87 protein-coding genes, 2 riboswitches and 1 other annotated feature (1 of these 90 running past the window's edge) are annotated in these 115,343 nt (G+C 31.6%); of the genes, 16 read left to right on the forward strand and 71 right to left on the reverse strand.

Translation table 11 applies throughout. From position 1 onward, the window contains the following. Positions 1-761: 761 nt before the first annotated feature. A complete protein-coding gene (gene cls / locus bsdtw1_RS22450) occupies positions 762-2,201 on the forward strand; it encodes a cardiolipin synthase (protein WP_244638241.1) in 1,440 nt (479 codons plus the stop codon). A 199-nt stretch (positions 2,202-2,400) separates the two neighbouring features. Here cls and bsdtw1_RS22455 read toward each other — a convergent pair whose 3' ends face one another. From bsdtw1_RS22455 to bsdtw1_RS22475, 5 genes are all read right to left on the reverse strand, one after another. After that, positions 2,401-2,859, reverse strand: a complete 459-nt coding sequence (locus tag bsdtw1_RS22455; protein WP_183279891.1) for a VanZ family protein — start codon at positions 2,857-2,859, stop codon at positions 2,401-2,403. 136 nt (positions 2,860-2,995) lie between these two features. Continuing rightward, positions 2,996-4,432, reverse strand: a complete 1,437-nt coding sequence (locus bsdtw1_RS22460; RefSeq protein WP_183279892.1) for a glycogen synthase — start codon at positions 4,430-4,432, stop codon at positions 2,996-2,998. 273 nt (positions 4,433-4,705) lie between these two features. Then, on the reverse strand, positions 4,706-5,812 hold the full coding sequence (gene glgD / locus bsdtw1_RS22465) for a glucose-1-phosphate adenylyltransferase subunit GlgD (protein WP_183279893.1): 1,107 nt from the start codon (positions 5,810-5,812) through the stop codon (positions 4,706-4,708). An 18-nt stretch (positions 5,813-5,830) separates the two neighbouring features. Further along, complete coding sequence (locus bsdtw1_RS22470; protein WP_183279894.1) at positions 5,831-6,979, reverse strand: glucose-1-phosphate adenylyltransferase; 1,149 nt, start codon at positions 6,977-6,979, stop codon at positions 5,831-5,833. Positions 6,980-7,248: 269 nt separating this feature from the next. Then, positions 7,249-7,686, reverse strand: a complete 438-nt coding sequence (locus bsdtw1_RS22475) for a hypothetical protein (protein WP_183279895.1) — start codon at positions 7,684-7,686, stop codon at positions 7,249-7,251. Between the two features lie 272 nt (positions 7,687-7,958). On the opposite strand from bsdtw1_RS22475, the gene bsdtw1_RS22480 reads away from it, so the two are divergent. Continuing rightward, positions 7,959-9,212, forward strand: coding sequence for a Y-family DNA polymerase (locus bsdtw1_RS22480; protein ID WP_183279896.1), 1,254 nt, complete (start codon positions 7,959-7,961; stop codon positions 9,210-9,212). A 175-nt stretch (positions 9,213-9,387) separates the two neighbouring features. Here the strand turns inward: bsdtw1_RS22480 and bsdtw1_RS22485 are convergent, their stop codons facing one another. From bsdtw1_RS22485 to bsdtw1_RS22535, 11 genes are all read right to left on the reverse strand, one after another. After that, complete coding sequence (locus bsdtw1_RS22485; RefSeq protein ID WP_183279897.1) at positions 9,388-9,816, reverse strand: DUF2871 family protein; 429 nt, start codon at positions 9,814-9,816, stop codon at positions 9,388-9,390. 774 nt (positions 9,817-10,590) lie between these two features. After that, positions 10,591-12,453 (reverse strand): glycoside hydrolase family 13 protein, encoded by a 1,863-nt coding sequence (locus tag bsdtw1_RS22490; protein WP_183279898.1) that lies wholly within the window; start codon positions 12,451-12,453, stop codon positions 10,591-10,593. Positions 12,454-12,630: 177 nt separating this feature from the next. Beyond that, complete coding sequence (locus bsdtw1_RS22495; RefSeq protein WP_183279899.1) at positions 12,631-15,066, reverse strand: glycogen/starch/alpha-glucan phosphorylase; 2,436 nt, start codon at positions 15,064-15,066, stop codon at positions 12,631-12,633. Positions 15,067-15,097: 31 nt separating this feature from the next. Then, positions 15,098-16,528: a glycogen synthase GlgA gene (glgA, locus tag bsdtw1_RS22500; protein WP_183279900.1), complete on the reverse strand. Its 1,431-nt coding sequence runs from the start codon at positions 16,526-16,528 to the stop codon at positions 15,098-15,100. Between the two features lie 41 nt (positions 16,529-16,569). Continuing rightward, positions 16,570-19,044, reverse strand: a complete 2,475-nt coding sequence (gene glgB / locus bsdtw1_RS22505; protein ID WP_183279901.1) for a 1,4-alpha-glucan branching protein GlgB — start codon at positions 19,042-19,044, stop codon at positions 16,570-16,572. Between the two features lie 367 nt (positions 19,045-19,411). Further along, on the reverse strand, positions 19,412-20,143 hold the full coding sequence (locus tag bsdtw1_RS22510) for an ABC transporter ATP-binding protein (RefSeq protein ID WP_183279902.1): 732 nt from the start codon (positions 20,141-20,143) through the stop codon (positions 19,412-19,414). Further along, positions 20,136-20,906 carry an ABC transporter ATP-binding protein gene (locus bsdtw1_RS22515; RefSeq protein ID WP_183279903.1) on the reverse strand — a complete coding sequence of 257 codons (771 nt, stop codon included), beginning with the start codon at positions 20,904-20,906 and terminating at the stop codon, positions 20,136-20,138. Before bsdtw1_RS22515 ends, bsdtw1_RS22510 begins: the two co-directional genes overlap by 8 nt. Continuing rightward, positions 20,893-21,957 (reverse strand): branched-chain amino acid ABC transporter permease, encoded by a 1,065-nt coding sequence (locus bsdtw1_RS22520; RefSeq protein ID WP_183279904.1) that lies wholly within the window; start codon positions 21,955-21,957, stop codon positions 20,893-20,895. The genes bsdtw1_RS22515 and bsdtw1_RS22520 overlap by 14 nt, the downstream gene beginning before the upstream one ends. Positions 21,958-21,960: 3 nt before the next feature. Further along, positions 21,961-22,848 (reverse strand): branched-chain amino acid ABC transporter permease, encoded by an 888-nt coding sequence (locus bsdtw1_RS22525; protein ID WP_183279905.1) that lies wholly within the window; start codon positions 22,846-22,848, stop codon positions 21,961-21,963. Positions 22,849-22,909: 61 nt separating this feature from the next. Continuing rightward, a complete protein-coding gene (locus bsdtw1_RS22530) occupies positions 22,910-24,085 on the reverse strand; it encodes an ABC transporter substrate-binding protein (RefSeq protein WP_183279906.1) in 1,176 nt (391 codons plus the stop codon). A gap of 685 nt (positions 24,086-24,770) precedes the next feature. Next, positions 24,771-25,943, reverse strand: a complete 1,173-nt coding sequence (locus tag bsdtw1_RS22535; protein WP_183279907.1) for an ABC transporter substrate-binding protein — start codon at positions 25,941-25,943, stop codon at positions 24,771-24,773. A 504-nt stretch (positions 25,944-26,447) separates the two neighbouring features. Between bsdtw1_RS22535 and bsdtw1_RS22540 the strand changes: the two genes are divergently transcribed. Further along, positions 26,448-28,163, forward strand: a complete 1,716-nt coding sequence (locus bsdtw1_RS22540; RefSeq protein ID WP_183279908.1) for a methyl-accepting chemotaxis protein — start codon at positions 26,448-26,450, stop codon at positions 28,161-28,163. 179 nt (positions 28,164-28,342) lie between these two features. On the opposite strand, the gene bsdtw1_RS22545 is transcribed toward bsdtw1_RS22540, so the two are convergent. The 29 genes from bsdtw1_RS22545 to bsdtw1_RS22685 form a co-directional block, all read right to left on the reverse strand. Then, positions 28,343-28,900 carry a nucleotidyltransferase family protein gene (locus tag bsdtw1_RS22545; protein ID WP_183279909.1) on the reverse strand — a complete coding sequence of 186 codons (558 nt, stop codon included), beginning with the start codon at positions 28,898-28,900 and terminating at the stop codon, positions 28,343-28,345. Beyond that, a complete protein-coding gene (locus bsdtw1_RS22550) occupies positions 28,890-29,624 on the reverse strand; it encodes a DUF1361 domain-containing protein (RefSeq protein ID WP_183279910.1) in 735 nt (244 codons plus the stop codon). The genes bsdtw1_RS22545 and bsdtw1_RS22550 overlap by 11 nt, the downstream gene beginning before the upstream one ends. Before the next feature lie 279 nt (positions 29,625-29,903). Next, positions 29,904-30,815, reverse strand: coding sequence for a PLP-dependent cysteine synthase family protein (locus bsdtw1_RS22555; protein WP_183279911.1), 912 nt, complete (start codon positions 30,813-30,815; stop codon positions 29,904-29,906). 39 nt (positions 30,816-30,854) lie between these two features. Continuing rightward, positions 30,855-32,000: a trans-sulfuration enzyme family protein gene (locus bsdtw1_RS22560; RefSeq protein WP_183279912.1), complete on the reverse strand. Its 1,146-nt coding sequence runs from the start codon at positions 31,998-32,000 to the stop codon at positions 30,855-30,857. A 290-nt stretch (positions 32,001-32,290) separates the two neighbouring features. Further along, entirely contained in the window at positions 32,291-32,917 is a 627-nt protein-coding gene (locus bsdtw1_RS22565; protein WP_183279913.1) for a class I SAM-dependent methyltransferase, read from the reverse strand. Between the two features lie 119 nt (positions 32,918-33,036). Next, positions 33,037-33,285: a binding site (T-box leader), on the reverse strand. An 81-nt stretch (positions 33,286-33,366) separates the two neighbouring features. Beyond that, on the reverse strand, positions 33,367-34,839 hold the full coding sequence (locus bsdtw1_RS22570) for an LTA synthase family protein (RefSeq protein ID WP_183279914.1): 1,473 nt from the start codon (positions 34,837-34,839) through the stop codon (positions 33,367-33,369). A gap of 1,586 nt (positions 34,840-36,425) precedes the next feature. Continuing rightward, entirely contained in the window at positions 36,426-37,805 is a 1,380-nt protein-coding gene (locus bsdtw1_RS22575) for a VanW family protein (protein ID WP_183279915.1), read from the reverse strand. 188 nt (positions 37,806-37,993) lie between these two features. Next, positions 37,994-38,422, reverse strand: coding sequence for a hypothetical protein (locus tag bsdtw1_RS22580; protein WP_183279916.1), 429 nt, complete (start codon positions 38,420-38,422; stop codon positions 37,994-37,996). A 203-nt stretch (positions 38,423-38,625) separates the two neighbouring features. Then, positions 38,626-38,943 (reverse strand): hypothetical protein, encoded by a 318-nt coding sequence (locus bsdtw1_RS22585; protein WP_183279917.1) that lies wholly within the window; start codon positions 38,941-38,943, stop codon positions 38,626-38,628. Positions 38,944-39,235: 292 nt separating this feature from the next. Then, positions 39,236-39,574, reverse strand: coding sequence for an arsenate reductase family protein (locus bsdtw1_RS22590; protein WP_183279918.1), 339 nt, complete (start codon positions 39,572-39,574; stop codon positions 39,236-39,238). A gap of 32 nt (positions 39,575-39,606) precedes the next feature. Next, positions 39,607-40,101 (reverse strand): hypothetical protein, encoded by a 495-nt coding sequence (locus tag bsdtw1_RS22595; protein ID WP_183279919.1) that lies wholly within the window; start codon positions 40,099-40,101, stop codon positions 39,607-39,609. A gap of 194 nt (positions 40,102-40,295) precedes the next feature. Further along, positions 40,296-41,591: a homoserine dehydrogenase gene (locus tag bsdtw1_RS22600; protein WP_183279920.1), complete on the reverse strand. Its 1,296-nt coding sequence runs from the start codon at positions 41,589-41,591 to the stop codon at positions 40,296-40,298. 34 nt (positions 41,592-41,625) lie between these two features. Beyond that, a complete protein-coding gene (locus bsdtw1_RS22605) occupies positions 41,626-42,945 on the reverse strand; it encodes an aspartate kinase (RefSeq protein WP_183279921.1) in 1,320 nt (439 codons plus the stop codon). Positions 42,946-43,160: 215 nt separating this feature from the next. Further along, positions 43,161-44,048, reverse strand: coding sequence for a homoserine kinase (gene thrB, locus bsdtw1_RS22610; protein ID WP_183279922.1), 888 nt, complete (start codon positions 44,046-44,048; stop codon positions 43,161-43,163). Positions 44,049-44,056: 8 nt separating this feature from the next. Then, entirely contained in the window at positions 44,057-45,538 is a 1,482-nt protein-coding gene (gene thrC / locus bsdtw1_RS22615) for a threonine synthase (RefSeq protein ID WP_183279923.1), read from the reverse strand. Positions 45,539-45,692: 154 nt separating this feature from the next. After that, positions 45,693-45,784: riboswitch (glycine riboswitch) on the reverse strand. Between the two features lie 466 nt (positions 45,785-46,250). Further along, positions 46,251-46,445, reverse strand: coding sequence for a DUF6440 family protein (locus tag bsdtw1_RS22620; protein ID WP_183279924.1), 195 nt, complete (start codon positions 46,443-46,445; stop codon positions 46,251-46,253). A 54-nt stretch (positions 46,446-46,499) separates the two neighbouring features. Then, positions 46,500-47,078 (reverse strand): RHS repeat-associated core domain-containing protein, encoded by a 579-nt coding sequence (locus bsdtw1_RS22625; RefSeq protein ID WP_183279925.1) that lies wholly within the window; start codon positions 47,076-47,078, stop codon positions 46,500-46,502. Then, positions 46,994-47,419 carry a site-specific integrase gene (locus tag bsdtw1_RS22630; protein ID WP_244638242.1) on the reverse strand — a complete coding sequence of 142 codons (426 nt, stop codon included), beginning with the start codon at positions 47,417-47,419 and terminating at the stop codon, positions 46,994-46,996. The genes bsdtw1_RS22625 and bsdtw1_RS22630 overlap by 85 nt, the downstream gene beginning before the upstream one ends. A 230-nt stretch (positions 47,420-47,649) precedes the next feature. Further along, positions 47,650-48,156, reverse strand: coding sequence for a hypothetical protein (locus bsdtw1_RS22635; RefSeq protein ID WP_183279926.1), 507 nt, complete (start codon positions 48,154-48,156; stop codon positions 47,650-47,652). Between the two features lie 20 nt (positions 48,157-48,176). Beyond that, positions 48,177-49,760, reverse strand: a complete 1,584-nt coding sequence (locus bsdtw1_RS22640) for an RHS repeat-associated core domain-containing protein (protein WP_183279927.1) — start codon at positions 49,758-49,760, stop codon at positions 48,177-48,179. Positions 49,761-49,882: 122 nt separating this feature from the next. Beyond that, on the reverse strand, positions 49,883-50,029 hold the full coding sequence (locus bsdtw1_RS22645; protein WP_183279928.1) for a hypothetical protein: 147 nt from the start codon (positions 50,027-50,029) through the stop codon (positions 49,883-49,885). Positions 50,030-50,292: 263 nt separating this feature from the next. Further along, positions 50,293-50,682 carry a hypothetical protein gene (locus bsdtw1_RS22650; protein ID WP_183279929.1) on the reverse strand — a complete coding sequence of 130 codons (390 nt, stop codon included), beginning with the start codon at positions 50,680-50,682 and terminating at the stop codon, positions 50,293-50,295. 13 nt (positions 50,683-50,695) lie between these two features. Continuing rightward, positions 50,696-51,310: a DUF4291 domain-containing protein gene (locus bsdtw1_RS22655; RefSeq protein WP_183279930.1), complete on the reverse strand. Its 615-nt coding sequence runs from the start codon at positions 51,308-51,310 to the stop codon at positions 50,696-50,698. A gap of 76 nt (positions 51,311-51,386) precedes the next feature. After that, entirely contained in the window at positions 51,387-53,000 is a 1,614-nt protein-coding gene (locus bsdtw1_RS22660; RefSeq protein ID WP_183279931.1) for an RHS repeat-associated core domain-containing protein, read from the reverse strand. Positions 53,001-53,287: 287 nt separating this feature from the next. Continuing rightward, a complete protein-coding gene (locus bsdtw1_RS22665; RefSeq protein ID WP_183279932.1) occupies positions 53,288-53,848 on the reverse strand; it encodes a CPCC family cysteine-rich protein in 561 nt (186 codons plus the stop codon). An 18-nt stretch (positions 53,849-53,866) separates the two neighbouring features. Then, on the reverse strand, positions 53,867-63,523 hold the full coding sequence (locus tag bsdtw1_RS22670; RefSeq protein WP_183279933.1) for a DNRLRE domain-containing protein: 9,657 nt from the start codon (positions 63,521-63,523) through the stop codon (positions 53,867-53,869). Between the two features lie 91 nt (positions 63,524-63,614). Continuing rightward, a riboswitch (cyclic di-GMP riboswitch) is annotated at positions 63,615-63,702 on the reverse strand. Between the two features lie 316 nt (positions 63,703-64,018). Continuing rightward, positions 64,019-65,926, reverse strand: coding sequence for an ABC-F family ATP-binding cassette domain-containing protein (locus tag bsdtw1_RS22675; RefSeq protein ID WP_183279934.1), 1,908 nt, complete (start codon positions 65,924-65,926; stop codon positions 64,019-64,021). A 515-nt stretch (positions 65,927-66,441) separates the two neighbouring features. Next, on the reverse strand, positions 66,442-66,909 hold the full coding sequence (locus bsdtw1_RS22680) for a DMT family transporter (protein ID WP_183279935.1): 468 nt from the start codon (positions 66,907-66,909) through the stop codon (positions 66,442-66,444). A 13-nt stretch (positions 66,910-66,922) separates the two neighbouring features. Next, positions 66,923-67,348, reverse strand: a complete 426-nt coding sequence (locus bsdtw1_RS22685) for a DMT family transporter (RefSeq protein ID WP_183279936.1) — start codon at positions 67,346-67,348, stop codon at positions 66,923-66,925. Between the two features lie 395 nt (positions 67,349-67,743). On the opposite strand from bsdtw1_RS22685, the gene bsdtw1_RS22690 reads away from it, so the two are divergent. The 3 genes from bsdtw1_RS22690 to bsdtw1_RS22700 all read left to right on the forward strand — a co-directional run bounded on the left by bsdtw1_RS22690 (position 67,744) and on the right by bsdtw1_RS22700 (position 70,573). Further along, positions 67,744-68,349: a cyclic nucleotide-binding domain-containing protein gene (locus bsdtw1_RS22690; protein WP_183279937.1), complete on the forward strand. Its 606-nt coding sequence runs from the start codon at positions 67,744-67,746 to the stop codon at positions 68,347-68,349. A gap of 109 nt (positions 68,350-68,458) precedes the next feature. Continuing rightward, positions 68,459-69,325, forward strand: a complete 867-nt coding sequence (locus tag bsdtw1_RS22695) for a LysR family transcriptional regulator (RefSeq protein WP_183279938.1) — start codon at positions 68,459-68,461, stop codon at positions 69,323-69,325. Between the two features lie 309 nt (positions 69,326-69,634). Continuing rightward, positions 69,635-70,573 carry an AEC family transporter gene (locus bsdtw1_RS22700; RefSeq protein ID WP_183279939.1) on the forward strand — a complete coding sequence of 313 codons (939 nt, stop codon included), beginning with the start codon at positions 69,635-69,637 and terminating at the stop codon, positions 70,571-70,573. A gap of 66 nt (positions 70,574-70,639) precedes the next feature. On the opposite strand, the gene deoD is transcribed toward bsdtw1_RS22700, so the two are convergent. From deoD to bsdtw1_RS22740, 8 genes are all read right to left on the reverse strand, one after another. Continuing rightward, entirely contained in the window at positions 70,640-71,347 is a 708-nt protein-coding gene (deoD, locus tag bsdtw1_RS22705) for a purine-nucleoside phosphorylase (protein ID WP_183279940.1), read from the reverse strand. 196 nt (positions 71,348-71,543) lie between these two features. Continuing rightward, positions 71,544-72,749, reverse strand: coding sequence for an MFS transporter (locus bsdtw1_RS22710; RefSeq protein ID WP_183279941.1), 1,206 nt, complete (start codon positions 72,747-72,749; stop codon positions 71,544-71,546). Between the two features lie 282 nt (positions 72,750-73,031). Beyond that, on the reverse strand, positions 73,032-74,336 hold the full coding sequence (locus bsdtw1_RS22715) for a pyrimidine-nucleoside phosphorylase (protein WP_183279942.1): 1,305 nt from the start codon (positions 74,334-74,336) through the stop codon (positions 73,032-73,034). Positions 74,337-74,435: 99 nt separating this feature from the next. Continuing rightward, complete coding sequence (locus bsdtw1_RS22720; protein ID WP_183279943.1) at positions 74,436-75,452, reverse strand: LacI family DNA-binding transcriptional regulator; 1,017 nt, start codon at positions 75,450-75,452, stop codon at positions 74,436-74,438. A gap of 202 nt (positions 75,453-75,654) precedes the next feature. After that, a complete protein-coding gene (locus bsdtw1_RS22725) occupies positions 75,655-76,587 on the reverse strand; it encodes an ABC transporter permease (RefSeq protein ID WP_183279944.1) in 933 nt (310 codons plus the stop codon). Beyond that, a complete protein-coding gene (locus tag bsdtw1_RS22730) occupies positions 76,580-77,683 on the reverse strand; it encodes an ABC transporter permease (protein WP_244638092.1) in 1,104 nt (367 codons plus the stop codon). Before bsdtw1_RS22730 ends, bsdtw1_RS22725 begins: the two co-directional genes overlap by 8 nt. Beyond that, positions 77,676-79,217, reverse strand: coding sequence for an ABC transporter ATP-binding protein (locus tag bsdtw1_RS22735; protein ID WP_183275945.1), 1,542 nt, complete (start codon positions 79,215-79,217; stop codon positions 77,676-77,678). The genes bsdtw1_RS22730 and bsdtw1_RS22735 overlap by 8 nt, the downstream gene beginning before the upstream one ends. A 760-nt stretch (positions 79,218-79,977) precedes the next feature. Continuing rightward, positions 79,978-80,643, reverse strand: a complete 666-nt coding sequence (locus bsdtw1_RS22740) for an NAD(P)H-dependent oxidoreductase (protein WP_183279945.1) — start codon at positions 80,641-80,643, stop codon at positions 79,978-79,980. Positions 80,644-81,021: 378 nt separating this feature from the next. On the opposite strand from bsdtw1_RS22740, the gene bsdtw1_RS22745 reads away from it, so the two are divergent. Further along, positions 81,022-81,360 (forward strand): winged helix-turn-helix transcriptional regulator, encoded by a 339-nt coding sequence (locus bsdtw1_RS22745; protein ID WP_183279946.1) that lies wholly within the window; start codon positions 81,022-81,024, stop codon positions 81,358-81,360. Positions 81,361-81,541: 181 nt separating this feature from the next. Here bsdtw1_RS22745 and helD read toward each other — a convergent pair whose 3' ends face one another. Then, positions 81,542-83,791, reverse strand: coding sequence for an RNA polymerase recycling motor HelD (gene helD, locus bsdtw1_RS22750; protein ID WP_183279947.1), 2,250 nt, complete (start codon positions 83,789-83,791; stop codon positions 81,542-81,544). Between the two features lie 529 nt (positions 83,792-84,320). Here helD and bsdtw1_RS22755 point away from each other — a divergent pair. Next, the gene (locus bsdtw1_RS22755; protein ID WP_183279948.1) at positions 84,321-85,202 is read left to right on the forward strand and encodes a radical SAM/SPASM domain-containing protein; all 882 of its coding nucleotides are present in this window, start codon (positions 84,321-84,323) and stop codon (positions 85,200-85,202) included. Between the two features lie 55 nt (positions 85,203-85,257). Here bsdtw1_RS22755 and bsdtw1_RS22760 read toward each other — a convergent pair whose 3' ends face one another. The 6 genes from bsdtw1_RS22760 to bsdtw1_RS22785 form a co-directional block, all read right to left on the reverse strand. Beyond that, a complete protein-coding gene (locus bsdtw1_RS22760) occupies positions 85,258-85,563 on the reverse strand; it encodes a hypothetical protein (protein WP_183279949.1) in 306 nt (101 codons plus the stop codon). Between the two features lie 339 nt (positions 85,564-85,902). After that, positions 85,903-87,279 carry an amino acid permease gene (locus bsdtw1_RS22765; RefSeq protein ID WP_183279950.1) on the reverse strand — a complete coding sequence of 459 codons (1,377 nt, stop codon included), beginning with the start codon at positions 87,277-87,279 and terminating at the stop codon, positions 85,903-85,905. A 396-nt stretch (positions 87,280-87,675) separates the two neighbouring features. After that, complete coding sequence (locus bsdtw1_RS22770; protein WP_183279951.1) at positions 87,676-87,828, reverse strand: hypothetical protein; 153 nt, start codon at positions 87,826-87,828, stop codon at positions 87,676-87,678. A gap of 69 nt (positions 87,829-87,897) precedes the next feature. Next, positions 87,898-88,974 (reverse strand): diguanylate cyclase, encoded by a 1,077-nt coding sequence (locus tag bsdtw1_RS22775; RefSeq protein WP_183279952.1) that lies wholly within the window; start codon positions 88,972-88,974, stop codon positions 87,898-87,900. 272 nt (positions 88,975-89,246) lie between these two features. Further along, on the reverse strand, positions 89,247-91,520 hold the full coding sequence (locus bsdtw1_RS22780) for a glycoside hydrolase family 65 protein (RefSeq protein ID WP_183279953.1): 2,274 nt from the start codon (positions 91,518-91,520) through the stop codon (positions 89,247-89,249). A 38-nt stretch (positions 91,521-91,558) separates the two neighbouring features. Next, positions 91,559-93,868 carry a glycoside hydrolase family 65 protein gene (locus tag bsdtw1_RS22785; RefSeq protein WP_183279954.1) on the reverse strand — a complete coding sequence of 770 codons (2,310 nt, stop codon included), beginning with the start codon at positions 93,866-93,868 and terminating at the stop codon, positions 91,559-91,561. Between the two features lie 483 nt (positions 93,869-94,351). Here bsdtw1_RS22785 and bsdtw1_RS22790 point away from each other — a divergent pair, with 483 nt between their 5' ends. After that, positions 94,352-95,617: a response regulator gene (locus tag bsdtw1_RS22790; RefSeq protein ID WP_183279955.1), complete on the forward strand. Its 1,266-nt coding sequence runs from the start codon at positions 94,352-94,354 to the stop codon at positions 95,615-95,617. Positions 95,618-95,714: 97 nt separating this feature from the next. Here bsdtw1_RS22790 and bsdtw1_RS22795 read toward each other — a convergent pair whose 3' ends face one another. The 3 genes from bsdtw1_RS22795 to bsdtw1_RS22805 all read right to left on the reverse strand — a co-directional run bounded on the left by bsdtw1_RS22795 (position 95,715) and on the right by bsdtw1_RS22805 (position 99,240). Further along, positions 95,715-96,599, reverse strand: coding sequence for a carbohydrate ABC transporter permease (locus tag bsdtw1_RS22795; RefSeq protein WP_183279956.1), 885 nt, complete (start codon positions 96,597-96,599; stop codon positions 95,715-95,717). Positions 96,600-96,613: 14 nt separating this feature from the next. Continuing rightward, positions 96,614-97,528 (reverse strand): carbohydrate ABC transporter permease, encoded by a 915-nt coding sequence (locus bsdtw1_RS22800; protein ID WP_183279957.1) that lies wholly within the window; start codon positions 97,526-97,528, stop codon positions 96,614-96,616. A 314-nt stretch (positions 97,529-97,842) separates the two neighbouring features. Next, the gene (locus bsdtw1_RS22805; RefSeq protein ID WP_183279958.1) at positions 97,843-99,240 is read right to left on the reverse strand and encodes an ABC transporter substrate-binding protein; all 1,398 of its coding nucleotides are present in this window, start codon (positions 99,238-99,240) and stop codon (positions 97,843-97,845) included. A 185-nt stretch (positions 99,241-99,425) separates the two neighbouring features. Between bsdtw1_RS22805 and bsdtw1_RS22810 the strand changes: the two genes are divergently transcribed. Continuing rightward, positions 99,426-100,394, forward strand: a complete 969-nt coding sequence (locus bsdtw1_RS22810) for a hypothetical protein (RefSeq protein ID WP_183279959.1) — start codon at positions 99,426-99,428, stop codon at positions 100,392-100,394. Between the two features lie 252 nt (positions 100,395-100,646). Here the strand turns inward: bsdtw1_RS22810 and bsdtw1_RS22815 are convergent, their stop codons facing one another. The 4 genes from bsdtw1_RS22815 to bsdtw1_RS22830 form a co-directional block, all read right to left on the reverse strand. After that, positions 100,647-102,398, reverse strand: coding sequence for a sensor histidine kinase (locus bsdtw1_RS22815; RefSeq protein WP_183279960.1), 1,752 nt, complete (start codon positions 102,396-102,398; stop codon positions 100,647-100,649). 592 nt (positions 102,399-102,990) lie between these two features. After that, complete coding sequence (locus bsdtw1_RS22820; protein WP_183279961.1) at positions 102,991-103,590, reverse strand: nitroreductase family protein; 600 nt, start codon at positions 103,588-103,590, stop codon at positions 102,991-102,993. 95 nt (positions 103,591-103,685) lie between these two features. Continuing rightward, the gene (locus tag bsdtw1_RS22825) at positions 103,686-104,099 is read right to left on the reverse strand and encodes an acyl-CoA thioesterase (RefSeq protein WP_183279962.1); all 414 of its coding nucleotides are present in this window, start codon (positions 104,097-104,099) and stop codon (positions 103,686-103,688) included. 137 nt (positions 104,100-104,236) lie between these two features. Beyond that, positions 104,237-105,091: a patatin-like phospholipase family protein gene (locus bsdtw1_RS22830; RefSeq protein WP_183280014.1), complete on the reverse strand. Its 855-nt coding sequence runs from the start codon at positions 105,089-105,091 to the stop codon at positions 104,237-104,239. Positions 105,092-105,242: 151 nt separating this feature from the next. Between bsdtw1_RS22830 and bsdtw1_RS22835 the strand changes: the two genes are divergently transcribed. Then, on the forward strand, positions 105,243-106,175 hold the full coding sequence (locus tag bsdtw1_RS22835; RefSeq protein ID WP_183279963.1) for a DUF2935 domain-containing protein: 933 nt from the start codon (positions 105,243-105,245) through the stop codon (positions 106,173-106,175). Positions 106,176-106,367: 192 nt separating this feature from the next. Here bsdtw1_RS22835 and bsdtw1_RS22840 read toward each other — a convergent pair whose 3' ends face one another. The 4 genes from bsdtw1_RS22840 to bsdtw1_RS22855 form a co-directional block, all read right to left on the reverse strand. After that, positions 106,368-106,865 (reverse strand): hypothetical protein, encoded by a 498-nt coding sequence (locus bsdtw1_RS22840; RefSeq protein WP_183279964.1) that lies wholly within the window; start codon positions 106,863-106,865, stop codon positions 106,368-106,370. Between the two features lie 100 nt (positions 106,866-106,965). After that, complete coding sequence (gene celB / locus bsdtw1_RS22845; RefSeq protein WP_183279965.1) at positions 106,966-108,294, reverse strand: PTS cellobiose transporter subunit IIC; 1,329 nt, start codon at positions 108,292-108,294, stop codon at positions 106,966-106,968. A gap of 62 nt (positions 108,295-108,356) precedes the next feature. Then, positions 108,357-108,665: a PTS sugar transporter subunit IIB gene (locus bsdtw1_RS22850; protein ID WP_183279966.1), complete on the reverse strand. Its 309-nt coding sequence runs from the start codon at positions 108,663-108,665 to the stop codon at positions 108,357-108,359. A gap of 109 nt (positions 108,666-108,774) precedes the next feature. After that, complete coding sequence (locus bsdtw1_RS22855) at positions 108,775-109,107, reverse strand: PTS lactose/cellobiose transporter subunit IIA (protein WP_371874767.1); 333 nt, start codon at positions 109,105-109,107, stop codon at positions 108,775-108,777. A 330-nt stretch (positions 109,108-109,437) separates the two neighbouring features. Here bsdtw1_RS22855 and bsdtw1_RS22860 point away from each other — a divergent pair, with 330 nt between their 5' ends. The 5 genes from bsdtw1_RS22860 to bsdtw1_RS22880 form a co-directional block, all read left to right on the forward strand. After that, positions 109,438-112,089: a sigma-54-dependent transcriptional regulator gene (locus tag bsdtw1_RS22860; RefSeq protein WP_183279967.1), complete on the forward strand. Its 2,652-nt coding sequence runs from the start codon at positions 109,438-109,440 to the stop codon at positions 112,087-112,089. A gap of 135 nt (positions 112,090-112,224) precedes the next feature. Further along, positions 112,225-112,755 carry an ECF transporter S component gene (locus bsdtw1_RS22865; RefSeq protein ID WP_183279968.1) on the forward strand — a complete coding sequence of 177 codons (531 nt, stop codon included), beginning with the start codon at positions 112,225-112,227 and terminating at the stop codon, positions 112,753-112,755. 162 nt (positions 112,756-112,917) lie between these two features. Next, positions 112,918-113,424, forward strand: coding sequence for a GNAT family N-acetyltransferase (locus bsdtw1_RS22870; protein ID WP_183279969.1), 507 nt, complete (start codon positions 112,918-112,920; stop codon positions 113,422-113,424). A 545-nt stretch (positions 113,425-113,969) separates the two neighbouring features. Next, positions 113,970-115,124 (forward strand): alanine racemase, encoded by a 1,155-nt coding sequence (alr, locus tag bsdtw1_RS22875; protein ID WP_244638243.1) that lies wholly within the window; start codon positions 113,970-113,972, stop codon positions 115,122-115,124. Positions 115,125-115,324: 200 nt separating this feature from the next. Further along, positions 115,325-115,343, forward strand: partial view of a 2-hydroxyacid dehydrogenase gene (locus bsdtw1_RS22880; protein ID WP_183279971.1) — the start only. The gene runs 935 nt beyond the window's last position; the window shows 19 of its 954 coding nt (coding positions 1-19); the start codon lies at positions 115,325-115,327; its stop codon lies off the right edge, out of view.

Raw genomic sequence — 115,343 nt, forward strand, 5'->3', positions numbered from 1 at the left:
AGTTTATCTTTGCCGCTCATTTGCGACTTCTTTATGTTATCATGTGTACATTTTTTTGTCAACATCTTTTTTAAAATTTTGTTTTCAGACAAAATTCTTAAATTTGTTTGTTGACTTGTCGTTGTTTATATCAGCGACGTGTTTTATAATAACATGTATATGGACACTTATGATTATATAATGCGCTATTTTTCTTGATTTATTCGCATATATAATTGTTTTTTCTATATATTCCTCTAAATTTCTAGAATTGATACACTTGGATATGTTTATTGGTATATTTAGTCATATTCTTTAAATATGTACTAGCTAAATCTAAAAATCTACTTAATAAAGCTACTTAGGCTTTTAAAAATATACTATATATAAACTACTTCATACTTAAATCTATCAGATGATGATTTGCAGATTCATAAAAATCTTTATAATGCATGTATTAATTGAAGCAATTTATATATTCATAGAAAAGCCTATTTCTCAGATACTTTCCAGTTCTAGCGAAAGAACTTTAAAATATAATTGCACTAAAACAAAAATAGTTTATACTTATGATGATTTAATTATTCTTAGTTAATTAAAGTTCAAGCAAATTTATATAACATTTTAATTATCATTACATAAACTTGTTTCTTATGGCCATTATTTGTATATAATATAATGTATTTATTAAATTAAATATAATGATATCTTCCTAAACATATATAACATCATTATATTTGCTTAAAGACTTTATTCTTATTAATACGGAGGTGATAATGATTATGATGAGATTACCAAGTTATATGATGTATTTAATTTTTGTTATCAATTTTATTCTTTCAATTACTATAGTAGTTTTAGAAAGAAAGCAACCAGAAAAAACATTGGCTTGGCTTTTAGTTCTTGCTCTTGTTCCACCAGTAGGCCTATTTTTATATATTTTCTTAGGCAGGAATTGGAAGATACACAAATTGAATGACGAAAGATTTTCAAGTCAAGTTCAAGATCTGATATCCCCTGTATTAAAAGAAATAAAAGATAAAACCTATATATCTTTAATTGAACTTTTAGCTAATAATAGTGATTCCCCTGTATTTTTAAATAATGATATCACTGTTTTTAAAGATGGGATTGAAAAGTTCCAAAGACTTAAAGAAGAGCTGCTAAAAGCAAAGCATCATATCCATTTGGAATATTATATAGTTAAAAGCGACATTATAGGCAACGAAATAAAAGAAATTTTGATAAAAAAATCCTTAGAAGGTGTACGTGTAAGATTTATAATCGATAGAGTTGGAGCTGCCAAAATGAAAAGAAGCTATATTAGAGAACTCAGATCTGCTGGAATCGATGTAGTTTTATACTCGTATTTTTTATCCCCTTTATTGAAACTTATAAATACTCAAATAAATTACAGAAATCATAGAAAAATTGCTATTATTGACGGTAAAGTAGGTTTTTTGGGCGGTATCAACATAGGTGATGAATATCTTGGCAACAGTAAACTAGGATATTGGAGAGATACTCACATAATGGTGAAAGGTGATTTTGTCTTGGGACTTCAGGCAGTATTTTTAGATGACTTTATGACAATCCAACAAGCTAATAATTACTATAGTTTCTACGATCAAGAATTTGATCAATACTTTCCTACAACTAAGGTAGAATCACCTTTGGCCATGCAACTTGTAAAAAGTGGTCCAGATTCAGAATTTCCAGCAATAATGCAAGGAATGCTAAAGATGATTACCATGGCTACAGATAGGATTTATATAACCACACCATATTTTGTTCCTACCGAAAGTATAATGGATGCTCTTAGAATATCTGCATTAGGCGGAGTAAACATTAAGATAATATTTCCTGAAAGAGCTGACCATATAATGGTAAATAAAGCTTCTAGAACTTATCTCGGAGAACTTATGCGTTGTGGTGTAAGAGTGTATTTTTATGATAAACATTCTTTTGTTCATGCAAAAACTATTACAATAGACGGAAAAATTTCTTCAGTTGGTACAGCTAACATGGATATAAGAAGTTTTGACTTAAACTATGAAATTAATACTGTAATCTATAACGAAGACATATCACAGCAACTAGACCAGTTATTCTTAGAAGATTTAAAAAACTGTAGAGAATTTTCCTTAGAAGAATATGAAAATGCAGATAAGTTAACTAAAGTGATTGAGGGTGTAGCAAGAATATTCTCATCACTTCTGTAAATGTAAAAAAGTTGCTGAAGCAACCTTATTCAGTAAGTTTTTTTAACGCATCTACCTTTACGAATGTATATGAGGAAAACTTGGCAGACGAATAAGTTTTTTTTACTGCATAGTCATAAAAAGATTCTAAAAGCATTTAAATATCTAGGTTTAACTAACCTGAAAACTTTGTAACTTCCTATGCAGTAAAAATAGTGGTCTAAACCACTATCTTAGATTTATATCTAATTTTATTAACTAGCGTAATTACCATACCTCCGAATATAGCGCCACTTGTATCTATTAATACATCTCTAAACTTGCCAGTTCTTCCTGGCACAAAAAGTTGATGAATCTCATCTGTACAAGCGTATCCAAAAGTTAAGAGTATACCAAATACTATAGCAGTTTTTTTATTTAGGTAATTCTTAAAAACATTATACGCAAGAAGGAATAGTATAAGGTATTCTGTGAAATGTGCAGTTTTTCTTACAATAAAAGTAGCAAGATCTCCTAACATCCCATTTAAGTCTATTCCTAATGCATTAAACACATATATGACTAACGCACTTTGTTTGTCTGATTCAGTTCCATTCTTAGATGAGTAGACAAATATTATAATCATCCAAAACAATAAAGCAGCCCAACTTATTTTTAACTTTAAATTTTTCTTATCCATTTGTCCTCCATCAAATTTAATACTATATAAATTTGCTTAAATAAATTATATAGTTATTAAACATTAATGACAATGGCTATATATCCTTGAGAGTTTTAAAAATAGATTTCGATTCGAAATGGTACATCTTTATATACTATTTTAATTTAGAAATCTTCATATATAACTTTTTATATTTTGCTGCCGACAAATTCCAACTATTGTCCTTATTCATTATTCTGATACATAACCTATTCCACGAACCTTTGTGATTGTTAAAAACATCTAAAGAACGTTCTATTGCACTAAAAAAATCCACGGCATCATATTGTTTAAAAGTAAACCCCTCACCATCATCAGTATACTTATTATAATCCTTAACCGTATCCTTAAGTCCTCCAGTAGCCCTAACTACAGGAACTGTTCCATATCTCATTGCAATAAGCTGACCTAAGCCACAAGGTTCAAACTTTGAGGGCATCAAGAATATGTCTGCTCCTGCATAAACCTTCCTAGAAAAACCTTCATCAAACTTTAGAACCGCTCTAAGATTATCATACTTATTTTCAAGATATTTAATATCCTCTTCGTAGTGAGTTTCACCAGTACCCGTTATTATCAGCTGAATATTTTCACTCATTAATTTATTTATAATACCTTCTAAAAGCCCAATCCCTTTCTGATCTGTAAGCCTTGTCACCATACTTATAATAGGAATATTTGCATCTACAACCAGCCCTAATTCCTCTTGTAGCTTTAATTTATTTTTATGTTTATCATCTAAATTATCAGAATTGTAATTAAACCATATATTTTTATCTTCTTTAGGGTTAAACACATCATAGTCTATACCATTTTGTATACCATCTAGTAAGTGCTTCCTGTCCTCTAATATATTGTGCAGACCATACCCTAAATGTTGCTGCCTTATTTCTTTTGAATATGTTTTACTCACTGTAGTAACTCTATCGGCACTTAATATAGCCCACTTCATAAAGGATATTACATCGCCATATTTTAACTTATCCTCAGTAAAATACTCTTTTTCGTCTAATCCCAACATCCAAAGCAAGTCCTTGCCATATATTCCTTGATATAATATGTTGTGTATTGTAAATACTGTTCTAATATTATCGTAAATTGTATTTCCTCGGTAATAAATGTCCTTTAGCGGTATAACTAAAGATGAATGCCAATCATTGCAATGCAATATATCAACTTTAAAATCATCCATATACTTTATACCCTCAAGCACTGCCTTTGAAAAGAAGATGAACCTTTCATGATCATCGTGGTATCCATATGCCTCTGGTCTATAAAAGTAAAATGGATTATCTATAAAATAATATTGAACTCCATCTAATTTTAAAGTAAAAAGATTGCAATCTACAGTTTTCCATCCTATATAAGTTGTATAACGAGCTACTCTTTTCATCTTTCTCTTTATTTTTTTAGAAAACTTATATTTGGGCATTATTACACGTATATCAACATCTATTTGTTTTAAATTTTTTGGCAATGAATATGCAACATCTCCTAATCCACCAGCCTTCATAAAAGGATACGCCTCAGCGGTTACAAATAAAACTCCCATACTCTTGTTCCTCACATATCTTATAATTCCGATACTTACTTTTACTCGTAAAGATGAAACACTTCAATCCGAAATCTATTCCCTCTTTGGATTATGAGAGGAATTTTTAAAAATGCAAACTTAAGTACGAAGTAGTTCATCTATATATACTATATCTTATAATCTATATTTTTTTATACTAAATCTTAGTTATCAATCGATTTTACCTTATTAAAAATCAAAAAGCTTGGATTATTTTTTAATCCAAGCTTTTATATTATAGACACTTTCAGATTACAAAAGACTCTGTTTTTCTAATACTAGAGGGAATTTTTCTGGTCCCCTTAAATCCTGGCCCTTAGGTATATAGGACCCCTTATCTGCTACTATATTCATAAGTTTAGCATTAGGACCTATTATGCAATTTTGAAGTATAATACAATCTTTAACATAAGCACCCTTGTTTATATTAACTCTTCTTGAAATTACACAATTTTCTACATGGCCCTCTATATAGCATCCATTTGATATTATAGAATTTTTCACTTCACTATCTTTAGTATATTTAGTAGGGCTTTCATCCTTTGACTTTGTATATATAGGAGCATTATCATGAAATAATTCCGCATTTATTCTTACATTTAATAAATCCATGTTTCCTTTATAATATGAGTGCAAAGAGTTTACACAACATAAGTAACCATTAAATTCATAGGAGTATACTCTAAGTGTATCTAATTGTCTATAGATACTTTTTTTAATTTTTCTATTTCTGCCAGTCTTTATACTGTCGTAAATAAGCTCAATAAATAGGTCTTTTCTTAGAAGAAACATTTCCATACATATGTTTGCTTCTTTTTCATAGCCTATATTTTCTCCAACACTCACTACTCTACCATATTCATTAATATTTAATACATCACAGTCAATAAAGCTCTTATCTGCGTTATTTACCTTTTTGTAAAGTACAGTTATATCATTATTACTCTTCTCATGAAAATTCATAGCTTCTCTAAAGTCAATATTGCATATCATATACGAAGGTGCTAATATAACATATTCTTGCTTAGAGTATTGAAAGAATTCAAGATTATCAGCAAAATTATGAACATCGTCATATACTGGGTCTTCATCTGCAAAATTAAAAACTCTAAGTCCATATCTCTTCCTGTGTAAATCCCATGGTCTTCCGTTACTTATGTGATCCATTAAGGATCTTGATTTATTCTTAGTAAATATACCTATATTCTCAATTCCAGCATTAGTCATGTTTGATAATATAAAATCTATTACTCTATATCTCCCAGCAAAAGGGACTGATGCTAATGGCCTTGTTCTAGTAAGTTCAGTTATTTTGTCATCATTCTCATCTAAATTGATTATTCCTAAATAATTTTTCAATATGTTCCCCCCCATAACTTATCCCTCTATAATAGTTCCACTTTTTAAATCTTCTTTTGCCGGTATTACTGTAATTGTCTTTCCATTGCCTATCTTACAATCTTTTCTTATTGCCACTCCGCCACCTACGATAGCTTTATCTACAATAGCATTCTCTCCAATTTTAGTATTAGGCATTACCACCGAATCTTTTACAACTGCATTTTTACCTACTACTACGCCTGGAAAAAGTACTGAATTTTCAACCTCACCATGAATGATACATCCCTCAACAATAAGAGATGATTTTACCGAAGCATTTTGTCCAATATATTGAGCTGGTCTACCTGGGCTTACAGAATAAATTCTCCACTCATCATCGTATAGATTAAGTTCATTGTTATCTTTTAATAAATCCATATTAGATTCCCAAAGACTTTCTATAGTACCAACATCTTTCCAGTATCCTTTAAATGGATACGCAACTAATCTTCTTCCATCTTCAAGCATCTTTGGTATTATATTTTTTCCAAAATCATTAATTGAATTTTTATCTGCCTCGTCTTCTTTCAAGAATTTCTTAAGTGTTTTCCAATTAAATATATATATCCCCATAGAAGCCTTAGTACTCTTAGGATTCGCTGGCTTCTCTTCAAATTCATATATTGACAAATCATCATTAGTGTTCATTATTCCAAATCTTGATGCTTCACTCAATGTTACATCAATAACTGCTATTGTAGCATCCGCTTCCTTCTGTTTGTGAAAATCAAGCATCTTTTCATAATCCATCTTATATATATGGTCACCTGATAATATTAAAACATATTCTGGTTCATACCCATCTACGAAAGGTATATTTTGATATATTGCATTGGCAGTACCCTTATACCAATTGCCACCTCTTTCTTCTTGATAAGGTGGAAGAATTGCTACTCCGCCATCTCTTCTATCAAGATCCCAAGGACTTCCTATACCAATGTGTGAATTTAGTTCAAGAGGTTGATATTGAGTTAACACACCAACTGTATATATACCTGAATTAGCACAATTGCTTAACGCAAAATCAATTATCCTATATTTTCCCCCAAATGGAACTGCTGGTTTTGCTAACTTCTTAGTCAATACCCCTAATCTTGACCCTTGTCCACCAGCAAGTATTAGAGCTATAATTTCTTTTTTTACCATTTTAGCCTCTCCCCTCGTTTTTCATCCCTCAACACCTAACGATGTAATTACAAAAATTGTAATTACACTATTATTATACCAACTACTGTAAATCCCTTCAATGTCCTTTAGCTCTTATTTTTAAATGTAAACGTGTCCTTAACAAATTTTTTTTACTATTTCACCTATTATTATAATTTGTTACATTATTCAAAAGTTTTCCCTTGCTTTTGTTAATAAATACCAAATGCCTGTAGTTATGTACAGGCATCTTATTTATATCTTAATTTTTACTCTGACATAAACTTACTTATATATGCAAGAGACTCTTCAAGCAACTCCTGTCCACCTTGTAAACCTTGTATCTTATCTTCTAAGTTTGATGTTCTTTGGTCTAATCTATATATCATATCTTTTATATCATTTAACAACTTACTATTATAAGAAACTTGGTTTCCATCTGTATCTATATATATTTTTTCTGGAGGATTTCCACATTTATTACACTTTGCATAGATTCCTTCTTTTTCAGTATCCTTAAATATTTTAAAAGTATCATTATCGCAGTAAGAGCAATTAGAAAGCATAGTAAAATCATAATAGCTTATATCAAAGCTATAAGTTGCTCCACATTCTTTGCATATTATATTTAAGTTATTATCTTCTGTATTTATATAAAAACTATTTCCATTACAACCTTCCTTTTCACACACCACAGTTCTAATCATAATATTCACCTCCTATAAAGATAAATATGCTTATATATTAAAAAAAATTCGTATAAATCGCATAAGTGCATATTTTTATTTACTATAGAACATATGTTCTATATAATTAATTTATGGATATACTATAAATATAGATGTACCACTTCGATCCAAAAAACATTTTCAAAACTCCTCTGTGTTCTGAGAGGAGAATTTGAAAATATAAATTTTATTACGAAGCGGTACATCCATATATGTGTTCAAATTACATTTTATGAAGGATGGTTATATATATGTTTAGTAAAAGATTGATATTTCATATTGATGTAAACTCTGCATATCTATCTTGGGAAGCTTGTCATAGACTTCAGCATGGCGAAACTTTAGATCTTCGTGAAGTTCCTTCTGCAATAGGCGGAAACCCTAAAAATCGCCATGGAATAATCCTAGCAAAATCTATTCCTGCTAAAAAATATAATATAACTACTGGAGAGTCTCTATATACGGCTCTAAAAAAATGCCCTAATCTTCTAGTAGTTCCACCTAAGTATGATTTATATATGAAGTGTAGTAATTCAATGATGTCTATATTAAAAGAATATAGTCCTCAAATTCAGAGATTCTCAGTTGATGAGTGTTTCATGGATTTAACATATAGCAATTTAAATATGGATCCTATATCAATAGCAACAAAAATAAAGAATCAGATAAAAGATACATTAGGCTTTACCGTAAATATAGGAATTTCAACTAATAAACTCCTAGCTAAAATGGCTTCTGATTTTGAGAAACCAGATAAAATTCACACTCTGTATGAGAATGAAATAAAAGAAAAGATGTGGCCTCTTCCAATAGAGGATTTATTCATGGTTGGTCGTTCTACTGCTCCTAAACTTAGGGCATTGAACATAAATACAATTGGGGATTTAGCTCATTATGACCTCGATATACTTAAGTATGAATTTAAAAGTTTTGGTTTAACGCTTTTGAATTATGCCAACGGCATAGAAAACTCATCTGTACTTTCAGAAAGTCATAACACTATGAAAAGTATAGGTAATTCGACTACTATAGCATATGATATAACAAACAAGGAAGATGCTTATAAAATAATACTTTCCTTAGTGGAAACTGTATCTATAAGACTTAGAAATTCTGATTGCTATTGTAAGGTAATATCTATACATGTTAAAAATAGCAGCTTCATGAGTTATTCAAAGCAGATAAAATTATTTAATCCTACCGACTCTACTATGAGTATATTTACTACCTGCTGCAAGCTTTTAGATAAACTTTGGATTGGAGACCCTATTAGACATATAGGTGTTCACGTATCAGATTTAAGTTCAAACAATACTTATCAAATTTCACTTTTTGACGAAAAACATATAGAAAAAACTAAGAACTTAGATAGAACTATAGATGAAATAAGAGAAAAATTTGGAGACTACTCTGTGGTTAGAGGTACTTTTGTGAACTCTGGAATTAAACCCCTATGTGGAGGAGTTGGAGAAGATGATTACACAATAATGTCTAGTATATTATAAAACCATTGAAACTTATAAGTTTATCTATCATTAAAACCTTATATTTTCTTTACAGTAAAAAAGTTATTGAAGCAACCTTTTTACAATAAAAAAGTGATAGTTAAAAAATAACTATCACTTTTTCTATTGGGGGGATAGGAAATGTTTTACTATATTTAGGACAAAAGTCCGATAATTACTTGTTTTTAATCTTTTCAGTTTTAAGTAGTGAATGCTGTCTAGAAACATCTCTAACTAGATATACAGCCCATAACAAACATACACCTAAACCTAAATGTGCTATGTCTATTGATGAATTAACAGCTTCTATTGTAAACCCTTTATTTTCTATGACTTTTTGCGCTAACATCAATAGTACAGATACGCCTAAAAAAGCATTATATAATACTAGCCATAGGTTAAAATTTCTCTTTTTACTAATACTTAAAACATTATCAGCAGCATACATCAAAGCCATAAATCCTGTACCTAGTATTAAGAGATGCCCATTTGTCAATTTTACAAAATCTCCATTATTAAAATCGCTTAAAATAAATATATTTAAAAGCCCACTTAAGAGCCAAAGAACCGCATATCCAATAGAAAACAACCTTAGTTTCTTCATATATATCACCTCTTAATTACCTTATGTATCATATTAATATTATATTTTTATATTGTATTTTTGTTACTTTAATTATAACTCAAATGATAATTGTTTTCAAGTAGTTTTTTATATCATTTAATAAATAACTACTAGTTTTTTGTTCTGCCTTTCAGGAGCTACATGACAAAAATTTTGGCAAATACGCTAGTTTTATTTTTTTACCGTGTATAGCCATAAAAGGATTGTAAATCTATTGAAATACCTAGTTTTAACAGTCATAGAAAGTTTATATTTTCTTTTGCATTAAAAAAGAACCATAGAAACCAGTTCATATAGTTCTTTCAACACTCTAAATAATTTAATTCTATATCTATGCTTAAGAATATTTTTAAATTAAATGATTATGCAGGAGATGCTATATGAGCGAGCTATTAGAATTAAATGATTTTTTCAGATGGAGTGGCTCTAAAAAATCGCTAATTGTTCTTTATTAGTGATTTTTTTACGCATCTGCCTTTTCTGAACGTATGTGAAGAAATTCTGGCAGGCGATATATCCTTACTTTTTACTTTTTTAATCAAATAGCATTTTTATTTTCTTAAACTTAAAATATGAAAGATTTATAAAAAGTATTAATTATTAAAAAGTAAAACTGTACTGTTCGAACGTAGTGAGTTTACAGTTTTAGCCATGGAGTATGACAAAATCATATTAATTCTTTGCGTAAGCTCATTAAAGCATTGGATGCATAATCATTTAATTTCAACACAGTAACTTAGCAATATCAATTTCTTAAAAGACTTTTACAAGCAGTTTAACTTCTGCAGGTTTAAGTTCAACTGAAATTATTCCCTCTGCTGAATAATAAACATCATTTTTAAAATCTCTAAGTAGATCCCTATAATGTCCTTTGACTTCTCCAAATTCTACCTTTATAGAACTACTTGCATTTCTATTCATAACAACTAAAATCTTGCTATTCTTATAGCTTCGTTCAAAACATATTACATCAGCATTTGTATCAAAAAACTTTAACCCTCCACGTTTTAGCACTAAACTATTACTTCTAATACCGGAAAGTCTCTTATACCAACTTAAAATATCCTTATCTTCTTTATTCCAAGGATATGTCCTTCTATTGTCTGGATCCTTTTGCCCTTCAAGACCAGCTTCGTCACCGTAATAAATTACTGGTACTCCAGGAAAAGTCATTTGAAAAGCTACCGCTAGCTTAACCATACTTTTAGCTATATTTTCATCATTATAGTTATTCATGAACATAGTAATAATTCTTTCAGTATCATGGGTACCCAATATATTCATTGATGCATAAAAATTTTCTTTTGGATAGTTTTCATAAAGATTCATAAATTTCTTGAGTAGCATATGAGAATCAATATTTCTATTTAAAAAACCTACTATAATATCTCTGAAGGTATATCCCATTACCGAGTCTAATTCGTCTCCGTATAGATATTCTCTTCTTTGCCCATAACTAACTTTATTAGAGGCATCTTCCCATACTTCCCCCACAAGTATGGCATCATTCTTTATTTTTTTAATTTTATGCTTTATGGCTTTTATAAATTCATCAGGAAGTTCATCAGCAACATCAAGTCTCCAACCTGATGCCCCAAGATTCATCCATTTTGAGAGCACCGAATCATCTTTGTTGATTATATAGTCCATGTAGGAAGGATTTAATTCATCTACATTAGGAAGATTTTCAAACCCCCACCAGCTTTCATAATCATTAGGATAATCTCTAAATCTATACCACTCATAATATTTAGATTCCTTGGATTGATATGCTCCTAGTGAATCATAATTTTCATTCTTATTGAAATATACGCTATCAGATCCAGTATGGCTAAAAACTCCATCTAAGATTATCCTTATACCATACTTATTAGCTGTATTACATAAACATTTAAATATTTTATCATCCCCAAACATGGGGTCTATATTTTTATAGTTTGCAGTATCATACTTATGGCAACTAGGTGATTCAAATATAGGATTTAAATATATTGTTGTAACTCCTAAAGATTTTATATAATCTAACTTTTTTATTATACCCTTCAGGTTGCCACCGAAAAAATCCCACCTTAATACCTTGCCATTAGCATCTTTTATATACATAGGTTTATCATACCAGTTACCATATATAAAAGAATTCTTTTTAGGGTTATCTACTAGACCAGTATCATTACCATTATAAAACCTATCTACAAAGATCTGATATATAATGCCTTCCTTATACCATTGCGGAACTAAATTATCTTGATATACAGTTATTTGATAATACTTAGGATTCTCAACATATATTTGTCCTACTCCACCCAGACATTCATTATTATTACCGTAATAAAGTGTCTGCTCTTCTCTTTTCAAAACAAAATAATAATTCAGTACTCCTTTAGTTGTAGCAGTAAAGCTGGTCTTAAAGAAGCATATATCATTCTGTCCTTCTTTATAAAACATTTCCATTAGAATACTTTGTCTATGTCCATCAAAATGAATAAGTTCTATAAAAGCTTGTTGACATCCCTGTGATTCAATAACAATACTTATTTCAGTTCCCAACTTTACTGCACCAAATGGACTTCTATAGTAAGTATTTTGAGAATCATGCAATATATAAAAATTATTCATAACTTTTTCCTTCCTATAACTTATTTTAATAATACCTCAGGATATACCTGAGGTATTATTTCAATTAATTAAATAGATATATCTTTTTATCAGATTGAAGTGATACATCTTTTTAGGATGACAACTCTATAATCAAACTTATATTTTTAGGTTTAGAGCTTTCTAGCCTTAGTTATATTATAAATTTTTATATAGATATCCTGATCCCCATATACCTGTAGCATATTCTTGTATTGTTCTATCAGAAGAAAAAACACCTGAATGAGCTATATTAACAGCCGCCATACTTTGCCATTTATATATATCTCTATATATACTATCTACTCTATCTTGCGCTCTAACATAAGAATCAAAATCCTTTAGCACAAAAAATTCATCATTGTAGGTAAGCAAATGTTCAAAAACGGTTTTGAACCTATCTTTATCAGGAGAATAGTATCCATTTATTATATCTTGAGTAACTCTTCTTAGTCTTGAATCACTGTTGCAAGTCTCCCAAGCTGAATAACCACCTTTTGAATAATAATCAAGTACTTCCCTCTCAGTAAGTCCAAATATTATTATATTATCATCGCCAACTTCATCTCTTATTTCAACATTAGCACCATCTAGAGTAGCTACTGTTATTGCTCCATTCATCATAAACTTCATATTAGAGGTACCAGAAGCCTCTTTAGTTGTGGTAGATATCTGTTCACTAACATCTGTAGCAGGTATTATATCTTCAGCTTGAGATACTCTGTAGTTCTCCATATAAACAACTTTTATTTTATCTTTTATCCTCTTATCATTATTTACCTTTTCACCTACAGCATTTATAAGCTCTATTGTTTTTTTTGCAAGATAGTATCCTGGCGCTGCTTTTCCTGCAAAAATAAAGGTCCTAGGAACTATATCTAACTCAGGGTTATCGATGAGCCTATTATATAAATCCATTATTCTCAGACAATTAAGAGTCTGCCTCTTATATGCATGTATCCTCTTTACTTGGACATCAAAAATGGAATTCGGATCTATCTTTATTCCATTTGAATCATAAATAATCTTAGCTAAAGACTTCTTATTATTACTCTTTATCTCTGCAAGTTTTCCTAAAACTGCTTTATCCTTAGAAAATCTTGCGAAATTTTCTAAATCTGTAGGATGCTTTATCCATCCCTCTCCAATAGTATCTTTTAATAAAGAAGTAAGCTCTGGATTCGATTTGATAAGCCATCTTCTATGAGTTATTCCATTTGTTTTATTGTTAAACTTCCTAGGATATAAATAATAGAATTCTTTCATCTCTTGTTTTTTAAGTATCTCGGTATGAAGTTTAGCCACTCCATTCACACTATGACTTCCAACTATGGCCAAGTTAGCCATTCTCACATACCCATCACCAATTATGGACATCTTAGATATCTTATCCCATTGTCCTATATACTTATTCCATAAATCTTGGCAAAATCTCTTATTTATCTCTTCAACTATCATGTAAATTCTTGGAAGTAATTTCTTAAACATATCTACAGGCCATTTTTCTAAAGCTTCAGCAAGTATAGTATGATTTGTATACGATACTGTATTAGTAGTTATCCTCCATGCATCTTCCCAAGACATGCCTTCTTCATCCATTAAAAGTCTCATAAGCTCAGGAATAGCTAGAGTTGGATGAGTATCGTTTATATGAATAGCAAGCATTTCATCAAGATTTATTAAATTATGCCCATTATCTTTAAAATACCTCAATATACTTTGAATACCCGCTGATACAAAAAAGTATTGTTGCTTTAGTCTTAATATCTTACCTTCATAAAAAGTATCATCTGGGTAAAGCACATGAGATATAGCTTCTACTGAGTTTTTATACTCAATTGCTTTTAAAAAATCTCCTCTGCTAAAAGATGAAAAGTCAAATTCATTAGATACTGGTTCAGCACTCCAAAGTCTCAAAGTATTAACTACATCATTTTTATATCCTACCACCGGAGTGTCATAAGGAATTGCTAAAACTGGTTCATAGTTGATATGAGTAAAACTCAATCTACCATTTACTGATTCAACTCTTACCTCACCGCCAAACTTAACAATCTCAGACTTATCAGGCTTCTTCATCTCCCATACATTTCCTTCTTTAAGCCAATAGTCCGGTGCTTCAACTTGAGCACCATTCATTATCTTCTGCTCAAAAAATCCATATTTATATCTAATTCCGCAACCATGCCCCGGAATATTTAGAGATGCCATTGAATCTAAGAAGCAAGCTGCAAGTCTTCCAAGTCCACCATTTCCTAGCCCTTGATCATGCTCAAATTCTTCTAATTCTCTAAGATCAATATTTAATTCATCCAAAGCCTCTTTACACACATCTCTTATACCTAGATTCAACAGTGCATCACCAAGAAGCCTCCCTAATAAAAATTCCATGGAGAAATAATAAACTTGTTTTTCGCCCGTTTGATTATATCTTTTATTGGTATCTATCCAAGCTTTAGCAACATAATCTCTAACTAAACTTCCTAAAGTTTCGTACTTATTTTGCTGAGTCCCTTTTTCCAACTCTTTACCGTGAAGTTCTAAAAATTTCTTAAGATAGTCCTTTTTAAAGGCGTCTTTGTCTATATTGAACATATTTATTCCTCCTTTATACTAAAGCATAATCTTAATAAAGCAACGATTCATACAATGTTCTATAATCTCCTGCAGCCTTTTCCCAACTATTGTCGGAAGTCATTGCTTGCTTTATAAGCCCATTCCATACTTGCTTATTATGATAGGATTTTATCGCGTATTCTATTGTTGCCAAAAGTTCAGAGCTTATATAGTTATAAAAACTAAACCCGTTTCCTTCACCAGTATATTTATTATAAGGGGTAACAGTATCCTTTAGTCCTCCAGTTTCTCTAACTATAGGTATAGTTCCATATCTAAGTGCTATCAATTGACCAAGTCCACAAGGTTCAAACAATGAAGGCATCAGGAACATATCTGCACCAGCATAGATTCTATGCGCTAGTTCATCACTAAACATTATATTAATAGACACCTTATCTGGATACCTATATTGTAAATTTCTAAAATGATCTTCATAGGATTTATCTCCTGTACCAAGTACAACTAACTGGATATTATGTTGAAGTAATCTATCAGCGATATTTACTACTAAATCCATTCCTTTTTGGTTAGTAAGTCTTGATACAACACCGATAATTGGCACATCTTCGCGCTCTGGTAAGCCCAGTTGTTTTTGTAATCCTAGTTTATTTAACTTTTTATCTTCAATATTATTTAGATTATAGTTTTGAAAAATATAGTTATCATTGCTTGGATCATAGATATCATAATCTATTCCATTTAGTATACCTGATAACACATTATTTCTAGCACGCAAAAGACCATCAAGTTTTTCACCATAGTTCTCACTTTGTATTTCTGACGCATAAGTATAGCTTACTGTTGAAACACGATCAGAATAGTTTATCCCACCTTTCATAAAGCTCACGCCGCCATGAAGTTCTAAACTCCCATTATTGAAAGGTTCCATATCATATCCAAAAAGTTCTTGCAAAACTTCTGGACTATAATTACCTTGAAAAAGCAAATTGTGTATAGAGTATACTGATTTTATATCTGAGTAAAACGGATCTTTGCTATATTCAAGTTTTAGTAACACTGGAACCATTCCAGTCTGCCAATCATTACAATGTATCACATCCGGTCTGAAGTCCAACTCTTTTATGGCTTGAAGTACAGCTCTATCAAAGAAAGCAAATCTCTCTCCATCATCATAATGCCCATACAAACCTTCTCTATTAAAATATTGCTCATTGTCTATAAAATAAAATTTTACACCTTCGTATTCATATTCAAATATTCCACAGTAAGAGTTTCTCCAACCTACTGGAACCATAAACCATTTTATGAAATAAAGCTTATCTTTATATTTATCCTTTATATTTTTATATTTTGGTATTATAACTCTTGCATCAACACCTTGTTTTGCTAAGGATTTAGGTAATGCTCCCATTACATCCCCTAATCCCCCAGTCTTAATAAATGGATCTGCCTCTGATGCAATAAAAAGTACTTTCATTATCTCATCTACCTCCTCAATATTTATGATGACTAATTGTTTTATTCTTTATCTTTAATCTGCTTTTCAGCTATGCTTATAGCTTTGTCAAAATCCAAGCCTTTTAAGACGTTCTGCTCTTTTTCTTCTACATCATCTATTATATTTACAGGCTTTAATATTAATGTTGCCATAGGAGGTACTTTGATAGTTAATTTATACTTTTGGTTATGCCAAGGTGATTTCTCAGAGAATAAATTTTCTCCAATTCTCTGACCTGATCCACCATATTCCTTACTATCTGTATTGAATACTTCTTGATATTCCCCTAAGTAAGGAACTCCTATATTAAAATCATAATAAACTACTGAGGTAAAGTTACATACATATATTAAACTTTTCTTTGGATCATCAGTTTTTCTAGCAAAAACAATAATACTTTGAGTAGAATTATCAGCATCAATCCATTCAAAACCATTTGTGTTGTAGTCATACTGCCACAAAGCTTCGTTTTCTAAATAAAATTTATTTATATCCTTGAAGAACTTTTGTGTATCTCTATGCATCTCAAATTGCTCTATGAGTTTAAACTCTAACCCTTCACGGTTTCTCCATTCTATAAACTGTCCAAATTCACTACCCATAAATAATAACTTTTTACCTGGATGCGCAAGCATATAAGATATAAATAGTCTAAGCCCAGCAAATTTGTTCCAATAATCTCCCCACATTTTATCCACTAATGATTTTTTTCCATGTACAACCTCATCGTGTGATATTGGAAGAATAAAATTTTCCGAGTAATTGTACATCATCGAGAAGGTTATTAGATTGTGGTGATGCTTCCTATATATAGGATCAATCTGAATATACCTTAACATATCATTCATCCAACCCATATTCCACTTAAAGTTAAATCCTAAGCCTCCTATATCAACAGGCTTAGTTACCATAGGCCAAGATGTTGACTCCTCTGCAACAACAAGAATATTGTTTACTTGTTTAAATATGGCTTTATTTAGAGCTTTTAAGAATTCTACAGCCTCTAGGTTTTCTCGTCCGCCATACTTATTAGGTTTCCATTCTCCATGCTTCCTATCATAATCAAGATATATCATATTTGCCACAGCATCTACTCTTAACCCATCTATATGAAAATTCTTTAACCAGTAAAGAGCATTAGAAATCAAAAAGCTTTTAACTTCTGGCCTTCCTAAATCAAAATTAGCTGCACCCCAGCCTTTGTTTTCTTGTTTCGAAACCTCACTATATTCGTAAGTTGGAGTGCCATCAAACATGTACAATCCATGTTCATCCTTACAGAAATGGCCAGGAACCCAATCTAAGATTACACCTATATTTTTTTCATGTAATGAATCAACTAACACCTTAAAGTCATCACTGCTGCCATATCTTCTTGTCACTGAGTAATAACCTGTCACTTGATATCCCCAAGAATCATCTAACGGATGTTCCATTATAGGCATTAGCTCAACATGGGTGTAGCCCATTTCTTCAACATAGGCTGGAAGTGTTTCTGCTAATTCTAAATAACTATAAAAACTTCCATCTTCTTTTCTACTCCATGAACCTAAATGAAGTTCGTATATATTAATTGGACTTTCATAAACATTTGTATTATTTCTTTTTTCTATCCACTTTTCATCTTTCCAGGTATAATCAGAGACCTCTGTAATTAAAGAAGCAGTATTTGGTCTAAGCTCTGATGAAAAAGCATAAGGATCAGATTTTAATACAACCTTCTTTCCATCCTTACTTGTTATAGCATATTTATATACAGCTCCAGCTTTAAGCTCAGGAATAAATCCACTCCATAAGCCAGACTCACTAATTTTTTTCAATTTATTATTATCATTACTTTTCCATTCACTAAAATCTCCAACCACATTTACAACGCTAGCATTTGGCGCCCAAGTAGTAAATCTTGCACCTTTTATTCCATTTTCCTCTACTAGATGGCATCCCATAAATTTATAGCTTTCGTAGTTATTGCCCTCATGAAATAGATAGATATTAAAATCAGAAACGTTACCGCTTCTTTCATTTTTACCAACTGGGAGTTCTTGTTTATATTCCTTAATATTATCAATATTTAATTCTTCAATTTCCAACGATACTGGCTCATCTACTGTTTTTTTTGTTCTTGTTCTAGTCTTCTTAGGTTTAACTTCAGCTTTTTTTTCATCAACATTATCCTTTTTCTTAGCTGTTTTCTTAGTGGTTTTCTTAACTGCCTTTTCACCTTCAACCTTTGCCTCTTGCACTGCCACTTCTAAATCTTCGTCTGCCTTCTTTGTTGTCCTTCTACTTCTTGAAGCTTTAGTTGCTGCTTTATCTTTATCTTTATTATCTTTTTTAACTGTAGCCTTATCTACAGCATCATTTACTTCTTCTGTGTTTGATTTTTTAGTTCTGGTAGTTCTTTTCTTTGTCGTATTCTTCTTTTGGGCTAATTCCTTTGTTTCTGCTGCCCCTTCAGCAACCACTATATCTAAATCATTTTCTAAGTTCTTCATAAATTACGCCCCCATTACCCTAAATTTAAAATTCCATATTTTACATATATTCTACAAAAAAGCTATAACACCTTCACATATTTTGGAAATGGGACTTTATAAAATTAAATTTATAATACACTCAAATGAAACCGTTTATAAATCATAATATGGAAACATTATGAAATTAAAAATGCCATAATATCACATAATTTTGTCATACAACTGCCACAAAAATCTCTTATTATTTAATTAATCCCTTAATAATTAAATTATTAGACATCCACAATACAGAAAGTAGACAAAGAGTTTTAACATTAATCTTTTCCCTAAGAAAAAAAATCGCTAATGTCACAAGCATTAGCGATTTTTTGTATATAAGTTTCTTCTATAATGCGGCTTCTTTCTTATCAACTGCTTCACCTAAGTAAGCATTTTTTATATCTTCATTCTTTAGAAGTTCTTCTCCAGTGCCTTCCATTATTATCCTTCCAGTTTCAAGTACATATCCATAATCTGCTGCCTTCAAAGCAAGGTTTGCATTTTGCTCTATTAGCAATATAGTAACACCTTGTCTTCTTATCTCTTGAATTATATTAAAGATATCTTTAACTATTATAGGTGCAAGTCCAAGTGAAGGCTCATCCATCATTAGAAGTTTTGGCTTTGCCATAAGAGCTCTTCCAACTGCTAACATTTGTTGCTCTCCTCCAGAAAGAGTTCCTGCAAGTTGCCATTTTCTTTCCTCTAATCTTGGAAACAACTCATATATCCACTTTATATCTTTTTCTATTTCCTTCTTATCTTTTCTGAAATACGCACCTAACTTAATATTCTCAAGAACAGTAAGGTTAGGAAAAACTCTTCTTCCTTCAGGAACTAGAGTCAAACCCATCTTTGGTATCTGCTCTGTCTTTTTGTTAGTTATATCTACTCCATCATAGATTATCTTTCCTGACTTAATTTTAGTAAGGCCTACTGTAGCTCTTAGCGTTGTACTTTTTCCGGCTCCGTTAGCACCAACAAGAGTAACAATCTTTCCTTGCTCTACATTTATAGATATTCCATTAAGAGCCTCAATAGCTCCATAAGATACAACTAAATCTTCTATCTTAAGCATCTTCCTTCACCCCCAAGTAGGCTTCAATAACCTTTGAATTATTTTGAATTTCATAAGGTGTCCCATGTGCTATAGTAACTCCATGGTCGAGCACATATATTCTATCAGATATTCCCATTACTAAAGGCATGTGATGTTCTATCATAAATATAGTAAGACCAAATTCATCTCTTATCTCATTTATAAAGCTTGTAAGCTCATCAGATTCCTTTGGATTCATTCCAGCCGCTGGTTCATCTAAAAGCATAATCTCCGGATTAGTTGCAAGACCTCTCGCAATTTCTAACCTTCTTTGCTTTCCATAAGGAAGTGAACTTGCCTTTTCATCCTTAAGATCTAAAAGTCCAACTCTCTCTAGTAACTCTAATGATTTTTGAACCATTTCTTTTTCTTCTTTTCTATATCTAGGAAGCTTAAACATCCCTTCTAAAAACATTGATTTTAAATGAAGATGATTTGCTATAAGAACATTATCCAAAACTGTTAATTCTCCAAATAGTCTTATGTTTTGGAAAGTTCTAGCTATCCCCTTTTTAGTTATGGCATCTGGTTTTAGTCCAGAGATTCTTTCATTATTAAAAAATATTTGTCCTTCGGAAGGGGTGTAAACACCTGTAATCATATTAAAAGCCGTAGTCTTACCTGCACCGTTAGGTCCTATAAGAGCAACAATTTCGCCCTTATTTAGTTCTAAACTGAAGTCCTTAACTGCTGTAAGACCTCCAAACTTCATTGTTATCTTGTCTGCATTAAGCAATTTCATCTTGGCTTCCTCCTTTGCTTCGTCCTATGTTTTTGAAGAATCCAAAAAGACCATTCCATGAAAATTCTCTATTTCCCATAAGACCTTTACTAAAGAATAATACAGCTATCATTAGAAGGGCTGAGAATACTACCATTCTAGTACCAGCAACTCCTTGTATCCTGTATCCACCTATTGTTATAGTTTCATCTAAGAATCTCAATGCTTCTCCAGCTATTGTTATTATAAATGATGAAATTACAGTTCCTGTTATACTTCCCATTCCACCTAGAACTATAATAAGTAATATGTTGAAAGTAAGCATGAATTTAAACATTGTAGGATCTATTGTTCCTAGTGAATTTGCTAGTAACCCACCACCTACTCCAGCAAAGAAAGCCCCTATTGAAAAAGCTAGAGTTTTATTTCTAAAAAGATTTATTCCCATACTTTCAGCTGCTATTTCATCTTCTCTTATTGCTTTCAGCGCTCTACCAAAACTACTATTCACAAATGACACCATAAGTATAACTGTCACTATGAACACCCCAAAACTCCACCATATATTAGTAGTTACTGGTATACCTTTTAATCCTAATGCACCATTAGTAATGGATTGTGTATTATTTATTACTACTCTTATTATTTCTGCAAAACCAAGAGTTGCAATAGCTAAGTAATCACCTTTAAGTCTTAGCGCAGGAGCGCCTATTAAGTAAGCTAAAAATGCAGAGATTATACCTGCAACTATAAGAGCTATTGGAAAAGGCAATTGTATATTTGCCAAAGGAGCAGCTATAGGCTGCATAAAAAAGTTTTGAGCCTTAGTTTCAGGCGACATAGTCAAAAGAGCTGTTGTATAAGCACCTATAGCTATAAATCCGGCATGCCCTAATGAAAACAAACCAGTGAAACCATTAATCAAATTCATGCTTAAGGCCAAAACTGCATAAATTGCACATAAGTTAAGTATTCTTGTTTTATATGGATCAAAGTTTTTATCTGCATATATTAAAAATAATATGAGTACGACAAATGAAATTCCTGTTAAAATTAAATTTCTCTTTTTCATCATCTACACCTTCTCCGAAATTTTTTCGCCCATGATACCTGTTGGCTTAAATAGTAATATAACTATTAAAAGTATAAAGGCAAAAGCATCTCTATAACCTGTAAGACTTGGTAATAATGCAACAAGCATGATTTCACCTATTCCAAGGATAAATCCACCCACTACAGCACCAGTAATGTTTCCTATTCCACCTATAACTGCAGCTATAAAGCATTTAAGTCCTGGCATAACTCCCATAAGTGGATTAATGTTAGGGAACTTGAATCCCCACATTATACTTCCAACTGCCGCTAAGGCTGATCCTATTGCGAAAGTCAAAGTTATTATTCTGTTTATATTTATAGTCATCAATGAAGATATTTCATAATCCTTAGAAACAGCTCTCATAGCCATTCCAACTTTTGTATTGTTTACAACATATAACAATAATAATAGTATAATAACAGTTACCACAGGGATTATGATTGTAAGTCTTTGCATTGATACAGATCCAATTTTAATTACGTCAGTAAAAAGTGGCACTTGAGGAAAAGCTTTAGGTACTCCTCCAAAGACAACTGTTCCTAAGTTTTCAAGAAAGAACGATACCCCTATTGCTGATATCAATATTGATATCTTAGGTGCAGTTCTTATAGGTTTGTAAGCTGCCTTCTCTATAAATATTCCAAGAAATACTGTAAGAGCTATAGAAAACAATACTGCTACATACCAAGGCATTGCAAAAACTGCTATACCGTAAAAGGTAAAATAAGCAGCCATCATAAATATATCTCCATGAGCAAAATTTATAAGTCTTAATATTCCATAAACCATTGTGTATCCTATTGCTATTAATGCATATAAACTACCTAATGATATTCCATTAGCTAAATGCTGCAAAAGTGTACCCATATTAAAATCCCTCTCCTTTTAAAATACAGAGAACTGGCTATAAGCTAGTCCTCTCATTCCTTTATTTTGTTGGCTCTACTGTGTCAGTATAAGTGAATTTACCATCCTTAACAGTCTTAATTATTGCTGCTTTTATGGCGTTTCTGTCTTCATCAAAATTGATTACTCCTGTAGCCCCTTGGAAATCCTTAGTCTTTGCAAGTTCATCTCTTAACTTAACAGAATCATTTGATCCAGATCTCTTAAGAGCATCTACTAGTATTAAGTATGAATCATATCCAAGTGCAGACATTGCGGAAGCATCTTTTCCACTGTATTCTTTTTTATATGCTTCTAAGAATTTCTCCGATTCCTTTGTAACTGGTTTTTCTGTAGCAAATGCAGTTGAGAATACTGCTCCTTCAGCAGCTTGACCACCTATCTTTAAAAAGTCTGGTGTCTCCCATGTATCTCCACCTATTATTGGAGCCTTTATTCCTAAATCTCTTGCTTGTTTTATTAGAAGTGCTGACTCTGTGAAGTTACCAGGAGCAAATATTACATCTGGATTTTGTGATTTTATATTAGTCAACTGTGCACTAAAATCTTGGTCTCCAGTATTATAGTTAGATGTTGAAACTATAGCTTTACTGTCCCCAGTCAATTTTGTAAATGAATCTGTAAAATACTTAGCTAATCCAACTGCATAATCATTAGAAACTTCTTGTACAATTGCAACTTTCTTAGCATTTAGTTTTGAGTAAGCGTAGTTAGCCATTACTGTTCCTTGGAATGGATCTATAAAACAAACTCTGAAATAATAGTCATTTCCTTTAGTAACCAATGGATTTGTTGCTGATGTTGCAACTGTTGGTATCTTAGCTTTCTTTACGATATCTCCAGCAGCCATTGAAAGTGAGCTACCGTAACTTCCTATTATAGCCGTAACCTTTTCTTTCTCTACAAGTCTTGATGCCGCATTAGATGCCTCTACTTTGTCAGATTTATTATCAACTATTACTAGTTCTATTTTCTTTCCATTAACTTCAGGATAAAGCTTGTTAGCAAGTTTTATTCCTTCTACCTCTAATTCACCACCCCCAGCATTTGCTCCCGTAAGCGGTTCAAAAACCCCAATCTTTATAGTATCACTGCTACCATTAGTGTTAGAATCTGATACCTTCTCAACCTGGCAACTTGAAAGTACTGTTCCTACAGCCAATACTGCACTTATTATAAAAGCTAATTTTCTCTTCATTATTTTAATCCCCCTTAGAATATTTACGAATATACCTATTGCTGAATAATGTTTTCGTATGTTGTTGTTAATTTTATATCACCAAAATATTTTCTGTCAATTGAAAAGTATTCCTGCACCATTATTCAACTTCGTAAAATTATTCACATATTATTCATTTGTATATTAATTTGTCAATACAACATAATATTATTATATTCATTAACATTATGTCAAGTTTATGGTTTTATTTTTATCATTCTATCACAAAAACACACTTTTTATTATTTGTATTCCTGCGAAGGACAAACCATTTTTCTATGAATAATTACCAATTTTAAAATTAAAGCAAAGCCCTTTTTGCATTTTTTCAAACCACACATTTCATCTTCTAATATTATCAATGTAAACGTGATTATTCGTGTATACTATTTTATATATTAATCTAAATCGCAACTCGTCTTATTCAATGTTTTCCCATTAAAATATAGAGGGACCCTAATTCAAATATTAAGTCATGCACGCTTTCCATCTCATAATCCAAGGTTTTCATACATCCATAACTTAAATCTTCATAAAGGATCCCATTAAGGGGTTCCTGTTTCGAAACTTAATTTATACTTGTTCGAAAATCCCGGCTTCTGGGGATTTTCGGGCATGTATAAATTAATAGTTGAGCTAGGAACCCTATAGTTTTTAAATTGCTCTATTTTGTTGGTTCGATTATATCAAGATAAGTAAACTTTCCGTCCTTTACTTGCTTAATAACTGCTGATTTTACTGCATTTCTATCTTCATCAAAATTAACAACACCTGCAGCTCCTTGGAAGTCCTTAGTTTTTACAAGTTCATCTCTCAATTTAACTGAATCTTCTGAGCCAGTTCTCTTTAGACCATCTACAAGTAACAAATACGCATCATATGCAAGAGCTGAAACTGCAGCAGGTTCTTTACTGTATTCCTTCTTATATTCTGCTAAGAATTTTTCTGATTCCTTTGTTATAGGTTTCTCTGTTGCAAAGAAAGTAGAGAATACCGCTCCATCAACAGCACTACCACCTATCTTTAAGAAGTCAGGAGTTTCCCATGTATCTCCACCTATTATTGGAGCCTTTATTCCTAAATCTCTTGCTTGTTTTATTAGAAGTGCTGACTCAGTGAAGTTACCAGGAGCAAATATTACATCTGGATTTTGTGATTTTATATTAGTTAACTGCGCACTAAAATCTTGATCTCCAGTATTATAGTTAGATACTGAAACTATAGCCTTGCTGTCTCCAGTTAACTTTGTGAATGAATCTGTAAAATACTTAGCTAGTCCAACTGCATAATCATTAGAAACTTCTTGCACAATTGCAACCTTCTTAGCATTAAGCTTTGAGTAAGCGTAGTTAGCCATTACTGTTCCTTGGAATGGATCTATAAAACAAACTCTAAAATAATAGTCATTTCCCTTAGTAACTAATGGATTTGTTGCTGATGTTGCAACTGTTGGTATTTTAGCTTTCTTTATAATATCTCCAGCAGCCATTGATAAGGAACTTCCCCAACTTCCTATAATAGCTGTAACCTTCTCTTTTTCAACAAGTCTTGATGCTGCATTAGATGCTTCTACCTTGTCTGATTTATTATCAACTATTACTAGTTCAATCTTCTTCCCATTTACCTCAGGATAAAGTTTATTAGCAAGTTTTATTCCTTCTACTTCTAGTTCTCCACCTCCAGCATTTGCACCTGTGAGTGGCTCAAAAACTCCTATTTTTATAGTATCACTACTACCACTTGTCTTAGAATCTGATACCTTCTCAACCTGACAGCTTGAAAGCACTGTTCCTACGGCTAATACCGCACTAATTATAATTGCTAGTTTTCTTTTCATTAATTTTCTCCCCCTTTTAATAAATACGAACTATCACTTATTACTGATTAATTTACAGTCATCATTGAAACAGTTTTAAATCAGTAAATTATTTTCTGCAAATTGAAAAATGCATTGCATTTTTATTCAGCAAGATGTTTTTGTTCACACATTATACACTTTGTTTACATTTAATATATTATCATATCATTTTTAAAATTACTAGTAATTTAATATATATTTGCTTTTATTTTTATCATTCTATCACAAAAACACACTTTTTATTATTTGTATTTCTACTGAGTACATTTATAATTATTGTAAATCATTACTACTTTTTCGTGGTTACTATATACTCTCTTGCAATTTCAGATAAATATATATTCATAAAAATATTTTTTCATGTAAACGTATTTTTAACTTTTCTTCTATTTATTTGAATTTAAAAAACTCGATAATTATGATAATATATTTATAATAACATTCGGCAAAAACATACAAACAACTTAAGAGGGGGCAATTATTTTGAAAAGGAGATTAAGTTCAATCAAACTTACCACTAAAATTACTTTTATCTTTGTGACACTTCTAGTACTGCTATTAATAATCGGATTAAGTGAAATCTACAATCTAAGATCTGTAAATAACAATTTACAACATATTTATTCCGTTAATATGAAAGCAATTCAAGACGTAAGAACTCTTAGAGAAAATGTTCAAGAATCTCAAGTCAATACTCTTCTAGCTATGGATGAAAGAAATAAATCAAATCTATCTAGATATAACGATGAGATTACTGCCATTAATTTAGAAAACAGTACCATACTTCAGCAATATACAAAGTCAGTAACAAGCAGCAAGGAAAAATCACTACTTAAAGACTTAACTATGATGTTAGATGATTATATTAAGTCAAGAGACGAGACTATAGACTTAATAAAAGAAGGCGATTACCAAAGGGCTAAAGATATTATAACAACTGTTACCTTAAAAAGAGATTCCGTTGATAATGTAATTAAAAACATAGTACAATTCAATCAGACCGAATCAAGACAAGCGTATGATGATTCAAGAAGCACCTATAACCTTTCAATAACTCTTACATATATAGTTTTAGGAGTTTCCTTAATCATTACGGTAATATGTTCGCTATATCTCAGATCATATATATCTAGAAAATTAAAATCAATAATCTCATTTACTGAAAAACTTAAGAACGGAGATCTATCAGACACACTTAAAGTGAAAACTATGGATGAATTCGGTAAAATTGAAGATTCCTTAAATGCAACCGTACTCTCTTTAAGAGATGTGATTTCAGAGATAAGCAATAGTGCAGTTAATCTAAGCTCATCAAGTGATGAATTGTCTGCAACAATGGAAGAAGTAACTTCAAAAGTAGATACAATAAACGAAAGCATACAGCATATAGGCAGTGGTGTTCAAGAATTAACTTCAAGCATCGAAGAAGTAAACTACTCTACAGACAAAATAGCTTCTCAAGTTACTGACCTAGGATCAGATGCTGATCATAGTTATAACTCTGCTAAAGATATCGAGTCGAGAGCGACTAGCTTAAAGAATAACTCAACTGAATTAGTGAAAAATTCAAAAGAACTTTATCAATCCAATCAAGAGGCTGTACTAAGCTCAATCGAGCAAGGTAAAGTGGTCTCACAAATTAAGCTAATGGCAACTACTATAACTCAAATTGCAGATCAAACCAACTTATTAGCGCTTAATGCTATGATAGAATCAGCTAGAGCAGGTGAAGCAGGAAGAGGATTTGCTGTTGTTGCAGGAGAAATAATAAAATTAGCAGATAGTTCAATGTCTGCAGTAAAAAATATAAATAAAGTTACAGATCAAATAGAATTAGCTTTTAAAAGCCTATCAGATAATGCTACTAACATACTTAAATATATAGAAGATATAGTTACTCCTACCAATGAAGAAATGATAAACATCGGATATCAATATGGAGACGATGCAAAATTGGTTGCAGATATATCAAGAAAATTCCACCAATCATCATACTCTATAAAAGGAATCGTAGAAAAGATAAATAGAGAAATCGAAAATGTAAGTGCTATGTCTCAACAGACAAACTCTTCTTCTCAAGAAATAATAGAGAGTATCTCTGAAGCTGCCGCTGCAATTGAAGAAGTTAGTAGGACTGCTATGTCACAGGCTGAGTTAGCTCAAAAATTAAGCATATTAACTAGCAAGTTTACACTTTAGACTATTATCAGCTTATACCTTAACCAGAATGCATTTTAAATCAAATAATAGAACCTCGAAAATTTTTCGAGGTTCTATTATTTTAATTTTACCTGCTATTTAATCATTATACTAAAATTAAACAGTTATCCATTCTATTTTAAAAAAGCCCTTAAAAATAGCCTAGCTTTAATTTATACTTAACTTTTGTTACCTACAAATCTATTAACATTATTGACAACCGATTCTGGTAAAGGCTGCGTTAAAGCTCTTTTCAAAAGTTCGTAATGATTAACACCATTCTTAACAAGATATTTTTCAATCATATCAACCTTATTTTCTCTTCCTGGCATTAGTTGATATAATACATACCAATCTTCCAAAGAACTTAGAGGTAATATAACCTCGTCTATTTTTCGATATTCAACTATAGCTGCTTCATCAATTTTTAGTCTATAATCTCCATAATGGTGAGCTACCCCAAAGTTACACATTATATCAACTGATGTATCTCTTACTATATAAGTATAAAAATACTCAGTTAGATATGGATATTTTTTCTCCTTTGCTTGCTCGGTTCCAATCGTGTCAAATATATCTTTTACTTTCATTATATCTTTCTCATCGATAACTATATCAATGTCATTAGGACTACTAACTATCCCATGGAAGTATAAAAGTACCGATGACCCTATCATCCATCTTACTTTTTTCTTGTTAAGCTCGTCAGCAATATAATATAAATCATCAAATTTCAAAATTCTCTTCTCCTTCTATAAAAATATTATCTTTCCGTATAGCATGATTTATTATGTATATAACAAAAGTAAATATGCCAAATAATATTGTAAAGTTAAAACTCTTTCTATTAATGTTATTTACTAAAATAACTATTATATTCTTTGGATTCGTGATAACATCCCAACTATTCCACCTTATGAAACGTCCTAGGTATATAGCAAAACCACTTATCATATTTATAGAAAACACCATGACCCATGAAATTATCTTTCCATATCTTCTAGTAGATAATTGTTGAGCCTTATTCAAGGAAAGGAACCCCACAACATATCCCAGCCACGCGCCAATGGCAATATTGACAAAATCAACCCATATCTTAAAATTATCATTAAATAATATCTTGTTGGTTATTGCATAATTTGGATGGATAGGCTTTGCTAAATAGTACTTATTACTAACTATGTGTATGAAGTCTGTAATCATATATGGTGAATTGGGATAAAATAACAGCCAAACTATCCATAATATATAGTTTATAAAAATTACTTTGCTAGTCTTATTCTCTTTATTTATCTTTATTATACTATCCATAACTTCTAAAGGGACCCAGGCCAAAAACAAATTCCATATCATAAATCTAGGTCCTTTATAAGGGCAAAAGATTACCCATAAAGAATATACTACCGTAACAATTCTTAATATGTTTTTTGTTGTCATTATATTATTTTCACTAGTATTCAAAATATCACTCCAGTATATTTTAGTATTTTATTTGTGAATTAAATTCTAATCTAACAGCATAAAGATAATGATCAATTATCTACTAAACTTAATCACTTTCTCAACCTTACAGTTAGCCTTAGCAACTAACTTATATTAAAATCATTAAACTACTATAGAACAAATTATACATTAATAGATTATTGATATGTTTACGTAATGATTAAAATTGGAAAATCTGGGACAAAAAAAATTACAGAAGCTATTAATCTTCTGTAATTTTTAATCACTATAAAGTTTTTAGTTATAAATACCTTTACTTAGGTACCTATCTCCTCTATCAGGGAATATAGTAACTATATTTCCCTTATCTATAGTCTGTGCAAGTTTTAATGCTGCTGAAAGCGCTGCTCCAGATGAACTTCCTACTATTATACCTTCCTTATATGCAAGTTCCTTTACTAATTTAAAGGACTCTTCATCGTTAATCTTTATTATTTGATCAACCAAATTCATGTCCATAGTTTTAGGTATAAAATCATTACCTATTCCTTCTATATTGTAGCAACCAGCTATTCCACCACCCATAGTCGACCCCTCTGGATCTGCCAGTATTCCTTTTATATTCTCATCCTGTTCCTTAAGATATCTTACTACACCACTGTAAGTGCCCCCACTACCAGCACCTGCTACCAAATAATCTATATTTCCATCTAAAGCTTTGTATATTTCAGGCCCAGTAGTTTCATAATGAGCAAGTGGGTTATATATATTTTCAAACTGCTTAAAGCTAATAGAATCTTTTGTAGTTTTTAAGAGCTCTTCCGCTTTCTCAACTGCCCCTAACATGCCAAGCTCTCTAGGAGTGTTTATAACTTTAGCACCAAGTGCTCTCATAAGCATTTGCTTTTCTTCAGAAAACTTTGTAGGCACCACAAATATAATATTGTACCCTTTATTAATTGCAGCCAAAGCTACTCCGAGTCCAGTATTACCAGCAGTGGCTTCGATAATTGTATAGCCTTCTTTTAGTAACCCCTTATCTTCTGCAGCTTTTATCATATACTCTCCAATCCTATCTTTTACACTTCCGCCTGGATTGTAGTACTCTAGTTTTGCAAATATATTTACTCCTTCTTTTAAATTAAAATGATTTAATTTAATAATAGGCGTATTACCTATAAGCTCTCTTATATCATTTATATACTCCACATTAATCCCCTCTTTAAATTGTTTATCAATAAGTATTTCTTATATCTTAGATTTATTTAAAGCACTCTGTATATCTTTAATTAGATCATCTTCACTTTCTATTCCTATTGAAAGTCTTATTAAGTTATCAACTATACCAACCTTTTGTCTAATTTCATAAGGAATTGATCCATGAGTCATAGATGCTGGATGGCAAACTAGCGATTCCACTCCACCTAAGCTTTCTCCAAAGGTTATTATATCTAGAGACTCAACAAATTTTTTATAATCATATCCTTCTTTAAGCACAAAAGATATAACTCCACCAAATCCACTTGCTTGCTTTTTATGAGTATCATGTCCTATGTGACCTTCAAGTCCTGGATAAAAAACCTTCTCTATTTCTTCTCTATTATTTAGATATTTAGCTATAACATCTGCATTCTTATTATGTCTATCCATTCTAACAGCCAAAGTTTTTATTCCTCTTATTAGCAAGAAGGAATCAAAAGGAGCTAATACACCACCAGTTGAATTTTGTATAAAATGAAGTCTCTCACTTAACTCTTCATTATTAACAACAACTAAACCAGCCACCAAATCACTATGTCCACCTAGATACTTAGTTGCACTATGAACTACTATATCAGCACCTAATTCTATAGGTCTTTGAAGATATGGAGTCATAAAAGTATTGTCTACTACTGTTAGTATTGAATTTTCTTTAGCTATCTTAGAAACAGCTTCAATATCTGTTATATCCATTAAAGGGTTAGTTGGAGTTTCTATAAATATAGCTTTTACCTTATCATCTATACTTGCTCTAATTTCTTCAAGATCAGTTGTATTGACAATGCCATAACTTATATCAAAGTTCTTAAACACTTTATCAAGAACTCTGAAAGTTCCACCGTAAAGATTGTTTGATATAAGAAGCTTATCTCCTGATTTAAATAATGAAACAACTGCAGTTATTGCTGCCATTCCAGAAGCAAATGCATACCCTGCATATCCTCTTTCTAGTTCAGCTATTAATTTTTCCACAGCTTCTCTAGTTGGATTTCCAGTTCTTGAGTATTCATATCCTTTATTCACACCAAATCCAGGTTGTTTATATGTCGAGGTTTGAAATATAGGCACATTAACCGCTCCTGTTCTTTCATCTCCATCTATTCCTCCATGTATTAACAATGATTCAAAATTCATAATTATTTCCTCCTAATTTTTAAGTATCCTTGTACATCAACTTTTAAGCACAAGAGTAAGTGTTTTATAGTTTTATTATATTTTTATATTATAAAAAATTTCGTATTACTTTTATTAAACTAGCTCTTTCAAAACTTATATGTAAATTTATTTACTAGCGTGTTACCTATAAGTACTATATATATAAGTATGTACCACTTCATCATCAAGAAGTATCTTTAGATTTTGACTTAACTTCATTCAATCTAATATTATAGATATATTGAAGTGGTACATATTTTACTTTACATTTATTTCTTAATTGCTGTTGCCATAAATATACCTGGGTTGGTGAATTCACCCTTACTTGAATAACCTTCGCATCTTAGCCCAGTATCTTCTATCTTTATAGATGTGAATCCAGCACTCTCTAGCCATTGCCTAATCTGCTCTTCAGTAAAACCTAACCATTCGTCATACATCTCTTCTCTAGCCCATTCACCATTGTGCTGGTATACATCAGATATCAAAACAGTTCCGTCTTGCTTTAATACTCTATACATTTCTTTTATAGCCTTTTCTGCATCTACTATGTGGTGCAATGCCATATTTATAAAAACTCCATCTATTGATTCATCAAATAGTGCTAAGTCATCTAAAGAAGATTTTATTGGATAAATATTTCTAAGCTCTACATTATTAGCTGAAGCTTTTAGTTCTTTCAACATGTTATATGATCTGTCTAAGGAGAATACCATTGCTGATTCTTGAGCAAGTCCCAATGAAACAAATCCTGTTCCACATCCTAAGTCAGCTACCACTTTATCTTTAATATTAAATTTTGCTACTATTCTATCTCTTACCTCATCCTTGAAATATTCACTTCTCATAGTATTCCACTTGTTTGCTATACTATCAAAATACTGATTAGAATTCATATTATCTTCTCCTTTCAAAATAAAATTATTATCTCAACAACCATAATTGCTCTTATACAAAGGTAATAAAAAACACAAAATAAATCTTTTACACTAAAAAAACTCCCACCTCTAACATATATAGAGGCAGAAGTTATATTCCGCGGTTCCACTCTAATTAACCTTAAATAAAATTAAAAGGTTATCTCCGAATTCAGGTACTTTACCATACCCTAACGCTTTAACGAGCGTACCCGCTACCGTCTACTATAGTTCGAGGCAGAGCTCAAAGATGCATTCACATAAGGTTTACTAAAAATCTCTTTCAGCCAAGGAGATCTATCTCTGATAGCTAAGCTTATGTTACTATTTCTTATCACAGCAATTTCCTATTAATCTTATCAACTTTCTAGGTTATATTATTATAATATGCTGACACTTGAATTTTGTCAACAAAAAATATTAAAATTTTAATCTTCATTTAGATATTGGCTACCAAATAACAAATCATATTGTATAAGCTTATAGTCCTTTACCAACTCTTCATTTTGAATATCTTTTCCATTCAAATGATTTTGCAAATAAGGATGCTCCTTGTTTAATCGCTCAAGTATATTAAAATATATTGGATAAGACACTCCAGATTCTTTTAATATATGTAACGACAATTGAGCTGGAGATATTTTTGAAGCAACTGGTGAAATGTCTTTATAGTTAGACCATATAGCTAATGGGGTAATATAACTATTGATATCGGTATCTATCTTCTCCTTATCATTGAAGTAATTGAGTGCATTATACACATCATATACACCTATTGGTTTACCTAGTCTTGGAAGATGATCTCCAAAATAGTAAACCAATGTAGGTTTATCAGAGTTTTTTAAACTACTAATAAGCTTTTGAAATGCTCTATCTGCATCATAGATACCTGATGCATAGTTACTTAAAATAGACATCTCTGCTTCATTCAAATTTTTTGATGATGTTTTAACCTCTAGCTTACTATATTCGTTTAAGTAAGGATCATGATTCTGCATAGTTACTGCAAATATAAATTTAGGCTTATCACCAGAAGATATTTGATTTAGTATCATATCCATTAATTTTTCATCAGCTATATTAGTACCTTTAAAATCTTTTTCTTTATCAAAACCATCTATATCTATAAATCTGTTAAAACCCATATATTTATAAACCTTATCTCTATTATAAAAGGTCTTATCATTAGGGTGTATCGCTACAGTGTCATAATCGTTTTTGTTAAAAACAGATGCAATGCTAGGGGTAGGTCTCCTCAAATATACATTATAAGGTATTACTCCAGGGTTAGTGAAATAATTACTTAAACCTGTTAAGGCCTCAAACTCTACATTTGCTGTTCCTCCACCAAATACTGGAGATACTATGGATCCTTTAATATCCTTTCTTACATTCTCAACTATATCTCTATCAAAGGTAACTCCCTTAAGTTGTGTAGCATCCCAAAAACTTTCACTCATAATAACTATTACATTAGGTTTCATACTCACCTCTGAAGAAACCTTAATATCATTACATTTACTAAGCTTATCTATCACACTTGTAATACTCTCTTTAGAATACCCTTCTGGCTTATCAGATATATATTCATCATAATCTTTTATGAGAAAAAAGTTTTCAACAAATAAACCATTGTCTACTGCTTCTTCTTTACCTGTATACCATGACTTACCAATACCTAAATCAGATAAATATTCCGAATTATCTAGTATGTATATATTCATTGCAAATATTACTAAAGCTAAGATTAGCATATTAAACCTTGGCTTTGGTGCTAAACTTTGCACAATGTATTTTCTAAACTTAATTGCCAATATAATTAATAAAATAGAGCTCCCTGCTATTCCTATAACTGTCCGATAATTAATATATCTAATTCCAATCATAAAAGCATCTTTCATCAAGTATACTTCCCATGGATAAAAGGGTTCATCAAAAAAACTCAGCTTAACCATATTCGCAATAAGAATAATACTAATTAATAAATAAAATGTAATTCTGCCTAAGTTTTCTCCTAATAAAGAGATTATAACTATATATACCATAAGCAGAATCATGAGGTTTATTAATTGATGTATATTAAGAATTTTATTCAAGTCAGTAATCAACTGTTTTTTTAAAATACAATCGCTAAAATAGACTATAAAAGCTGTAAAAATTAATTTTGAATTTATTGATAAAATCAAACTTTTTTTATATTCACGTGGCAAATCTGTGAAGTGCGATTTCTTCTTTTGTATACTACTAAAGATTCTATAAACTAAATAAGATATTGAAATACATAGACTGCTATATATGAGCCAAATAAAAAGAGTTAGTAATAAAGTCTTTATATCACTGTTATACATTTTAAATATAGACATATTCTGAATAACACTATATGAACCCTCAATTCTAAAAATACAATTAAGGAAAAATACATCAAAAGGTATGCATAATGCAATTAGGATATCTTGTAGTATACTTTTACTAAAAGAATCATCCTGTAAAATATGCCCTAGTAAATAAATAGGATAAAATACAATTGTAAATATAGGAATCTTTATATACATTAATGAAGCTAGATATATAGTTGCAATACTAGTTACAAAAGATATTAAAAAAAGTTCTTTGCTTTTATCTGTAAACGTAGTTATAAGGCACCATACAGCATATGATATTAAAAATAAATTAAAAAAATATAACTTATTATATCCTACTAATACATTTGCCAATATACTTAACAATAACAGGAATATTATGAGCTTTTTATCTAAATGTAATTCTACAGTACCTACCATAAATGTAAGAAATATTTCACCTGCTATAATGGATAAAATCATTCTTGTATCAGTAAAACTAAAGAAATTTATATATGATATACTGAGAAACAAAAAAGATACAATTAAGTTTTTTATATTTGCTCTTATCCAGGCTACCATTCATAAAGCACTCCTTTTTTATAACTTCCTCTATATAAAGTGCCCAACTATAACATTATTATCCATTCAATTATCTAGGTTTAGCTAATTTAAGAACTTCATATTTTCCCAGATAATAGAAGAATCGCTGAAGCGACTTTCTTCAGTGATCTTTTTTGCACATCTGCCTTTTCTGAACGCAGTGAAGAAATTCTGGCAGGTGACAAATTCTTATTTTTTATTCTTTGGCTATGTTTTAAAAAGCTGTGGGTTTTAGAAAGCTTTTAAAATCAAGTTTTTTGCTGATTGATTTTAAAATAGTGTCTTATAGTTTCGTTAAATATAACGATTATCTCTAATCATGATATTAAAAACCCACATTATTTTAAAACAGCGCCTATTCTTTAAATCATATTATGTTTTAAGTCATTACTCATATTTATTCAAAGGTATAATTGAGTTATAAATTCCTAAAGAATAAAAAAATCGCTAAGCGATTTCTTAGCGATTTATCGTGCAGCTAGCTTTCTCAATATACATGAAGAATGACTAACGAGCTACATTTTTCTTTTTATAATTAATCTCCATTATTCTCTTTTAGTTCCTACCCGTCTTACCCCATCCTTTTTGATATAGGTATCATAAGCTACAGCTTCCCTTGCCACTTCTTTCCCATCTTCATAAGTAACTAGATAAGACTTTACCTTATAACCATCAATTGGTTTTTCATCCATTACTACTTGACCCTCTGGAAGAGTCGGATCATTTACTTCAGTAACCTTAGCAGGAATTACAGTAGGTTCATCTGATACCAAATCGTATCTCTTGCTACCCAATCCAGCTTTGCTACCATATATATTAAAACTTACAGTTCTTCCACTTGTCACAGCTTCTATGTAAATAGGAAAATCATACGTATTTTTGAACTTATAATCTAGATATCCCCAAGTCACTGTGGCATCAAGTCCAAGAGGTGAATAAGTAGCCTTAAAAGAATGATTATGCCTTTCTACTGCTTTAAGATTGGCCCTCATAGCAGCTCTATACAAAGTTGTAGATACCTGACATATGCCGCCTCCAACATCATCAACTACTTCATTATTTTTATAGATTGGAGCCTCCATATAACCCTTTTCTTGAGTTCTTTCACCTAATGTTGCATTATAACTAAAAATATCTCCTGGCATAACTATTTTTCCGTTGCAAGCCTTTGCAGCTATTGCTATATTATTAGCTCTAGCTTCAGTTGAGGTAGAATAATCTGTTGAGAATGAAGACAAAACTCCATCAATCCTTGACAGCTGCTCTTTAGTAATTTTTGCATTAACTAATTGTATCTCACCATCAATCAATATATCCTTATTCCAAGCTCCAGTTAATGCTTCTTTCAAATTTTTATCAAGTAATTCCTTATTTAAAACAACGCCACTTCGCTCTTCATTTATAGTTATCGACTGATTGATTATATTTACTGAAGCATCTTTAGGTTTTCTGTCTATCTTAGAAGCAATACTTTTCTCAAATTTATTTAATTCTTCACTATCATATTTAAAATTGAGATTTATATTAGTTGCCTGACCACCTTTTATTAACCTTTTTTTATCTAGAAGTCCTTTATCTTTTCCATAATTAAGAGCTTCGTTCACAGCAGCTACTATATCATACTGTGGTTTTATTGTTTTATAATCTAACTGAAATTTCTTGTCCTGAACTTTTACAATTATCTTTTTATCACCCAAAATTTTTTTAAGTTCATCATTTAATAATTCCACTGCTTCTGACTTTGACTTACCTGACAAGTCTAGTCCTTCTATCTTCACTCCACTATATATTTTAGTATCCCATTGTCTTACGTAATTCTCAATGGAATACCAATATGTAATAGCTAAAGTTACGACAACAATTACACCAGCAGCAGCAATTATCAACGCTCTCATATTATTATTTTTTCTAGCTCTGCTTAGCATATAATTTTCCTCCGTTAGTTCGGCTACAAAGTTTCAACTTAAATCCTTATGCTTGATATATGAACCTTTTAAGATTTTTACTTATGAAACACAAACTTCGTTTGAAACAATATTACCTGTATGTAATATTATTACAGAACTTAAGAGAAAAATATTCCTTAAAGGTAGATTTATAATTTGACAAATTATTAAATCTTCCCCTTGTTATTAAATATATCCTTTATAAAATCATTATATTGAGGTTGTGATATCATATAGCTCTTTTCTCCACAAAAGAGCAAATATCCATTCCTGTAAGGATACATACTAAAATAACTTTTTGATTTTAAATATACATCCAACGAGTTCGTAACACCTTTAGGATCAGGCCCATTGTACTGTTGAACATTGTCTCCAGAAGTATTTATTAACCCTATTAAGGTTTGCACTTCATCTTTAGACAAAACTCTTGCCGATATATCAGCATAAGAAACTTCAACCCTATCTATCTTATCTTCAGTAATATTTTTTACCTTGTAAAAATCATATTCCTTTTCCTTAGTCTCGCAACTTACTAATCCTAAACACATAACTAGTAATATAATTCCATAAATAATTTTAACATTTATTTTTTTCAATTTTAATCACCACACAAATAACACTTCAAATATAATACGAAACAAAAGGAATATAGTTACACAAATATATAATATTTATAAATAATTTTATATATTAAAAATTCGGTTATATTTACCTGAGGGTAATAATTATGAAAATAATTTTAAACACATCAACTTCCTTTAGGCAAAGATCAATCCTACTGACATTTCCTAACGTTAAATCAAAACACCAAATCAAATATTATTATAAGAGTTAAAAGAGCAAGTACAAATATAGCAGAATTCTTTCCAGCCTTTGCCCACAGATGCTCTTCATATTTATCCCCAATAAAATACGCTATTACTACCATAGCCAAAGCATAGAATAAAGTATAATGAACTCCTACACGACCCCTAGACCAAGCCTTGAGACCAAATGAATCTAATATAAGATCTCCAAGCACTATATTATTACCAAAACTAAAAGATAGAATAAGTGCTAATACTAACATGATTGGAGAACAAGTTCCTATACCTGCCCTTTTTCTTACTTTATCCAAGTTACTCACCCGCTTCTATTAAGCTATTTTAACTTTGTAAACTAGTATAGTTTCTAAATGATTTATTGGTTATATTATCTTCTAAAATGGATTTAATATGCTATTAGTTACAAATACTATCACATTAATACTGATATCTATAACATTATAGAATATTTGGTATAATATTACAATTACTTCCATATAATTATCCGTGAAAATAAAAAATAAAAAAATCATTATTAAACCTTATCAAAAATGTATAACTATATATTATAATCTTTGATAAAAAGTCTAATAATGACTTATCTCTCTATTCCCAATCTTCCCACACCTTAGGTTCATAACCTACAGTTGCAAGTTTTCCATTTCTAACAATAGGTGTCTTATACAGCTTAGGGTTATTTAAAAGTATTTCTTCTTTTACGCTATTATTAATAATACGGTGTAAATTTAATCTTTCATAATCCTTACATTCTTTATTTATTAGATTACTTAGACCCACAGCATTCCTTACCGTTTCCAACTCTCTCTTCCCTAACCCTACCATATTTAAATCAATAAATTGATACTTTATCTTTCTTTCTTTGAAATATCTTTCTGCTTTCTTGGTATCAAAGCACTTCTTCACTCCGTATATTTGAATATTCATATTCACTTCTCCTGATTAACTTCATAATATGCTTAAGATTCATTTATTCTACCGCAAATAGTTTCTTGAATCTCATCGTCTATTTTACTTATATTTCTTATCTTATAGCTGTTTTTACTTCTTATATATTTAACATTAACTATATATTCTTCTAGCATACCATTTTTATTTACAACTAACTTTACGGTTCCGCATGGATAATCTACATTATCTACCTTAACTTCTTTGCATCTTTCTATCCTTACGCCATTCGCTCTTTGCTGCTTGAGTTTTTTAATCCAGTTGCCTCTCTTATTGTCCTCATTTAAAGTAATATTACTTTCCTTATCTATTCCGCCATAATCTAAAAACACAAAAGCCTCTTCATATTTCTCTTCAATTATATTATTAAAGAACTGTTCGGTTTTATATTTTAGAGTTTCTTTTTCACTCCTCTTTATTACTGGGTATCCAACAGCAAAGATAGCTATTAATAACAATATACTTACTATTTTTTTATTATCTCTGAGCCTCTTGTAAAGGTTCATATAAATCTCTCCTAAGGTTTATTTTATATATAATAATTTACAGAATCTTTTTACAAATATAGTTAATACTAATATTTCATATTAAACAATTATTGTCAATATATATAATTTTTTTATCGATCCTTAGTTGTTTTTACAAAAAACAAATCCCCAGAATATATTTTTAATTCTGAGGAATCATTTTAGGTAATATTTTATTTCAGTCCGAGTTTCTCTATTCTTATTACATTTTCAACTTTCTTTATTATATCTAAATCATTAATTTTTTCTAAAGATTTATTTATTCTTCCCTCTAAAGTATCATGAGTCACAATAACTATAGAAACAAGTCCCCTATCTTCTCTTCTAGCTTTTTGTATAAATGACGCTATACTTACTTGCTCCTGTCCGAATATGGTAGCTATCTCGCCTAAAACACCTGGCATATCCTTTACTGTTATTCTTAGATAATACTTAGCACCTATATTATCCATCGGAGCTATTTCTTTGTCCTCATATCTACTTGTTATTATACTTGCTCTATCTCCATCATTTCTTAGCACAGATATTATATCTCCAACTACGGCACTTCCTGTTGGAAGCTCTCCTGCTCCTCTTCCATAAAGCATAAGATCTCCTACTGCATTTCCTTTTATAAATATAGCATTAAAAGAGTCATTAACATTTGCTAGAGGATGTATTGACGGAATCATTGTTGGATGTACCCTAAGTTCCAGCTTTCCATCCACTTCTTTAACAATAGCAAGTAACTTAATAACATATCCAAGTTCTTTAGCGTACTCTATATCCTTTGAGGTAATTCTAGTTATTCCTTCTCTATAGATGCTATCTACATCAACATTTGTCTCAAATGCAAGAGTTGTTAATATAGCAAGCTTATATGCAGCATCATAGCTTTCTATATCTGATGTTGGATCCGCTTCTGCATATCCTTTTTCTTGCGCTTCTTTCAGAGCATCCTCAAAGTCCATTCCTTCTAATGTCATCTTAGTTAAGATATAATTTGTAGTACCGTTTATTATTCCTATAACTTCTTCGATCTTGTTTGCAGTTAAGCTTTCATTGATTCCATGAATTACAGGTATTCCACCAGCTACACTAGCCTCAAAATTCACTATAACTTCATTCTTTTCAGCTTCTTCAAATATTTCTTTTCCATTAGTGGCTATGAGTAGTTTATTAGCAGTAACTACATGCTTTCTCTCTTTTATAGCTCTTAATATATAGTCCTTTGCAGGCTGTAAACCACCCATTACCTCAACTATTATCTTAATGCTGTCATCGTTAAAAATTTCTTCAACATCAGTTGTAACAAGCTCTTGTGGCACTTCCACATCTCTTGCTTTATTTTTATCTCTAACTAGTATCTTTGCAATCTCTATATCGTACCCAGCTCTTTTTATAATAGCTTCTCTATTAGTGTTTAATATATTCCAAACACCCTTACCTACATTACCTAGCCCTAATAATGCAATTCTTACTTTTTCCATTATAATTCCCCCTCTTCAATGTATTATTAATTGCTTATTTAACGAAAGCACCATAAATAGCTCTATAAGCCTTTTCAAAATCTCCGTTTTCCACACCAATTATTACGTTTATCTCACTAGATCCTTGGTTTATCATTCTTACATTAACATCTGCTTCCGAAAGACTTTTAAATATATTAGTAGCTACGCCTTTAGTTCTATTCATCCCCTTACCAACAGTAGCTATTAAAGCCATGCTAGGATGAACCTCCACAGCATCTGGATTACACTGTCTTTTTATCTCTTCAAGTATAATCTCAAGCTTATCTGCTACCTGACTCTCCTCTATAACTAAGGATACAGAGTCTATTCCTGATGGCATGTTTTCAAAGGAAACCCCGTTGCTTTCAAGTATTGTTAAAAGCTTTCTGCAAAAACCTTGTTCAAGGTTCATAAGCATCTTTTGAATTGCAATTACAACAAAGTCCTTCTTACCCGCTATACCTGTAATTGTATCTCCATAGGTTTGAACTCTCTGTTCATCAACTATGAAGGTTCCTTTGTCTGAAGGTTTATTAGTATTTCTTATATTTATAGGTATACCTACATCTCTAACAGGGAAAATACTCTCTTCATGAAGCACTTTTGCTCCCATATAAGATAGCTCTCTAAGTTCCTTATAAGTTACATATTCTATAGACTTTGGATTCTCAACTATATTAGGATCTGCCATTAAGAATCCAGAAACGTCAGTCCAGTTCTCATAAAGCTTAGCACTAGTACATCTTGCTATTATTGCTCCTGTAATATCTGAACCTCCTCTAGAAAAGGTCTTTATTTTTCCATCTGGTGTAGCTCCATAGAATCCAGGTATAACAGCCTTTTCTACATTTTTTAGTCTTTCTCTTACAGCAACTTCAGTAGCAGCCATATCTAAAGTGCCAAAATGCTTAAACTTTATTATCTCTGCAGCATCAACAAATTCATAATTTAAAAATGCCGCAAGTAATAATCCATTTAAATATTCTCCTCTGCTAGCAGTGTAATCTGCTGAAGCACCTTCTTCTATCTTTTGCTTTATTTCCTGAAGATACTTTTCTATATCAATTTCCACCTTAAGATCTACGGCCAAAGTCTTATATCTATCTTCTATATGCTTAAATACATCTTCAAAGGATATTTCATTCTTTGCATGCTCGTAGCAAAGATATAATAAGTCAGTTATCTTATAATCCTTTTTAAATCTCTTTCCTGGTGCTGAAGGCACAACAAATCTTCTTCGTGTATCCTCAATAACAATATTTTTTACTTTATTAAACTGTTCACTGTCTGCTAGTGAACTACCTCCAAATTTAGCTACAACTATATCACTCATACTTTTCCCCCTAATTATTCATAAACTTGCTATATTGCTTAAACAAAATTAGTTCATATAGATGTATCACTTCATTATAAAATTTATATTTTCAAATTCTCCTCTCAGAATCCAGAGGAGTTTTGAAAATAGCTTTCAGATTGAAGTGATACATCTTTAAATACAATAAAATTAATATCATAATAAAATATAAAATTATCTTTTAAATTCAAATATTATAGACTCAAAACTATAGCCCCATCATTATCGATATCCACTTCTAACACCTGCCAGTTATTTTTAAGTGTATCTAAATAACTTTTTATATTTGTAGAAAAGTCTTTATCATCTTTTCTCAGCATAACCATGATTGTTGGTCCAGCTCCACTTAAAAATACAGCTAAAGCATTTTGCTTACTGCATTCATTTTTTATATCATAAAAGTTTTCTATAAGTCCTGCTCTATAATCCTCATGAAGCTTATCTTTGCAAGCAACCTTAAGAAGATCTAAATCACCATTTGATAAAGCAGATATCATAAGAGCTACTCTGCCTATATTATAAACACCTTGCTTATAATCAATACTCCTCGGAAGTACTGCTCTTGCCTTTTCAGTAGATAGTTTAAAATCCGGTATCAATACACAAAGCTTAATATCTTCTTTTATATTTATTTTGTTATATATAGTCCTATCCTCTTCTGTCACTGAAACAGTCATCCCACCATATAAAGCAGGAGTTATATTATCAGGATGACCTTCCATCTCTGCTGATAGTTCTAAAACTTCTTCTTTACTTAAAGGACTTCCAGCAAGTTCATTTGCAGCTAATATTCCACCAACTACACAGGCTGCACTACTTCCAAGTCCTCTCGATACTGGTATATCACTTTCAATTTTTATACTTAATCCTTTTGGTTTATATTTAATCTTATCAAAGCACTTTTTCATAGCTACATATATTAAATTATCTTCGTTCTTAAACTCTTCATCGCAACCTTCAAAAACAAGTCCTTCTTCTATTTCTTCTACCACAAATCTATTGTATTTCTTTACTGCTATTCCAAGACAATCAAACCCCGGTCCTATATTTGCACTTGTTGCAGGAACTCTAACCTCTACCATATCATCACCTATAAACCTAAAAATTCTTTAATTACAGTTCTCATATTTTCTTTATTACATGTTGCATTATGAATTACTGGTTTACTTTCTAAGTTCAATATGCCTTTAGGTATCTTAATATCAAAATTCTTAGAAAGAGTTTCTACCATCTGAAAATCTGAAGCTTCTTTCTGCTCAAAATTAAGAGCTTCATTAACACTTCTTGGGAACTTAAAAGGACTAGCTGTTGATGCTATTACCGTTACAGCATCATCCTTTGTTTCATTTTTATATTTTTCAAAAACTTTATAAGCAACAGCAGTATGGGTATCTATTACATATCCTGATAAGTCATACACTTTTCTTATTGCTTCAACAGTTTCTTCTTCTGTTGCAAAGTCTCCGTAGAACTCTTTAAGTCTATCTTTCATAGCTTCACTTACTTCATATCTACCTTCAGTCTTTAATTTACTCATAAGATTACTTATAAACTCTGAATCCTTACCACTTATCTCATATAAGAATCTCTCTAGATTACTAGATATTAATATATCCATTGAAGGAGAATTAGTAACTACGAACTCTCTATTTCTATCATAAACACCTGTATTTATAAAATCAGTGAGTACCTTATTCTCATTTGAGGCACATATAAATCTTTCTATAGGCAATCCCATATTTTTAGCATAAAAAGCAGCTAGTATATTACCAAAATTTCCTGTAGGTACTACAACATTTATTTTTTCTCCAGCCTTAAGCTTTCCTTCTTTTAATAAACTTACATATGAGTATACATAGTAAACTACTTGAGGTATTAGTCTTCCTATATTTATAGAGTTTGCAGAAGATAGCATATATCCTTTATCCTCTAACTCTTTATTGAAATCATCATCCCCGAATATATCTTTCACTCCATTTTGAGCATCGTCAAAATTTCCTTCTATACCCACGACAAAAGTGTTATCCCCTTCTTGAGTTACCATCTGTCTTCTTTGAATTTCACTTACTCCATCTTTTGGGTAAAAAACTATTATCTTAGTTCCATCAACCTTTGCAAAACCTTCAAGTGCAGCCTTACCAGTATCCCCAGAGGTAGCAGTAAGAATAACTATATCCTTATCTATTCCTGTTTTATTTGCTGCTGTCTTAACAAGGTATGGAAGTATACTTAAAGCCATATCTTTAAACGCTAAGGTCTTTCCATGGAAAAGCTCTAAAAAATATGCTCCCCCTGCGTATTTTAATGGTGCTATTAGAGGATTTTCAAACTTTTCATCATAAGCCCCATCTATGCATGCTTTAAGTTCTTCATCAGAAAAATCATCAAGATATTTCTTTAAGATATAAAATGCTAACTCCTTGTAATTCATTTCTTTTAGTTCATCAAAAGATTTTTCTATCCTTGGAAAGCTCTCTGGAACAAATAAACCTCCATCTTCAGCTATGCCCCTAACTATAGCTTCTGAAGCTTTAACCAAATTTTCTTTTCCCCTTGTACTTTTATAAAACACTATTTTAGCCCCCTTTAGGTAATTTAAATCGCTTCTTGTATTATATAAACAAAAAGAGACTAGTATTAAACTTAGTCTCTGGAAATACGGCTTTTGATATTCAAATAACTCAAAAAAAGCTTAATAAGCTAAAAAAGTTAAACTGAATACAATATCAAAATCCCCTGTCCTTTTACCTGAGAGTTTCACCACATCTTTATGGCTTTCCCCTTCGGTGCTCCATTGAGTCTCTCCAGAGGTTCGTCCAATAACGGTTTAATCCCGCTACCTTCATCCGAATCTATAAAATTATTGTAATTATATATCAAAATATTCTAACAAGTCAATAAAATAGTCAGAAATATATGAATTTAATAGATATACCATTTTATTAATTGTTTTCAATAGGATATTTGTAATCGAGGATGGAGGTTATTTATAAAATGGTATATCTATCCTTAGCATATAATCTAGTATATGTTTCGTTGCTATAGATGTACCACCTATTAATAAAACTGATACCTTATCAGCTGGGACTTACTATATACAGGTTGTAGGTTATAACGGAGCATACAGTACTACAACACCTTATAAGTTAACAGTTAACTAAGACTATCTAATTTAAATTTTTTATATACACAACAAAAACCATGCATACAGGAACACTATCTCCTTGTATGCATGGTTTTATTTATAAACAAATCTTCAAAACTTATATACTTATCTATACCTACTAAACTTCAGTTATTAATATCTTCCCATCCTTGTCAAGCACAGGTGTAACTGATAAACCTTCTGTACCTTGAGTTATCATATAATTAACCCCTGTCTTTGAATCTTGTACCACAGTAATACTCATAAAATTTATCATTTCATCTGAGATAATATTAAATCTTTTTTCTTTTTCATTTTTATTATTTCCAAACATAATATTCTCCACCCTTTTATAATTTCTATTTAATATATCTTTTATGGATGTTAATTATTCCATAAAACTCAAGCTTACTAAAATGAATAGTCTTCCACTTTCAGGTTCATAGTATCTTGCTCTTAGATATTCTAAACCGCTAAGTCTATTATAATCCTCTCCATTATATCCATAGAAGTTTTCATAATGAGTTGCATTACTTCCCCAGAAGCCCCCATGCTTTACTTGTCCATATGGGTCGTATCTATATTTATCTCTCACTTGTCCTAAAGAATTGGTCGCATCTGATACACTGCCTCTTCCATCGTACAAGTAGAATAATGTATCGGTCTTAGCATCACTATCTGGCGATAGTTTATCTATTGATATTCTGTCTAATCCATAAGTATATGCATTAGTGTAGTTTCCATCTGCATCTGAAGTCATCAACACTTCTGGATTTTCTAGAGACACATCATTTATATAATTTATTATCTCATAATTTTCTGGAGTGTCTAGTGGATCTTGGTTTCCTGGATTCTTTGGATGGTCTGCTCTCTTGTACCAACCTAAGTGCTTACCATTGTTTCTTTTGTTATCATTTTTCCCTTGTCCATTGTTACCGTTATTTTTTTCGGTTTCTTCTCTAAACAAACCTCAACTTGTTTCTCTGAACCATATGCAATTTTTACTCTATCCTTAGAATTTTCTACAACTATTTCTTTCATATCACCAGTAGTTACTAAGTACCTATTTAATGCATGAATGCTATTTATTTTTTTATTGATTGTTGCCACCTCATAGTTACTCTCTACTAGAAAATTCTTGTAGCTTACTACGTAGAATCGTTGTAAAGCACCATTAAATTCAACTCCTTTAGTTCTCAGAAATTCTATGAAAGCCTTAATGTCACCAACATAGCTTTCTATTGTTTTATGACTCTTACCGTCCTCTATTAGGCGCATCTTAAAATCTTCAATTATTTGACACATCATCTTTACTCCTTTCAATTTCTTTACATGGAAAAAGAGTCAATGCTTCTTCATTAGAAACACTGACTCTTATCATTGTTATAATATATATTTAATTTTTCTTTTAGTTACAGCTCACTGCATTATAATAATTATGCTACTAGTTTTTACTCTTAATCTTATTAAATTATATTAATTACATTAAAACCAGTTTTATGCAGTTACATTATTAAATATTTTGCAGTTACTTTTTATTATTGAGGAATACTTACAAAAAACTCACCGTCTTCACAAATAATATTCCATCCCCTGTTTAAATCATTTGTAGTGCACTCAGAAATCACCCATGAATAATCCATTTCATTGTAATATGAAATGGAAATCGACTTACCACATTTAAATATGATTTTCATATTATCATCCTCAAAGTCAACTTCATCAACACTTGCTTCATCAGTCCATCTTAAACAAGTTAACTCATAAGATAAAACTGGTTCTTCTGGCTCAACTAAATCTAATCCATTTGTTAATTGTTCAACTTTAATATTCCATTCATCTCTTGCACCAAACCACCAATCATTAAGTATTGTAATTTTAACTTCTGTTGGAAGTGGTTTACCATATAATTCAGCATTATTTTCTCTACTAAACTTTAACTCAAAACCAGTATGAAAAGTAAATTCTGTAAAATTTGCATTTTTCAATATTTCCCGTATCACTTCTTTTTCTTTTGAAAAGTCTTTTTTTATTTTATCACTCATAATTTTTCACCTTCTCATTCTTAAGGTCTTTGTCCATGAATATGACCTATTAATTTTCTATCACTTTTAGATACTGCTCCTATAATCCTTTCGCCATTAGGATACACATACGTTCCTGTACCAGGTATAGTATTGATTGTTCTTGGTCCTTTAAATGCACTTGTAGTACCTGGTTGTCCTGGCATTACACGAATTTCCATCGGACCATGTTTCGTATTCATTTGAAATATTTCACCAATCTCACTTGTTTGACTAGTAGGTCCAATTCTTGTAGCACCTGCATTGGTTATACTATTAATCATATCTGTTTGACTAGCATGCACAGCAGTCCCATTAGAGGTTGCTATAAAGTCTACTCCTCCTGAACCACCTGAACCTTGTGCCGCTTTTGCTAATTTTTCCTCGGCATCTAACCACCTCTGTGATTTAGCTTGTGTACCCACCTCAGATATCTCATCAGCATTCTTCTCTATTACTTTAGCTAAATCTAATGCCTTTTCTCCATCTTTTGCTACATCAAGAGCATTGTCGGCAGTCTTAATAATTTCAATTGCATTTTCACCTTTTTTTGCTAGTTTGGCTAATGTTGCTCCGCTACCGGCAAATGGTATCATTGCTGCAAAGCTTAGAGCTGCATCAGACTTATTTCCTCTTGCTAAGGATATTACTCCATTAGCTCCGTCTAATAGGTCTCCTACACCTGGTACAAATCCTGCTAAATCTAAGCCTAATTGAACTCCATCAAGTATTTGTTCTTTATACTTGTATGCTTGACTTGCTACATACTTAGCTCCTTCACAGCCCTTCTTTACTGTCTCTATGGCCTTTCTTACTACTTCATTTGGATAGTTTATAGTAGAAATTACTGGCTTTGCTAGTTGTACTACCTTATTTGCTGTATTACTTATATCTCTTTTAGCTGATGAAATCTTTTCCTCTACCTTTGACGCATAAGACTTCACTGTTTGTTTTCCTGAGTTATACCAGCCACTAACAGTATCAGCCACATAGTTATAGGCATTCTTAACATTTGTCCAACCAGTAGACACCGCATCTTCCACATAAGATACTGCTTTGGATGCATAACTTGATACAGTATCAACTACATTACTAGCAAAACTACTCACAGCTGATGCCGCCTTATCAAGCCAGCCTGGCCAATGTCCACTTGGGTCGGTATACATCATAGGGTTATTTAACGCATATGCATACCTATTTAAGGTTAGTGGCTGCATTACATCCCCTAGGTAACTGTCTCTTGTTAGGAATCTTCCACTTTCAGGTTCATAGTATCTTGCTCTTAGATATTCTAAACCGCTAAGTCTATTATAATCCTCTCCATTATATCCATAGAAGTTTTCATAATGAGTTGCATTACTTCCCCAGAAACCACCATGATTCACTTGTCCATATGGGTCATATCTATACTTGTCTTTTACTTGTCCTAAAGAATTGGTTGCATCTGATACACTTCCTCTTCCATCGTACAAGTAGAATAATGGATCTGTCTTAGAATCACTATCTGGCGATAGTTTATCTATTGATATTCTATCTAAACCATAAGTATATGCATTAGTATAATTACCATCTGCATCTGAAGTCATCAACACTTCTGGATTTTCTAGAGATACATCGTTTATATAATTTATTATCTCATAATTTTCTGGAGTGTCTAGTGGATCTTGGTTTCCTGGATTCTTTGGATGATCTGCTCTCTTATACCATCCTAAGTGCTTACCATTATTACCTTTGTTATTGCCTTTTCCATTATTACCATTATCCTTACCATTTCCGTTGCCATTATTTTTACATTCACATTCTTTCCATCTTCCTTTAACTGTATCTTGAACCTCTGTACCAATTCATTTAGCATACTTATTTACTCATTTCATTGTTTTAAGCATAGAAAAAAGGCTAACGCCTTTTTATCAACGTTAGCCTTTATTATTACTATAATATATCTTTGATTTTTACTTTTGTTACTGCTTACTGCATTTTCATTATTATGCCACCAGTTTAATTTTTATTTTACTTATAATCTGATTACACTTTCTCAAATTAATAGCCTTAAAATAAATTATGTGGTTAATTATATGACAATTTTGCGGTAACTTGATATTTATCAAATCTTTCTCCTTATAATATATCACTAAAGTAGTACTTTAATGCCCGTGATTCCCAATACATTTCTGGTTCTATTCTTTTCTCAATTAAGAACTTTAGTCCCTCTTTAGATTTTATCTTACCTAATGCAACTAATATATGGCATGCTATACTGTCTAATTCATCCTCTTGTATCCTTAATAAATCTTTTTCTACATTTTTTAGTAATATAGTCTCAAATCTTGAAATCCAATATGCTGCTTCCATTCTAGCATCTCCCGAATAATCATCAACAGCAAATTCAATCAAAATATTTAATAATTCACCACTATTAAGATTTTTTTCAAAAAAATCCTTTGCATCAATTTTTGAATGTACTGAATCAATTAATAAAACCCTTATTCTATCTTTACTTAAATCCATATTACTCACCTTTCTATCTCATTCCTAGTATATGTCTTACATTTTCATCAACATGATATTCTTTTTCATTTGGTAGTAAGCCTATGTCTAGCGTATTATTATCTTTTAATTCTTTCAACTTTTTTACATCTTCAGTAATATCCGTAATCTTTTCAATCCATTTATCAACATACACATTTACCATTAATCCTTTAATTCCTAATTGGATTGCTCTTCTTTCAACAGCATTACCATATATGTCCCTGTCGGGGTCCCATTGACATCTAACTAATGAAAAGTTTAACTTATCCTTCCACTCATGATGTGTACAATAAACTTTTTCATTATACGTAGATAATACTGCATTTAAAATAATATTATCAAAACCTTCTCTCGTTATATCTATTGCTAAAATTCTTTCTTGGTCAATTTTTGTTCCCCATCCTGACCTATACATCATCCAAAGGAATGATGTCTTTATCCATGTCATTCTATCCATTTTGAATGAACTTCCAAACTTACCCAGGCTTAACGCTTCATCAGCAATTCTATTATTATAGGCTTGGTATATTCTAATTGTAGTTTCATCATAAGTTGCTAATATTCTTCTCTCCTTATGAATTATTTCTTCTTTCTGTAATTGATTCATTTAATTTAAACCTCACTAAATTTAAATGTAATTCCTATGTAAAGTTATACAACCTATAACTTTACATAGGTAATTCTTATTGTATAATTTTTATATTTAATATATTCTTATTAAATATATCGATTTGCTCCGGTGTAATACCATAATTCTTATATGGACCATTAATTTCTAAGCCCTCATAATGATATTTTACATTTGGATTACCTTTTGACCCACGTTGTGGAACTGCAGTTTCTTGCATATTCTTATAATATTCTGGATTCATCTCAAACTCTACAATGACCTCTTCTGTTCCAGGTTTCACGATCTTATTATCAAACTCTTTAACTTTCTCCAAACTTTCTGATGTCCATTTAGTAGGGTCTGCTCCACGTATCGCTGGTTGTATTCCACTTTCAAGAGTTGCTTCAGCTTCAGCAACACTCATTTTTCTATAGAGTTTAGGGTTACCCGCCCCATTAGTACCATAATTACTAGACTCTTGAATGGAATTTGAAGGCATATTACCACCGCTTTTGTATGAGCTATAAGCAGTTACGCCTCCTATTACAGCCATGCCAACCTGATCTGCTTTGTTCCAGAAACTTGCATTTTTAAAGCTTAACTCATCTACTTCATCTACAGTCAACTTAGATAAATCTTTACCACTTCGTCTTAATTCATCTAACTTAAACATTAAATATGAGTTATGAGATAAAGCACCCTCATCAAGTCTCTCATAAGCTTTACTTCCGTAATACCACGAAGCATAATATTGCTGTGTTAAATACCATCCCGTAGCACTAGTATCATACTTGTAACTTCCTGGATTTGCTTTAATTACATCACCTAAAGTTTGACTACCTGTTCCCTGAGTTACCTTTTCCTTATAATCATAGTTCTGACTTCCAAGAAACTGAGTTCCTTCACAGCTCTTCTTTACGGTATCCATTACCTTTCTTACTACCTCGTTTGAGTAATTCCTTGTAGTAATTTGAGGTTGTGAGAAACATGAATTCACTCTATTGGAATTAGTTGTATTTTTCTTACTTACCTCTAATGGATTTTCTGGGAACTTAGGTACAGTTACAGGTTTATTAGTATAACCATTTTTGTTACCTTCATCTGGTGGATTAAAGTAATTAGTATCAGCTATACGATCCCTCACATAATCTTTAAGTTTTGATATAGTATTTGCCACAGTATCAACTACATTACTAGCAAAACTACTCACAGCTGATGCAGCCTTATCAAGCCATCCTGGCCAGTGTCCACTTGGGTCGGTATACATCATAGGGTTATTTAATGCATATGCATACCTATTTAAGGTTAGTGGCTGCATTACATCCCCTAGGTAACTGTCTCTTGTTAAGAACCTTCCACTTTCAGGTTCATAGTATCTTGCTCTTAGATAGTCTAAGCCGCTAAGTCTATTATAATCTTCTCCGTTGTATCCGTAGAAGTTTTCATAATGAGTTGCATTACTTCCCCAAAAGCCCCCATGTTTAACTTGTCCATATGGGTCGTATCTATATTTATCTCTTACTTGTCCTAAAGAATTGGTTGCAACGGATACACTGCCTCTTCCATCGTATAAGTAAAATAATGGATCAGTCTTAGCATCACTATCTGGTGATAGTTTATCTATTGATATTCTGTCTAAACCATAAGTATATGCATTAGTGTAGTTTCCATCTGCATCTGAAGTCATCAATACTTCTGGATTTTCTAGAGATACATCATTTATATAGTTTATTATCTCATAATTTTCTGGAGTGTCTAGAGGATCTTGGTTTCCTGGATTCTTTGGATGATCTGCTGTCTTATACCATCCTAAGTGCTTTCATTATTTTAGGAATAGAAAAAAGGCTAACGCCTTTTACCAGCGTTAGCCTTAACTATTAGTATAAGCTATATTCTACTTTTATTACCTTTTACTCATTATTCTACAGCAAGTGTTTAATACGTTGCTCAAGCATTTAGGTACATATAAAGTTGTTATTGGATAGATTTCTTATAATAACGTTTTTTTGCATCAGTTTCAATACCAGCTAATCCCACTTCCATAGCAGCGCCATAGTTATGAAAATTAGTTCTCCCTTGTTCTAGAGTCATGTGATTAGAAGAACTATATCTAGAAGCTTCATCGTTCCCATCGTCTTCCCAAAAACAGACTGGGCAAATTGTATACTGTCCTCGTTCTTTCAACGTTTTGTATTGGCAACACGGACATACTGATAAACTCTCCGGTTGACCCTCAACGACAACATTTTCTCTTAATATTACTGAAAGCCTCATAGATAAATACTCGTTTTTCACGCCTACAAACTTCTGTTTTAATGCTTCTATCAATAAAGGATTATATCTTGTTTCCATAACATCAAAACACGGCTCATCATACTCAAGAAGCTCTGTCTGCAGTGTTTCTGGTAATGCCTCAAATTCTGAATCTTCACTATCAATTCCCCACCAATCAATTAGCAATTCTTCACGTTTTTCTTTAGTAAGCATTGTTAGTTCCTGCTCGCAAATTATTGTAATAGCTTTAATTCTCTCCAAATCGCTTTTTTCTCCTTTCTATTTTATTCCACTTAGTTGTTTTGCCAAATTAACGGCTGCTTCAAATGGGTCCGCATCTCTAAAGTCCGCCTTATAAAAAGTTCTAATTTCACGAGATTTTTCTTGTCCTACAAGAATTCTCCGAGTAGCTTCATCATATTTTATTATAAAATTACCCACTTTTGTTTCCCTAAATGCAGAATTCGACTCAGTTGCAAAGTCTTTTGCTAACTTTAAATACTGATTTTGCGTAATATCTCCAAATTCATTACCATGCTTTGCGAAGTGTTCTGCTAGTTCACCTTTGCTGAAGCCTTTCCACTTCACAGCTTCAGCCGCGCCCTTTTTAATATTTCCTATTCCACTACCAGCAACAACACTACTATCATATATAACTTCACCAGTTTTAATATTTTTATATGCTCTTACTCCATTAACCGTTATTGTTGTGAATCCTTCAAGGAATAGTGTTGAAGAAAACTCTCCTGTTAGTTTTGCCCATTCTGGGTCCATGCCCATATTAAGTGCATTCTGTTCATTAATTTGACCCCAAAGGCCTGGCCACCTATCCCAAAGATATTTACCAAAGTTCTTAGCCGCATCTATTATATTATCTGAATTCCTTAAATTTTGTACATCTCGCTGATATGGTAATAATTCACTGGAACCATCATCTGTACCTTGACTTACCTTTTCCTTATAATCATAGTTCTGACTTCCAAGAAACTGAGTTCCCTCACAGCTCTTCTTTACGGTATCCATTACCTTTCTTACTACCTCATTTGAGTAGTTCCTTGTAGTAATTTGAGGTTGTGAGAAACATGAATTCACTCTATTAGAGTTAGTTGTGTTTTTCTTACTTACCTCTAATGGATTTTCTGGGAACTTAGGTACAGTTACAGGTTGAGTAGTATAATCATTTTTGTTACCTTCATCTGGTGGACTATTAAAAACCTCATTATAAGTATCAACTATACGATCCTTCAGATATACTGCACCTGAGTATATCTTCTCTCCTACACTTTTAAAGAAACCTCCAATTGAGAAGTGTCCACTTGGGTCGGTATACATCATAGGGTTATTTAATGCATATGCATACCTATTTAAGGTTAGTGGCTGCATTACATTTCCTAAGTAACTGTCCCTTGTTAAGAATCTTCCGCTTTCAGGTTCATAGTATCTTGCTCTTAGGTAGTCTAAGCCGCTAAGTCTATTATAATCCTCTCCATTATATCCGTAGAAGTTTTCGTAGTGAGTTGCATTACTTCCCCAGAAACCACCATGATTCACTTGTCCATATGGGTCATATCTATACTTGTCTTTTACTTGTCCTAAAGAATTGGTTGTATCTGATACACTGCCTCTTCCATCGTACAAGTAGAATAATGGATCAGTCTTAACATCACTATCTGGTGATAGTTTATCTATTGATATTCTGTCTAATCCATAAGTATATGCATTAGTGTAGTTTCCATCTGCATCTGAAGTCATCAATACTTGTGGATTTTCTAGAGACACATCGTTTATATAATTTATTATCTCATAATTTTCTGGAGTGTCTAGAGGATCTTGGTTTCCTGGATTCTTTGGATGATCTGCTCTCTTGTACCAACCTAAGTGCTTACCATTGTTTCCTTTGTTATTGCCTTTTCCATTATTACCATTATCCTTACCATTTCCATTGCCATTATTTTTACCGTTTCCGTTGTCTTGATTACTTCCATTATCTTTGCCATTTCCATTGCTTGAGCCATTATCATTCTTTCCGTTGTTACTGCTATTATTGCTATTATTATTTCCTTTACCATCTAGCTTTTCATTATCTTTATCAACCTTTGCTCCGAAGAAGATTCCCCCTAAAGCTTGTTGTTTTTCGCTAGAACCTCCGAATAACCACTTGAAGAAACCAACTATGCTGTCCACTGCTTTTTTAGCCAAACTTACTATATAGTTAACAGCACTCTTTATACTTTCTCCAACCTTTGTGAAGAAGGATTTATCAGTTTTAGCTTCTTCTTTAGCTTTAGAAGCTTTACTATCTTCCTTAGCACTGTCGGCCTTTGCTTTTTCAGAAGTTGCTTCCTTACTAACTTCACTGTTTGTATCAGTAGCAGTTGCTGTTTTTTCTTCAGCCTTTGCAGCATCATCTGCTTTTTTTCCTTCAGCACTGGTACTACTGCTAGTTGAACTAGCTACTGCCACTTCTTGATGTGGATTGTTTCCTTTTTCATAGCCATAGTGATTTCCGTTATTAGGATTTTGTGGATATCCTACATTGGAATTATTACCTGAAGCACTTCCATTATTATCTTTGCTTCCATCCTTTGGTGGATTAACACCAGAGTTTGAACCACTATTAGAAGTATTATCTCCTGGAGTTGAACCATCACCGGAGGAATCACCACTTCCACTATCTCCAGCCTTAACTGGTTGAGGTTTGAAGTATACACCATAGGTTGAGAACAATCTGTTTCCATCACTATCATATCCAAAGGTAAGCACTTCTCCTTTTGGATTAGTAAGTTGAACTAATCTATCTTCTAAGTCATACTCATAGTACTCTATTTTTTGACCAGGACGAATCTTTTTAAGTCTATTTCCATTCTTGTCATACTCATATTTAATATTTGTATCTCCAGTCTTTTCACTGACTAACTCGTCTCCTGCATTATAAGTATAAGTGGTAGTTTCAGTATCAGCCTCATCATCATCTTTTACTTGTACTGCTATACGGTTACCTGCTTTATCATAGCTATAATCGTATTTTGTGGTTTCAACTTTTCCATCCTCTTCATGGCTTTCCTCAGTAAAAGATGTTATTTCATTTGAACCATCATAGCCATAAGTTCTTACATAACTTTCATCTTCATGTACAGCTTTTTCATTTATGATGTTGCCATTCTTATCATACTGATATTCAAAGCTAGATATCAGGACTCCATCCTTATTTTTGTTTTCAAGCTTTGTGATTCTATCTGCTCCGTCATAAGTGTAGATTACCTTAGTTCCATTTGGAAGCAAGGCTTCTTTTCTTCTTCCAGCACTATCATAGCTATAATAGGTTTTTTCACCATTCCAGTTTTCTGCATAGGTTAATCTGTCTAGTACATCATAGTTGTATTTTACATACTTTCCGTCTGGATAGATTACCTTAGATTTTCTTCCTAAGTTGTCAAATTCATAGGTTACTTCTTCTCCTGAAGCAAAACCAACTAGGGTAAGCCTTCCCATCTTGTCATAGCTATAGTCTGTTTCACCTTCTAAACCTATCATCTTAGTACGGTTTCCACTTATGTCATATTCATAGCTTACATCTTGGCCTTCTACCTTGTCACCCTCAGCATCTCTATACTCTTTTGATACAAGCCTGTTAAGCTTATCATAATCATAGTTTGTCTTTGTTCCATCAGACTTTGTATGGCTTGATAAAGTACCTACTGGATTGTAAGTAAAGTTTTCTTTTTCTCCAAGGGGATTAGCTACAGATGTAAGTCTTCCAACCTTATCATAGCTATATTTTGTCTCATTTCCATTACCATTTACCATAGAAACAAGATTACTTGACTTATCGTAACTATATTTAGTTTCGCTACCTCTTGGATCTGCTACCTTTACTAATCTGTTTAATTCATCATAAGAATACGAAGTTTTATTGTTATTTCCATCTGTTACTGAAGCTAGATTTTGATTCTTATCATAATCATACTTAGTAATGCCTCCTACTGGATTAGCTGTTTCTGAAAGCAAGTTTAGAGCATTGTATTTATAAGTAGTTTTGCTTCCAATTGGGTTAGTAACCGAATCTACCAAGTTGTTTTTATTATAAGTATAAGTAGTGGTTTCTCCTAAAGGATTTGTTTCGCTTTCAAGATTGCTTGCAGCATCATAAGTATACTTGTAATCTCTATTTCCTGGTTGAGTTACTTTCGTAACATTTCCTAGGGAATCATACTCTACCTTTGTAACATTACCTTCTGGATCTGTAGTTTTATTAACTCTATCTAAAGCGTCATATTCATATAAGCTCATATTGCCATTTGGCTCTTTTACAGAGTTTAAATTTCCTGCAGTATTGTATGCATAAGAAGTTACATTTCCAACAGTATTCTTTTCTGTTAAAAGTCTATGCATCTTATCATAAGTATAAGTTATAGTGCTTCCTTCTGAGTCTGCTTCTTTTGATAAATTGCTAAACTCATCATAACTAAAACTCTTTGAATATCCTTCAGGATCAGTAATCGAGGTTATTCTTCTAACCTTATCATAGGAATAGCTGTACTTTTCACCCATAGGATTAACTTGAGTAATAAGTCTATCATTTAAGTCATATTGGAACTCTGTTATTCCGCCTAAAGGATCTATTTTCTTTGTCTGCAGACCATGCTTATTATATTCATAGCTTGTCTTATTTCCGTTAGCATCAATTTGAGCTGTCATATTGTTTAAGCTGTCATATTGGTACTGGGTATCAAAGCCTAAAGCATCTACCTTCATTTCTAATCTATTTAAGGCATCATACTTGTACTGAGTGACATTGTTCATAGGGTCTTGGACTTTTATTAAACTTCCTCTAGCATCATAAGTTAAGGCTGTAGTGTTTCCTTTTTCATCTATAAAGCTAGTTAGTTTATTTAATGCGTCGTATTGATATTTTTTAGAAGCTCCCTTTGCATTTATCACTTCTGTTAGATTTTGATTTTTGTCATAAGCATAGGAAGTTGTATAGTTTAGTGGATCTATAGCTTTAATAAGGTTTCCTACAGCATCATATTGATACTGATATTTTTTATTTTCAGGCTCTACTTTTCCTGTTACTCTGTTTAATCCATCATAGGTAATAGTAGTTATCTTGCCTTCTGCATCAGTAACCTTTACTACTCGATCTCTTTTATCATATACATAGGTAGTTGTGTTGCCATCTGTTCCAACCTTGGCAGTTATATTGCCAGCTAAATCATAGCTGTACTTTATTGTTCTACCAATTACATCCTTCTGCTCTATAAGTCTTCCCTTATCATCATATACATTGGTAAGCTTATTTCCTGCAGTATCCTCTTGGCTTATTAGTCTATTCATGATGTCGTAAGTATAGCTTTTCTTAACCCCAGCAGCATCAGTTTCAGAAGTTAATCTATTACTTTCATCATATGACATAGCTACTGTATCACCATTTGGATATACTATACTGGTCAAATTGCCGTTTTTGTCGTACTTCATCTGAACAACTTCGCCTAAGGCATCGGTGATCTTTGTTTGAAGCTTATTGCCATTATATTTATAATTAGTTTCCTTACCTAGCGGGTCTATCATCTTAGCAACATTGCCTGCCTTATCATAAACATACTGGGTAATATTTTTAAGAGGATCTTCAACAGAGGTTAATCTGTTTAATCCATCGTAATTATATATTTGTTTACCACCATTAGGTGAAATCTCGGCTTTTAAATTACCACTTAAATCATACTCATAGGATTTTGTGCTTCCAAGTGGATCTGTCACAGCCTTTAAATTACCTGTATCAGTGTAGCTATAATTTGTAATTTTCCCTTCTTCATCAGTTAATGAAGTTAATTGGTTTCTTCCGTCATAGGTGTAGCTTACTATATAACCTAAAGGGTCCTTTGTATTAATTAGATTTCCATTATCGTCATAGTTATAGTAGTACTCTCTATCTAAGCTATCCTTCATGTAGGAAATCCTACCTAAGTTATCATAAGTAGTATCTGTCACTACTCCATTTGTATCTGTAAACTGTATTAATCTATATAGATTATCATACTTATACTTCTTAGCATTACCATCAGGCAGTGTTAATTCTAATAGATTACCTTCATCATCGTACTTATTTACTAAAGTCTGTCCTTTTGGTCCTACAGTTTTCTCTACCTTGTTTACAGCATAATTATAGGTATAGGCAGATTTGTTGCCATTTGGATCCGTTACAGAGAGGATATTTCCTAAAGCATCTCTTTCGTAAGTTGTCTCTCCATCCTCACCGTCTATAACTTTTATTAATCTGTTCAACTTATCATATTGATAGCTTTTCGTATATCCTGCCGGATTTTTTTCTTCTATATTATTACCATTGGCATCATAAGCATAGGTAGTTATATTGCCAAAAGGATCTATAGATTTAATTACTCTATTTAGGTTATCATATTCAAACTTTGATACATTTTTGTTACCATCAGTTACAGAATCCTTGTTATCATTAGCGTCATAAGTATAGGCTACAATTCCTCCGTCTGGTAAAATGGTGCTTAATTCATTGCCTTTACCATCATAAGATATTCTAGTTATCTTACCTAGTGGATCTTCTACAGATATAACCTTACCCATAGCATTATAATAATACTTATATACATTTCCCTTTGCATCAGTAGCTTTTGATACATTGGCTCCATCATATTCGTATTTATAAGTCTTACCTGTTGGGTCCTTTACTGTAGCTACTTGGTTATTGCTATTATAAGTATATTCATAAGTAGACTGGTCCGCCGCAGTAACCTTTAGTAGGTTTCCATTGCCGTCATAGGTCATTGTAGTAGTATTTCCTTCAAAGTCAGTAATTGATATAGGATTATCCTTACTGTCATACTCAAAGGTCTTAACTTTCCCATCAAATCTATGTTCCTTAAGCCTGTTTCCTCTGCCATCGTACTCATAAGTAGTAGTGTGTCCTAAAGCATCTGTAGAGGATTTTACGTTATTATTGTTATCATAGCTTAAGGTTTCTACAGTTCCGTCTGGCTTTACGGTTTTAGTTATTCTGTACTGCGAATCATAGTAATATTGTGTTTTATTACCGTTAGCATCTGTTGTTTCACTGTATCCATCGTAGTAACTTATATATATTTTCTTACCTTGAGCATCTTCTTGAACAGTAACACGATTTTGATCATCGTAAGTGTTAACCACAGATTTATTTCCCTTAGCATCAGTGAAGGATACCATTCTTCCCTTCTCATCATACTGGTACTTAGTTTCATGTCCGTTAGCATCTATATAAGAAACTAAATTTCCATTTCCATCATAGCTATACTTTAAAACACTTTGATTTGGCAGTGTTATTGCACTTATCCTACCTTCATCACTTAAAGTTATTCCAAAAATCTTTCCAGAAGGTGAAGTTATGCTGGTTAGCTTGTAGTCTTCATTATATGCTAACTTTGTAGTATTGCCTTTTTCATCAATTTGAGAATCTAAAAGCCCCATCTTGTTAAATAGGTATGTGGTTATGCCATCAGTTATTTGATATCCTATATTTTTTCTACTATCATCATTTACTAAAGAAAGCTTTAGGTTTTCTCCTACAGGTCCACTATAGCTTCCATCACTGCCTTTTCTATAGTAAATAGTGCTTCCGTCACCTTGACTGAATATTATAGTTCCATCTGCTAGTGCTGATAAAGACTTGTTAAAGTTAAAGTCCCACTTCACTCCAAAATATCCGTCATGGGTTTCTTCCATTGCATTATAGGTTCTTTTTATGGAGAAATCTCCATTAAAATCAGTTGCACTAGCATCATCAGCTTCATATAAGAAGTTACCAGTAAGCAAGTTTATTGGCTCGAAACCATAAATACAATGCTTCTTTCTTCCCATAAGTGCACTATCTATCTCTTTTTTTCTCGCATCCGTTAAAGATGGAGGTGTATATGGCTTACCTGCATTTTTCTTAGGATTTCTTATGAAAAGAGTGTTTCCTTCCACAAGCAGTGTATCTCCAACTTTGTTATCACTCATTATCACAGAATTAGGAACACCATAAAAGCTTGCTATGTAAGGTATAGTGTCCTTAGCTTGAACTTGATAAATCTGAAAATAATCACTATAGCCTGTGTCACTAGTTTGTCCATCTAAGGTTGCAGTAGCTTTAATCCTATAAAGCTGATTAAGCTTTGGTGTCAGTATTTTATCTGCCTGCCAGTTACTATCCTTTCCCTTATACACATAAGCTTTAGGGAAAAGACTGGAGTACATAGCACCATCAGGATATTTGTAGATATAGCTAGCCTCTGCACTTCCTTTAAAATCTGGATTTTCAACATCTAACTCGTAGTTTACTGTAGAGGTTGGCTTTACTAATCCATCTATAGAGATTCCATCAACTTTAAGACTTCCTTCACTATCGTGTTCAGTAATTGGTCTTAAGTTTATATTTGGTGCGCCAAAAGGCATGTTAGTATCTACACCATCTACAAATTCATAGAATATCTTAATCGATGGTCTCTGAGTTGTATATTCATTTTTATCTGTTGAAAAAGCTTCACATTGTTGAGTTTCATTTAGATATTGCAAAAGTATTCCGTTGTTTGCTTTCCCATTTACCCAATCACTTACTATTTGCTTAATATCAAAATCAACAGCATGCGCATTAGGCGTTACCATTGCAGAAGAATAATATGTTTTATTCTTCGGTTGGTTATTCCAAGTTAATCTAGTTATATCATAGCTATCATCAACACTATACAAACCAACTTCTCTGTCATTATTTCCAAAGGAAGTAGATTGAAACATCTCAAGAGTTGCTGATGTAATTGTAGCTTCTTTAGGAACCTTAGCATTAACATCAAACTTAAGATAAGTCCTAGTTTTCTGGAATCCATTTGTTATACTTGAATTATTCCCTGATTTCACACCATCATCCGTTCCAACATAGCTATAACCGTTATTCAACGTGTTGGTATTAGGTGCATTTTCTTCAGCACAGGTTACATTGATCTCTGAATTAACAAAACCAGTATCAGGATCAATTTTTACTGGATAAGCTCTCTCTGGTGCCTTAAGCCAGTTTTCATCTACTGTCACAGTAATAATATCTTTACCAAACAGTTTCTTTTCTAGCTTTATAGTTAAGTTATTATTTGTTTTTCCAGAAGCATCAGTCATAACAGGAGCACTTAGTATAACCGTAGGTTGTTGTTTACCTGCTTCATATCCTCTTATTGAATTAAATTCTTCTTTAAGCGTTAATCCCTTGGTGCTAACTGCATATTTAAAGGTAGATTTGTCAACATAGCGATTAAGTATAATGTCTTCCTTAACACTATCTGAATTTGCAGTATATTGATAATCTACACCATCGAAAACATCATTATATAAAACTGAGTTTTCTGCAGCTGCACTTCTAGAAAAATCTCCTTCCATAGGAAACAAGTTGATAGAGACTTTCCCTTTTTGTATTGCTATACCTTTGTCCTTAGTAATTTCAGTTGGAAGGTTTACCTTATAGTCATTGGCTTTATTTTCATAATATCCGCCACTACTATTTAGGTTTAGAGTATTATCTACTTCTTGGTAGTTTCCCTTCTCATCTTTAAAGTTGACCTTATCAAAGAAGATTTGTTGTACTTCTGTTTTTTTATCCAGCTTATAAGTCTTACTATTAGCTGTTCTTTTGCTTACTACTTCCTTATCCTTAGTATAAGTTTCTTCTTTCTTTGATTTAGTTACACTTGGTTTCCTAAGAGCCTTCGTAGACTTGTTGTCAGTCTGACTTACAGAACTTACTTTTTCAGCTTCTTTGTTGATGTCCTTACCGTAATACTCTCCCTTTTGCGGCTGCTTTGCTAAGTTTTCAGCGGCATATACGAGTACATCATTTGAAGAAAAAAGTAAATTAGAGAAAATCAAAAAGATACATATGGCCCTTATTAGAATGTTTCTTTTCATCCTACACCCCCTAATAAGTCCATAGATATGAGCATATTGAATTTTAGACATGTGAATAGATTTCATAGAATATATAAATGAAATATACCACTTAGGTAACCCGGCTACCTTAGTATTTAAAATACCTTAGGCCCGTAGCTTTGCGTCTTTATCTTTCAATAAATTTGCCTTTATCTATGGTTTTTTAATAATATACATCCACTTATGGAATAATGCTTTAACAATTGTAATACTTTTCCCATACAATTACTAATTTACATTTAATCCATAATTTAATAATCGTATTTATTAATAATTTATTAATAGTTAGTTTACTAATAGTGTAGATATCTTCTTTTATATGTAATCAGTTTTGTTATATTTTCATATGAAACTTTATGATTCACTGTGACTCCATTGACATCTTGTTAGTCCATTATTTTTAGCATCATATGCCAAATTAAAAGACTAGCAACAATGTGTATGTAAAACCACATTATTGCTAGTCTTTATATATTATTTACCTTCATTTATCTTCTCAGCAAGATCATTTAGATAAACCCATCTGTCCATCTTCTCTTCTAGAAGCTTTTCTGTTTCTTCCTTTTCTGCTATAAGTTCTTGAAGAAGAGAATAGTTTGTGCTAGCTGCATTTATCTTAGCTTCTAGTTCGCTTATCTTTTCTTCTATTCCTGCTATAATCTCATCTATTTCGTCATACTCTCTTTGCTCTTTAAATGAGAACTTTAATGCTCTTTCTTTTTTCTTACCTTGATTACTATCCACAGCTTCTGCTTTTTTATCAACAGTTTTCTTATTCTTTTCTTCTGAACTGTTGATATCTTTTTGTCTATTATCTTCTTTATAGTCAGTGTAGTTACCTGTGTACTGATCTACCTTCCCATTGCCTTCAAAGGAGAATATCTTAGTTGCCATTCTATCTAAGAAGTATCTATCATGGGATACTGATATAACTGCACCAGGGAATTCATCTAAGTAGTCTTCTAATATTGTAAGGGTCTCTATATCGAGGTCATTGGTAGGCTCATCTAATATAAGAACATTTGGTGCTTCCATTAAAACTCTAAGTAGATATAGTCTTCTCTTTTCTCCACCTGACAGTTTTGATATTGGAGTCCATTGATCTGCTGGTGGGAACTTAAATCTTTCAAGCATTTGTGATGCACTTAACTTATATCCTTCTTCATTGGATATAAATTCTGCACCTTCTCTTATATAATCTATAACTCTTAAAGAATCATCCATATGATAAGTTTCTTGAGAGAATGCACCTATCTTAACTGTTTCACCAACTTCAACATCTCCGCTATCTGGCTTAATCTTTCCACTTATTATATTTATTAAAGTGGATTTACCCATTCCGTTAGGTCCTATTATTCCTACTCTATCATCTCTAAGTAATATATAACTAAAGTCATCAATAAGCTTTCTATCACCAAAAGACTTACTTATGTTATTTACTTCTATTACTTTCTTTCCAAGACGAGTACTTGCTACGGATATCTCAACCTTAGAATTATCTATATCTATCTTTTGCTCACTTAGTTCTTCAAATCTATCTATTCTGGCCTTCTGCTTTGTACTTCTAGCCTTAGCCCCTCTTCTTATCCAAGCCAGTTCTTTTCTTAAAAGATTTTGTCTCTTCTTTTCGCTAGCAAGTTCCATCTCTTCACGTTCTACTTTTTTCTCTAGAAAATCACTATAGTTTCCTTTATAGGTATAAAGGTTACCCTTATCAAGTTCTATTATCTCATTGACAACTCTGTCTAGGAAATATCTATCATGAGTTATCATAAGCAGTGCACCTTTTCTTTTATTAAGGTATTGCTCAAGCCAATCTATAGTATCGTTGTCTAGATGGTTTGTAGGCTCATCTAATATCAATAGATCACAAGGACTTATAAGAACAGCAGCTAAGGCTATTCTCTTTCTTTGTCCTCCAGAAAGATTGCCTACCTTTGCATTAAAATCTGAAACCCCAAGTTTATTTAAGATAGCCTTTGCATCACTCTCTATACTCCAAGCGTTCATGCTATCCATCTGACTTGTAAGCTTCATTATCTCTTCGCCAGTGGCAGTATGACTTTCCATTGCTTTCTCGTATTGTCTTATAAGTTTCATTAAAGGAGTATCTCCTCTAAATACTTGCTCTAATACTGTTGACTCTGGATTAAAATCTGGACTTTGAGAAAGGTATTCTACTCTTACGGAGTTGCCCTTCACTACCTTTCCTTCATCAGGAACTTCTACTCCCGATACTACCTTTAAGAAAGTAGTTTTACCAGTACCATTTACACCAATGATACCAATCTTATCTCCTTCATTTATTCCAAAGCTTATATTATTAAAAAGTTTCTTTTCACTATAACTTTTTGATACGTTCTCTATGGTTAAAAGATTCATCTATTAATTCCTTTCTTTGTGAATGATCTTATTATATAGAGTTCCTAGCTCAACTATCAATTTATACATGCCCGAAAATCCCCAGAACTCGCTATTTTCGAACAAGTATAAATTAAGTTTCGACATAGGAACTCTTTAGAAGCTTCTCATCAAATTTTTAATGCAAAATTATTAAGAAGTACTCTCTGTTTATCTATAATACGTCAAGCAGTTCACACTATCTCTGATTATATCTTATGTGTATCTGCTTTTCAAATGGAATTACCTTGCAAGGCGCATAAATACTATATATTCATATAATTTTATAATTATATGATTAAATAAATATTTAAATATTTAAATATATAAATAGTTGTATAGTTATCTATTTACATAGTTGTATTGGAATCTATAAGAAAATAACTGATGTTGACTCGTGGAATATACTTTGTACTGTTTAGGTTTAATAAAAATAAAAGGCGAACCTGTTAAAGTTCGCCTATGATTATAAATACTTACTTCAATAGCTAACAAAACTATGCCTCTACCTCTTTACTACTAGCTACATTCTTATCCACATTAAAGTTATATATTACTCCTAAAATTATAAATAAAGCTCCAATAAACTTACCCATTGAAAACTTATGAAAACTAAAATAATCTATGACCATTCCCATTACAATTTGTCCTACAAAAATAAGCACCATAGAGTAGATAGCTGGAATCTTAGGAATAACTTTATTTGATAAAACTATTACTACAACTCCTAATAGTCCCCCAAGGTAAGCATATATAGGTATACTATTTATATTTATTTCTGTCATAGGTGCTGCTGTTCCAGTAGATCTTATTATTATATATAACAACAAAGAAAAAGAAAGTCCTGTTATATAATTTATAAGAGTTCCCTTAAGCCCACCTATCTTTTCTGCTAGCTTCCCATTTATTATCATTGAGAGAGTAACAAAGGCTCCCCCTAAAACTGTCAACAAAATATTTAACATCTAAAATCCCTCCCTAATATAAGGCCATCACTACTATTCCAAGAATTATAAAAGCAAAGCCTAGTAACTTCTTTTTTTCAAAGCTATACTTTTTCATTCCAAGAAGACCAAAATGATCTATAACCGTGGCAGCAGTAAGCTGACCAACCATTCCTAAAGATATTGAAAGTGATGCTCCAACTTTAGAAAAGGTCAGATTGTTTATCAGAACCACCATTACCCCAATTAATCCTGCACTTAACAGATATAACGGTACCTTATGAAGATCCATAGAAAACTTTTCTTTCTTAACTACCATAACAATTATTACACTTATAAGTCCTACTAAATGAATTACTACTAAAGAAAGATTATTTCCCACACTAGCCTGAAGTTCACTATTAAAACTAATCATTATAGTTATGATAAAACCTATAATGACGGTAAATAACTTATACATATTTTTATTTGTCCCCCTAAAATTATTTTACTGATATCCGATATTAACTATTATCATGTTGGTTTTACTTTTAATATTATTTAGAAATTAAGTTGTTATGCAATCTAAACTTATCGGTTATCCATAACTTAAGATATCAAAATAAAAGAGTTTATCATATGACATATGTCACTTTTCTATTTTTTTATTTATAGTTATTGTCTATAATATAGTTATAAAGACGAAATACTTCACTCCAAAATCTATTTTCTAACGAAGTAGTACATATTAGATACTTTTATTTACACACCATGGAGGTGTTCTATATAATTAAAATTAATAACAGGTCAACTATCGAAGGTTTTAAGGAGCTTCATAATATAGATTCATATTTTAGCAGTGACATGACCACACATATGGAAATACACATCTTTGAAAAAGGTGAACTTGTATATAGATCAAATGAGGAAATTGAATATTTCTATTTCCTAGTTAAAGGCAAATGCAAGGTTTATACCTTACTTCAAAATGGTAAGTCACTTCTTTTAAGATTCTACAATCCTCTAATGGTCATGGGTGATCTAGAGTTTATAAGTGAAAGCACTGCTAATTGCAATGTGGAAGCGGTACACAGTTGTACTTTTATAGGCATTCCACTGGGTGTTATAAGAAAATATGCTAAAGATGATGCCATATTTTTGAGGCATATATGTAAAACCCTATCAGAGAAGCTTGCTACGTCTGCAGTATCTAATTCTATAAATCTTCTTTATCCTTTAGAGAATAGGCTTGCAAGTTATATGCTTGCCATATCTAGTGAAGAAGATCTTTCAACTAGTTTAAAAGGCATAGTAGCTGAACGTTTTACTGAAATTGCTGAACTTTTAGGCACAAGCTACAGGCACTTGCTTAGGATAATAAACAAATTATGTGACCAGAAAATTATAGCTAGAGATGGGAATTCTCTAATCATATTAGATTATGAAAGGCTAGAAAATTTAGCTGGGGACTTATATCAATAGCTTTAAAGCATATAAATGTAAGCTTCACATAACAACTTACATGCATTTACTTAGTAATAAAGTTAAAACATATAAACGTTAACCTTAAATCAGAAAGGAATACATATACATGGATTTTAAGCAACTTACTTACTTTCTTGAAATTGTTAAGCAAGGTAATATAACTAAAGCCTCTAAAAAGCTTCATATCGCTCAGCCTCATCTAAGTCAGCAGCTAAAAATGCTTGAAGATGAGCTTGGGGTTAAATTGATAGAAAGAAGTACTAGAAAGTTTCAAATAACTAGCGCAGGACAAATACTTCAAAATCGCTGTGAGCAGATGATTGAACTAATGGATACTACCCTTAAAGAAATAAAGGATATTAAGGATGGTCTTAATGGAACTTTATCTATTGGAACAATTTCTTCTGAAGGAGATACTCTGCTACTTAATAAGATAATGAATTTTTATGACAAATACCCAGGTATAACTTTCGATATAAGAGAAGGAAATACTAAAGAAATATTAAAGCTTCTTACTGATGGTTTTATAGAGATAGGAATAATACGTACTCCAGTAAATTCTGAAGGCTTTGAATCAATATATTTAGAAAGCGCTCCAATGGTTGCCGCAACTAAAGGCAATATATATTGGGATGAAAAGACTAAGCAGATTCCAATAACGGAACTTGCTAACAAACCACTTCTTGTAAATAGAAGGTTTGAGAAAAACATATTAGAAGCTTGCGAAAATGCTGGTTTTGATCCAAATATCTTCTGTAAGATAGAAGATACACGATCACTTTTAACCTGGGCTAATAAAGGCATGGGAGTAGCTATTTTGCCTAAGGATTGGGTAGGTTTGCTTAAAAACTCTAATTTAGTATTTAAAGATATAGATGAACCATCTCTAATTACAAAGACGGGGATCATATGGATGAAAGATAAGTATCTATCAGCTCCAGCAAAACGCTTTTTAGAGATATTTGAAATTTAAGTAGTATTAACTTTTAATATTATATTCCAATCAAGGCGCCGCACTAGAAATACTATATTAGTAAGCATTTATAATTGAATGCCTATCTGGTAAGCTCATCAAAGTATTAGATAGAGTGGCACCTTATTTTCAATGCATAAATTAGATAAAAGAATAAAAAAGGCGCACATTACTTAACAACCATTTAAATTTATACTTATTTATGTATGAATTCAATAATTATTAAGTATTTTTATTATCTATTTTATTCTGTTATAATAACCCCAGAAGATATATTTTCCAAAAACATATAATTTTCGGGGGCTAATTATGATTTTTTTTAATGCGTTACAAAGCATTCTAAGTATAGTAATAATGATAATTATAGGATATTTATTAACTTCAAAGGGTTGGCTAAACGAAGAAGCTTCAAAAATATTCTCTAAGCTGGTATGCAATATAGCTTTACCATGCCTTATGCTTGTTGATCTTATGAATAATTTTAGTAAAGATAAATTGATCCATTTAGGAAGTGGACTTATCATTCCCTTCGTATCTATGGCAGCTGGATACTTTATAGCAATTCTAGTTTCTAAAACATTAAAAATAGATGATAAAAGCGCAGGTACTTTCCGTTCTATGTTTTTTGTTTCTAGTTCGATTTTTGTAGGACTACCTGTAAATCTAGCTCTTTTCGGAGAATCAAGTGTTCCTTATGTGTTACTTTACTATATAGCAAATACTACATTCTTTTGGACTTTAGGAGTTTATGATATAAGTAAGGATGGAACAATCGGTAAATGCAGTAAGATATTTTCTAGTGCAACCTTAAAAAGATTAATTTCCCCTCCACTTATGGGCTTCATATTAGCTCTAATTTTAATAATGCTAAATATCACTCCACCAAGATTTGTAATGGATACGTGCAAATATGTAGGTGGACTTACCACTCCATTATCTATGCTATTTATAGGAATAACTATGCATTCTGTAGATTTCAAGGAAGTAAAGATAAACAAAGATATGATTGCATTATTTATAGGAAGATTTTTAGTATCTCCACTACTTGTATTTCTACTATGCTTATACTTCCCTATACCTCCACTTATGAAAAACGTATTTATAATTCAAGCTGCAATGCCCGTTATGACAAATACCGCAATAGTTGCAAAAAGCTTTGGAGCCAATCATAAATACGCTAGTCTTATGACTGTTACAACCACTTTGTTAAGCATACTCTTTATCCCTTTTTATATGATTTTATTGTAATATAATTATATAAATAAAAAAGTTACCACAAACCATTCATAGGCTTATGGTAACTTTTAATTTATATTATAGTGAATGTACTGTATCAAGTGCTACTTCAATCATATTTGTAAAAGTTGTTTGTCTTTCTTCTGCTGAAGTTATTTCATCATATATGAAATGATCACTTACTGTTAGTAATGCTAATGCATCAACACCATGCTTTGCTGCTAAAGTATAAAGTGCAGCAGCTTCCATTTCTACTCCTAAACAGCCGAACTTAGCCCATATCTTCCACTCTTCAGTAGTATCTCCATAGAAAGTATCTGAACTAAATACATTACCAACCTTAGGATCGAAGCCTTTTTCCACTGCAAAGTCATAAGCCTTTCTTAATAACTTAAAGCTAGCTGTTGGTGCAAAATCTCTTCCATTAAATCTAATTTTGTTTATATTTGAATCTGTTGATGCAGCCATAGCTATTATAAGATCTCTTACTTTTACAGATTCTTGATATCCACCACAAGTACCTACTCTTATAAGATTCTTAACCCCATAACTTTGTATAAGTTCACTTACATAAATTGATATTGATGGTATACCCATTCCTGTACCTTGAACCGAAACTCTTTTTCCTTTATAAGTTCCTGTAAATCCATACATTCCTCTTACTTCGTTATAACAGATAACGTCCTCAAGAAAGTTTTCAGCAATAAATTTTGCTCTTAGCGGATCCCCCGGTAATAATATACTTTCAGCTATTTGTCCTTCTTTCGCATTTATATGAATGCTCATCTCCATACCTCCATTGAGTACCTTATAAGTACTTATATTTATTTTAATTTTATTTTTATCTTTTTAAATTTTATATCTTTTTAAGAAAAGTTTTCAAAATAATATTATCGCAAATATTTTATAACTAATTGTCTCAACAAAAATTATAGCCCAAATTGGAATAGTATTCTATATAATACACCTATGGTTCTACTATTTAATTCTTTTCACTCCAAAACTTCTTATTCTGATTTTGCATAATTACTACTATTACTGATATTATTACTACTAAAACAGCCATCATCATATATAGATTATTGAATATCTTTATATAGTTATATCCCAAAGCTTTATATTTATCTATATAATTTCCCCAGAAGAAAGACAGGGCAAATCCACCTGCAAATCTTACTGCAGTATAGAAAGATATCTTTTGTGAAGCATTTGTAACTACAGTCTTTGATATATATATATTTAAAGTTGAGAATCCTATTCCAACTATCAAGCATATTGATGATAGGGCTAAAATCGATAAAGGTAATGAAACATGTAGTGATAGTATAATTGAGCAAACCATAAAAACTCCAATTAAGGTGTTTCTTATAGCGCTAAACGAGAAATATCTAAGTAGCACCATTGGAGACATAGCCCCTGTAGCTATTAGTATCTGCTCAATTGATATAACTAATCCAGTAGAATTTGAAGCATTAAAGGACTCCATATAATAAGATAAATAAACCTGAGAGGCTGCAAAGGTTATCTGAGTCATGAATATCATGAAAAGCAAGCTTATATAATCAAATTTATTCTCTTTTATTTCTAATAATTTATTATTTGCCTGATGATCTTCTTCAATGCTTACTTCACTTATTGAAGAAAATACAAATATCCAAGTTAAAGCACCAATAACTATAGGAATAAGTAAAAAAGTCTTAGGTGAGTCTAGGAAGTATCCAGCTACAACCGCAGCAACTAGTCCGCCAATAGCTGATCCTATTTCCACTAAACTTGAACCTAACTTTCCATCTTTCTCTTCCTTCATAACTATTTTATTCATAGAAAGTAATATAGGAAAAAATGATGCTTCCGCTAATGCCTCTATCAACCTTCCTCCACAAAACATAAAGTAACTTACATTATTCAGAGCTATTATTTCTACTGAAATTCCTATTATCCAAACTACTATAAATAATAACAGTGACTTTTTTGCACCAATCTTATTCATTACTTTTCCTGCCACAGCAGGGAATAATATCATACTAAGATACCCTATATTAGGTAGCCAGGCAATACTTGATACACTTACACCAAAGATATTTTGAAGGCTTTGGAACATAGGAAGAAACATAACCACTCCAAAAACAACTAAAAATGCTACAAAAAAATCTATTATAAAAAAGTTTCTTTTATTATTTAAAACCATCATTTTCTCCTCATTTATAGATGCCTACTTAAAATAGAATTTATATTATAAACCCCTTTTATTTCTATTTATAATAATTAAATGATTATAAATAGCTTTTCCATAAGTGCAGTGCATCTTTCATTAAATAGTCTAGTGCCAATAATCAATTATACGCCATAAGGAAGCGCTTACACACTTGTTATAAAAAGTCACTGAAGCGACCTTCTTCAGTGAGCTTTTTTTACGTATTTTAATCATTAACTTAGATTTAATTTACAACTGTTATATCTATATTTAAGCTTATCTTATTACATCATATATAAGAGGAATATTGTCTTCATATGTCTCTGATATCTTGTAATTACTTACTATTCCGGCAGCAGCTTTTTCTATTTTAGCTTCATCATCTGCATGTATATAAGCTAAAACATCTCCTTTAGCTACTTTATCGCCTCTTTTTTTATTTAAAACTATACCTACAGCTAAATCTATGCTATCTTCTTTAGTAGCTCTTCCAGCTCCTAGTTCCATAGCCACAAGACCTATATTTTCTGAGTTTATCTTTGATACATAGCCTTCTATATCACTCTTTACTTCATAAACAAATTTAGCCTTTGCAAGTAATTCTGGGTTTGTAACCTGCTCAGCGTTTCCACCTTGTGCAGCAACAAACTCCTTAAGCTTTTGAATAGCTGAACCATCTTCTATAGTCTTTAAAAGCATAGCCTTTGCTTCTTCAACATTTTCAGCTTTACCAGCTAATACAACCATATTGCTACCTAAAGCTAAACATAATTCTAATAAATCCTTAGGTCCTTTACCACTTAGAGTGTCTAAAGCTTCTTTTACTTCAAGAGCATTTCCTATAGCAAGCCCTAAAGGTTGATCCATATCAGAGATTACAGCAACTGTGTTTCTTCCAACATTTTTACCTATGCTAACCATTGCTTCTGCAAGTTTTTTAGCATCCTCATAAGACTTCATGAATGCACCGTCTCCAACCTTAACGTCTAGAACGATAGCATCTGCACCTGCTGCAATTTTCTTACTCATTATGCTAGAAGATATTAATGATATATTATCAACAGTACCTGTAACATCTCTAAGTGCATATAATTTTTTATCAGCTGGAGCTAAATCAGCAGTCTGACCCATTATAGCAATCTTTTTCGTATTTACATTTTCTATAAATTTCTCTTCTGTTATTTCTACTGAAAATCCATCAAAGGATTCTAATTTATCTATAGTTCCTCCAGTGTGTCCAAGTCCTCTACCAGACATCTTAGCTACCGGAATACCTAGGGCAGCTACCATAGGTGTAAGCACTAAAGTAGTTGTATCTCCTACACCACCAGTACTATGCTTATCTACTTTAACTCCATCTATTTTTGATAAATCAAGAATATCTCCTGAATGCACCATAGCCATTGTAAGGTCTGCAGTTTCTCTCATATTCATCTTTTGAAAATATATAGCCATTAAAAGTGATGAAACCTGATAGTCTGGAATACTTCCTTTTGTATATCCATCAACAAAATAATTTATTTCCTCAGTCGAAAGCTCTTCGCCATTTCTTTTCTTTATTATCAAATCATACATTCTCATATAAAAACTCTCCCTTATCAAAAAATCACTATTTTTTATTATTAAGTAATTATTTTTAGCTATCAAGCTTTATAAGGTTATATACATAGAACTTGATAACTACACTTTCTTTTCTGATCCCTTTATTATAACTGTTGGAGATATTGTTAATCTCTTCTTTTCCGAAATATCTTTATTATCTATTACTTCTTTGAGCATATACATAGCTGATTTTCCAAGTTCTTCAGGACAATCTTCCATATATGTTATATTTATTCCAACCATATCTAAGAATTCAAGCTTATCAAACCCTACTATAGCTAGATCATTTGGTATTTTTTTATTCTCATCAAAAGTTGCTTTAACTGCTCCCATAGTCATCATATTGCTGCATACAACTAAAGCTGTAGGACCATCTTCCATATTTAATACATTCTTAGTTATGTCATATCCTGTGCTAAGCTTAAAGTCACCTTTAAAAATATATTCTTCTCTAATTGGAATATTGTTCATTGCCAATGCTTTTTTATAGCCCATAAGTCTATCCATTGCAGGTTCTGAACTTAAAAGCCCTGTTATTATGCCTACTTTTTTATGCCCTTCTTTTATAAGAAGATTTGTAGCATCAAAACCACCTTTTATATTATCAACAAAAACACCATTAAAACTTGTATACTTAACATCTGCTACAACAAATATTATCGGTATGTTTAAGTTCTCTAGGGTGTTAACATAATTACTATTAAATTCATTTTCACCGAACATTGGAGACATGATTACACCTTTCAATCTATGCTCCTTTATTACAGTTAATGCCTTAAGTTCTTTCTCAAGATTGTCATCAGTGTTAAAAAGTACAATATTTAGATCTGAGGCTTCAGCCACTTCACTAATACCTTTTATAAGTTCTCCAAAGTAAGAGTTTGTTATATCTGGTACTATCACTCCAATAGTATTAGTCTCATTTTTAGACAAACTTCTTGCTATTGCACTAGGAGTATAGTTCATCTCTTTTATTGTTTCTAATACCTTATTTCTTGTTTCTTCCTTAACGTATCCTGAGTTATTTAAAACCCTCGAAACTGTTGCTAGAGAAACTCCTGATTTTTTTGCAATATCACTAATTGTAGTGCCCATATATTATCCCCCTCACTTTTAACTGAAAAGACTGCATGGTTATTATACTATAAAGCGACAGCATTTTATATGGATTTATGCAGTTTATTAATCAAAGTTTACAAAAAAACGCATATTTATAAATTTAGTTGAGGATGCTTAAAAATAATTGTTTTAAACATCCTTAACTTTTATAGCTTTGTTTAAATTGTATTAAACTTAATTATCTTTGTCCCTTTTCGTAAGGTACACCGTCAGCTGCTGGAGCTTGTGTCTTACCTACAAATCCTGCTAAAGCTATCATTGTGATTACATAAGGGAATACTGAGTATATTTCTGTTGGAAGATTAAGTCCAAGTAGCTGTGATTTTAATTGGAAAGCATCTGCAAAACTAAATAGTAAACATGCAAATAGTGTTCCTTTTGGCTTCCAGTTACCGAAGATAACAGCCGCTAGAGCTATAAATCCTCTTCCTGATACCATTCCATCTCTATATAGTGGCGTACTTCCAAGTGATAATGCTGCTCCACCAAGACCTGCAAGCATTCCTGATAATACAACACAGATATATCTTACTTTATATACATTTATTCCTAGAGTATCTGCTGCCTTTGGATGTTCTCCAACGGCTCTTATTCTAAGTCCCCACGGAGTTTTGTATAGTACAAAGTGTGCTATTATTACTGCAACTATTGCTGCATATACAAACCAGTTTAAGTCTCCTACAAGTTTACCGAGCACCGGCATATCTCTTAATGCTTTTGGTATATTGTATGCTAAACCATTAACACCATCCGTTTGTCCGCCTTTTCCGAAAAGCTTAAAGATAAGAAAGGCTGCTAAGGCTTGAGCAAAAAGGTTTATCGCTGTACCTGATATAACTTGATCTGCCTTTAGGTTTATACTTAAGAAAGCATGAATTAATGCTATAAGTCCACCTGCTATTAAAGCAAAAATGATTCCTACCATCGCGCTTCCTGTAAGGAAGGACCCATATACTCCAAAGAAGGCTCCCATGATCATCATACCTTCAAGACCTATGTTTACAACTCCAGATCTTTCTGAAAATACTCCGCCAAGACCTGCGAATATTAAAGGAGTTGCAAGAGCTAAGGTTGAAGATAAAAGTTCCATGATTATATTTATACTAGCCATTGATCAATACCTCCTTCTTCTTCTTCTTTTCTGCAAAGTATTTAACGATGTAGTCTGTTGCTACAAAGATTATTATTATTGATTGTATAAGATATACTATTTCTTTAGGTATACCATTTAACTGTAATACTTTTGAACTACTGTTTAGAGCTCCAAAAAGTACAGCTGCAAATATACATCCTATCGGATGGCTTTTCGCAAGAAGAGCTACTGCCATACCACTGAAACCGTAACCTGGAAGTGTACTAAAATCATCAGTATAGTACTTACCGCCAGCTAAGTGAACTGCTCCACCAAGACCTGCTATAGCTCCTGATATAACCATTGCAAGTATTATGTTTTTTGATATATTTATTCCACCGTATTCTGCTCCCTGTGGATTTAAACCAACAGCTCTAAGCTCATAACCTGTGGTAGTTTTCCATAAAAGCCATGTAACAAATATTGCTACTGCTATTCCTATAAACACACCATAGTTTGCTTGATAGTTTGACACGAATCTACCAATTCTAGCACTTTCTTTTATAAGTGGTGATGCTGACTTTCCTTGAACTCCAAAAGATGTTCTAAGAATTATAAAGTTTGCAGCATACATTGCTATATAGTTCATCATGATTGAGTTTATAACTTCGTTTGTTCCCATCTTTGCTTTAAGATATCCTGGTACTGCTGCCCATAGACCACCAGCTGCTATACCTGCTATCAAAACCAATGGAAGATGTATAATTGCAGGAAGTCCTGGTATAACTCCAACTAAAGCTGCTGCTACCATACCTACTACAAACTGACCTTCTCCACCTATGTTAAATAATCCGGTCTTAAATGCTACCGCATTTGCTACACCGGTAAATATAAGTGGTGTCAAGTAGAATATAGTATTAAATAAGTTCATTTCGCTACCAAAGGAACCTTTCCATATGGTGCTAAAAAGATCTTCTAGCGCTTTAAAGTAATCTAATATGGAGTATCCCTTAGCCCAGATTACGAAAAACACTGAAATGAATATAGAAAATATTATTGCCGCTAAAGGGAACAATATTGGTTTTACTATCTGTAGCGCTTTATTTTCTTTACCCTTCGCTGTAGTTTTACTCAAGATCCTTCACCTCTTTCTCATCATCCTTAAGACTACCACCAGCCATAAGTATTCCAAGTTTTAGCTCTGTAGCATCTTTTCTATCTACTATATCTAAGATTTGTCCATCATACATTACTGCTATTCTATCAGATAAAGACATTATTTCGTCCAGTTCTAGTGAAACTAAAAGAACTGCTTTACCACTGTCTCTTTCCTGTATTATTCTCTTATGAATGTATTCTATAGCTCCAACATCAAGACCTCTTGTTGGTTGACATACTATTAGAAGTTCTGGATCTTTTGATATTTCTCTTGCAACTATAAGCTTTTGTTGATTTCCCCCTGATAAAGCTGATGCTGAAACTTCATCATTTGGAGTTCTTACGTCAAACTCTTCTATAAGCTTATTGCAATGTTTTCTAACTTCGCTATAGTTTAATACGATACCTTTGCTAAAAGGTTTATTTCTATGAATACCTAAGATTGAGTTTTCAAATAATGAATATTTAAGTATTAATCCTCTTTTGTGCCTGTCTTCAGGAACATGTCCGACACCAGACTCCATAACTATTTTAGGTGCCTTGTTAAATATGTCTTTGCCGTTTATAGTTACTTTTCCACTAACAGCTTTTCTAAGACCAGTTAAAGCTTCTATAAACTCTGACTGCCCGTTTCCATCTACTCCGGCTATACCAACTACTTCACCTGCATGTACTGTAAGATCAAGATTCTTAACTACAGGAAGTTTTCTATGATCATTAGCATTTAAGTTTTCTATCTTAAGGATTTCACGGCCTACTTTTGCTTCAGCCTTCTGTACTACAAGATTAACTTTTCTACCTACCATTAGCTCCGCTAATTGGTCGATATTAGTATCTTTAGTATTTACAGTTCCAGTAACCTTACCTCTTCTTATTATGGTTACTCTGTCACTCATCTTCATAACTTCTTTAAGCTTATGAGTGATAAGAATTACTGACTTGCCCTGTGACTTTAAGTTATCTATAATAACTCCAAGCTCATCTATTTCTTGAGGAGTTAGAACCGCTGTAGGTTCGTCAAGTATTAATATATCTGCTCCTCTATATAAAGCCTTTAGTATTTCTACCTTTTGCTGTTTACCCACTGTGATGTCTTCAATTACTTCATTTGGATCTATGTTGAAACCATACTTTTTAGCAATAGCCTTAACATCCTCTATCGCTTTCTTCATGTCTACCTTCAAACCTTTTTTAGGTTCAATTCCTAGAACTATATTTTCTGCAACTGTAAAATTATGAACAAGCATAAAATGTTGATGCACCATACCAATTCCAAGCTTTATAGCATCGTTAGGGTTTGTTATCTTAGCTAGCTGCCCGTTAACATATATTTCACCCTTCTCTTGTTGGTACAACCCATATAGTATGTTCATTAAAGTGGTTTTTCCCGCTCCATTTTCACCTAGCAAAACGTGGGTTTCACTTTTGTTAAGATCAAAATTAACATCATCGTTAGCTATGGTTCCTGGGAATATTTTTGTGATGCCCTTCATTTCTACCACTTTTGTCATGACTAATACCTCCTAATCAAAACTTTTTTCTCTTAAATTAATATTGATATGAGACTACCTATGTTTTAATTTCCAACCACAGACCCCTCAAGAGTTTAAAAAGATGTTTAATTATTTAACTTGTTCATCTTTACGCCATATAAATATATAAGATTTCTACATTATTAAAAACCTAAATGTATAACAATAAGAAATTCTTATATCATTAGGCTTAGGCATCTTAAATATTATCTATTATGTAAGTATAGTTAAATATGTTATCGCTTACATATTTATATTAATATACAAAAACTCTACCGTCAATTACATTTTTGTGGCATTTGTAAACAATTTCAATATGTAACACCTATAATTCTACATCTATCGACAAAACACTCTCGTGAAATTTATTCTAACATATTTTTTTCAACTAATAAAGTAACTTTATCATGTTAACTAGAGGAAATCTTAGCAAAAAAACTAAATAGATGAAAGTTATCATTCCATATGAAAAAATCATTTAATTCTAATAGCTTGCTCATATAGCATCTCCTGTATAACCATTTAATTTCAACAAGATAATTTAACCGATTATTTATCTAAAATAACTTATATATGATAAAGCGCTTTCAAAGTAATAAATCAGCAAATAAAATGAGCTTTATTAGGTACATTGGCTAAAAAGCCCTACAATTTTCTAAACAAAAATAAAGTTATTATCCTAAGAGAACAAAACTTCTCTTAGGATAATAACTTTCGCAACATATTGATCTTTATTTCTCTATATCCAAGTTACTATTTTATCTATGCTTTGTCTTGTCTTAGGTCTTGGATCGGCTTTTCTATATCCGAAGGCTACCATATATGATACTGTAAAACTTCCTTCTTCTAACAAACCTCTGCTATTTAACACCTCTTCAACCTTATCCTTATTAAAACCTTCTATAGGGCAAGAATCTATTCCAATTTGTGCAGCTGCCGTCATCATATTTCCCATGGCTATATAAGTCTGCTTTGAAGCCCAATCATTAAGCGCTGTCTCGTTTGCAAATAACTTAAAATCATTCTCTTGGAAATCTTTTAGTCTTTCTCTCATTCCTTCTGCAACTTCAGCAGGAAGTTTCTTAACTTGCTCCATAAAGTCTGAGATATATTTTGAATCATACTTCATATCTTTATCTGTTCTCGAAAGAGCAACTACAAAATGGCTTGCTGTTGGAAGTTGTCTTTGGGCCCCCCATGAAACTTTTCTTAATTCTTCTCTAAATCCAGGGTTTTGAACAACAATGAATTTCCAAGGTTCAAAACCAAAAGAGCTAGGAGATAGTCTTGCAGTCTCTAATATAAACTCAAAATCTTCTTCAGATATTTTCTTGCTATCATCAAACTCCTTGCATGCATGTCTAAAATCATATGCTTCTATTATTTTTTTCTTTACTGAATCCATTATATTATTCCACCTTTCAAAATACATCTTGGATGTACCACTTCACAATAAAATTTATATTTTCAGATTGAATTGATACATATATATTAAGGGCTTACTCTCTATCTAAAAATTGTTTTCATTACTTTCTCGAGCTCTTAAGAAAGTTGTAAGACTATTAGTTTAATCACAAATTTATACATATAAAAATCACTTGTAAACTCTTAGATCTTGCCTTCAGAAAACTGATATATAAAAGAGTATTTCCAACCTATGAGTAAATTATATTACACCTTAATCATATATTGAAGAATGCACATTTTTAATATATAATATACAATAATATACCTAGGTATAAAATTTATACTTAGTATCAAAAGTAACGTAAAGAGGTGTCTTATGAATACAGAAGAAACTTTACCTATTGACCCACCTTGTACTTCAACCAAGTGTGCAGTAGAGGCTACTTTAAATATCATAGGGGGAAAGTGGAAGGGAGTCATCTTATATAGACTCTTATACGGAAAGAAAAGATTTAATGAGCTAAGGCGAGATATGCCAAACATAACTCACAGGATGCTTACACTACAGCTTCGTGAACTCGAAAGCGATGGACTTGTAAAAAGAACTGTGTATGCTGAAGTACCTCCAAAAGTTGAGTACGAATTAACTGAGTTAGGCTTAACCATAAAACCTATAATTAAAGAACTGTACAACTGGGGAAAGACTTATTTGTAAAAATTAGCATAAGACATACTATATTTAAATCAAATTAGATTATAAGTTTTACAAGTTCTATACATTAAAAAGGCTACCTTATAACTTAATATATAATTATAAGGTAACCTTAATTTCAATATAGCACTTAAGCTTAGTTTAATTTTAGGATAAGTTTGAGAATATTGCTCAAATTAGGTGTTTAAGCAGGAACTGCTATATGAGCGAGCAGTTTAGTTCTTTCGCCTACATGGTAAATCTTTAGATAATGAAGCGGCCTTGTCATCGCCACATATAAAAGTTTTATATCTAAATCACTATCGGAATACATGTCTTCTGATGCATTGCAGATTATTACCATATCAAATTCAAGGCCTTTTACTAAATAGGTCGGTATTATCACTATTCCTCCATTAAAGTCACTTTCTCCCCCTGTAACCATTGACGTATCTATATTTATACTATCTAGCTTTTTCTTGAGCTTTTTGCACTCCTCTAAATTCTTGCAGATAAGAGCTAATGACTTATATCCTTTTTCCTTCCATAATTCTATATCACCTTTTATACTTAAGGACAGGTCATCAACACTACTTACCTTATCAATTTTTATTGGTTCGCCATGCCTTATAACAGGTTTAGCTAAAGGAAGCTGTTTACCCTTTAGGTTCTTAATTACTTCAGTAGCACCACTCATTATCTCAACAGTTGTTCTATAACTTTGCTCTAAAGTAAGCATCTCAGCTTCCCCACCAAATATGCTTTTATTCACATATTCCCAATCAGTTGTTCCTCTATAACTATAAATACCTTGGCATACATCTCCAAGTATAGTCATTGAACTAGAACCAATCACTTCTTTTAACACTAAAAACTGAAACACACTAAAGTCCTGCGCTTCATCTATAACTACATGCCTTAGATTTAACTTTTCTTCTAACCCATAAACTTTTAACTTTATATACATAAGCGGCGCCAAATCTTCTATTTCTATGCTCTTACTATCTACAGAAAGAATAGTTTGCTCTGATAGTTTTGCTATAAGACCTTCAGGCTTCCACTCTTTCAGCATCCTCATGAATTCTTTATAATATTCACTTACACTAAGCGGATTTATTTTTTCAAAGTAATCTCTAACTAAGCTACTCATTTTGGTTTTTGCTCTTTTTAAAACAAGATCTCTTTCATTTGCTATCTCAATTATCTTTGCTCTTCTTTCAGCACAGTCATTCATTTCTCTTCTTAACTTATTTATTCTCCAATCATAATCTCTTTCAATAGTTTCAAGTATATCTTTTTTATTTAACTTTAATTTGTTAGAAAGATGTTTTCTTATTTCAATTATCCTCTTTTCAAATGGTAGATGATTATAGCTGCTTACAAAAAGTGATTTAATATCCCTATAAGGATATATAATAGTATCATGAATCTTAAAATCTACTTTTGGAATGTATTTTGATTCAACAAACTTCAAAAACTTATCTAACATCAGTTTGTAATCAATAGATGATTTGAAGGCACTTATCTTATTAACTTTAATATCTCCTTCAATTATATCTTTCAGTTTTTCAGAAGGTTCTTTTATATCAAATTTTTCTCCGATAATCTCTAATGCAAAGTCTTCAAATGTATTTTGCCGTACACTGTGAACGCCAAGTTCGGGAAGTACATCTGAAATGTAGCTAAGAAAAAACCTATTTGGTGCTATTATCATAAAGCCATCTGAAGATACTGTATTTTCATAATTATATAAAAGGTATGCTATCCTATGAAGTGCTATTGTAGTTTTTCCTCCACCTGCGGCTCCTTGTACTAATAAAGGTTTCCACATGTTAGCTCTAATAACTCTATTTTGTTCTTCTTGTATTGTGGATACAATGTCCTTTAGTCTATTATCTTTTAAAGAATTTAAACTTGCTTGTAGGAATTCATCATTTGTAGTTATGTCTATATCGTATATCTCCTGAATCTTTGACTTTTCAATACTGTATTGCCGCTTTAAACTTATGTCACCTTTTATATTCCCATCCTCACAATCATAGTTGGCTTCACCTAGTCTCCCCTCATAGTAAAGAGTTGCCACTGGCGATCTCCAATCTATTATAATCATTTCGTTAGTCTCATCATCAAGCAGAGAAGTTTTTCCTATATAAAGTTGCTGAGACTTATCTTTACTTTGTTCTTTAAAATCTACTCTTGCAAAGTACGGTTTTTCTATGCTGCTTGCTAAACCTTTAGTTTTAAATTCTAAATTCTTCTGAAGCACATAATTTATAGATAATTCGTTGAACTGCTCTGCATTATCTGAGTTATAGTGAGATAAACCATATTCAACCTCTGTATCAACTTTGTTTTTATGTGCTAATACTTTTTCATTATAGTTTTTAAGATACTTTAGAGTTAATTCTAGTCTTTGTATTTCCTTTTCATAATCAGGATGCTCTGTCCCTGCCATTCAACTCACTCCTTAAATTTTATTTGTGCCACATTGTTTAAAGATGTACTAAACTGAGATAGATAATATTTTATAGTAAATAAATAAAAATATAAAACACTAATTACCATTATATTACACTCCCTAATACCATCTCTAATACTCAATTTACTTCAAACTATGTTTTTTCTAACTTTTTCTTCATTTCTCTTGACAACATCTAATTTTTTGTTTATAGTATAAGTATAAATTAGGAAAATATATTAACGTGGTGTATTTATACCTAAAATAATTTGTCAAATTTTGTCAACTGCTAGAGATTATATTTCTCTAGTTTTTTTATTTTATATGGCTTTTTAACGATATACTATAAATACACAACTTCAATCCTTAAGTTCCAAATAAATATTTTGATGATTCTGCGAATCTTTATTTGGATAAATTCCAATATGCAGTATTTTATCTATACTTTAATGTTAAATCTATTTTTAGAACTCGTTATTTTGGAATATACATAAAGTCCTCACTCAATTACATAGGAGAATACATAATGAAAAAATTTAAGAAAATATATATTGAAATTACTAATGTGTGCAATCTATCTTGTGAATTTTGTCCACAGACAAAAAGAAAATCAGAAACTATTACTGTGGATAAATTTAGCGAAGTTCTGGATAAAATCCAAGGGCATGGTGAACACATATATCTTCACGTAAAAGGTGAACCCTTACTTCATCCTCAGTTAGAACAATTGTTAGATGTTAGTTATTCAAAAGGATTTAAAGTTAATATAACTACCAATGGAACTTTGATTAATAAAGTAAGAGAAAAGATAATTGGCAAACCTGCATTAAGACAAATTAACTTTTCATTGCATAGTTTTGATGGGAATGAAACTACTAACGACAAATATTCTTATGTAAATAATATATTAGATTTCACGAAGGAAGCGTTAGAGAAGTCAAGCCTAACTGTATCCTTAAGACTGTGGAATCTCACTGAAGATAATACTATAAATCTAAAGAATAAAAGAAATAATTATATATTAGAAATGATAGAAGACTTTTTTTCATTAGACTACAAGATAGAGGAAAAAGTCATTCCTGCTAGAGGCATAAAAATTAGAGAAAGAGTTTATCTAAATCAAGGCTCTGAGTTTAAATGGCCAGATACAAAGCTTGAAGACGAAGATACTGTTGGTTTTTGCCATGGTCTTAGAAATCAGATAGCAATATTAGTTGATGGCACTGTAGTTCCTTGTTGCTTAGATGGTGAAGGTGTAATAAATCTCGGAAACATATATGCTGCAAATTCTCTAAACGATATAGTAGAAAGTAACCGTGCATTAAATATATTTAATGGTTTTTCTAATAGACAAGTAAAAGAAGAACTTTGTAGAAAGTGCGATTATAGAAGACGCTTTAGTAAATAGTTAAAGAGCATTCAGTTTTATTTAAGGATAAAACTAGATGCTCTTTATTTTTATCTCATTTGTTTTTCATACTAAATAACATTTTAAATTCTCTAATCAAAGAATATATGGATACCACTATGATTAATATTATGCCAAATAGTTTTGATACTCTGTATAGGAAAGTCGATATTATAATAGCCATTCCTATAAGAGCAGGAGGTATAGCAATTTCACTTATAAATTTATCTTTTTCCTCTATATCTTCTGAAGTCACATTATCATTTATCTTTGAAAAACTTTTGTTCCCCATTCCAACTAGATAACTTAGTAAAAGTAGTACAAATCCTACTGCGATTAGAATATATTCATATCCCTCCATCTACACTCCTCCAGCAACATTGATAAATAAAACTGTATTATTATAACTTAATTTAGGAACAATCTGTCATGGTCAAACCTACGGCTATATATATATCCTCCCTGAAACCTGAATCATATTTTATTATATGTTTATTACGGAACGAATATATATTGATCACAATTATATTAATTTATAAAATAAGTGAATGAAACTACCTTTCTTCGCAAGCTTTTTTATCACATCTGCCTTTCCGAATGAATATAAGGAAAACTTGAAAGTTTTACAATTTCTTATACAGCAAAAAAAACAGCTACTGAGTTCAATCAATGATCCCATTAGCTGCTTCTATATTATATATTATTCATTTTGTAATAAACTATGTTTTCTTCCATAAGTAAAGTAAACTATAAGCCCTATTACAAGCCAAACTGCAAAGCCGATCCAAGTTTTAGCTTGTAGTCTTGAAAGAAGATATAGACAGCATATGACAGTTATTATTGGTGTAAACGGAACACCTGGACATCTAAATATTCTGTTAAAGTTAGGCATTCTCTTTCTAAGAACTATTACACTTAAAGACACCACTATAAATCCTAATAGAGTTCCTATGCTTAAAAACTGAACTATTATATCAAGAGGAAGTAATCCAGCAATAACAGCAGCAACAGCACCTGTTATTATAGTCGATAAATAAGGTGTTTTGTGAACTGGATGAACCTTTGAGAATAATTTTGGTAAAAGTCCATCTCTAGACATAACCATGAAAACTCTTACTTGACCATAAAGCACTGCTAAAAGTGTAGAAATCATCCCTATTATTGCGCCAGTTCCAACTAATGCTGATCCCCAGTTAATTCCTACTCTAGCTAAAGCTCCTGGTACTGCATTTTCAGAAATTATTTCTTTAAAAGGAACCATTCCTGTAAGCACAGCTGCTACTGAGATATAAAGTATACTTACCACTACAAGACACATTATTAATCCTAAAGGTATATCTCGTCTTGGATTTTCTGCTTCTTCTGCTGCAGTTGAAATAGCATCAAACCCTATGTATGAGAAGAAAATAGTAGCTGTGCCCGCAAATATCCCCTTTAGTCCATAAGGATTAAAAGGTTTATAGTTAGCTACATTTATATGTGTAACTCCTAGTCCAACAAATAGTATTATTATACATATCTTAATTCCAACCATTATGTTGTTTACTTTTGCACTTTCTTGCATTCCATAACACAAAAGTATTGTTATTAAAATGATTATAAGTACAGCAGGTAAGTCTATTATTCCACCTTTGCTTGGTGAAGCAGCTAAAGCTTTAGGTATATTTATCCCTAAGTTAGCTAATATTCCTTGGAAGGTTCCTGACCATCCTGAAGCAACGGCACTACAAGCAACTAGATATTCAGCAGTTAAACACCACCCTATAATCATAGCTACTATTTCCCCAAAGGTAATATATGCATAAGAATATGTACTACCTGCTACTGGAAACATTGTTGCAAGCTCTGAATAGCTAAGTCCACATAAACATGCTACTACTGCAGCTATAATGAATGATATAATTACCGCAGGTCCCGCAAGATGTGCACCTTCTCCGGTAGCTACAAATATACCAACTCCTACAACAGCACCAATTCCTAATGCAGCTATATCTTTAGCCTTTAGGTTCTTTTTAAGACCAGTCTTTACTACGCCTTCAAGCATCTGCTCTGCTGTCTTTCTCTTGAAAATATTCATTAAAATCCTCCTTAATAGGCCCCAAAACAAATAATTTATTAATAAATAATAACATTTACTGAAAATATGTCATCTCGTTAATATATTATATAGTAAATTATAAACTTTTCAAATTATATTCCTTTTATTTAACAAGGTTTTTATTATATATCATCATTTTTCGCTAATTTCCCCTAAATTTCTTATATAAATTAGAAAATAGTTAATTTTATATGTTTTTTAGTATAAATAACCAATATTTATCTGTTTCAATTTAACAGTTTATTATTTAAATAGCATTTTAATTTGTTATTTTTAATAAAATGTTAAATTAATCACATATAAGTAATTGTCAATTTACTAATCTATAAAATAATAATAAAATCCGCTTTAGCGGATTTTTTTGAAACTTATTGATTAAAATTTCTTAGCCATTATTATTGCTTCTGCGAAAGGTTCATCTATATTTTTTATTTCTTTTAGATGTCCTTGAAATATCTCCACTGGGTTTTTAGTTGGTTTTGACTCATCAATATTGTGGTTACTATGATTTATATTTTTATCCTTCATAATAAAATTCTCCTTTTCTAAAGAATATTTCTTTATATCAACTTCTTTTATTTGAACCTACTAAGCAATCTATACATGGGATACCTTATTTTTACCAGTTTTTTTAGATTGATATAGAGCTTCATCTGCTAATTCGTATAGTCTTTTTATATCCTTTGTACTCTCTGGAAAACTAGCGAGCCCTATAGATACAGTCACATATATTTGATGCTCATTTGATAGAATAAAACTATGATTCTCTATATTGGTTCTTATCTTTTCAGCTATTTTTATTGCATTATCCTTACCACAATCAAGAAGTATAGCCGTAAATTCTTCTCCTCCATTCCTCGATATAACGTCAAAGGACCTACTGCTATCCTTTAGTATGATAGCCACCTCTTTTAAAACTATATCTCCGTTATTATGTCCATATGTATCATTAACGCTTTTAAAATTATCTATATCTATTACTAGTAAAGAAAGCCTCTCATCTTTATCTACGGCATTTACTGCAAGTAGTTTTAATGTTTTATTAAACTGTCTTACATTGTTAACTCCTGTTAGGAAATCTTGAGATGACTCCTTTACTAATCTTATATATAACTTGTTTAATGTAAAGCAATATTCTAAATAGCTAAAGGTTATTACTGACACAACAATAGATGCTATTATATAAACACTTAAGATAAACTTAAAATCTTCCCTATAAGAATACTTTATTATTAGTACTATGCTTGAGGCTATGGTATTGAATAAAGTACAGTAAACCCACTTTTGCCAAGTTCTAAGTCTATTACTCGCTATAAACCAACAGCCGATGCCAATAATTATAGTTAATATTACACCGTATATTGCTATAGTATTAATCCCAAAATACACTATTCTAAAAACAGCAGTCATAATACTACATAAATATATTGATACACCTCCACCATATATAGCAGAAATCATTACAGCTATATTTCTAAAGTCTATGACTGAACCATCATATATGATGAAACCAAAATACATTAATGCAATAGACAGAAGACCTGTAACAAACCCAAAAGTTAGTTGATGAGTATAAGGATTGGACTTTAAATGATCATGCCCCTTTCGTAATTGTGTGCCTAAGCTTATGGCACTTATCAGTATTGAAAGGTTTATAATTAATTCTCTGATCACATAAAAACCTCCTCTCACTCTTAAGTAACCGATCGTAGCATTTATAAAAGTTTTATTTTATTATTTGAAAACAGACGCTTATTTATGTATCAGTGAATTTTAAAGCATAAAATATAGATGAACCATTTCATAATTGAACTTATATTTTCAAATTCTCCTCTAAGAACCCATAGAAGTTTTAAAAATAAATTTCGGATTGAAGTGATTCATCTTAAATTACTACATACGAAAAAACTGTCCAAAGGCAATGCTATTACCTTTAGACAGTCTTTTTAATATCCTATTTCTATTATTTGACCAGGATTACATATAAGCTTCTTGCCACTTATAATAAATTCATTGGATTTTTGGTTTATGTTATCTGCTTTTATTGTTATTTGATTTTTGGTAATACTTACAGAATACTTTTGTCCATAATGTACTACTCTAAACTTTAGCGAAGTCCAACTTTCTGGTAGTTTAGGACTCATAGTTATCTGCCCTTCACTGGCTTTAACTCCTCCAAATCCTAAAACTGCAGTCATCCAAGCTCCACCATTAGATGCAGGATGAGTTCCTCCAATATAAAGAGTTCCAACATATTGTTTTGAATCTCCTGTCAAATCAATTGTAGCTGTCTTTAAGAAATATTTATATGCCCAATCAACTTTATCAAGATCAGCCGCAAGTAGTGCATAAACGCAAGCACTTAAGCTAGATCCATGCTCAGTCTGAGGCTCATAATATTCCCAGTTGCTCCTCTTAACCTCCTCTGAGTATCTATCCTTAAACAAATTTAGAACCAATACAACATCTGCTTGCTTAAGTATTTTAGTAGTTGTAGCTAATCCATTTCCACCACCTAAATACTCATTTGGGTCTATAATTCTCTCTTTTAATTTTTCAAGGCTTATATTTTCTAATCGCTCATATCCATCAAATTGTTCTATTATATTTGTTTCTTTATCAGGGCTAGGAATATATAGTTTCTCAAGCATGTCCTTAAAATTATCTACTTCTCTTTCAAATTTAATTGCTAAATTTAAACTTATATATTCTTCTTCATATTTGTTCTTTAACAGCTTAATAGCTGATAAGGCTGCTTCCAAGGTATACTTAACCATTATACTTGTATAAGCGTTATTATTTACTCTCTCATGATACTCATCTGGACCAGTTACATCTAATACTTCGTATCTATTTTTATCCATATTAAAATAAGCGTAAGAATAGAAGAACCTAGCACATTCAATTATTGTTTCTGCCCCGCCTTCAACAAGAATGCTTTCATCTCCTGTAGCAAGATAATACTGCCATATAGCATACGCAACATCTGCACTTATATGAACTTGTTTATCTCTAAAGTAAGTTCTCATGGGTCTTCCAGTAAATACATCTGTAACATTAAAATAAGTACAAGCATCATCACCAGTATCCTGGCTTTCCCAAGCATAAAACGCCCCTCTATATCCGTAATCAGCAGCTTTTCTTCTAGCTCCATCTAAGGTATTGCATCTATATTTTATTAAGTTCTTAGCTATTTCAGGTTTCGTATTTAAGAAAAATGGCAACATGAATATTTCTGTATCCCAGAATATCGCACCTTTATAAACTTGACCTGACAGTCCTCTTGCTGGTATTGAGGTCTTATCTGTATGAGTTGGTGCAATAATCATTAGATGATATATGCTATATCTAAGTGCTAATTGAGAATAATCATCTCCTTCGATCTCTACATCAATATCATTCCATCTCTGGTCCCATAATTCTTTATTCATTTCAAATAATTTATCATAGCCAAGATTAACTGCTGATATATTTGACTTAATTGCCGCACTTACACAATCTTCAACTTCATCTCTATCTTTAAATACGGATACATACTTTATAAATGTATATTCTTTATCGACTTCAATATTTGATGATATTTCTCTAAATGAATTATAGCTATTGCTATTATACACTTCATTGCCAAAACTAACTTCAATTCTTTCTGCTACTGCCAAAGAATTTTTATTTTCATTAGTGATTGCATGAAATATACAATTATCCTCACGTTGATATGTTTCTAAATTTATAAGATGAGGACCATTTATATCCCAAACCTGTCCATCAATTCCTGTTTCAATCACTACATCACATGATTCTGATGCCTTAAATGAGTACTTCATACATATAAGATGTAGGTTATATAAGCTTACAAATCTTTCTGCCCTTACTTCAACCTTTATCCCACTACTATTGATAAACTTAGTATATCTTCTATGGGTTGAATTTCTTATATTAAGCTCTTGTTCATGATGATCTATATCACTACTAAGAACACTAAGTAATTCTCCATTACAATATAGTCTTGTAAATAATCCATTTGGAGCATTGACAGGTTCTCTCCATTTATCACCTACCTTATCATATAAATCAGATAAATTACAGGCGACTAACTGCTCCTTTGAGAATTCCTCCATAGTGCCACGATAACCCATATAACCATTTCCAATGAGAAACTTATTACCATTAAGTTCAATCTTACCTTTATCAAATCCGCTTTCTTTTATCAACCACTCCACAATATCACCTTCCTATAAATATCCTCATAAGATTTACTTTAACCTCTTGCAGCACCAGGAATCCCTAACTCTATTCCTTTCTTATCAATTTTATAATCTATTCCATATACATTAATAGTAACTTCGGTTCCCTCAATCACGCTTGCTCTTACGTCTGTTTTATCTACTAAAATTTCTACAACAGTTCCTTTATACAACATCCTAAAAGAATAACTATTCCATACTTTTGGTATAGATGGATTGAGTTCTATCTTGTCACCATCAGACTTCAAACCTCCAAACCCATATACAATATTCACCCATGCTGCTGCAATTGAAGTAGTGTGCAAGCCTTCATTGGTATTTCTATTATAATTATCTAAATCCATTCTTGTTGCAAAGTTAAAAAAACTGAAAGCTTCTTCATGCTTATCAAGTTCTGATGCAAATATTGAGTGTATTGATGGTGAAAGAGAGGATTCATGTATGCATCTTGGCTCGTAGTACTCATAATTCACCTTTTTACTTTCCTCTGAAAATTCACTTCTAAAAAGGAACATGAACATAAGCACATCTGGCTGCTTAATCATATCATTCCTATAAATTCTGTCATAAGACCAATTGTTATATAGAGGAAATTCCTCTACAGGAATACTGTTAATATCCACATGCGGAAGATTAAAATAACCTTCATGCTGTTCATATATTCCTGTTTCTTTATCCAAAGTTATCTTCATTTTACTAGCCATATTTGACCAAGCCTGTAATTCATCATCTAATAAATCAACCTTTTGTACTAAGTTAGATAAACCAGCAGGACAATTATTCTTCATATCCTTTATTACATCAAGGGTATACTCAAAGGTTTTCTTTGCCATATAGTTGGTATAGCAGTTATTGTTCACCATCATTTGGAACTCATCTGGCCCCATTACCCCAAAATATCCATACTCTCCCGTCTGTCCACTCCAATCGCCTCTAGTTGCTAAGTATCTGCATATCTGCACTAACATCTCACAGCCTTTATCATATAGAAACTCCTTATCGTCTGTAAGCTTAACATAATGAAAAACTCCATAAGCTACGGCAGTACTTGGCTGCATTTGAAGACTCGCATGTTGCCATAAAGAGCAAGCTTCTTTTCCATTTAGCGTTGCTATAGGATAGCAAGCTCCCTCACAGTCTAACTGTTTAGCTCTTTCAATTGCCATAGGCAAAGTATTATATCTATACTCTAGTAAGTTTTTAGCTGCTCTAGGATTGTTAAAGATATAAAATGGCAGACAGTATGTCTCTGTATCCCAAAAAGTATGTCCGTTATATGCCTCTCCAGTTAACCCCTTTGCTCCAATATTAAGTGAAGGATCTTCACCATGATAAGTTTGATGCATTTGGAAAATACAATATCTTATCCCCTGCTGATTATCCATATCTCCATCTATTGTTATGTCAAATTTATCCCAAACCTTTGTCCAATAATCTATGTGCTTTTCCTTTTCTTTGTCGTAGCATATGTTATCAAAGTTATTTACTAATTTAGATGCCGTTTTAATTACTTCAGCTGCTTCAATCTCTTTTGTTTTTTCTACATAATTAAACACTACTTTATCTATTTTTGTTTCAATCCCTTGACTTCCATTTATGATGAGTTCATATCCTATAAAATCTTCATTTTTTATAACATTACTTTTATAAATACTATCTGATGATATATTAGAGGCTGAAAATACCTTTTGCTCAGTAAAAGAAGTTTTACCAAGTATATATATATAATCCTCTAGTGTTTCTCTCTCAATAGTTGTCCAATATTTTTTTGCTGAAGATTTTTGTAGCACATCAAAATCAAGCCCCATGACAACCTTTACTTCACCATAAAAGTTTAGCGGTGTTATAGCTATTCTTTGGCATCCATATCTCGGACTACCCATACTGACAAATCTCTCAAAATCAAGCTTTACATGCTTTCCACTAACTGTCTTCCATATAAATCTACGATTTAAGATTCCAGTTCTTAAATCAAGAGTTCTCCTATATTCATCAAATTCGCTTGATGATAAATCTAATACTTCATCATCAACATAAATTCTTGTATATAACCAATTTACAGAATTAATCATAAAATGAGTATCTCTTACTATGCCTTTATAATGTAGAGCTGCTGCTTCCTTGGTTTCTTCATATACTCCATTAAAATAAGAACCTATGAATTCACCCTGTTTATAACCTTCCTCAAAATATCCTCTTACCCCCATGTACTCATTTCCTAAAGAAAAAATTGACTCTGATACATTACATCTCTCTGAATCAAATCCTTCTTCAATTATCCTCCATGGATCTAACTTCAAGTATTTATCTGCATATTTTTGCATATTTCCTACTCCTCCTATATTTAATCCTATAATTATGAAAATCTAATTTTACTTATTATTTATTCAGGTGCACAACTTAGTAATAAAATTAATATATTTTCAGCAATATGACAAAATCATATTAATTCTTTGCGTAAGCTCATTAAAGCATTGGATGCGTGACCGCTTAATTTAAACACGGTGTTTTGTTAGTATCTAATTATGATTAAATTATAGGTTTTATAAATATTTGAGTATAGGTTGTAATTCTGCTAAATAGTTTCTAATAATGCTGAGTTTAATCATAAATAGTGAATTCTTATTAATCATTTGTTAGAATATATTTGAGATAGTGTTTTAAGATGTACCACTTCAGTCCGAAATCTATTTTAAAACTCTCACGAGTTCTGATGAGAGAATTTAAAAATAATAAACTTTATTAAGAAGTGGTCCAGCATAAATGTATACGTTTTAAAGATGTAGTAAGTAAGGGGTGGGGTTACTATGTATTCAATGTTGATTTTAGATGATGAGTATATTGTCAGATATGGAATTAGAGAAACAATTGATTGGAACGAATACTCCATTGACATAGTTGCAGATGCTGATAACGGAAAAACCGGTTTAGAATTAGCGCTTAAGTTTAATCCTGATATCATAATAACTGACATTAGAATGCCAGAGTGGGATGGTCTAGAATTTTTAAAGGCTATAAAAACTTCTAATATAGACTGTATAGTCATTATTTTAAGTGGATATGAAGAGTTTGAATATGTTCGTACAGCCCTTCATAGCGGAGCCTTTGCATATTTATTAAAACCTATCGATAATAACGAACTTATAAAAACGGTTTTGGATGGAATTAAAGAGTTGGACAAGAGACGCAATAAGCAAAAACAATATTCCTTGTTAGAAAGTGAACTTCCGAATGTAAAACAACTGTTTTTAAATAACCTCATTACAGGCAAACTCTCTGATTTAGATGCAATAAAAGAAAAACTTAAACTATATGGTATTGATATATCGCCAATAAACGATTATGTATTATTCTTAACAGTAAATTCAAGTGATGATATTCTTAAATCTTCAAATAAGGATACGATTAGTTTAATTAGAAATACTTTGACTAGCTTAATCTCCAAGTATTTAAATGATGGTAATATGAGCTATGTCTACACGGAAGCTTCTGACTTAAAATGGACCATAATTTTAAGTCATCCACATATTGAGAACGCAGTTAAGGCGATAAAGAATGCTGCTAAAAAGATTATTTACGAATTTGAACAGATTACAACACTTACATGTTGTGTAGGAATAAGTAATGTATGCAAAGACCTCTCAATTATTCATAGTGCTTGCGAAGAAGCTGAAAAGGCAGTAAACAATAATATGTTCACCGATATAAACCGTATATTAAGCATTGATGGAATAGAAAATACTATGTCTTCAAGGAAGATTAATGAAGCTATAAAATATATAACAGCAAACTATAACAAAGATATTTCAGTTGAAGATGTGGCAAATGCATTATATATAAGCCCTTCTTATCTAATGCATCTATTAAAAGATAATATAGGTAAAACCTTTAATGAATGTCTAAAGGAAGCTCGAATAAATGCAGCTAAAGAGTTGTTGGTTAATCCAAGATATAAGGTTTATGAAGTATGTTATAAAGTTGGATATAACGATATAAAATACTTTAGTCAAGTATTTAAACGTTCTACCGGAATGACTCCTAGTGAGTATTCAAAAAAGGCTCATGTCTTCTAATATACTGCAAATATGTAAAAGCATAGACCTTCTTCAGTTATGGGTTGAATAACTAAGGAAGGTCTTTAAGCATTGATTGTATTTACAATATTATAAACTATTCCTTTATACTACCTTCCATTGCTCCTGCAGTGATTTGCTTTTGGAAAAGTATAAATAAAATTATAGGTGGTATGATTGCTAAAGTAATACACATCATAAGCTGATCTGGTGTCATTTTTCCGCCTTGGCGGGCTACAAACAGCTTAACCATAACAGTGAAACTACTATCCTTCTTTAAAACCAAATAAGGAAGAAGGAAATCAGACCATGCTGCGTTAACTGCATACATACCGATAACCATATTTATAGCTTTACTTAAGGGAGCCACTATTTTGAAAAATATCTGAAAATCTGAACATCCATCCAACCTCGCAGCTTCAATAAGAGATGTTGGAATTGACTTAAAAAATGTAATATAAAGTATAACGTAAAATGCATTTGCTCCTGCCACAAACCATAATGGCGTGATTTGGTTGTTTAAATGCAATGCTACTATGTTCTTAAAAACTGGAACTAAACTAGTAGTCGCTGGTATCATTAAACTTATCATAACTAAAGCATGAATAACTTTGCTTCCTCTTGGTTTAATTATGGCTATTACATAAGCAAGTAACCCATTAAATACAATTGCACAGACTACACTACCTACAACAGCTATTAAAGAATTCTTGTAATACTTTATAAAATCAAGTTTATTCCAAGTCTCAGCCAATCTTTCTGGATGGAATTGATCTGGCCAAAAAGTTGGTGGTTGTCTAAAAAACTCTTCTTGTGATTTAAAGCTTGATAGCATTACCCATAATGGCGGTACAATGGAAGCTATAACTATAACAAAGCATATTATAATCATAATCAGGTATGCCAGTTTTACTGGTTTTCGTTTTAGATCAAAGGTAGTTATAGCGCCATAGCCTTTATTACTTATTTTCGATTTAAACATTTGGCCTCTCCTTTCTATTCCTCACTGTTTCTGTTAAGAAGATTGTATACACAAGTTAATGCAATAAGTATTATAGCGATAATAACACTTAACGCTGTTGCTTGAGCTATCTTCATATCTTGGAATGCATATTTGTAATTTAACTGCATTAGAGAAATAGAAGCATTATTAGGTCCTCCACCCGTCATTACCATTGGTTCATATAATACTTGAAAAACAGCTATAATTTGAAGTATAAATAGAGTTTTACAAGTACTAAATAGTCCTGGAATAGTTATATAAAAAATCCTTTGCCATATTCCTGCACCATCCATAGCTGCAGCTTCATAATGTTCTTGATTTAGTCCTTGTAATCTTGCAAGGTAAACTAAAGCAGTTGATCCTGCACCCTTCCAAGTCATTGTGATTACTATTAAAAGAATAGTCCACTTTGGATCTTCTAGCCACTTATGTGGCTCTACTCCAAACTTACTTAAAAAAACATTTAATATACCATTGCCTCCTGGGGTCATGATTAAGGACCACATCATAACAGTAGCTACCCCTGGAACAACGTTAGGAAAATACATTCCAACTCTAAACAACGATTTAAAATATACAACTTCATTTAATAAAATTGCCATTACTATAGGAACTAAAAAACCAACTACTAAAGACCAAAAAATATAAACAAAAGTATTGCTTAGTGCCTTCATAAACACTGGATCTTGAAATACATTTATGTAGTTTTTAAATCCTACAAAAGCTACAGGATTAAAACCTTGTGTACTATAAAATGATAGTTTGAGACTTTGAAGAATAGGTACCCATACGAAAAAAGCAAATAACACCAATGACGGAATCATTATCATCCATCCTGATATATCTTTTCGCCATACATTTTTGCTTATTTTTCTACTTTTGATTGGTGTTTGTGTAGCAAGTTTCATGGCATCATCGACTCCTTTCCTTACTTTTTATATGGATGTACCACTTCGCAATAAAATTTATTATTTTTAAATCCTCTCACCAGAACCCGTGAGAGTTTTAAAAATAGTTTTCGGTTCGAAGTGGTGCATCTTTAATAGAAAAGGCTGCATATCACTTTCTTGATAGATAAAGATGAACAATCTTTCTGAATAATTACTTCAAAACTCTGGGGGGTTAAGCCAAGATGATTTGAATAAAGATTTTAAATAATATAATTGTTCATCTTAATATCTTACTAGTGCTTTATACAGCCTTATTTAGTACATGGAATAAATTATTTCTTATTTATATTTGTATCTAGCTTTTGTTGGAAGTTGCTATTAGCCTTATCCATAAGAGCTTGAACATTTGCATCTTTATTAGTTAATACTGCCTGAATAACTGGATATAATTCAGCATACATATCTTGAGTAAGATTTGGCTCTTCTGTATGAAGAGTTTTTGGTACATTACTGAAATAATCCTTAAATAAGTTGTAGTTTATATTTTCATTAGCTTTTCTTATTTCTTCAACCTTGTCTAAGTAATCTTTATTTGTCCAAACTTGGAATGATGGAATAACTGGAATATTATTTTTCTTACGATAATCTGCATCATCCTTAAGTCCCTTTTCTGTGTCAGCATTAAGAACTGGTGCTTTACCCATTATTTCTATAAATTTAAGAGCTCCATCAATTTCATCCTTTGAAGCTGTTGAAGAGAACATATAAGGAGTACCACCCATTAATGAGTATTGTCCACCAGGACCTGCTGGGAATGGAACTAAAGCTAAATCATCTTTACTTAAGCCATAATCTTTAGTTGGAACATTTACACCATCTTGTGCTGCAAAGTACATTGCTGCATTACTAGTACCTATTGCTTGCATACCTGATGTCCAATCTTGAAGAATTTCATCAGTTACTGCATTATACTTCCATTTTAAATCCTTTACATATTGCATTGCTGCTACTGCTTCTTTAGAGTTTAAGTTAGATTTCCACTTTCCATTCTCTTCTACTTGAAGCTTTGCTCCAAATGCCCATGCTATATTGGAGAAATGCCATCCACCAGAATTGTCTTTTGATAATAATACAATTCCTGCTTTTCCTGTCTTTTGTTTAATAGTTGCAGCTGTTTGAGCTAATTCATCCATAGTCTTTGGATACTTAGGTATATCTCCATCCATTAATCCTGCTTGTTTGAATAACTTTATGTTAACGTACAAACCTAATGCATATCCATCACGTGGAATTCCGTATGTCTTTCCATCTTTAGATAATAGATCTTTTATCTTAGGATCCATTGAATCTAACCATTTATTTTCTTTTAATTCATCAGTGATATCTGCTACATACTTGTTTGCTATCAACTTTTGTGGTTCTGTATACCAAGTTTCAAATACCGTTGGTAGTTGTCCACTTTCTGCTAAAGGAACAAAGCTTTCTACACTATATTTATAGTGTGCAGGTTCAATAGTTATCCAATTATATTTTTTCTCACACTCTGCTTTGTACTTGTTGAATAATGCAACTTGCTCAGCATCAGTATCCTCTGGCCACATACCAATCTTTACTGTAACCTTCTTGTGTCCATCAGCTGTAGCTGGCTTGTCTTCCTGTTTATTACATGCTGTCAAAGATGTAACTGCTAAAATCGCAGATATAAGTATTAGTGATAAACGTTTTCTCATAACATTCCCTCCTTAAATAATTTGCATCCCTCTTACAATTAAAAGTATACAAGAATCCCAAAAATGAAAACAGGCTATAATCATGCTAAATAGTTTGTTAATCTGCACATATTTTATATACACCGTTGAAAAGGTTATCACATAAATATATAATTTAAATTAAGCTAGTTTCGTGGGGTGATTTGATGTCTGCAAAAACACGTATAATATTTCAATCAGTAGCAATCGTTATATTATCAATTATTTTAATAATGTTTATCGGATATAAAAAAATGCAAAACGTACTTCTTCAAAATCGTATTCAGTCTTATGTAGAAACTATGAAGATCCAATCGCAAAATATAGATTACTTTAGAAAACTCATCGAGAACATTACCGATTATTCAATTAATTCTCCTCAAGTCATTGATTCACTTAAGGATACTTCATATAATTCTACTGTAACTAATAGCTTGTCTGACTTGAGATCTATAAATCTTGATATAATTGGATCTACCATCTATTCTTCTAATGGGCTTAGATATGAAAGCAATAGCAATTATAATTTTCCATCCTTTGATTCATTTTCTAAGACAAAAGAATATACTAACTTTATTAAGACCTCTAAAAGCTCAATGTGGATGCTGTGTTCAGACGATATTCCTAAATATAGATATACTAACTCAAAAAGCACTAACGTAGTATCCTATATATCAAAGATATATGATGTTTCTTCTTCCTTAGGAATAGTTATCGTCAATATAACTACAGGTTCATTTATGGATTACTTTTCATATGATGTATTTGATTCTAAGTTCTCTCTTTCAGTATACACTCCTGGAACTGATCCAATATATGAATACGGTGACCAAGCCCTAATACCACCAAAGGAGCCAGACCTTATGAATATTCTTTCTTCTGGAAAGAATTATACTCTTAGTAAAGATAAAACCAAATTAATAATCGTAGAAAACTTACTAGATAAAGACACTTATGTCATAAAAACTATCTCCTTAGATAACTTCTATAAAGAGACTGGCAAGCTAAAAGCTTCTTTTGTACTGATAGCTATTGTATTACTTATGACACTTATCTTACTTTATAGCAGGTTTGTGAATAATATATTAAACCCAATAATATCTCTTCATGATAAAATGATTCAATATCATGATTAGCATCTTATGAAAAAATCACTGAAGCGACTTTCTTCAGTGTTTTTTTGCGCATCTGCCTTTCCGAATGAATATGAGGAAAACTTGGCAGGCGACATATTCTTCTTTTTTATTCTTTAAATTATATGATATTTTAAGTCGTTGCTCATATTTATCCACAGATATACTTGAGTTATAAATTCCTAAAGAATAAAAAAATATACTTTCTCTATAAATAAAAAAAATTCGCTAAGAGTCTTCTTAGCGAATTTTTTGCTACTGCTTTTCTCTTCTTGCTAATTTTATTATGACAGTAGTCCCTTTATTAGGTTGGCTTAATATGCTAATACCATACTTACTCCCATACTCTAATTTTATTCTCTCATCTACATTCTTCAACCCATACCCCCCAGATTTACTCTTATCCAAGTTATCGAATTCATCTAGCATTTTAGGGTCAAATCCCTTACCGTTATCTATAACTTCAAAAATCAACATATCATCATATTTCATCCCATTAATTTCTATCTTACCATTTTCCTTCTTGCCCCTAACTCCATGTTTTAATGCATTCTCAACTATAGGTTGAATAGTGAGCTTAAGAATATATTCATCAAGGATATCATCAGGGATATTATATAAAATCTGCAGTTCATTAGGAAATCTCATCTGCTCTATAACAACAAAGCTCTGTATTAAACTTATTTCCTCGCTTATTGTTATATACTTTTCTCCCTTATGCAAACTCATTCTGAAAAACCTCGAAAGAGCCATAGTGATTTTTTCAATATCAGGCTCCTTTTTTATTTTTGCCATCCAAACAATTGTGTCTAAAGTGTTATATAAAAAATGAGGATTTATCTGAGCTTGCATCGCAGCTAATTCTAATTCTCTCTGTTTTTCCTTTTCCTCATTATTTTTAATAATAAGCTCATCTATTCTTTCTACCATATCCACATATGCTTTTTCCAATTCAAAAAACTCATCATGTATCTTAGTTTCTTTAGCTATGCCAATACTTTGTTTTCCTCCTTTAAATCCCTTCATGGCAGCTTGCAATCTTCTTAAAGGTTTTAAGATATATGCAACGGTTAAAAATGAAAGTGCTATAGCAATCACTGCACTTACTGTTGATATAATCCATACGTTATAACTTATTTGCTTAGTTATAATATCAATGTTTTCTTCTTTTATATACGTAAGTATATACCAGTTAAATCCTATATCTTTAAGTTGTTTATCAAAGGAAGTATTGGCAACTACCATTTTCTCTCCCTTGAAGTCTATATGATTCAAATTTTTACCCATGATAGAACTAAACTTATAATCATATATAGTTTCACCTATACTGTCACTATCCATTGAAGACATTATTTTACCTTCACTGTTTACAATCATAGAAAAGCTATTATTAACAAGTAAATGATTATATATTTTAATAAGATTATTAGATTTAACATAGGTTACTAAGTATCCATTTATTCTTCCAGTATCTAAATTTCTAAACTTGCGACCAATCATTATATACGCTTGTCCGTTTTTATCTTTAACCACTCCGTCGCTATATGTTATCTTACCCGAATCATCAATCTTATCTAGAAAATTCTTATCAGGTAATGACAGATTTTCATCATCTGCCATCCTGTAGCTCTTTCCTTCCTTTGTTATTATGACCACATCTGCAATATTATCATATTCTTTCATCTGAGATAGCAACTGCTCTTTTATACGTCTTTGCTTTTCCTCATAAGTTATTGAATCATCATTTATTATTTGATTATAGACTTGTCTAGATAAAAGCCTCACTGAAGCCATATTCACATCATTTATTACTAGATCCATACTTTGACAAAGCTCACTTTGAGCAGAATATAAATAAGCAGTTAAATCACTATATATTATCCTATTAGAGTAAAAATTCATTACTGCAGAAATTATTATAGTTACAACCATTAAGGTTATGGCTGTAATCCTAAAAAAACTATTATATAAGCTCCCCTTTTTTAGAATAAGTTTCTTTTTTAACATTTTGACTCCTTACTAGAGCGTTTATCTATACATTTTAACCAGCTCCAAAAAACGTTTACACAAGATATAATAAAATTTCATCTAATATATCTAACTATACATGTACCTCTCAATATCGAATTGAAATGCAATGGATGAACCACTTCATAATTAAACTTTTATTTTCAAATTCTCCTCTCAGAACCCAGATGAGTTTTAAAAATAGATTTCGGATTAAAGTGTTTCATCTTTATCTATATTATATTGTTAATGTAATATGCTGTAAATACATAAAAAAGTTGATGAAGCAACCCTTCTTCAGCGACTTTTTTTGGCATCTGCCTTTTCTCAACGTATGTGAAGAAATTCTGGCAGGGGCCATATTCTTCTTTTTTATTCTTTAAATTATATGATATTTTGAGTCGTTATTCATATAGATGAACCACTTCGTAATAGAATTTATATTTTTAAATTCTCTCACCAGAACCCGTGAGAGTTTTAAAAATAGATTTCGGATCGAACTTGTTCATCTTTATTTATCTCCACATATACTTGAGTTATAAATTCCTAAAGAATAAAAAAAACACCTGCGTAGGTGTTTTTTATCCCTTCATCATTTGAAAACTTTAATTCTTTCATCTATTGGCATAAAACTCTTTTCTCCGGGAATATGTAGTGGTTTTCCAAAAGGCATCTGTGCTATTAGTTTCCATTCATCGGGTATACTCCAAGTTTTTTTTACTTCATCATCAATCAAAGGATTATAATGTTGAAGTGAAGCTCCTAGGCCTTCTATTTCTAGTGCAGTCCAAATTATATACTGAAGGATCCCCGAAGACTGCTCTGACCAGATAGGAAAATTATCTTTATATAATGCAAACTGTTCTTGTAATCCCTTCACAACAGCTTGATCTTCAAAATATAATATAGTTCCGTGACCCTTACTGAAAGAATCTATCTTTTCCTCTGTTTGTGCAAAATTTCCTTCAGGAACTATCTTTCTTAAAGCTTCCTTGGTAATCTCCCATAACTTTGTATGATGTTTATCCAATAACAATACTGCTCTACAACTTTGTGAATTAAAAGAAGTAGGAGCGCATTTAACCGCTTCCTCCACCATATGTGCAATTCTTTCATCTGGTATTGTAGAATCATCACTAATTGCATAGATTGACCTTCTGCTTTTAATAGCAGTGTAAAAATCAATTATCATCTTTCTGCCTCCTATTTTTAATTGCTACTTAAAGATTATTTTAATAACTTATTAGTACGTTATATTTTTAACCTTCATAGGAGGCTTTATGTATTTTATAATAAACCTTGTATCTTATTCCATATATCTATATTGTTCTTTTTTAAATTGATTATTTTAAAGTCCTTATTAACAAATGCATGAACTGTTTTTCCTTTAGCTAATGTAATATTATCTGCATCTCTTATTACTTCATATGAGAATACAACTTTTGCACCATTAAGTTCTTCAACCCAAGTTTTAATTGTAACCTCATCTTCATACTTAGCTCCAACCATATATCTGCAGTTACTTTCTACTAAAGGCATCATTATGCCGTTATTCTCCATATCACTATAGCTAATTCCTGATTCTTTTATAAACTCTGTTCTTCCAACCTCAAACCACGCATAATAGTTTGAGTGGTGAACTATTCCCATCTGATCAGTTTCTACATATCTTACCTTAATTTTTGTTTCACTTATATTCATATATATCTCCCCATACACAGATAACTTCATAATCAAATTTATATTCTTAAAGGCTCTTGTCAAAATCTATCAGAGTTTTAAAAATAGTCTTACCTATAAAGTTATCCATCTTTATTAAACTATATAAAAGATTGAATTTATAACCATGCCTTCAATCTCTCATAATTCTTTTTTGCATCTTCATAACCTAAGTCATAAAGTCTATACAATTTTTCCGGTCTTTTTTCTAATCTATCAACTTGCAGATCCTCACTTGGCCTTAATATGAATACATTTCCTTCCTTCTCCATATCACCAGCTAAATCTAAAGTCTTATTATAAACATCGTGTCTACTTACCATAGCCTTTGATAAACCCTTGTATTTAGAATACACTCTATCTACAACCCATTTCCTCTTGAAAGCTTCTTTTCTGTATCCATCAGGCCTAGTCAATATTACCACATGCTTTTTATTGCCATCATTGATAGATTTCTTTAATGGTATTGGATCAGATATGCCTCCATCCAATAGATTATAATCATTGTATTTAACCACTGGTGCAACAAATGGCAGGCTACTAGATGCACGTATAATTTTTAGAATCTCATCATTGTCTTTAAAACACTGATTTTTTTCCACATAAAATGGTTCTCCAGTTACGCAATCAGTTGCTCCGATTACAAATTTTTGTTCTGAACTGAAAAAAGTATCGTAATCGAAAGGATCTAATTCATTTGGTATTCTATTATACACGAAATCTATTCCAAATAAACTTCTCTCCTTTATCATATTTCTATAACTTAAATATCTATGATCTCTCACGTACCCTATATTAATTCTTTTGTTTCTCTCAAATTGTTTAGAAATATATGATGCTGCATTACATGCGCCTGCTGAAACCCCTATTATATATGGGAAGTGTAAAGACTTTTCCAGGAAGAAATCTAGTATACCGGCTGTATATACTCCCCTTAAGCCGCCTCCTTCAAGTACTAATCCTATATCTTTCATCATATCACCTTCTACTTTTTATTTACTTTATTATACTAAATTGTTTCAATTTATAATAGTAGAAATATTGAAGTAACAATTTATACAATATAATCATATACTAGTGAATGTGGAGTCCATATACATAAATAATATTAAGAAAGGATATACAATGCTCACTGATAGAGAATATATTATTCACTCTTTAGAATTTAACCTTTTCTTTTTGAGGATCGCAAGAGAACATACCATCTTCTTATCAGCTTCACTTCCCCTAAAAAATTTAAACACCATAAAACAAGCAAATGTCTTCAAAAGAGCATATGAAGATCTTCTTTCAAGAGCTATTTTACTTAGTACAAACGATCAGATTAGCAACGATTTAGTTAACTCTGGAGAGTTTCTTACAGAATATACCCTTGATGCTGAAAAAATCACCTCTCAGCTGACAGGAATACCTATCGAAACAAGTATTACTAAACAAGAAAGCATTATTTTTAGGTCCACTTTACCAAGATCAAGGCAAGATAATATAGTAGCACAGATATCTGCAATTAATGACGAGGCCATTCGCCTTACTACAAGTGTAATAGCATTTCAAACTAAGTTACTGAATGACATCTTAAGTTGTAAAGCTTTTAGCTACACTTATCCTTTAATGTTAGACCACGTTACAAGAGAAGCTCAATTCGCAGTTATGACTTTAAGGAAACTACAAATGAAGGATACAATAGATACACTTAATGAGATAATAAATTTTGAAATAAATTGGACTAGAATCATGGATGAGCATTCTAAATTCATAAGAGGTTATTTAGATCCTTCAGAGACAGCTTTATTTGATACTGCTGATGGATTCTCAAATGATTTAGATAAATTACTTGCTTCAACCTTAGCACTTGAAGATAGTCCAGAAGATTTAGCTAGAGTTACTAGAGAAACCATAAATCAAGTTACAAAACTAAGAGATTTTAAAAATCAAGGTACCGAGGGTATATTAACTTGTAAAATCAAATCTATTATTCCTCCTTTATTATCAGACCATGTACTTCGAGAAGCAAATTACTACCTTAAGCTCTTAAAGACCTTTAAAACAATAAAATAGTTCATATATGCAAAGGTGGCTGTGGTAAAACCATTTAATAAATAGTTTTATCACAGCCACCTTTTTGGGTTAATAATTTATTCTAACTTTCCTAAAATAAAAGGAAAATTTATTTTCTAATTCTTAATTAATTTTTTAGAAATAATTTAAACTTTTATTAAGTCTAGATCATAGTTGCAATATTACAGGAATCTAATTTTTAAATTTAAGATATTTAAGAGGGCTAACTCCATCTCTTGCTTTAAGAAGATCACCTCTTACTGCCATCATATAAAATCCTACAGTAAATAGGATTACAAATGGTCCAAGTAAATTACTTATAAAAACTGCTATTAAAAGTGTATGATTAGCATAATTATAAACATTCATAAATGGAATATTAATATGCTTGAATTTATTGTATGCGAAAAATATTCCGCTAAGAAATAATGCTGCAAAAGCAACTCCTATAGTTGCGTAAAGAACAATTCCAATTAAAGTAGGTATTTCTAGAGTTTTATAATATAGTATAAACACATCAAAATTACCGTAAATAACTGATTTAAAAGCCTTCATTATTGTATAAAATATAAGTCCTGCGATTGAAACAATTAAATCAAATCTTAATAATTTTCCAAAGGATTCACCTTTAAAAGTATGGTATAAATGAGGTTTAAAGAGACTTATTTTTAATTCATTTAGAAGATTCAAGATCAAAACCCCTTTCAAAATTTTTAGCATATTTATATGTACATAGGTGGTTACAAGTATGTAACCACCTATATTTTATATTATATACTATATTGTCTTTTTATACAGATGCATTTTCAGCTGTATTGTAAGATTTTTCTTCTTGGAAGTATTGCTTATCAACAGTTCTGATGAATGGATAGTAGCAAAGGAATGCTACAGCTAATTCTACTATTTGTAGTAATGCTCCTCTAACACCAGCTATTAAGAATCCACCGAATACTGCAGGAGTTGTCCAAGGAATTATAACTCCTGAAGGTCTTGGAACTAATCCAGTAGAGATTGCTATATAACAAACTACTGCAAGAACCATTGGTGTCAATATGAATGGTATCATCATTATTGGGTTAAGAACTACTGGAAGACCGAATGTTATAGGTTCATTGATGTTGAATAAACCAGGAAGTATAGCAAGTCTACCAAGTTTCTTACATTGTTCAGACTTACATAAGAAGATCATAGTTAAACATAATGCTAATGTAGAACCAGAACCACCTAATTGTAAGTATATTTCTTGGAATTGTTGAGTAATAACGTGTGGTAATGCACCGCCAGCCTTAAATGCTGTTAAGTTATCAGCTGATAATGAAAGCCAGATTGGTGACATAACTGAACCAACAACGTTAGCACCATGAATACCAAATACCCAGAATAAGCCTATGAATAGGTTCGCAATAAGTGTTGCACCTAAACTATCTCCTAATGAAGTTAATGGAGCTTGAAGTATCTTGTAGATGAATCCATGTACTGTGTGGTATGAAGTAAATGTGAATAGAAGTCTTACAACATCAAAGCAAGCTATTACCATGAAAGCTGGGATAAGTGCTGAGAAGGCTTTAGATACAGTTGGAGGAACTCCTTCTGGCATCTTGATAACCCATCCTCTAACGTTTACAAATCTTATTATTTCAGTAGTGAAGATTGCTGTAAACATACCAACGAATAATCCTTTTGATCCAAGCCATTCCATTGGTATAACACCAGTTATATCATAAACTGTCTTTGAATCTGCAGGAGTAAATGTTGTTGCAAATGGTGTAAGTATAAAGAATGCTACTAGTGCTATAGCACCACTACTAATTCCTTCTAATTCATAGTGAAGTGATAAGCTGTTTGCTATACCATATACTACAAAGATTGTCATTATTGACATTGTTGCGTCAAAAGGTATTGTAAAGAATGATTTCCAGTTTGCTCCAAAGATACTAGCCATTAAGTCTAAGAATCCTTGAATTGGGAAGTTTGCCACTAAAAGTGACATTGCACCGATGATCAGTAATGGCATTGCAAGCATGAAACCATCACGGATTGCTAATAAATATCTGTTACCAGAGATTTTAGCAGCTACGGGCATAAGCTTTTCTTCTAATAAGTCCATAGGTTTTGACATAATTTTTATCTCCTTTCAAATTTAAAAAATATATAATGAAAAAATTTCAAACTAATTAATAATTATTTCTTTATAAGTGCTATTGCTTTTTCTAGAACCTTTTGACCATTCATCATACCATAGTCTTGAGGAGCTATTACATCTATTGGAACATTATGCTCATCGCATATTTTCTTAGCTCTTGCAAGAGCAAATCTTATTTGAGGTCCTAACAAAACTACATCAGCTTCTGGAACATATTTAGCCATTTGAGCTTCAGAGTATGCATTTATCTTAGCTTCTATACCTTTAGCTTTTGCTGCTGCCTCCATTTTAGTAACTAATAAACTTGTTGACATACCTGCTGAACAAAATAAAACGATATTATACATAATAAATTCCTCCTAATAAATTAAGTTTTTTATTTCAATCTGAATATTTAATGTTTAATTTTTATATATATTTTTCTCTCTAAAACAAACCCTTATTTATTTTATGTTCTTAAGCTTTTGCTGCTTGTTCAAGTAATGGTTGCATTTGTCTTCTTAACTCAATAATTTGAAGTATAAGATTTTTTTCAGTTATAGCAGTCATTAAATGATCTTGACTGTGAACAAATAATGCTGTTATTTCAATCTTTTCTCCTTGAGCTTCTTTGTGTAAAAGTGAAGTTTGCGAATCATGAGCACGTCCTATTGCTTCGTCTGCAAGTTCTATCGAGGAAGAGGCTCCTTGAAAATCTCCACTATTTGCTTTTTCTAGTGCTTCATGAGCATAAGCTCTAGCATCACCAGCGTTGATGATAATACCCATTATAATTTCTTCCATATTCATCGTCCTGTCCCCCTTTAGGTGAGTAAGTTGTTTTATTTTTTTCTTGTGCCATATACTATAGCAAGAGCCGTGCCAAAACTCTAAAAACATCTAAACAAAAGGGTTTCAGTAAATGTTTACATTGTGTTTTGATGAAAAACATTAGTGTTTCGCATAAAAAACGATAGTGTTTTAATAATAAATACAGTGTTTTTTTTTGTAAAAATAGTGTTTTTTAAAAAATACACTAATAAAATTAATTGTATTTACTTTTGTTATGAAAATGTTTTAATATATACTTAATTACTATTATGTATATAATTGAGATTATATGTAGGAGGGAGATGAAATATGAAAAGAATAGATCTGATTTATAATAAGTTGCTAGAACTTTCCCGTCCAGATGGTATAAGTGCTTCGGAGCTTTCAGAGATTTTAAATATATCTAGGGCTAATGTTAGCTTTGATTTAAATAGATTATGGGAAGAAGGTAAAGTTAGCAAATCAAGTGGAAGACCTGTTAAATACTCTATTTCTTCAAAAGGCCAAAATCATTCTAATAATGAAACTTCTTTAGATAGGTTGTTAAGAAAAAATGAAAGTTTGGCCGAACCTATAGAAGGTGCTAAGGCAGCTATCTTATATCCACCTAAAGGCATGCATTGCTTAATTTTAGGTGAAACTGGTGTAGGAAAATCAATGTTTGCAGACTACATGCATGAATATGCTACAGAAATGGGTGTTAAGAAGAAAGACTCTCCTTTTATAATATTCAACTGTGCAGATTATACTAACAATCCACAATTATTAAATGCTCAGCTTTTTGGAGTTAAAAAAGGTGCCTATACTGGAGCTGAAAATGATAAAGAGGGATTAATTGAAAAAGCAAACGGAGGGATATTATTTTTAGACGAAGTTCATAGATTACCTCCAGAAGGACAAGAAGCCTTTTTTACTTTCATGGACAAAGGTTGCTTTAGACGTATAGGTGAATCAGACACGAGAACAGCGGATGTGTTAATAATATCTGCAACCACAGAAGATCCATCTTCGGTTCTTCTTAAAACTTTCACCAGAAGAATTCCAATGACTATTAAGTTACCTGCTCTTAGAGATAGATCAGCAAAAGAAAGACTGGAGCTAATAAGAGACTTTTTCGAAGCAGAAAGAATAAGGTTAGATAGAGAAATCGCAGCTTCTTTAAATACCATGAGAGCCCTATTATCATATGATTGTCCGAATAATGTTGGACAATTAAAAGCTGACATACAGCTCTTATGTGCAAAAGCATATTCTGACTTCTTAACTGGTAAGAAAAGAGAGGTTAAAATAACAAGTACTGATCTTCCCCCTCATATAAAGGAAGGATTATATAATGAAAAAGGAAACAGAATCTTATGGAATGAAACACTAGGAGAAAAAATTAACTTTTTCAAGTTCTCAAAAGGTGAGGATGATATTGTAAAACAACATGAAGAAGGAAGTATTTATGATATTATCGATAGAAAAGTACAAGAACTAAGATTAAAAGGTGTTTCTAATTTTGACATAGAGACAATATTGGAAAATGATATAACAAAATACTTTAAGATGTATATAAGGGGTGCAGAAAATGCAATAAGCAGAAAAAATCTTATAAATATTTTAGGTGAAGATACACTATTACTTATTGATAAGATGTTCTATTATGCAACCACAACTTTAGGAAGAAATTTTGATTCAAATACTTTTTCAGCATTGGCACTACATGTTAATACTCTAATCGAAAGATTAAACAGCAACAAAACAATAATAAATCCGCAGCTAAATTGGATAATAAAACAGTATCCTAAAGAATTTCAGGTTGCTAAGGAATGTGTTAAGATTCTAGAAGATCATCTTAAAATCAATGTACCTGAGGATGAAGCTGGATTTATTACATTGTTCTGGGTTCTAGAGAAGGAAAATAGAGAGAAAGATAAGGTTAAAGTTATTTTAATAGCCCATGGAGAAAGTACTGCAACTTCCATGGCTGATGTAGCAAATAAACTTTTAGGTGAGGATTATGTAGTTCCTATAAATGCCCCTATAGAAGTAAGTCCATTAGAAGTTTTAGGCGCTCTGAGGGCATATGTAAAGAATGATATGAATCCGATGGGATACTTAATTCTAGTAGATATGGGATCATTAACTACCTTCGGAGAAACTATAGAAAAAGAATATGGTATGCCAGTAAGAGTTGTAGCATTAGTTTCTACACTTCATGTATTAGAGGCTACTAGAAAGGCTAGACTAGGTATAGGCCTAGAAGAAATATACAAAGATGTAGTATCAATGAATTCTTATATGTTTGAGCATACTTATGATAGGGCTGTTAAGGAACAGGCTAAAAAGCTTGCGATAGTAACCGCATGTCTTACTGGAGAAGGAACAGCAATAGCTATGAAAAGCTTCTTATCACACAATTTAAGGTATGACAAAGATTTGTTAGAGATAGTACCGCTAAATTTTGCTGATAAACACCTAATAAAGTCTAAGCTTAAGGAGATAGAACAAGATAAAGAAATAATATTCGTTGTATCGTCTTTCCCTATAGACTATGATATAAAACAGTTTAATATCCAAGACGTAATAAGTCTTAGAGTTATAAATGAATTACAAGAAAAAGTTGATATAAAAACAACACTTATAAAGATGGAAGATGTTATATCTGAAAATATACAAGGAGTAGATGGAAAAGAATTATATAGAGATATATTAGATACATTAAATAGGGCAAAAACTATTCTTAGAATGGATCTCCCCGAGTCTACTATACCTGGTATAATACTGCATATAGCATTTATGGTAAATAGGATAATGAATGGACAGAGTCCAAGCGAATATAACGAAAAAGAAGCCTTTATCGAAGAGAATATTACTATATATAATGCTGTGAAGAAATCTTTAGAGCATCTTGAGAGAAAGTACTTAATAGAAGTATCTCAAGATGAGATATGTTATATAATGAATTTTTTTAGATAAGGATGAAACACTGCAATTTGAAAATATAAATTTAGTTATGAAGTGGTTAATTTATAATTAAATTCCCCATCTAAATTGTCGCTACAATGGATAATTTCAATATATTTTAATATATTTATATTGGGGGTGATAAAAATGCAGGATTTCAAAATAGATAAGGTAGCTAGAGCAGCCTTTCTATTAGCAATAGCTATTATCTTTCAATTTTTAGGAAGAAACATACCAGGTATAAACCAATTTTTAGTTGGCCCTATTGTTAATGCTGTATTAATATTAGCAACATTTATATGTGGGGCTAGATTAGGAGCATTGGTTGCTGTACTTACTCCAATATTGGCCTGGGTAGTTGGTCAGCTTGCAACCGCTATGGCACCGTTCATACCATTTATAGTAGTTGGGAACTTAATTTATATATTAATATTTAGTGTTTTAAAAAATAAAAAATATGGATTATATATAGGAATCATACTAGGCTCATTTATAAAGTTTGTATTTTTATCTTTTTCAGCATCAAATATATTAAAAGTAATTGATATCGGTATACCTAAGAAGATATTAGAAAAACTAGCGATATCTATGGGAGTTCCTCAATTAATTACAGCCTTAGCTGGAGGAATAATAGCGATAATATTAATAAAATTGTTATATAAAAGAAAAGCAATATAAACCTTGATATATCTTATTAAAAAACTTAATTATGGATATAATTTTTATAACATAATGTAAAGATAGAAGCTTATGAATTTATTCATGAGCTTCTATTTTTGCTTATATATATAGATGAAATTTTCTATTCTTATGTTAATATATATCTAAGGAGGCGATTTAATGTCAAAAAACATTGATACTAAGATTGAGGGACTTAATCTTAGATTTGCCATAAAGGAAGATATAGATATTATTTTAGGTTTTATAAGGGAACTAGCTGAATATGAAAATATGCTTGAGGATGTTATTGCCACAAAAGAAATATTAAATGAGTGGCTTTTTGAGAGGAAATCTGCTGAAGTCATAATAGCTGAATTTATGGATGAGCCTATAGGTTTTTCATTATTCTTCCACAACTTTTCTACTTTCTTAGGTAGATCAGGTATTTATCTAGAAGATTTATATATAAAACCACAGATGAGAGGAAAAGGCTTTGGAAAAGTTATGCTAGCATACTTAGCAAAGCTTGCTGTCGAAAGAAAATGTGGAAGACTTGAATGGTCCTGCCTTGACTGGAACGAACCCTCAATTAAATTCTATAAGGGTCTAGGTGCAAAACCTATGGATGAATGGACCGTATATAGAGTTCATGACAAATCTCTTCAAAGTCTAGCTCAGAAATTTTAAGTTACTAAGATACCTATATATAATATTATGAATACTATTTATATCCGTAAAACCTAAGTTCTTAAGAATTTAGGTTTTATAGTTGTAGAATAATATATAAAAATAAGACACTCTAATATAAAGTAGTTTATTAATTTATTTAAATTGTAACCTTACATGTAATATAAATATACTATACAATAAAAAGTGGTTATATTAAGTTTTTATATAGCAATCATATAGGGTTCCAACTTCAATTATTAATTTATACATGTCCAAAAATCCTCAGAAGCCACGATTTTCGAACAAGTATAAATTAAATTTCCGTAAGGGAACCCTTTATACGGTTCTAAATTCAACTATTAATTTATGCATGCCCGAAAATCCCCAAATGCCGCGATTTTCGAACAAGTATAAATTAAGTTTTCGTAATGGAGCCCTATATATTCCATACCACCTAGGTAAAAATATAACCGCAATATGGACGTTTGATAAATACCACTTAATTGATACAATTAATATATAGATATGGGCTATAAATTACTTAGGAGATGATGGCTTTGAAGATGATGCATCCAGTTTGGGTAGAAATAAATCTTGATAATTTAGAATTCAACTTAAATCAGATAAAAAATAAGATAGGAAACAGTGAGATAATAAGCGTTATAAAAGCTAATGCCTATGGACATGGTGCTCTGGAATGTGCAAAGCTTTTATCAAACATAGGAATAAACAGGTTTGGTGTGGCTAATATGATGGAAGCTATTGAACTAAGAAAAGATGGCATCAATGATTCCATAATGATATTGGGCATATGTACAGAAGATATTATAGATGAAATAATAAAATATGATATTGAAGCTACTGTATCAACTTATGATTTTGCAAAAAAGTTGTCAGAAGCATCAGTAAAAAATCATAAAATAAGCAGTATTCATATAAAACTAGATACAGGTATGGGTAGGATAGGTTTTTTACAGAGTGATGAGGATATTAAAACTGTTGAAGCTATATGTAATTTAGAAAACATAAAAGTTGAAAGCATATTCTCTCACTTTGCATCAGCAGATAGTAAAGATAAGAGTTATACAAAAGAACAATTAGATATATACAATAAAGAGATTACAGAAATCAAAGATAATTACAATGGAAAAATCAAACGAAATATTGCAAACAGTGCAGGAATAATAGATGTTCCTGAGAGTTGCTATGATTATGTACGACCTGGAATAATCCAATATGGTTATTACCCTTCAGAAGATGTGATGAAAGAATCCCTAGATTTAAAGCCAGTATTAACATGGAAAAGCAGGATTGTACATTTAAAAACGCTAGATGAAAATAAATATATAGGATATAGTCAAAAGTTTAAAACTATAAGAGAAAGTAAAATAGCCACAATACCTGTAGGCTACGCAGATGGTTACTCGAGAATATTGTCTGGAAAAGCCAAGGTTATAATAAACGGAAGACTTTGTCCTGTTGTAGGAAACATTTGTATGGATCAGATTATGGTCGATGTCACTGACTTAGAAGATGTACAAATTTCGGACGAAGTAATACTTTTAGGTAGAACTGAAAATGCCAAGTTTGATGCAGATGATATGGCAGAAATAATGGGAACTATAAATTATGAAATTCTTTGTAATATAGGAAGAAGAGTTACAAGAGTATACAAAAGACACGGCGAAAGAACTGATGTTGTAAATTACGTATTTTGATTTAAAAGGCTATTGCATTTTGCAATAGCCTTATTTATATGAAAAGAGTTATAATATTATTGTGTACTTATAGATGAACCACTTCATAATTAAATTTATATTTTCAAATTCTCCTCTCAGAACCCAGAGGAGTTTTGAAAATAGATTTCGGATTGAAGTGTTTCATCTTTACATTGTTATTAGTTAAGGAGGATATACTTATGAAGATAGTGTTATTAG

The sequence above is a fragment of the Clostridium fungisolvens genome (assembly GCF_014193895.1).
Lineage (GTDB): Bacteria > Bacillota > Clostridia > Clostridiales > Clostridiaceae > Clostridium_AR > Clostridium_AR fungisolvens.

What these genes read in the sequence shown, in the direction of transcription:
- thrB (WP_183279922.1), bottom strand. Translation starts at nt 44,048, where the DNA reads ATGGTAGAGGTTAGAGTTCCTGCAACAAGTGCAAATATAGGACCGGGG.
- glgB (WP_183279901.1), bottom strand. Translation starts at nt 19,044, where the DNA reads ATGAAGAACTTAGAAAATGATTTAGATATAGTGGTTGCTGAAGGGGCA.
- bsdtw1_RS22830 (WP_183280014.1), bottom strand. Translation starts at nt 105,091, where the DNA reads ATGAAAGATATAGGATTAGTACTTGAAGGAGGCGGCTTAAGGGGAGTA.
- celB (WP_183279965.1), bottom strand. Translation starts at nt 108,294, where the DNA reads ATGTCAAAACCTATGGACTTATTAGAAGAAAAGCTTATGCCCGTAGCT.
- bsdtw1_RS22565 (WP_183279913.1), bottom strand. Translation starts at nt 32,917, where the DNA reads ATGAATTCTAATCAGTATTTTGATAGTATAGCAAACAAGTGGAATACT.
- bsdtw1_RS22735 (WP_183275945.1), bottom strand. Translation starts at nt 79,217, where the DNA reads ATGACAAAAGTGGTAGAAATGAAGGGCATCACAAAAATATTCCCAGGA.
- bsdtw1_RS22695 (WP_183279938.1), top strand. Translation starts at nt 68,459, where the DNA reads ATGGATTTTAAGCAACTTACTTACTTTCTTGAAATTGTTAAGCAAGGT.
- bsdtw1_RS22700 (WP_183279939.1), top strand. Translation starts at nt 69,635, where the DNA reads ATGATTTTTTTTAATGCGTTACAAAGCATTCTAAGTATAGTAATAATG.
- bsdtw1_RS22640 (WP_183279927.1), bottom strand. Translation starts at nt 49,760, where the DNA reads ATGACTTCAGATGCAGATGGTAATTATACTAATGCATATACTTATGGT.
- bsdtw1_RS22755 (WP_183279948.1), top strand. Translation starts at nt 84,321, where the DNA reads ATGAAAAAATTTAAGAAAATATATATTGAAATTACTAATGTGTGCAAT.
- bsdtw1_RS22860 (WP_183279967.1), top strand. Translation starts at nt 109,438, where the DNA reads ATGAAAAGAATAGATCTGATTTATAATAAGTTGCTAGAACTTTCCCGT.
- bsdtw1_RS22460 (WP_183279892.1), bottom strand. Translation starts at nt 4,432, where the DNA reads ATGGGAGTTTTATTTGTAACCGCTGAGGCGTATCCTTTTATGAAGGCT.
- bsdtw1_RS22495 (WP_183279899.1), bottom strand. Translation starts at nt 15,066, where the DNA reads ATGTTCAATATAGACAAAGACGCCTTTAAAAAGGACTATCTTAAGAAA.
- deoD (WP_183279940.1), bottom strand. Translation starts at nt 71,347, where the DNA reads ATGAGCATTCATATAAATGCGAAAGAAGGACAAATAGCTGAAAGTATA.
- bsdtw1_RS22520 (WP_183279904.1), bottom strand. Translation starts at nt 21,957, where the DNA reads ATGAAAAAGAGAAATTTAATTTTAACAGGAATTTCATTTGTCGTACTC.
- bsdtw1_RS22600 (WP_183279920.1), bottom strand. Translation starts at nt 41,591, where the DNA reads ATGGAAAAAGTAAGAATTGCATTATTAGGGCTAGGTAATGTAGGTAAG.
- bsdtw1_RS22490 (WP_183279898.1), bottom strand. Translation starts at nt 12,453, where the DNA reads ATGAATAATTTTTATATATTGCATGATTCTCAAAATACTTACTATAGA.
- bsdtw1_RS22725 (WP_183279944.1), bottom strand. Translation starts at nt 76,587, where the DNA reads ATGGCTAGTATAAATATAATCATGGAACTTTTATCTTCAACCTTAGCT.
- bsdtw1_RS22655 (WP_183279930.1), bottom strand. Translation starts at nt 51,310, where the DNA reads ATGAATCAATTACAGAAAGAAGAAATAATTCATAAGGAGAGAAGAATA.
- bsdtw1_RS22470 (WP_183279894.1), bottom strand. Translation starts at nt 6,979, where the DNA reads ATGGTAAAAAAAGAAATTATAGCTCTAATACTTGCTGGTGGACAAGGG.
- bsdtw1_RS22480 (WP_183279896.1), top strand. Translation starts at nt 7,959, where the DNA reads ATGTTTAGTAAAAGATTGATATTTCATATTGATGTAAACTCTGCATAT.
- bsdtw1_RS22790 (WP_183279955.1), top strand. Translation starts at nt 94,352, where the DNA reads ATGTATTCAATGTTGATTTTAGATGATGAGTATATTGTCAGATATGGA.
- bsdtw1_RS22795 (WP_183279956.1), bottom strand. Translation starts at nt 96,599, where the DNA reads ATGTTTAAATCGAAAATAAGTAATAAAGGCTATGGCGCTATAACTACC.
- glgA (WP_183279900.1), bottom strand. Translation starts at nt 16,528, where the DNA reads ATGAAAGTACTTTTTATTGCATCAGAGGCAGATCCATTTATTAAGACT.
- bsdtw1_RS22740 (WP_183279945.1), bottom strand. Translation starts at nt 80,643, where the DNA reads ATGGATTCAGTAAAGAAAAAAATAATAGAAGCATATGATTTTAGACAT.
- bsdtw1_RS22510 (WP_183279902.1), bottom strand. Translation starts at nt 20,143, where the DNA reads ATGCTTAAGATAGAAGATTTAGTTGTATCTTATGGAGCTATTGAGGCT.
- bsdtw1_RS22485 (WP_183279897.1), bottom strand. Translation starts at nt 9,816, where the DNA reads ATGAAGAAACTAAGGTTGTTTTCTATTGGATATGCGGTTCTTTGGCTC.
- bsdtw1_RS22455 (WP_183279891.1), bottom strand. Translation starts at nt 2,859, where the DNA reads ATGGATAAGAAAAATTTAAAGTTAAAAATAAGTTGGGCTGCTTTATTG.
- bsdtw1_RS22680 (WP_183279935.1), bottom strand. Translation starts at nt 66,909, where the DNA reads ATGTTAAATATTTTGTTGACAGTTTTAGGGGGAGCCTTTGTTACTCTC.
- bsdtw1_RS22710 (WP_183279941.1), bottom strand. Translation starts at nt 72,749, where the DNA reads ATGGTTTTAAATAATAAAAGAAACTTTTTTATAATAGATTTTTTTGTA.
- bsdtw1_RS22760 (WP_183279949.1), bottom strand. Translation starts at nt 85,563, where the DNA reads ATGGAGGGATATGAATATATTCTAATCGCAGTAGGATTTGTACTACTT.
- bsdtw1_RS22715 (WP_183279942.1), bottom strand. Translation starts at nt 74,336, where the DNA reads ATGAGAATGTATGATTTGATAATAAAGAAAAGAAATGGCGAAGAGCTT.
- bsdtw1_RS22815 (WP_183279960.1), bottom strand. Translation starts at nt 102,398, where the DNA reads ATGTTAAAAAAGAAACTTATTCTAAAAAAGGGGAGCTTATATAATAGT.
- bsdtw1_RS22670 (WP_183279933.1), bottom strand. Translation starts at nt 63,523, where the DNA reads ATGAAAAGAAACATTCTAATAAGGGCCATATGTATCTTTTTGATTTTC.
- bsdtw1_RS22590 (WP_183279918.1), bottom strand. Translation starts at nt 39,574, where the DNA reads ATGAATATTCAAATATACGGAGTGAAGAAGTGCTTTGATACCAAGAAA.
- bsdtw1_RS22620 (WP_183279924.1), bottom strand. Translation starts at nt 46,445, where the DNA reads ATGTTTGGAAATAATAAAAATGAAAAAGAAAAAAGATTTAATATTATC.
- bsdtw1_RS22810 (WP_183279959.1), top strand. Translation starts at nt 99,426, where the DNA reads ATGTCTGCAAAAACACGTATAATATTTCAATCAGTAGCAATCGTTATA.
- bsdtw1_RS22645 (WP_183279928.1), bottom strand. Translation starts at nt 50,029, where the DNA reads ATGCTAAATGAATTGGTACAGAGGTTCAAGATACAGTTAAAGGAAGAT.
- bsdtw1_RS22745 (WP_183279946.1), top strand. Translation starts at nt 81,022, where the DNA reads ATGAATACAGAAGAAACTTTACCTATTGACCCACCTTGTACTTCAACC.
- bsdtw1_RS22560 (WP_183279912.1), bottom strand. Translation starts at nt 32,000, where the DNA reads ATGAATTTTGAATCATTGTTAATACATGGAGGAATAGATGGAGATGAA.
- bsdtw1_RS22570 (WP_183279914.1), bottom strand. Translation starts at nt 34,839, where the DNA reads ATGAAAGATGCTTTTATGATTGGAATTAGATATATTAATTATCGGACA.
- bsdtw1_RS22820 (WP_183279961.1), bottom strand. Translation starts at nt 103,590, where the DNA reads ATGATAATTGATTTTTACACTGCTATTAAAAGCAGAAGGTCAATCTAT.
- bsdtw1_RS22720 (WP_183279943.1), bottom strand. Translation starts at nt 75,452, where the DNA reads ATGGGCACTACAATTAGTGATATTGCAAAAAAATCAGGAGTTTCTCTA.
- bsdtw1_RS22650 (WP_183279929.1), bottom strand. Translation starts at nt 50,682, where the DNA reads ATGGATTTAAGTAAAGATAGAATAAGGGTTTTATTAATTGATTCAGTA.
- bsdtw1_RS22765 (WP_183279950.1), bottom strand. Translation starts at nt 87,279, where the DNA reads ATGAATATTTTCAAGAGAAAGACAGCAGAGCAGATGCTTGAAGGCGTA.
- bsdtw1_RS22855 (WP_371874767.1), bottom strand. Translation starts at nt 109,107, where the DNA reads ATGAATATGGAAGAAATTATAATGGGTATTATCATCAACGCTGGTGAT.
- bsdtw1_RS22675 (WP_183279934.1), bottom strand. Translation starts at nt 65,926, where the DNA reads ATGAATCTTTTAACCATAGAGAACGTATCAAAAAGTTATAGTGAAAAG.
- bsdtw1_RS22525 (WP_183279905.1), bottom strand. Translation starts at nt 22,848, where the DNA reads ATGGGTACACTTTTGCAGCATTTAGCTAATGGAATATCATTAGGTAGT.
- alr (WP_244638243.1), top strand. Translation starts at nt 113,970, where the DNA reads ATGATGCATCCAGTTTGGGTAGAAATAAATCTTGATAATTTAGAATTC.
- bsdtw1_RS22835 (WP_183279963.1), top strand. Translation starts at nt 105,243, where the DNA reads ATGCTCACTGATAGAGAATATATTATTCACTCTTTAGAATTTAACCTT.
- cls (WP_244638241.1), top strand. Translation starts at nt 762, where the DNA reads ATGATGAGATTACCAAGTTATATGATGTATTTAATTTTTGTTATCAAT.
- bsdtw1_RS22800 (WP_183279957.1), bottom strand. Translation starts at nt 97,528, where the DNA reads ATGAAACTTGCTACACAAACACCAATCAAAAGTAGAAAAATAAGCAAA.
- bsdtw1_RS22785 (WP_183279954.1), bottom strand. Translation starts at nt 93,868, where the DNA reads ATGCAAAAATATGCAGATAAATACTTGAAGTTAGATCCATGGAGGATA.
- bsdtw1_RS22605 (WP_183279921.1), bottom strand. Translation starts at nt 42,945, where the DNA reads ATGAGTGATATAGTTGTAGCTAAATTTGGAGGTAGTTCACTAGCAGAC.
- bsdtw1_RS22535 (WP_183279907.1), bottom strand. Translation starts at nt 25,943, where the DNA reads ATGAAAAGAAAACTAGCAATTATAATTAGTGCGGTATTAGCCGTAGGA.
- bsdtw1_RS22475 (WP_183279895.1), bottom strand. Translation starts at nt 7,686, where the DNA reads ATGATTAGAACTGTGGTGTGTGAAAAGGAAGGTTGTAATGGAAATAGT.
- bsdtw1_RS22635 (WP_183279926.1), bottom strand. Translation starts at nt 48,156, where the DNA reads ATGAGTGATAAAATAAAAAAAGACTTTTCAAAAGAAAAAGAAGTGATA.
- bsdtw1_RS22595 (WP_183279919.1), bottom strand. Translation starts at nt 40,101, where the DNA reads ATGAACCTTTACAAGAGGCTCAGAGATAATAAAAAAATAGTAAGTATA.
- bsdtw1_RS22685 (WP_183279936.1), bottom strand. Translation starts at nt 67,348, where the DNA reads ATGTATAAGTTATTTACCGTCATTATAGGTTTTATCATAACTATAATG.
- bsdtw1_RS22825 (WP_183279962.1), bottom strand. Translation starts at nt 104,099, where the DNA reads ATGAATATAAGTGAAACAAAAATTAAGGTAAGATATGTAGAAACTGAT.
- bsdtw1_RS22690 (WP_183279937.1), top strand. Translation starts at nt 67,744, where the DNA reads ATGGAAATACACATCTTTGAAAAAGGTGAACTTGTATATAGATCAAAT.
- bsdtw1_RS22805 (WP_183279958.1), bottom strand. Translation starts at nt 99,240, where the DNA reads ATGAGAAAACGTTTATCACTAATACTTATATCTGCGATTTTAGCAGTT.
- helD (WP_183279947.1), bottom strand. Translation starts at nt 83,791, where the DNA reads ATGGCAGGGACAGAGCATCCTGATTATGAAAAGGAAATACAAAGACTA.
- bsdtw1_RS22770 (WP_183279951.1), bottom strand. Translation starts at nt 87,828, where the DNA reads ATGAAGGATAAAAATATAAATCATAGTAACCACAATATTGATGAGTCA.
- bsdtw1_RS22530 (WP_183279906.1), bottom strand. Translation starts at nt 24,085, where the DNA reads ATGAAGAGAAAATTAGCTTTTATAATAAGTGCAGTATTGGCTGTAGGA.
- bsdtw1_RS22870 (WP_183279969.1), top strand. Translation starts at nt 112,918, where the DNA reads ATGTCAAAAAACATTGATACTAAGATTGAGGGACTTAATCTTAGATTT.
- bsdtw1_RS22515 (WP_183279903.1), bottom strand. Translation starts at nt 20,906, where the DNA reads ATGAAATTGCTTAATGCAGACAAGATAACAATGAAGTTTGGAGGTCTT.
- bsdtw1_RS22850 (WP_183279966.1), bottom strand. Translation starts at nt 108,665, where the DNA reads ATGTATAATATCGTTTTATTTTGTTCAGCAGGTATGTCAACAAGTTTA.
- bsdtw1_RS22630 (WP_244638242.1), bottom strand. Translation starts at nt 47,419, where the DNA reads ATGATGTGTCAAATAATTGAAGATTTTAAGATGCGCCTAATAGAGGAC.
- bsdtw1_RS22575 (WP_183279915.1), bottom strand. Translation starts at nt 37,805, where the DNA reads ATGCTAAGCAGAGCTAGAAAAAATAATAATATGAGAGCGTTGATAATT.
- bsdtw1_RS22865 (WP_183279968.1), top strand. Translation starts at nt 112,225, where the DNA reads ATGCAGGATTTCAAAATAGATAAGGTAGCTAGAGCAGCCTTTCTATTA.
- bsdtw1_RS22660 (WP_183279931.1), bottom strand. Translation starts at nt 53,000, where the DNA reads ATGACTTCAGATGCAGATGGAAACTACACTAATGCATATACTTATGGT.